The organism is Streptomyces taklimakanensis (assembly GCF_009709575.1).
GTDB classification, from domain to species: Bacteria; Actinomycetota; Actinomycetes; order Streptomycetales; family Streptomycetaceae; genus Streptomyces; species Streptomyces taklimakanensis.
This window is the reverse complement of sequence record NZ_WIXO01000001.1, coordinates 4,520,444-4,635,786: the sequence shown is the minus strand read 5'-3', so window position 1 is coordinate 4,635,786 and position 115,343 is coordinate 4,520,444. Positions and strand designations below refer to the sequence as shown.

Here is a 115,343-nt window from a genome sequence, read left to right as displayed (position 1 = left end):
CCCAGGTCGTGGAAGGCGGGCAGGCAGTGCAGGAAGCGGACCGCCGGATTGTCGGTGGCGCGCAGCACGTCCATGGTGACGGCGTAGGGACGCAACAGTTCCACGCGCTCCTCCCAGACCTCCTTGGGCTCCCCCATCGACACCCACACGTCGGTGGCGACGAAGTCCGCGCCGAGCACGCCCTCCTCGACCTTCTCGGTGAGGGTGACGCGGGCACCGGTGCGCCCGGCCAGGGAGCGGGCCACGGCGACCACCTCCTCCTCGGGCCACAGGCCCCGGGGGGCGACGATGCGGACGTCCATGCCCAGCAGGGCGCCGGTGACCAGGTAGGAGTTGCCCATGTTGTTGCGGGCGTCGCCGAGGTAGGCGTAGGCGATCTCGGGCAGCGGCCGATCGACGTGTTCGGTCATGGTGAGCACGTCGGCCAGCATCTGGGTGGGGTGCCAGTCGTCGGTGAGCCCGTTGTAGACGGGCACGCCCGCGTGGGCGGCCAACTCCTCGACGACCCGCTGACCGCTGCCCCGGTACTCGATCGCGTCGTACATCCGCCCCAGCACCCGGGCGGTGTCCTTCACCGACTCCTTGTGGCCGATCTGGGAGCCGGACGGGTCGAGGTAGGTGGTGTGGGCGCCCTGCTGGGCGGCGGCGACCTCGAAGGCGCACCGGGTGCGGGTGGAGGTCTTCTCGAAGATCAGCGCGATGTTCCGCCCGCGCAGCCGCTGCTCCTCGGTGCCGGCGCGTCGGGCCGCCTTCAGCTCGGCCGCCAGCTCCACCAGCCGACGGAACTCCTCGGGGGTGAAGTCCAGTTCCTTGAGGAAGTGGCGGCCCGTGAGATCGATCGCCATGGGGGCTCCTAGAGAACGGTCGGGGACGACGGAAGACCGGAATACTATACGTACAGCCGCATCACTATGCGCCCGGGTTCGCCTTCCGGCCGTATCCTCGCACCGAGCCGCGCGCCCCGCCTCCCGGCTCCGCCCGACTCCACCGGGCACCACCACGGCGCCGAGCCCCTACACCGCGTCGCGTTCGATCGGGCAACTCATGCAGCGCGGCCCGCCCCGGCCCCGTCCCAGCTCGCTGCCGGGGATCGTGATGACCTCGATCCCGTGTTTGCGCAGATGGGTGTTGGTGGTGGCGTTGCGCTCGTAGGCGATGACGACCCCCGGCTCGACGGCCAGCACGTTGCAGCCGTCGTCCCACTGCTCCCGCTCGGCCGCGTGCACGTCCTGGGTGGCGGTGAGCACCCGGATGCCGTCCAGACCGAGCGCGGCGGCGATGGCCCGGTGCATGTGCTCGGGCGGGTGGTCGGTGACCTTCAACTCCTTGTCCGACCCGCCCGGCTCGATGGTGTAGGAGCGCAACATGCCCAGCCCCGCGTACTGGGTGAAGGTGTCCCCGTCGACCATCGTCATCACCGTGTCCAGGTGCATCAGAGCCCGCTTCTTGGGCATGTCCAGGGCCACGATGGTGCGGGCCGAGCCCGCCGCGAACAGGCCGCGGGCGAGCGCCTCCACCGCCTGCGGAGTGGTCCGCTCGCTCATCCCGACGAGCACCGCGCCGTTCCCGATCACCAGGACGTCCCCGCCCTCGATGGTGGAGGGGTGGTCCGCCTGCCCCTCGGACCACACGTGGAAGCCCCGCTCCCCCTCCCCGCCCGGGGACGCGAAGAGCGGGTGGTGTCGGTAGATCGCCTCGAAGTGGACGGTCTCGCGCCGGCGCGCGGGCCAGCGCATGGGACCGATGGAAACCCCGTCGTACACCCAGGCGGAGGTGTCGCGCGTGAACAGGTGGTTGGGCAGCGGGGCGACCAGGAAGTCGTCGATGTCCATCACGTGGAAGCGGACCGAGACCGGTTCCGGATGCCGTTCCAGGTACTCCCGTTTGGTCATGCCGCCCACCAGCGCCTCGGCCAGCTCGGCGCCCGACATCCCGTCGAAGACGGCTCGCAGGTGGTCGGCGGCCAACGGCCCGTACTCCTTCTCGTGGAAGGTCCGGTCCAACACGAACGAGCGCGCGGCGGGGACCTCCAATACCTCGGTCAGCAGGTCGCCGAACAGGTGCACCTCCACGCCCCGGTCGCGCAGCACGTCCGCGAAACCGTCGTGCTCCTGCCGGGCCCGCCGGACCCACAGCACGTCGTCGAAGAGCAGATCGTCCCGGTTGGACGGGGTGAGCCGTTTCAGTTCCAGGTCGGGGCGGTGCAGGATGACGTGCCGCAGGCGCCCGACCTCGGAGTCGACGTGGAATCCCATGTCCCCATCCTGACCGCTCCGCGCCCCGACGAACCTCGACGAACCGGCACGGACACCCCTCCGGCGTCCCGCCCGTCACGGCGGTCACGGACGCGCGGTGGGGGCGGACGCGCGGTGGGGCCGGCCCGACCCCGTCCCCCGCTTCCCGTCATCCCGGCGAGATCGGCGCTTGGCACACTTTTTCAGTCGCCCACCCGGCCCCCGTCCCGGTCCCGGCCGTCCCGCTCCACCGCCCGGGCCACCCGGGCGATGTCCTCGGGGCCGACCCGGCAGCAGCCGCCGACCAGCCGGGCGCCGTCGCGCACCCACCGTCGCGCGTCGGCGGGGTCGAAGGCGGCCGGACCCGTCCAGGTGCCGCTCCGCGCGTCCCAACCCTCGCCGCTGTTGGGGTAGACGACCGCCGGTTTCCCGGTGGTACGGACGGCCAGGCGTACGGCTCGCGCGGCGTCGCGGGGGTCACAGCAGTTGACGCCCACCGCCACTACCCGGTCGTTCCCGGCGGCGACGGCGAAGGCGTCCGCCAGCGGCTGTCCGGCGCGGGTGCGCTCTCCGGCGACGGTGTACGACAGCCACACCGGCACCCCGCAGCCCTCGGTGGCCCGCAGCAACGCCTCGGCCTCGTCGACGTCCGGCACCGTCTCCAGTGCCAGCACGTCCGGGCCGGCCTCCGCCAGGGCCTCGACGCGGGGTCGGTGGAAGCGCTCCAGTTCGGCGACGCTCAGTCCGTAGCGGCCGCGGTACTCGCTGCCGTCCGCGAGCACCGCCCCGTAGGGGCCGACGGAGGCGGCCACCCACACCGGTCCGGCCGCGGCGGTGTGTCGGGCCGCGGCGCGGGCCAGGGTCACGCTGCGGCGCAGCAGGGCGTCGGTCTCCGCCCGGCCCAGGCCGCGCCGGGCGAAGCCGCGGTAGGAGACCTGGTAACCGGCGGTGATGAGGACCCGCGCCCCCGCTCGCAGATAGGCGGTGTGGGCCGCCCGGACCTGCGCGGGGTCGTCGGCGAGGAGCCGGGCCGACCACAGGTCGTCGGAGAGGTCGCAGCCCTGTGCCTGGAGCTGGTTGGACAGCCCGCCGTCGAGGACGACCGGGCCGTGGGCCAGGGCGTCGGCGAGCGGGGGTGCGGGAGGGGTCATCGCGTCGTCATGCGGTCGATGTGCTCACCGGATCGTGCCGTCACGTCAACTGGCTCTGCACCTGGGAGGAGATCAGCTCCAGGTGGTCCAGATCGTGCAGGTCGAGGATCTGCAGGTAGATGCGGGAGGCGCCGATCTCGGCGTAGCGGCCGATCTTGTCGACGACCTCGGCCGGGGAGCCGGCCAGTCCGTTCTGCTTCAGCTCCGCCACCTCGCGGCCGATGGCGGCGGCGCGGCGCGCGACCTCGGCGTCGTCCCGCCCCACACAGGCGACCAGGGCGTTGGAGTACACCAGGTCGTCGGCCCCGCGGCCGTGTTCCTCGGCGGCGGCCCGCACCCGGCCGAACTGGCGGTCGCTGTCCTCGACGGAGGCGAAGGGGATGTTGAACTCGTCGGCGAAGCGCGCGGCCAGGGCCGGGGTGCGCTTGGCGCCCAGACCGCCGATGAGGACCGGCACCTTCTCCTGTGCGGGCTTGGGAAGGGCGGGCGAGTCGACCAGCCGGTAGTGGGTGCCCTCGTGGGTGAAGGTCTTGCCCGGCTCGGTGCCCCACAGCCCGGTGACGATCTCCAGCTGCTCCTCCAGACGGGAGAACTTCTCCTTGGGGAAGGGGATGCCGTACGCGGTGTGCTCGGCCTCGAACCAGCCCGCTCCCAGCCCCAGTTCGACGCGTCCGCCGGACATGGCGTCGACCTGCGCCACCTGGATGGCCAGGACGCCCGGCAGCCGGAAGGTGGCCGCGGTCATCAGGGTGCCCAGGCGGATGCGGTCGGTCTCCCGGGCGAGGCCGGCCAGGGTGATCCAGGCGTCCGTCGGGCCGGGCAGCCCGTCGACGTCCCCCATCTTCAGGTAGTGGTCGGAGCGGAAGAAGGCGTCGAAGCCCAGGTCCTCGGTGGCCTTGGCGACGGTGAGCAGGGTGTCGTAGTCGGCGCCCTGCTGCGGTTCGGTGAAGATGCGCAGATCCATGTCTCCCATCCTGCACCTTCGCCGCTCCGGCCCGCTCCTCGCCCCGGGCACGTCCCCCGGTGGCCACTCCCGCGGGCGTCCCGTCGCCGCCTCCTCTGCGCCCCGTGCTCCGCGCGCCGTGGTTTCCGGTGGGGGTCGGGGCCCGCCCCCTCCCGCTCATCCCTCCTGCCGCGCCGCGGCGCGGATCGCGTCGCCGGGCGGGGGCGCGCGGCGGAGGCGCCGGCCGCACCGGGCCAGGCGCCGGATGATCGCCATCGCCCTGTCCCCGCACTCGTCGGCGGCGTCTATGCCCTCGATGCACCGCCAGTACGTTCCCTCCTCCGCGTCGACCGCGAGCCGCACCAACGCGCCCCCGGTCTCGTCGAGCAGTCCGCAGAGATCGCGCAGGGCGGCGAGCAGATCACGGATCTCCGTCATTCCGGCCGCGCGCGCCCCGTCGGCCGGATGACCGGCGCCGCGCAGCGACCCGCAGGCGCGGCCGCCGGCCTCGCACAGCCCGCCGGCCTGGGTCCGCACCTCCGGGGGGCCGGCCGTCACCAGGTGGGCTCCGACCGCCTCCGCGAGCGCCTGCGCCTGCCACGCCTCGGTAAGGACGTCAGCGGCTTCCTTACTGTGCGCGAGCGCCCGACGCGTGTCCTCAATGAGTGGTACCGCATCCATCCACCTTTTCCCTCCGTAACCGTCCACTACCCAGAGTGATACCCATGGGGCGGTCTGGCTAGTGACCTGGGGAGGACTGTGGAGAAAATCGACACTGTGGAACGCTCCGCCACTCCGAAGCGTGACGATTGGTCCGGCCGCGCGCGTGACCGGAGCCGTCCGTCTCAGCGCCTCACGCGGACGTGTCGTCACTCTCCGCAACGGGGAAGCGCCGCTCGTTCCTTTCGATCTTGTCCGCCAGCGCCTCGGTGACGTCGATCCCCACCACCTCGCAGAACTGCAGGAGGTAGGCGAGGACGTCGGCCACCTCGTCGGCCACCCTCGCCGCCCGCTCGGGATCGGCCATGACCCGCGCCGACTGCTCGGGCGTCGCCCACTGGAAGATCTCGACCAGCTCGGCGGCCTCCACGCTCAGGGCCGCGGCCAGGTTCTTGGGGGTGTGGTAGGGCTGCCAGTGCCGTGCCGCCGCGAACTCGGCGAGCCTGCCCTGGAGTTCCCCCAGCCGGCCGTCCGGCCGTCCGCTCCTCCGCGCGCCGTCGCCCTTCGTGCCACCGTCGTCCATGCCCCTGGTCTACCAGACCTTCCGCGCGCGCCCGCGCGTCGGAGGTCCGGGCACCGGGGGCTCGGGCACCGGGGGCTCGGGCGTCACGTCCGGGCCCCCACCACGCCGTCCACCGCGCCGTCCACGGTCTCCTTCGCCGCCCGGTCCGCCGCTCCGTCCGCCGCTCCGTCCGCCGCCCCGCGCCGAGCCCCCGCGTCCAGGCGCACCAGCCGCGTGCCGGGCACCCCCGGGACCGCGGAGGCGTCGTACAGCGTGCCCAGCAGCCGGATGTGGCCGCGCTCGCACATCCGGGCCGCCAGACCCAGCAGTTCCCGCCGCTGTCGGGCGTCCAGGCAGCGGTCGAGGCCGTCGACCAGCAACGTCAACGCCTGGTGCGCGTCGGGCACCTCCCGCACCGGGTCGACCTCCAGCACCCCGGGCCCGGTCAGCAGCACCAACGCGAGCGCCAGGTAGCGCAGTTGCCCGTCCCCGAGCCGGTCCACCGGGGTGGGCTCCAGCCCGTCACCGTGGTCCACCAGCGCACGCACCATGCCCGTGCCCCCGCGTTCCACCCACGGCTCCGTCGACAACTCCGCCACCGGGAGTGCCAGTCCGGCGCGCACCGCCTCCAGCAGGGCCGCGTGCCGGGTGCGGCACTCGGTGCGGGTGCGCGCCAGCACCGCGGCGAGGTTGTCGCAGCCGCCGCGCAGCAGACCGTCCGCGGCGCTCGCGGGCGCGCGCATGGTCTCGGGGCGCGGATCGCAGGCGAAACCGGCGCGCAGTGCGGGCACCACCTGTTCCACGGCGGCGAGCACCCTCCGCTCCCCCTCGGTGGCGCCCGCCACCCGCAACGGCAGCAGGGCGGTGCCCAGCCGGTCGTCGGGCAGCGGGGCGCGGGAGGTCCGACCGGCCCCTGCGGCGTACCACTCGGCCCGCACCGCGCGCCGCGCCGGATCGCGCAGCGCGGTGGAGAGCAGGGTGCGGCCGTCGGCCCCGGTCAACCGCTCGCCCGCGATGCGCAGCTCGGGTTCGGCCTGGACGGCGAGGTCGAGTCGGACCGGACCCGCGGGCCCGTCCACCGTGCACCCCAGCCGGAAGCCGCGTCTGCCCTGGCGGTCCCGGGGGGTGCCGCGCGGCACGTACGCCGTCGGCCCGCCCGGTCCTCCGCCGAAGACCTCCTCCAGGCTCTCGCCCCCGGCGAGCCGGGTCAGTGCCCCGTAGGCCTCCAGCACCGTGGACTTGCCGCTGCCGCCGGCTCCGGCCAACAGGGTCATCGGGGCCAGGGGCAGCCGCAGCCCGCGGTGTCCTCGGAAGGCGGAGAGCCGCAGTTCGGTGACGACGGGCCGTCGTGGGGCCCCGTTCTCGGTCATGATCCGGACGGTAGCGGCGTTCCGTCGCGCCGAACCGTTACGGCTGTCCGGATTTCCTACGATCAGGCGACGGCGCCCTCCCCGGGTGACCGCGACATGGCGCGGAAGGAGCAGTTCCCCTGACGGACGGCGCCCCGACCCCCTAACGTACGCGCATGCCGCACCCCGCCGACCGGTACTACGCGCCGAACCTGACGCCCGACGAGGTACGCGCACAACTCCGGCGCGACCACCTGCTCCTGCGCGCCTGTCAGGCCTCGCTGGGCCTGGTGGGCAGGGACGTCCTCGGCCTCGCGGTCGAGCCGCGACCGGGCGAGGTCGTCCTCCACGCCGCCGTCGTGCGGGAGACGCCCGACGCGGTCCGGGACCTGCACGACATCGCCTCGGAGTTGAAGCTCCTCCTGGTGGGCGGACCCGACGACCGGTCGGACATCACCACCCAGGTCCACGTCGGGCTGCCGTGCCCCGCGTCCTGGCCCGGTCACGACCACGCGCTGGTGTACCTGGCCAAGTGGGACGAGGCCACCGCGGCCGAGGAGGAGCGGGAGACGATGGCGGAGGCGTGACCACCGCCCCCTGTCCCCGCCCCCGCCCTTCCCCCCTGTCGTCCGATTCGTTTCGGTCGTGTTCCGTGGTGGGCGCGGGGTAGGCGGGTGACGCCGCCCGGCCGACCGGGCGGCGTCAGTCGTCCGTCACGACCCGGCGTGTGTTCGGGGGGAGGGAACCGGTGTCCTCGGTGCTGACCGGGAGTTGGGGTCCGGGATGGAGCGTCGGGATCTTCGTCCTGGCCGCGGCTCTCACGGTGGTGTGCAGCGTGCGGCTCGCCGCCCTGGGGGACACGCTCGCCGACCGGACGGGGTGGGGCGAGGCGCTGTTCGGCGCCGTGTTCTTCGGTCTGATCACCTCTCTGTCGGGGATCGTGATGACGGCGGTGAGCGCCGCGGCCGACCGGCCGGGGCTGGCGTACGGCAACGCGGTGGGCGGGATCACCGCGCAGACCCTGGCGGTGGTCGTCGCGGACGCCTTCCACCGGCGCGCCAATCTGGAGCACGCCGCGGCGTCGATGTCGAACCTGTTGTTCGGCTGTCTGCTGACGGGGCTGCTGGGCGTGGCGCTGTTGGCGTCCTTCAGTCCGGAGGCGACGCTGTGGGGGGTGCATCCGGCGTCGGTGGCGCTGGTGGCCTTCTACTGGGGTGGCATCCGGTTGATCCGGGACCACGACGAGCCGATGTGGCGCGCGGTCCGCACCCGGGATACGGTTCCGGACGTGCCCGACGACGAGCCGTTGCGGCACGGACGCGTCCGGTTGTGGGGGGAGTTCCTCGGGATCGCCGGCCTGGTGGTGGTGGGCGGTTGGGCCGTCGCCCGGGCGGCCGGGGGCATCCTGGACGCCACCGGGCTGAGCGCGGGACTGGTGGGCGCGATCTTCATGGGCGGGGTGAACGCGCTGCCCGAGACGGTGGCGGCCGTCGCGGCGGTGCGGCGCGGCGCGGTGACGCTCGCGGTGGCGGCGATCGTCGGCGGGAACTGTCTGGACGTCCTCAACCTGGCCGTCGGCGACCTGGCCTTCCGCGGCGGGTCCCTCTACCACTCCGCGGACACCGACCATCTCTTCCTCACCAGCGCGTCCCTGGTGATGACGACCGTGCTGCTGGGCGGGCTGCTGGTGCGTCAGCGACGCGGCTGGCTGGGACTGGGCTTCGACGGGGCGCTGCTGCTGACGATCTACCTGAGCACTGTGGCCGTCCTGGCCTCCTGAGGGCTCAAAACTCTCCCGTCCCTCCCGGCCCGCGCCGGTCGGACGCGGGAGGGGAGAGGCCGGAAGAGGGGAGGGAAATTCCCCGAATCCCCGGAGGAATCCACCGGGCTTGTCCGCTCCGCTCCGAGTGGTGGTGGTGTACCCGCCTCCCGCCGCCCCCCTTTACCGCCACATTACCCGCACGGCGGAGATCAGCGCCCGATCCGCGCGAGGAAGCAGAAGTGCGCGTACGCCCCGACAAAGGCAGAGCAAACCGCCCGGAAGCGGTCGGTGTGCCGTTTTCTTCAATTGTCGAAACCTCTGACGGCGCGCCCGGGAACCCGCGTTTCGCGTTGCCGCACCGCTCCGCCTCTCCTCCGCCCCACCAGCGGATACGCTCGTGGGCGGCGCGTCTTCCGCATCTCGGTCGGCCGGCCCCGGATTTCCGGAACGTAAAAATCCGAATCCAGGGTTGTGCGACAGCCTGCAAGGGCCAATCATTGCACCGGGCCTGACCACGGCTCAGGTTCTCCGTCGTCGTCGAGGACGTCGGACATCGCCCCGGACGGGCTTCCAGAACGGAGATAAAAGGTGAACGGAGCAAAAACGTTCCTGCGCAGAATCGCCGCGACGGCGAGCGCGACATTGGCGATCGCGGGCATCACCCTGGCGGGCGCCACTCCCGCCTCGGCCGCGAACTACTACTACGAGCTTCCCTACCCGTCCGGTGAGGCCTACCAGGTCACCCAGGGGCCGGAGGGGACGTACTCGCACTACGGTCCGTACAACGAGTACGCCTGGGACTTCGGGCTCCCCGCGAACTACGAGGTCTCCGCCGCGCAGGGCGGCACGATCCTCGTCTCCGACTGGTCGCCGTACGCGGGGAACGGCATCGAGGTGATCATCCGGCACTCGAACGGCCAGTGCACCCACTACGCGCACCTGAACCGGGCGATCTACAACACCGGTGACTGGGTGCCGCAGGGCCGGATCATCGGCTGGTCGGGCAGCACGGGGAACTCCACCGCGCCGCACCTGCACTTCCAGGTGATCGACTGCAACACCCGGGTGGGCATCCCCGCCACGCTCCAGGGCTGGACGCCGCCCACCGGCTCCTGGCCGGTGAGCGTGAACACCCGCGCCTGACCGTCCGCCACGCCCTGGTGAGGGCCGTACCCGCCCTCCCGCGGCGGCGCGGGGAAGCGGACCGTCACCTGGCACCGTCCACGTCCGGGACTCGAAGAACCCCACCGGGCCGGACCGGCCGCCTCGCCCGAGGCACGACCGGCTCCCCGGCCCCGCTTCCGACCGGTCCGGCCGTCCCCGCCCACCACGTTCGCGACGGAGCCCCGCCATGCGGCGGGGCTCCGTCGTGCGTCCGCCGGGGCGGAACGCGGGTGGGCGGGGAGGGGGCCGGCCCCTGCCCGCCCACCGGGTCAGGCGGCGGCCGGGGTCGGACCCACCAGTTTGTCCAGGACGTCCTCCATGGTGACGAAGCCCAGCAGCGTGCCCCGCCCGTCGGTGACGGCGGCCAGGTGGGTACCTGCGGCGCGCATGGTGGTCAGGACGTCGTCCAGCGGGGTGCCCTCCCCTATCTGGACGACGGTGCGCAGGGCCTCGGGCGGGAACGGCCGGTCGCGGTGGAGGACACCGATGGCGTCCTTGACGTGCAGGTATCCCAGCACGGTGCCGCCGGGGCCGGTCACCGGCAGGCGGGAGAAACCGGCCGTGGTGGCGGTGCGCTCCAGCTCGTCGGGGGTGACGGTGTGGTCGACGGTGTGCATGTCGGCCAGGGGCACCAGCACCTCGCGCACCGGGCGGTGGCCCAGCTCCAGGGCCTCGCGCAGCCGCTGGTGGCCGCCTGGCTCGATCAGTCCGGCACGGCTGGCCTCCTCCGCCATGCGGGCCAGCTCCGCGTCGGTGAAGATCGAGGCGACCTCGTCCTTGGGCTCCACCCTCAACAGGCGCAGCAGGACGTTGGCGAAGGCGTTGATGCCGAAGACCATCGGGCGCAGGGCCCGGGTGAGGGCGACCAGCGGCGGACCCAGCAGCAGGGCGCTGGGCACGGGGGCGGCCAGCGCGATGTTCTTGGGCACCATCTCGCCGACCAGCATGTGGAGGTAGGTCGCCAGGGCCAGGGCGATGACGAACGCGATCGGGTGGATCAGCGCTCCCGGGACGCCGACGGCCGCGAAGGGCGGCTCCAGCAGGTGGGCGATCGCCGGCTCGGCCACGGCTCCCAGGACCAGGGAGGAGACGGTGATGCCCAATTGGGCGGTGGCCATCATCGCCGAGAGGTGCTCCAGGCCCCACAGCACCGTGCGGGCGCGCTTGGAGCCCTTCTCGGCGTGGGGTTCGACCTGGCTGCGGCGGACCGAGATCAGCGCGAACTCGGCACCGACGAAGAAGGCGTTGGTCAGCAGCGTCAACAGGCCGATCCCCAGTTGCAGGGCGGTCATCGCAGGGCCTCCTCACGGACCTCGCGGGTGGCCGGGGCCGGGGCGGTGAGCCGTATCCGGTCGGCGCGGTGGTGGTCGACGTCCAGGACGCACAGCTCCCAGCCGTCGACCTCGACGGTGTCGCCGGGGGCGGGGATGCGCTCCAGACGGGTGGCCAGCAGCCCGGCGAGGGTCTCGTAGGGGCCGTCGGGGGCGGTCAGTCCGATGGCGACCAGCTCGTCCAGGCGGGCGCCGCCGTCGGCCTCCCAGCGGGCGCGGCCGTCGTCGGCGCCCAGGGGGCGCAGACCGGGCTCCTCGTGGGGGTCGTGTTCGTCGCGGACCTCGCCGACGACCTCCTCGACGATGTCCTCGACGGTGGCGACGCCGGCGGTGCCGCCGTACTCGTCGATGACGACCGCGAGGGTGCGCCGGCTGCGCATCTGCTCCAGGAGGCGGTCGACGGGCAGGGTCTCGGGCACCAGCAGCGGCTCGGCGAGCAGCTCGGTGACCGCGGTGGCGGGGCGTCGGGCGGCCGGGAGGGCGAGGACGTCACGGATGTGGACGGTGCCGATCACCTCGTCGAGGGTGTCGCGGTAGACGGGGAAGATCGACAGGCCGGTGGCCAGGGTGAGGTTCTCGGCGTCGGCCGCGGTGGCGTGGGCCTCCAGCGCCTTGACGTCCACCCGGGGGGTCATGACGTTCTCGGCGCTGAGCTCGCTGAGGTGGAGGGTGCGGACGAACAGTTCGGCGGCGTCGGCCTCGATGGCGCCCTCCTTGGCGGAGCGGCGGGCCAGGGCGGCCAGTTCGTCGGGGGTGCGGACGGACTCCAGTTCCTCGGCGGGCTCCAGTCCGAAGCGGCGCACCAGGTGGTTGGCGGTGTCGTTGAGGTGGCGGATGAGGGGGCCGAAGACGGTGGTGAAGCCGCGCTGGGGGCCGGCGACGACGCGCGCGACCGCCAGGGGGTTGGAGATGGCCCAGTTCTTGGGGACCAGTTCGCCGATCACCATCAGCACCACGGTGGAGAGCGTGACGCCGAGCACGGTCGCGGTGGTGGGAACGGCGCCGCCGGGCAGTCCCGCGGCGGTGAGGGGGCCGCGCAGCAGCACGGCCAGGGAGGGTTCGGCGAGCATGCCGATGACCAGGGAGGTCACCGTGATGCCCAGCTGCGCGCCGGAGAGCTGGAAGGTCAGCCGTCTGACCGCCTTCAGCGCGCTCGCCGCGCCGCGCTCTCCCTCGCGCGCCGCCCGCTCCAGTTCGCCCCTCTCGACGGTGGTCAGGGAGAACTCGGCCGCGACGAAGACGGCGCAGCCCAGGACCAGCGCGAGAGCCACCAGCAGAAGCAGGACTTCGGTCACCGTGCCACCTCCGTCCCCAAACTCGTCGCGGGGCGGCCGCGGGTGGCACGGCTGGTACTGGGAGGTTCACCCATGGGGGGTTCCGAGCTCCTTCTCGTCGGGCCGGCCGGGTATCTCCTACCTCGTGGGAACCGGCTCATTTCAGGTCAGTGTAAAGGTGCGGCAAAACACTCTTGAAGGGCGAACGCCACAACCGAGCGCATCGGTTCCCGGCGGGCGGGAGCGGGCGGGGCCGTTCGGGGCGCGATTTTCGGACGTTCTCCGGCCCGCGGGCTCCGGGCGCCGGCGCGGCGCGGCCGGGCACCCGTAAACTTCTACACGCATGTAGAAGATGCGAGAGGGCACGGAGGCACGGCCGCGGCTCCAGCGTGCACCGGGCACGCGCCGCCGCGCGGCCCGTTCGTCTCCTGTTGGCCCACACCTCGCTTCCGCGACCCCGAAAGGACATTCATGGCCACGGTCGACCTGGAGAAAGTGCTGGACAAGGCGTGGGCGGACAAGGACCTGCCGGAGATCCTGCAAGCCCCGGTGTCGGCGCTGAAGGGCGTCTCCGACCGCGACGGCGACCTGCTGCGGGAGGCCTTCGGGGTACGGACGGTGGCCGATCTGGCCGACCTGAAGTACGTGCGCTGGGCACAGGCCCTGGCAGCGCTGGCCCCGGCGGCGAAGTAGCGCGGCGCGGCACCCCGTACACAGCCGCGTGCGCGCGGCGGAACCACAGTGAGGAGTGAACGCCCGATGGTGTTCAAACGGCTACTCGGCTCGCTCGGCGTGGGCGGCCCCACGGTGGACACGGTCCTGGAGGAGGGAGCCGTCCTGCCCGGCGGCACCCTGTCCGGACGGGTCCACCTCAGGGGCGGCAGCGCCGACTTCGACATCGAGCACATCGGCCTGGAACTGGTCGCCCGCGTCGAGGCCGAGACCGACGGCGGCGAGCACGAGGGCACGGTCGCCTTCGGCCGCTTCACCGTCGGCGGCGGTTTCCGGCTGGCCGAGGGAGCGGAACACAACGTTCCGTTCACCGTGACACTGCCGTGGGAGACCCCGGTCACCGAACTGCACGGGCAGCCCCTGGGCGTCGCCCTCGGGGTGCGCACCGAACTGGCGGTGGCCGGGGCGAAGGACAAGGGCGACCTGGATCCGCTGGCGGTGCGCGCCCTGCCGGCGCAGGAGGCGATCCTGGAGGCGTTCGGGCAGCTCGGCTTCGGGTTCAAGTCCGCCGACCTGGAGTACGGCCACATCCGCGGCACCGGGCAGCAGCTCCCCTTCTACCAGGAGATCGAACTCACCCCCTCCCCGCGCTACGCGCACGCGGTGAACGAGATCGAGGTGACCTTCCTGGCGAACCCGGCCGGGGTGGAGGTGGTGCTGGAGGCCGACAAGCGCGGCGGTTCCTTCCCCGGCTTCTCCGGCGGCCACGACGCCCTCACCCGCTTCACGGTCGGCCACCAGGACGTCCGGGACTGGAACGCCGAGGTGGACGACTGGGTGCGACGGCTCGTGGAGGGCCGCGTCGCGCACGGCGCTCCGTACGGCCCCGGGCACGACGGCCTCCACGGGCACGACGGGATCCACGGCCACCACGGCCACCACGGCCACGACGGCCACGACGGCCACCGCTCCGGCCCCGGGATGGGCACCGCCATCGCCGCCGGGGCGGCCGGGCTCGCGGTCGGCGTCGCGGGCGGCATGGTCGCGGCCGAGGTCGTCGACGAAGTGGGCGACTTCTTCGAGGGCGAGGACGACGGAGGCGACGAGGGCTGAGCCGGACGGCCCGTCCCTCCTCCTCCCGTCCCTTCCTCCCCCCCCTCCCACGGGCGCGCCCGGGCCACGGGCGCGCCCGTTCCCGTCACAGCGGGGTGGTCGCCCTCAGCACCAAGAACAGCGTGACCGCCGAGTTCGCCGACGACAGCGCCGAGACCGCGGCTCCGGCCACGGCCGTCCACACCGCCAGCCCGGCGGCCGTGAACACCGGGGGCCAGGCCCGCACGGCGGGGGCCGGCCCGAGGAGAGCCGCCACCCGGCGCGGCACCGGCCCCGGCTCGGCGAACCCCGCCAGTGTCGACGTGGGCGCGCCACGGGAGACCAGTGCCGCCTTGCCGATGGCGCGGGCCACCGTCCGTCGGCTGCCCACCGCACGGGCCGCGGCCTCGTCCGCCCATCGCTCCACGGTGTAGACCACGGCCGTGCGCAGCGGCCGCAGGAACGGGTTGGCCCGCGCCGCCAGGTGCACCGCCAGCAGGTACCGGTGGTGCCGGGCCGCCAGGTGGGCCCGCTCGTGGGCGAACAGCGCGCGGCGCTCGGGTCCGTCGAGACCGGAGAGCAGCGCCGTGGAGACCACCACGCGGCCCCCTCGCCCCCACCGGCCGGGCAGCGCGTAGGCGTAGGGCGCGGGGTCGGGCAGCACCGCCACGGAGGCGGCCCCCGACAGCCCGTCCAGCGCCCGCCCGGCACGGCGCCGCGTCCGGTGGTGCCGCCACAGGGTCCTCCCGACCGCCACCAGCACGGCCGCCAGGGCCGGGATGGACGCCGTCCCCGCGACCTCGTCGTAGGGGAGCGCCTCGCGCACCTCCGGATCCGACCAGCCGTCCGGCAGCGGATTGCCCGGCAGTTGCGCGGTGCCCACCACGACCAGCAGCCCCAGGCAGAGCGAGCTGCACACCGCGAGCACCCCGGCCGTGGCCGCCAGCATGAGGGTGGCGACGCGCGGGTGAAGGCGCCGTTCGGCCAGGTGCGCGATGGGCCAGGCGGTCAGCGGCAGGACGAGCGGCAGGAAGACGAAGACCCCCATGGACATCAGCCCTCCGGTTCCTCCGCCTGCCGGAGGAGTTCCCGCAGCACCTGTTCGTCGTCCGGGGAGAGCTCGGCGACGAAGCCGGCCAGCACCGCCTCCCGGTCGCTCTCCCCGTCCAGCACCCTGCGCATCCGCAGGGCGGCCAGCCGGGCCTCGTCGGCCGCCGCCGTCCACACGAACGACCGCCCCTCCTTCTCCCGCGTCACCACGCCCTTGGCCAACAGCCGCGTCAGGACGGTGATCACGGTGGTGTACGCCAGGGGGCCGCCGAGCCGCTCCCGCACCCACTCCGTGTCCACCGGCCCCGGTGCCTCGCGCAGCACCGACAGCACCTGTGTCTCCAACTCACCCTGGCCGCGCCGTCGAGGACGCTCCTGCCGGCCTCTCACCCCGTCTCCCTCCAGCCACCCGCCCCGCGGCCCACCGCGGGGCGGTCCATGCTAGCCGGCGTCCCCGGGACCCCTTCCCCCACCTTCTACATTCCTGTAGATTTTCCGTGCCACCCGCCGTCCGTCCCCGGGAGAGAGCAGCCCGATGCTCGGGATCAGCGAACTCGCCGTCCTCCTCGTCGTCGTCATCGTCGTGCTGGGCGCCAAGAGGCTCCCCGAACTGGCCCGCTCGGCGGGCAAGGCGGCCCGCATCCTCAAGAGCGAGGCCAGGGCCATGAGGTCGGACGGCACCCCCGACGCGGACGGCGGTGCCCCCCGGATCGTCCGCGCCGCCCCCGGCGACGTCGTCGAGACCCGGTCCTCCCCCGGCCCGGACGGCGACGCCCGGAGGTGATCCCCGCTCCCGTCCCGGGCGCCGGCGGCGCCCGGGACGGGAGCGGGGTGCCCACCGCGCCGACCGCCTCCGGTCATCCGCTCGGCTCCGGCTTGCCGAACAGGTCGGCGTACCCCGACGGCAACTGGTCGAGGACCTGGTCGAGCTCGCCGCCGGAGACCGTCTCGGCCAAGGTGGCCAGCACGGCACTGGCGTCCCACTCCGCCGTCCTGGGACGAGCACCGGTCCGCTCGCCCACCCTGCGGCAGAACTCCTCCACTCCGAACGTCCCGGGCTGATCCACCCGGTTCTCCTGGAGGACGTCCCTCAACCGGCCCGGCACCTGCTCGGCCAGGTCCTCGACCTCGTCGGGCGTGAGCCGGGTCGCGAGCACCGACAGCACCGCGTCGGCGACCTCCCGGGCTTCCTGCCGGTCGCCGTACTCCCCGAGGTCACGGACCCGGGCGAGGAACTCGTCGTACCTCATCGGTGACCTTCCTTCCCAGCGGCGGGTGTCGTTCGGGCGGGTCTTCGGGTCCCCCCGTTTCCGCGCCGCGAACCGTCCGCGTTCCGGCCGGGGGCGAGCCGGAAGGTGAGAAGGCGCCCCTTCGCGGAAAGGCGTGGGGGATGCGCACTGGAGGATCCGTCGTGGAGCCGGGCCGCGAGCCGTTCGCCGTCGCCGGGAAGGCCGTGGACGCCGGGGTCGAGTGGTTGGCCCGAGCCGGTCGGGAGTGGTCGGAGCGGAGGTTCAAGGAATCGGGCGAGGAGGTCACCGACGCCGACGGGGAGGTCGAGCGGCGGGTGACGCGGGTGTTGCGGCAGCACTTCCCCGACATCCCGGTCGTCGGCGAGGAGTCCGACGGGGCGGCCGGCGACGGCGGGCCGCTCCCGTCGCGCTGTTGGCTGCTGGACCCGATCGACGGCACGATGAACTTCACCCGGGGCGCTCCGCTGTACGCCGTGTCGTTGGCGTTGGTGGAGGACGGGCGGCCGTCGCTGGGGGTGCTCCACGCCCCGGCCCTGGACCGCCGTTGGAACGCGGCGCCCGCCGGCCCCGGGGGGTCGAAGCCGCCCGTCGAACCCCCCGGCGGTGCGCGGGCGTTGTCCCGCGCGGTGATCGGCGTCACCGGGGCGGGCTCCAGCACGTCGCGCTCGGGCCGCTACCTGGACCGACTGCTGGACGGGGCGTATCGGGTCAGGATGCACGGCTGCATGAGCATGGACCTGGTGGGGGTGGCCGAGGGCTGGCTGGACGGCTGCGTGTGCCTGACGCCCAAGCCGTGGGACGTGGCCGCCGGTGTCGCGCTGCTGCGCCGGCGCGGACGGGCCGTGCTGGGCGCGGGGGGCCGGGAGTTCGCCTTCGACTCCCCTCTGCTGGCGGCCGGCCCGGCGCCCCTGGCCCGGGAGCTGGCCGCGCTGTGGGACTCCACGGCGGCCGGCCGCGGCGCGGGGCGGCCTTCCTGACACCCGGTCGGAAGGCCGCCGCGCGGGACTCCCGGGCCCGCCCCGGTCATCGGAGGTGGGAGGGTGCACCCGTCGTCCGGCGCGGGGCGAGCGTGCCGGCGCGGGGTTCCGACGACCAGGGCGGGGGCTGGTGGGGCCACCGCACGTAGGTGAGCGGGGGCCGTGCGGGACGCGGGGCCGTCACGCCGACGGGCCAGGCCCGCAGCGTGTACGTCCCCGTGTGGTCGGCGACGGTGAGGCGGAACGGGAGCCCCTCGGCGAGTCGGGTGGAGGCGGTCTCCTGTCGTTCCTCGTCCGCGCACCACCTCCGCAGCTCCGTGGGCACGTCGGCCGGCCGGCGCGGCAGGGGGACGAGCGTGCCGTCGGTGACCCAGTGGGTCGCCGACGGGTCCGGATCGAGCCCGTCGGCGACGCGGCGGGCCTGCTCCCCCAGCCAGCGCAGCACGAGGCGGCGGCTGGGCGCCTCGTGGCTGCCGAGCAGCACGGTGACGGTCGTGCCGTTCACCGGTCCCTGCGCGGTGACGTCGGCCCGGTACGCGCGGGTCGTCGTGTCCTGCGACCCGGTGGCGCCTCCCCGCCCCGCGAGGAGGACGCCACCGGGTCGGGGAGGCGCCGGATCGGGCCCGGCCGGCCGCGCGCCCGTCCCCGGGACGTGCCGGGCGCGCGGGGCGAGCGGCTCGTGGAGGAGGTGACCGGCCCGACCGGCGTGGAGGACCGGGCGATCGGTGCGGGCGGTGCTGTCGGGGTGGTTCGTCACGCCTCCACGGTGACGCCCATCACCGAGAGTGGCAAGTGGTAACGCAGAGCACACGAGGTTGTTGTGTGCATCGCGGGTGGTGACGCGCGCGTCGTGCGCCCCGTCGCCCGGGGCGGCGCCGGTACGGCCGCCCCGAAAGGCCCGGCCGACCCGGCGGGAGGGCGGCCCCGGAAGAGGCCCGTGGGCGGCGCGTTCCCCCGCGACCCGCCGCCCACGGGGACGGCCGCCGGGCGCCGGGGACCGTCGTCCCCCGTCGGTCCTCCGGCGCGGCGGCCGCTCCACGGCGGCGCTCCGTTCCCGTGGCACGATCCCCCGTCCCCACGGTGCGCCGCCGTCGTGTGCGCGTGCCGCGGTGATGGCGGCACGCTCCCCGTCCATCCGGTCGGAACCGGATGTCCAGAAGGGTAGGCCGCCGAGCGCGGGGGCGTGTTGTGCATGTGCGGCGCCGCGTTGTGCAGGTGATGCGCGAGGTCCCGCCCGCCCCGCTCCAAAGCGCCCCGGGTCCCTCCCCCGGGTCACTCCGGGCGCGGGCCGTCGAGGACCGGGTCGTGGACGATCCGTGACGGAAGCCGCCCGGTGAGGACGAGGGCCCACAGCAGGTCGTGACAGCCGCTGCCGGGTTGGGTGAGGGCGCGGCCCACCAGCGCCCCCGCCCTCTCCAACCGCTGCGACAGGCTGTTGCGGTGCATGCCCAGCGCGACGGCGGCCCGTCCGACCGCCCCGTCGTGCGCGACCCACTGCGCGAGCAGGGCGCGGGTGTCGGTGTCGAGCGGTTCGAGGAAGCGCTCCGCCTCCTGCCGGGCCCCGTCGCTTCCCGCCAGGAGGGCGACGAGCCCCGAAGCCCCGCCGTCGGGGCCGGCAGAGCCGCCCGGGAGGGGCCGGTCGCCGAGTTGGAAGGCGAGGTCGAGTACGGCGCGATCGACCAGTCGGCCGCGGCTGAGGCCGGCCCGCCGCATGACGAGGGCCAGTCTCTTCCCGGCGGTGGTGCGGTCCACCCCCACCAGGCGGGCGGTGGGCGCCGCGCCGTAGGAGAGGGCCAGCCGGGCGGTGTGCACGAGTTGGTCGCGCTGCTCGCGCGGGAGACCGTCCAGGGGGCTCAGCAGCGTCTCGGCCCACCGGCGGGCGGGAGCGGGGAGGAAGGCCACCAGCGGGCTGCCGCCGACCTCGACGGCTATGCGCTCCGGGGTGCGCCGTGCCGTGGCCAGGGCTCGGATCGCGGAGTCGTAACAGCGGGCGGTGCGGTACCACGGTCCCGGGCGGCCGATCCCGGCCGCCATGCCGGGCGCGCGCACGACCGGCGCCAGCAGTTCGGCGGCCTCGGTCGCGTCGGCCCCGCTCCCGAAACCGCCCGCGAGGCCGCCTCCGGGACCCTGCCCGGCGCCGTCCTCGGGCCGGTGCGGGAGGACCACGACGACATGCCGGTCCACCGCCGGGCAGAGCACGACCAGCGCCCGTCGGCGCACCGCCTCCTCGCACGCGCGCACGACCGCGGGACGGTCCTCGGGGGACGCGCACTCCACCACGGCCACCTGTCCGGCGTCCGCGGTCAGCACCCCGGGCACCAGCGGCTCGGCCGCCCGCACCGCCGCGGTCACTCCCCCGACCATGAGGTACTGGAGGATCGACACCCGCAACGCCATCTCGCTCCGCCACAACCGCCCTTCGACCGCGCGCCGCTCCATCGGGTGCCGCAGCAGGCCGAGTTGGCCGGCGGTGAGGGCCGGAAGATCACGCAGCCCGCGGGGCCAGGGCCCGGACCGCGCCGCGGCGAGCACCGGGTGCGGGGGCGCGGAGCCCACTGCGTGCAGCAGGACGTGTCGCCCCTCGGCGGACAGGGCGGCGGCGTGGGTGTGTCCGGCGTGGATCCGGGCGAGCAGCCGTCGATGCCCGTCCAGCACCGCCCACCCCGTCGTGGAGCCGGGAACGATCAGCCGGACCTCGGCGTCGCACTCGTCCTCCAGGTGCCGCAGGAGCCTGCCGGGGTCCTCTTCGTGGCGGTCCAGCCGGGCCGTGAGGCGCAGCAGCCGGTCACGCCGGCCGACGGCCTCGCGCAGCGCCCCGGCCAACCGGTGCAGGACGCGCGCCCGCACCTCGGCCGCCCCGCCCGGGGAGACGGGCTCCAGCAACGGTGGTCCGACGGAGCGGGCCGCCGCCACCACCCGTTCCCGCTCCGGACCGGGGGCGGCGGCCGGGCCGGTGAGGACGACGGCGGCCACGCCGCGCTCGGCCAGCTCCCGCAGCGCGGGCGCGGGGTCGTCGGGGGGCGGGACGTCCTCGGGCACGACGGCCAGCGCGTCGCGTGCCCGCGTCACACCGTCGGGGAGTCGCCAGTTCCCGTCGCACGCCTCCACCCGCTCGATCCCTCGCCCCGGATCCGGACGGGCGCCGCCCGGCACGTCCACGTGGCGCAGTATCGGGCTCTCTCCGGCGGTCAGGTCACGCATGGCCAACATCGTGTCGCTCCCCCGCACAGGACCGTCTTCGCCCGTCGATCCTCACCCATGACCGGAAAGGTGACCAAACGTCCGGCGGGCTCGGCCGGTTCCGTGCGGTTCCGCTCCTTCTGCGGGGAGCGGGGGCCGACGGGGCGTCAGCCCCAGCCGACGGCCCGGAGCACGGCGGTGGCGATGTCGGCGGCGGAACCGTCGGTGGCGTCGACGGTGTGGTCCGCGACGTGGGCCCGGTCGAGGATCCGGTCCAGCTCGCCCGCCCTGTCCAGGTGCCACCGCAGCGCGTCGGGAGCGTGGTCGTTCTCGTGCCGGCGGACGAGGCGCCGCCGCACCGTGGGCAGGTGGACCCGCAGCCGGCACACCGTCAGTCCGGTGCCGACGGCCTCGCGGTACCGCTCGCGATCGCCGCGGCTCTCGGCCACTCCCGCGAGGACGAGCCGGACCGCCCCGGCGGCGATGTGGTTGCCCGCCACGCAGCGCAGGTTCCGCAGCAGCAGTTCGACGTTGAAGGGGTCCCCCTCCGGAGCGGGCCGGGACCGGCACAGCGCGTCGAGGTCCACGACCGCGGTGGGGGTCCCGGCGTCGGCGAGCAGGTCGCCGACGACGTGGGCCACCGTGGTCTTGCCGGCGCCCACGGTGCCGGTGATCAGCAGGCTCTCGGGGGTCGGGCGGGGCGCGGGGCTCACACCCGCGGATCCTACGGCCTCCCGGCGGGGCCCGCCCCGCGCCCTCACGCCGCGCGGTGGCCGTGGGATCAGCGGGCCGTGAGGACCAGGGCGGCGCGGTCGTCCTCGGCGGGGACGCCGCCGCCCGAGAACCGGTCGACGGCGGCGACCACCTGTTCCAGCAACTCCCGTGCCCCCGGGCCGTCCTCGCGCCCGGCACCGGCCAGGGCCCGGGCCAGGCGCTCCTCGCCGAAGAGGTCCCCGTCCGCCGAACGCGCCTCGGTGATGCCGTCGGTGACCAGGAACACGCTCTCCCCGGGAGCCAGTGTGAAGCGCGCCGGACGACAGGCCGGGTCGGGGACGACACCGAGCAGCATCCCCCCGCCGCCGACCTCCTCGACCCTCCGGCCGGCCCGCCGCACCAGGGGCGGGACGTGGCCGGCCCGAACCAGCTCGACGGTCGGCCCGTCCGGCCCACGGGTGACCTGCCCGTAGACGAGGGTGACGAAGGCGCTGCCGTGCCGCACTCCCTCCAGCAGGGCGGTGTTGACCTCCTCGACGACCCGGCCGGGCGCGTCGACCAGCCGGGCCACCGCGCGGGCGGTGTGGCGGACCAGGCCGGTGACCGTCGCGGCCGGGGCGCCGCGCCCGCACACGTCACCGATCATGAACGCCCAGCGGTCGTCGGCCGGCCGGAAGACGTCGTAGAAGTCGCCGCCGACCTCCAGTCCCTCGCCCGCGGGGCGGTGGAAGGCGGCCACCTCGGCACCGGGGATCGCGGGCGCCTCGGGCGGCAGCAGACCGGCCTGGAGGTCCCGGGCCAGCTCGACCCGTTCGGTGTACTGCTGCGCGTTGTGGGCGATGACCGCCGCGCGGCGGGCGAGTTCCTCGGCCAGGGCGACGGTGCGGCTTCGGAGCGGACGCTCCTCGGTGAACAGCAGGGTCAGCGTCCCGAACGCCCTGTCGCGCCAGATCAGGGGCACGCACAGGTAGCCGGTGGTGCCCCGCCCCCACCCGCCGGCCGTCTCCGCCGGCACCCGGCGGGCGAGTTCGGTGGTGCCCGAGGCCATCACCCGGTCGACGACCTCCCGTTCCGGGGGATCCCACCCCTCCTCGGCCCGGGGACGCGGGTGGGCACCGTCGCGGGCCGTGGCGACCCGGCGCAGCCGCCCGCCCACGAGCACGTCCACGGCGCTCGCCGGCGCCAGGGCCGGGACGCTCAGCTCGGCCAGTCGGTGGAGGCTCTCGTGGAGGTCCAGGTCGCGGCCGATGCGCGTGCCGGCGTCGAGCAGGAAGGTCAGGTCCTGCCGGGCGGCCCGTTCCCTGGCCTCGGCCCGCTCGCGCGCCCGCCTGGCACGGTGGCGCTCGACGGCCAGGGCGGCGGTGCGGGCGAAGGCGGTGACCAGGGCCAGATCGGCCTCGCGCGGCACCAGCGGAACCCGGTGGTACAGGGCGAAGGTGCCCAGCAGCCGTCCGCCCGTCCCCGTGATCGGAGTGGACCAACAGGCCGCCAGGCCGGCCCGCCGCGCCGGCTCCCGGAAGTCCGCCCAGTAGGGATGCGTGGCGATGTCGTCGACGACGAAGGTCTCGCGACGGTGGGCGGCGGTGCCGCAGGAGCCCACGCCCTCGCCGGTGGCGATGCCGTCGACGGCCTCGTTGTAGAACTCCGGCAGGCTCGGCGCGGCGCCGTGGCGCAGGTGCGTCCCGTCGTCGTCGGCGAGGAGCACCGAGACCAGCGTCCCGGGGGCGAGGGCCTCGATCGCGGCGGCCATGCCGTGCAGGACCTCCTCCAGAGGCGCGTCCCCGGCGACCCGCTCCAGCAGGGCGCGTTGCTCGGCGGCCAGTTGCCGGGCCTGCCGGACGGCGGTGGTCTCCACGCCCAGGACGGTGACGCCCTCGACGTCCCCGCCCGGTCCGCGGCGCGGCTCGTAGCTGAAGTCGTAGTACGCCTCGATCGTCCTGCCGGGCGGGCCCAGGAGCACCCGGGCGTCCCGGGCGGAGTGGGGGCGGCCGGTGCGGTAGACCTCGTCCAGCAGGTCCACGATGCCCTGTCCGAGGAGTTCGGGGGCCAGCGCGGCGAGGGGTACGCCGTGCCGCTCGCCCCGGCCCAGGGCCCGGAAGAAGGCGGGGTTGGCCGTCGCCACGGCGTGGCGCGGCCCGGTCAGCTCCGCGAAGACGGCCGACGGCGCGTCCCGCGGGTCGGGCGCGCCGGTTCCGAGGGCCTGGGCGACCGGTACGGACGTCTGTTCCACCTGCCCGTTCATCGGTGCTCCCCACCTCTTCGTGGAACCGCCGCCCGCGCGGCGGGGTGCCCACCGGTCGGGCCCGCACCGCCGCGGCATGCCCGTTATGCCCGGTGACATTCCGATCCTGGAGGAGAGGGGGCGGGAAGTCCAGCCCGAGCCGAGCACCGGCGCACAACAGGCGCGCGCCCGGTGCTCCGGGCGGCGCACTCCCGGCCGTCTTCGGAGCGGCACCTCAGAAATGGCTCAGATCACTGGCTCGGAGCCGGCCAACGGCGAGACGATCCCTCCAGACGGTTCCGACCGGGCTCTCCGGGGTGTCGTACCACGGCCGGGACCGGACCGCCGGCGCGGTGGCCGGCACGGGGGTACGGCCACCGCGCTCCGGCCCCGCCGGAGACGTCCGCCCGCCCTCGCCGAGTACGGCCTGGACGGCTTGGACGGTTCGGTCGAGGCGGCGGGGTGAGCGTCCCGTTCCCGCGCGGGTGGGCCAGGGCGAGCGGCGCCCGCTCGGGGCATCCGGGCCCGTGCCGGCGCGTGCGCCGGTGCGTCGGGCGGAGTCACCGCGCCGACGGCGAGGGGCCCCTCCCCGTCACCACCCCGCCGACCGGTCCGTCCCACCCCCGCGGCCCGGGACGAAGGGGGCTCGCCCGTCCGGCACGATCCGCTCGACCGAATTCACCGTGCGCGCTCGACGACCGATCACGCCGTGGGAAATTCATCAGAAAAAAAGGGGGGCGCCCCGAAAGGCGCCCCCGGCCGTTCCTCGATCTCAGTGGATCCTGATCGATATGATCTGGTGGATGTGGCCCGGGTTCCACGAGCTCCACTTCTGAAGGGTGATGGTCTCGAGCCTCGGGTCGCTCAGGTTCCGCTGGAACTGGAGGGTCACGACATTGTTTCCGGACTCGACCCAGTTCACGCCGTAGATGGCGACGGGCATCGTTCCGGCATTGGCGAAGCAGAGCGTGTCGCGACCGCTGTTGTTGTGGATTTCGAGGTAGCCGTTCTCGTTGCAGTCCGTACGGTTGATCAGCGTCCCGTTGGCGGACGCCGTGGCGGCCGTGGCGGGTACGGCCGTGGCGGCCAGTGCGGCTGCGGCGACTGCCGCGACACCGAGGGAACGACGCACGGAAAGCTTCATCTTCTTCCTCTCACGGGTGGGACCGACGCCTCCACCGTCGCACACGCATTTGCCCTCCGGGAAGCGATTACCAGCCAGATCGAATTTCCCGCGGGCGCCCGTACGGGCGGGGTGGGCGATATCACGTCCAACTCGGCCGGATTCGGTGTCACCGGCGCGGAAGGGCAAGGGAAGGATCCGGCCCGCAAAGGAAGGAAATTCCCCACGGAAAGGCGGCCCCAGAGGGTCTTTGGGTGTCACCCGGGTGACCAGGGGAGAAACAGGGGATGGAAAACACCGACAAAGTTCACCCGAAGGTCGCGGAGAAAAGGCTCCCGCGTGTTCGCGGGAGCCTGGGCGGGCCGCTCGCGGACGTCGAGACCGGGTCCGTGGGAAGGGGTGGGGGACCACGGCGTGCCGGGACTCGTGTTCGCCGGCGGCGGCCGTCACGCGCGGCGGTAGACGATGGGCTGGGCGGCGATGTCGTTGGCCTCGAAGGTGGCCAGGACGAAGCGACGGAAGCTGGGACGCAGGGCGAGGTCGGGGAGGAAGGAGCGGAAGTTCGGCCAGCTCGCGTGGTTGATCAGACCGTAGTCGGTGGGCTCGCCGTCCAGGGGCCGCATGAGGACGGAGTCGGGCAGGTCGGTCTTCTCCTGGAACCAGCCGGCGGTGTACTCCCACGACGCCATGAGGTCATCCTCGTCGTCGGCGTAGAAGTAGTTGAGCAGGAACAGCCGGTCGGGCCGGTGGTCGACGTCGTCGATGCGGGCGGCGTTGCGGGCGGCGACGTGGTGGACGCGGCGGGCTCCGGCGCCCAGCATGGTGAGGACCTCCTCGTACGCCGCCTCCTTCCGGAGGGTGTCGGCGGACTCGGGATCGACGGTGCGGATCAGGAGGGCGACGTCGTAGCGGGCGGGGTGGACGCCGCGCCGGCGGAGCAGCCTGCGTCCTTCGCCCGGGGGGCGCAGGACGGCGCGGAAGACGGTCGCCTCCTCGACCTCGTCACGGGCGGCGAGCCGGCCGGCCGCGGTGGTGAGCCGGGCGAGCAGGGCCCGTCGGGTGCGGTCGGGCGGGAGGAAGGGGCCGTACCAGTTTCCGACCTCGGCGGCCAGCAGGAGGTAGCCGCTGCTGTTGGGGGTGGTCAGGCGGGCCTTGACGGCGAGGTGGTCGTTGACGGGCTTCATGTTCGGCAAACCCTTTCGCGGTCCGGCGGGTCACGGTCGTTCGTGCCGGAGACCCGCCGTCCGGGTGGCGCCGGCCACCGGCACTGCTCCACGGGCCCCGTGCCGGCTTCCGGAAGGGGCAGGGGCACCCACCGGCCGTGTACCCGGGAAGGAGGGGAACGTGCGGCACGGCCCGGCGACGGCGGCCGGGGCGCGGCGGTTCCACCCGGACGGCGGTGCGCCGAACGGTCCTCCGCCCGTGCGCGACGGGGGCCGGGGCCGGCGGGGCGAGGAAGGGCGGACCCCCGCGCCCCGGCCGGTTTCGAGGCCGCCTCCACCGCCGTCCGCCATCGTGCTCGCGTCCGCGCCGGAGGGTCCGGCCGGAGAGCCGTGGGGAAGGCGGGCCGTCGATGACCGTGGGGGCGGGTGTCGGTGCGCCGGTTCGGGTGGGCGGGCCGCGGGACTCCTGGGACGCCGTGCTCGCCCGGCTCGCCGGTGAGGGGGTGGCCCTGGTCCACGCCCGCACCGGTGCCTGGGCGCCGGACGAGCGGGACCAGCGGGGGCTGCGCCGCCTGCTGGGCGGGGAGTGGGAGCGGTACCGAAGCCTGGCCCCTCCGATGGTGCGACGGGACTTCGCGGCCTCCCGCCTCTTCCTGAAGACCGCGGTGGGCCGGGTGGCGGGGGTGGCTCCGGAGCGGGTCGAGATCGTGCGCCGGCCCGGCGGCCGTCCCCGCGTCCGCGGCTGCGGCGGGATCGACGTCAACCTCAGTCACACCGCGCCGGGGGTGATGGTGGTGGGACTCACCGGGGCCGGTCGCGTCGGCGTGGACGTCGAGCGCGCCGACCGTCCGGTCGCCGGCACCGGCCTGGCCCGGGAGGTGTGCACGCCGTACGAGTTGGACCGGCTGGCGGCGATGCCGGTCGACCGGCGCGACGCCGCCCTGGTCCGGTGGTGGGTGCTGAAGGAGGCCTACACCAAGGCCATCGGGTTGGGGTTGGCCTTCCCCTTCGACCGGTGCGGCTTCGGCACGGACTCACCGCCCCGGCTCCTGCGGCCCGACGGGAGTCCGGCGGCCTCGCCGGGGTGGGAGTTCGGGGTGCATCCGGTCGGGGGGACCCACGTGGCGGGAGTGGCGCTGTGCCGCTCCGTCCCGGGGCGCGGCGGTGATTGATCGCCGGGCGGCGGGAGCCGCCCGGCCTCGGGAACGGCGGTGGCCGAAGGCGCGGGTCGCGCCTTCGGCCACCGCCGTTCCGGTCCCCTGGTGCGGGGTCAGAAGCCGGGCGCCGCGGAGGGTGCCTTGAGGTCGCCCAGGAACGGGTGCCACAGGTGCTGGGGGTCCTCCTCCACCGCCTTGACGATCTCCCGCATGGCGGCCAGGGCCTTGGGCTCCTCGTCGTCGTAGACGTCGCCCTGCAGGAGCTTGAGCACGTCCAGGCGGTACCGGTCGTCCTGGACGAACGCGGTGAACAGGATGTTCAGCCGGTAGTAGATGGAGATGAACTCGTACCAGTTGCCCACGCCGCGACGCAGTTTCTCCTCGTAGCGGGCGAAGCGCGCCTTGCCGAAGTCGCCGGCCCGCGCCGCGTCGACGATGTCCTGGCAGGCGATCCGGGCGCTGTTGAGCGCCACGCTGACACCACTGGAGAAGATCGGGTCGACGAAGCGTGCGGCGTCGCCGATGAGGACGAACCCGTCGCCGGTCACCCGGCGCATGCCGTAGCTGTAGTCGCCCTCGGTCTTGAGTGGTTTGACCTGTTCGGAGTTCTTCAGGGCGTCGAGGAGTTCGGGGCGGCTGGCGACGGTCTCCCAGAAGAACTTCTCCCGGTCGCCCCCGAACGACTTGAACCGGCTCTTCTGGCTGACCACGCCGACCGAGGTGATGGTGTCGGTGATCGGGATCTGCCACACCCAGGTGTCGGCCACCGGCAGGAAGTGGATGAAGATGTAGTCGGCCTGGGCCTTGTCGACGGCCAGGGCCTTGCGGTCGAAGCCGTCGAACCAGGTGTGCACGGCGTACTGGTTGAACACCGGGTCCGGGACCTTGATCTTCATCTGGCTGCCCAGGTGGGTCTGCCGGCCGCTGGCGTCCACCACCATCCGGACCGGCACGTCCACCGAGCGACCGCCGATCCGGGCCTCGATGACCGGGTGCTCGCCGTCGAAGTCCACGGTGCCGACCCGGACCCCCTGGAAGACCTTGGCCCCCAGGCTCTCCGCGTGCTTGAGCAGGATCTGGTCGAAGCGGGACCGATCCACGTGGAAGGTGTAGTCGCGGTCCACGCCGCCCTGGCCGCGCTCGTTGAACAGGACCTCCGCCGCCCGGAAGTCGTGTTCCAGACCGCGGAACCCGTTGTGGTCGATGTCCCGCTCCTCGGCGGAGGTCCACGCGGCCCCGTACTTCTTGGGGAAGCCCGCCTGCTCGACCTTCTCCATGGCGCCGATCTCCAGCAGGACCGGGGTGGTGGCCGGCACCAGGGACTCGCCCACGTGGTCGCGCGGGAAGTTGGCAGCCTCGAAGACGGCGACCGACAGCCCCGCCTTGGCGAGGTAGGAGGCGGCCGTCGATCCCGCAGGGCCTCCGCCGATGATGCCGATGTCGAACTCTGCGTCCACGACGCACTCCGTTTCTGGTTGGTGGTTGCCGCTGTGGCCGGCGCGTGTCCGGCCGCGGGCTGTGGTCGCGGTCAGGCGGGTTGCGGGGACAGTTCGCGCACCATGTCGGTGATGGCCCTGAGGTCCCGGAAGTGCTTGCCCGTGATGTAGGCCGGGGGGACGGTCACCTTCAGTTCGGTCCTGATGTAGTTGAGCAGCAGGGAGGTGTTCATCGAGGTGAGCACCCCCCATTCCAGCAGGGGTGTGTCCGGTTCCAGGTCGGTCACCCCGCTGTCCCCCAGGAACTGCTCCCGGATGTAGCCGCTGAGCTTGCCGTAGATGGCGTCGTGATCGAGTGCTGTCACTGAGTCTCCCGTTGCGTGGCCGGACTTCGCGTGCCGAGTCCGTGCTCCGGCGGTCGCGTCGAGGATGTGAGCGGCCGGTGGAATCCCGCTTGGTTCTCGCTCAGGGGCCGACCTCCCGAGGGGAGCCGGAGGGGAACAGCCGGGGCTGGTCACGCGTTGAGTTGTTCGGCAGAGAAATTTGAGACCACGATGAATTCCTGCCGGAGCCGCTCACGCAACGGCGCAGGTCGTCCGAGGCGTCCGCGTAGAGTGAGCCCGGCACGGCTGGATGTGGAGGTGAGCACTGTGGCGACTGCCGAGGGAACGGACCCCGCCGAGGGGACGGCCGAGGAGGCGGCCGAGGGGGTGCCGTGGACGCGCAAGCGGACCGGCCGCCGCCCCGGCACCACGCTGAGCCGGGTCGCGATCCTGCAGGCGGCGCAGTCGAGGTTCGCGGCGCACGGCTACGCGGGGGCGTCGATCCGCGCCATCGCCCAGGACGCGGGGGTGGACGCCGCCCTGGTCCACCACTTCTTCGTCTCCAAGGAGAAGCTCTTCGCCGCCTCCATACACGACGCGTTGAACCCGGAGAGCGTGGTGGAGGCCGTACTGGCCGGCGGCTCCCGGGTGGGCGGCACCGGGCAGCGCCTGATGCGGGCCTTCATCGAGCTGTGGGAAGGGGAGCGCACCTCACGGCAGATGCGCGGCATCCTGCGCTCCGCGGTCTCCCACGAGGCGGCGGCACGGATGATGCGGGAGTTCCTCACCCAGGAGGTGTTGATGCCCATCGCCGCGGCGACCGGGAGGACACAGCCGGAGGTACGGGCCTCCCTGGCCGCCTCCCAGCTCATCGGTCTGGCGATGGCCCGCTACGTCCTGGGGGTCCAGCCCCTCGCCTCCCTGAGCCACGACGAGTTGGTGGCCTACGTCGGCCCGACCTTCCAGCGGTACCTGACGGGCACCCTGCCCAGTCCGGCGCAGGGCTGACGGGCAGGACCGACGGACGGGATTGACGGACGGGAACGACGGCCGCGCGGGGGCGGCTCCCGCGCGGCCGTCGGCGACGCGTCGCCGACGTGTCAGCGCCGGCCGGCCACCGGCGCCCTCCCGTCGGCGGTCTCCCGCCGGCGCGCCGCCGCGCGCCGCTCCAGCGCCGCGACGAGCGCGCCCTCGAACTCGGCCGAGCCCACGAAGAAGTGACCCCCGGGCAGCAGTGACAGGTCGAAGCCCGCGGTGGTCTCGCGCTCCCACGCCAGGACACCGCGCGGGTCGGTCAGGACGTCCCGGCGCCCGGCGAAGGTGACGATCGGCAGGTCCAGCGGCTCTCCCGGGGTGCGGACGTAGGTCTCCGCCAACCGTAGGTCGACGCGGAGCGCCGGGAGGTACATCCGCAGCAGCCCGGGCTGCTTCACCAGTGCTTCCGGCATGCCTCCGAAGCGGCGCAGCGCCGCGACGAAGGCGTCGTCGTCGAGGTCGTGGACGGGGCGGTGGGACAGCGGCTCGGCCGGTGCGTTGCGCCCGGCGACCAGCAGGGCGTCGGGCGGAGTGCCGGCCCGCCGCGCCCTGCGGGCCAGTTCGAAGGCCAGGAGCGCGCCGAAGCTGTGCCCGAAGAGGGCGAAGGGTCCGCGCTCCGGGCGTACGGCGGACACCAGTTCGTCGACCAGTCGATCCACCCGGTCCACCAGGGGCTCGCCGATGCGGGCGCCGTGGCCGGGGAGTTCCAGGGGTTCCACCCGCACCGACGGCGGCAGGAAGGCCGACCAGCGGGCGTAGGGCATGGCGCTGCCTCCGGCGTGGGCCAGGCAGTAGAGCGTGAGCGGTCCGGCTCCGTCCCTCTCCGACGGTGTCCGCGCGTTCATGCGAACCCTCCTTCCAGCGGGTTCCACGACGCCCGCCCAGGTCTCTAGTGGGACACGAGCAGCGTCGTCGACCTTGGGCGATGGCGAGCCGACAGCATACCTGAAATCACCAAGCGTTGAGTTATGGGAGGGTCATGCCTCAGCGGTACACCTGCCCCGAGCCCCGACCCGAGGACATCGCCGTCACCGGGGTGGGCTGCCGCCTCCCCGGCGGAGTACGCGATCTGGACGGGTTGTGGAGGGTGCTGGCCGGCGGTCTGGACGTCGTGACGGAGGTCCCCCACGACCGGTGGGACGAGACCTTCCACGACCCGGACTCCCAGACTCCGGGCACCACCTACTGCCATCAGGGCGGGTTCCTGACGGACATCGACCGGTTCGACGCGGAGCACTTCGGCATCTCACCGCGCGAGGCCGGCGAGATGGACCCGCAGCAGCGGCTGTTGCTGGAGGTCACGGCGGAGGCGATGGAGAACGCCGGGGTCCCCCGGGAACGGTGGAAGGGCTCGCGCACCGGCGTCCACCTGGGCATCCTCGGCTCGGACTACCTGCTGCTGCACAGCAAGACCTCCGGTGTCCGGGCCGTGAACCCCTACTTCGCCGGCGGCAAGGAGTTCAGCTTCGCCGCGGGCCGCATCGCCTACCACTTCGGGCTGCACGGACCGGCCATGACGGTCAACACCGCCTGCTCCTCCTCCCTGGTCGCCGTCCACCTCGCCTGCCAGAGCCTGCGCACCGGCGAGACGGACACCGCCCTCGCCGGCGGGGTGAACGCCATCCTCACGCCGGAGTTGACGGTGTTCATGGGCAAGGTGCGGGCCCTGTCGCCCACCGGCCGCTGCCGGCCCTTCGACGCCGCCGCCGACGGCGTCGTCCGGGGCGAGGGGTGCGGGGTGGTGGTGCTGCGGCGCTACGCCGACGCGCTCCGCGACGGGGACCGGATCCACGGGGTGATCCGCGGCAGCGCCGTCAACCAGGACGGCTACAGCGCCGGACTGACGGCCCCGAACGCCGTGGCCCAGCAGATGCTCCTGCGCGCCGCCCTGACCTCCGCGGACATGCCCGCCGAGGCGTTGGACTACGTGGAGGCGCACGGCACCGGCACCCCGCTGGGCGACCCGCTGGAGATCTCGGCGCTCGCCGAGGTGATCGGCCACGGCCGGCCCGACGACCGTCCGCTGGTCGTCGGTTCCCACAAGGCCAACTTCGGCCACATGGACTCCGCCGCGGGCATCGTCGGCCTGCTCAAGACGCTGCTGGTGCTGCGGCACCGCACCGCACCGCCGCAGATCCACCACGACCTGCCCTCCCCCCTGATCGACTGGGACGGCGCGGGGATCGTGGTGCCCACGGCCCCGACGCCCCTGCGACCGCTCGACGGCGGACCGACGGCCGGCGTCAGCGCCTTCGGCCTCTCCGGCACCAACGCCCATGTGATCCTCACCGGTCCGCCCGGACCGGAGCGGGCCGCGCCCGCGCAGCCGGAGGGCCGCGCGCGCACCCTGTTGCTGTCCGCCACCACCGCCGAGGGACTGCGGGAGCTGGCGGGGGACTACCGGGCGCTCCTGCCGAAGGAGGCCGCGGAGCGGGAGCCGGGCGGAGCCCTCGACGCGGTGGTGGCCGCCGCCGCGGTCCGCCGCACCCACCTGCGGCACCGGCTCGCCGTGGTCGACTCCGGCGCGGACCTGGGGGCGGCGTTGGACGCCTTCCGGGCCGGTGAGCCGCACCCGGCCCTCGTGGCCGGCACGGTGCCGGAGGAACCGCTGCCGGTGGTGTTCGTCTTCTCCGGCCAGGGCTCCCAGTACCCCGGTGCGGGCCTGGACCTGTACGACGCCGAGCCGGTCTTCCGCGAGGCCCTGGACCGTTGTGACGCGCTCGTCCGCGAGCGGGCCGGCTGGTCGCCGTCGGAGGCGCTGCGCGACGGCGACCCGGGCCGGCTGCGCCGTACCGACGTCGCGCAGCCCGTGGTCTTCGCCGTGCAGTTCGCCCTGACCCGGCTGCTGGAGTCCTGGGGCGTGGTGCCGGACACGGTGATCGGCCACAGCATGGGCGAGGTCGCCGCGGCCTGCGCGGCGGGGGCGCTCACCCTGCCGGACGCGGTCGCGCTGATCACCGAGCGCGGCCGGCTGATGCGGCGGGCCGCCGGCACCGGCCGGATGGCCGCGGTCGAACTCGGTGCCGAGGAGGTGTCCGACAGGCTGGCCGACCGCCATCCCGAGGTGTGCGTCGCCACCGTCAACGGTCCCCGCTCGGTGGTGGTGGCCGGACCCCCCGAGCCGATGGAGCGGGCGGTGGCGGAGTTCCGGGACCGGGGCGCCACCACCGCCTGGCTGCCGGTGGAGCACGCCTTCCACAGCCCGCTGATGCGGCCGTACGCCGAGGAACTGGAACGCCTGCTGTCCGGTGTGCCCGCGGCCGCCCCCCGGATCCCGTTCCTGTCCACCGCCTCCCCGGGCCGCGAGCGGACGCTGGACGCCGCCTACTGGGCCGACAACCTCCGCGACCCGGTGCTCTTCTGGCCCGCGGTGGACCGCTGGTTGGCGGACCGGGACGCGGCCTTCGTCGAGCTGGGGGTCCACCCGGTGCTGGGCCGCCCGCTGCGGGCGGCCCTGGAGCACCGCGGCCGCCGCGGCCCCGTGACCGGGACCCTGGCCCGCGGCCGGGACGGCCGCGACGAGCTGGTGCGCGCACGTGCCCGTCTGCACGTCGCCGGCGCACCGGTCGACTGGTCCGCCGATCTCCCCGGGCCGGTGGGCCCCGCGGAACTGCCGCCGCCGCGCTGGGCCGACGAGCGCCACTGGCTGCCCGGCGTCGAGCGCGGCGGCCAGTCCGGCGCGCGGCTCGACCCCCGGGAACTGCGCGCCGAGGTCCGGCTGTTCGACGCCCGGGGCAGGCTCGTCGGCGAGGTGGCCGGCGGCGCGGTCCCGTCGTCCGACCCGTCACCCGTCCCGCCTTCCGCCCCGGCCGCTCCCCCGGGCCCCGCCGAGGGGGCCGTACCGCCACCGGCACCCGGCACCGGCACCGACACCGGCACTGACACCGGCACCGGGCCGGACGGCCGCCGGGAGCAGGTGGCGGCCGCGGTGCACGACGCCCTGGTCGAGATCCTCGGACACGGACCGGACAAGCGGTTGCCGCGCACCCGCGGCTTCTTCGAGCTGGGCCTGGACTCGGTGTCCGTCGCCGGGCTCGCCCAGCGGGTGACCGACGCCCTGGGCCACCCGCTCGACGCCGCGGAGGTCCTCGCCCACGGCAACATCGACGCGCTCACCGACCACCTGCTCACCCTCCGGCCGCCGCTCCCCGGAAACCCCCCGTCCGACACCCCGTCCGACACCCCGCCCGACACCCCGCCCGACACCCCGTCCGACAACGCGTCCGATGCCGCCGGTCCCGCGCCCGTGTCCGCGCCCGCCGTCCGCGGCACGCCGCCGGACACGCCGGAGCCCATCGCCGTGGTGGGCATCGGCTGCCGGCTCCCCGGCGGCGTCCACGACCCCGCGTCGTTCTGGCGACTGCTGGCCGACGGGACCGACGCCACCACGGAGGTGCCCCGGGAGCGCTGGGACGCCCGGGCGATGCGGGCCGACGGCCCGGCGGCGCCGGGCACCGTGGTCACCTCCCGGGGCGCGTTCCTGGACGCCGTGGACGGTTTCGACCACGGCTTCTTCCGGGTCTCCCCACGCGAGGCCCGCAGCATGGACCCGCAGCAGCGGCTGCTGTTGGAGGTGGCCTGGGAGGCGCTGGAGGACGCCGGGCTGCCCGCCGAGAACCTGCGGGGCGGCCGCACCGGCGTCTTCGTCGGTCTCAACAGCAGCGACTACCAACAGTTGGTGACGCGGCGGCAGGAGGACGTCGACCTGTACTACGGAACCGGCAACTCCTTCAGCGGTGCCGCCGGCCGGCTCTCCTACTTCCTCGGTGTGCACGGCCCCAGCATGGCCGTGGACACCGCCTGTTCCTCCTCCCTGACCGCCGTGCACCTGGCCTGCCAGAGCCTGCGCGCCGGCGAGAGCGAGGTGGCCGTCGCCGGCGGGGCCAACGTGATGGTCACCCCCACGGTGTTCCTCGCCATGTCCGCCGCGGGGGCGCTCTCCCCCGACGGCCGGTGCAAGACCTTCGACGACGCGGCCGACGGCTACGGGCGCGGCGAGGGCGCCGGTGCAGTGATCCTCAAGCCGCTTTCCACGGCGCTGCGCGACGGTGACCGGGTGTACGCAGTCATTCGCGGCAGCGCGGTCAACCAGGACGGTGCGAGCGGGGGTCTCACCGTTCCCAGCGGCGACGCCCAGCGGCAGGTGATCGCGACGGCCCTGGAGCAGGCGGGCCTCGACCCCGGCGACGTCGACTACGTCGAGGCGCACGGCACCGGCACCCGGCTGGGCGACGCGGTGGAGCTGCGCTCGCTCGCCGCCGCGCTGGGCTCCGGCAGGTCCCCGGGCGCTCCCCTCCTGGTGGGCTCGGCCAAGACCAACGTGGGGCACCTGGAGGCGGCCGCGGGCGTCGTCGGCCTGATCAAGGTGGCGCTGGCCATGGAACACCGGGAGATCCCCGCGCACCTGCACCTGCGCACCCCCACCCGGCAGGTCGACTGGGACGGCCTGCCGATCAGGGTCACCGGCCGGGCGACTGCCTGGCCCCGCACGGAGCGGCCCCGCGTCGCCGGGGTGAGCGCCTTCGGATTCACCGGGACCAACGCCCACCTGATCCTCCAGGAACCCCCCGAGCGGGCCGCCGGCCGGCCCCGGGCGGCGGCCCGACCGCACGGTCCGTACCTGTTGGCGGCCTCGGCCGCCCACCCCGACGCGCTGGCCGAGGTCGCGGACCGGCTCCGCGACCGGGTCGCCGGCGCCCGCGACGACGAGCTGGCCGACCTGTGCTGGACCGCGGGAACCCGGCGCGGCAGGTACGACCACCGCCTCGCGGTGGTGGGCCGCGACCGCGCGGAACTCCTGGCCCGACTCGCGGCCGCGGCCCGGGGCGAGGAGGGCGAGGGGGTCCGGCTGGGCACGGCCCGTCCCGACCGCCACCGACGCCTGGCCCTCCTCTACGGTGCCGCCGCGGTGGACCTCCCCTGGGACGAGCTGTGCGCGGCGGCCGTCCGCGGCGCCCCGACCGGAGAAGCCCCGGACACGCCCCTGCTCGCCGCGCCAAAGGCCGCGCGCTCCTTCTCCGCGGCCGTGCGGGAGGTGGACGACGCGCTGCGCGGGGCCCTGGACTTCTCGCCCCTGCGGGCGTGGGAGTCGGCCGCCGCGCCCCCCGAGCCCGGCAGCCGTCGGGAAGCGGCGCTGGTCTTCGCCGGGCAGTACGCCGCGACCGCGCTCTGGCGGGCGCTGGGCGTCGAGGCCGATGTCGCCGTGGGCTCGGGGATCGGGGAGTTCGCGGCCGGCTGCGCGGCCGGGGAGCTCACCGCCGCCGATGCCGCCGCCCTGCTGGCCGCCGGTCACCGCTCCCGTCCCGACACGGGGGACGACCGGCCCGCCCCGGCCGAACGGCTCGCCGCCGACGGCGTCGAGGTCGTGTTGGGCATCGGTGCGGAGGACCCGGCGGTACGGCCGTCGGGGTCCGCGCCGGCGGACGTCCTCGTCCTGCACACCCCCCGGCGGCTCCCCCACGACCGGCGGCGGTCCGTCGCCCGCGCGGCGGACCTGCTGGACCTGGCGGCCACGCTGTACGCGCACGGCTGCCGGGTGGCCCCCTCCCGCCTGCACGGCGACGCCGGGCGGGTGGTGTCGCTGCCCGGGTACCCCTGGCAGCGCCGCAGCCACTGGATCGTCCCGGTCGAGAGCGCCACCGTCGCCCCCGCGCCGGCCGGTCCCCGGGGCCCCGCCGAGGGGGCCGCGCGGTCCGCAGAGGCGGACGGGTCCGCGCGCCCGGACACCGCGCTGGCCGCCGAGATCGTCGCGCTGGACCCCGCGCGCCGGGAGGAACGTCTGCTCGACGCGGTCGCGGACTGGGCGGCCGAGGTGCTGGGCGGCGGTGTCGATGTCGCGCCCGAGCAGGGGTTCTTCGACCTCGGCATGGATTCCGTGCTGTCCCAGCAGCTCAAGCTGCGAGCCGAACAGGAACTTGGCGCTCCGCTTCCGGGCACCGTCATGTTCGAGTGCCCCAACGCCCTGTCCTTCACCCGCTTCCTCCTCCAGGAGGTCCTCACCGGCGGGGAGGCGGGAGCCGTCGGACCGGACGACACCGGGCGGTCCGCACCGCCCCGGACCGGGGACGACCTGGAGGACCTGGACGACGAGGCGCTGACGGAACGGGCGCTCTCCCTGATCACCACCTCCGAAGCCATGCTGACCGAGGGAGACCGGTCATGACCACCCAGCAGACCGACCGCGCGCAGGAGGACCACCGGACGCGTCTCCTGGACGCCCTGCGCACCATCGAGCGCCTGCAGGACAGGCTGCGCGAAGCCACCCGTCCGCCCCGCGCGGAGCCCATCGCCGTCGTGGGGACGGGCTGCCGCCTGCCCGGTGGCGCCGACGGCCCGGACGCGTTCTGGCAACTGCTGCGGAGCGGCACGGACACCACCTCCGAGTTCCCCGCCGACCGGGGGGACGCCCGGGCCTTCCACGACCCGTCACCGGAAGCCCCGGGGAAGGCGTACGTCGTCCGCGGCGCCTTCCTGGACCGGGTCGACCGGTTCGAGCCCGCGATCTTCGGCATCTCCCCGCGCGAGGCGGCCGGCATGGACCCGCAGCAGCGGATCCTGTTGGAGGTGGCCTGGGAGACCCTGGAACGCGCCGGGTACGCGCCGGACGGGCTGAGCGGCAGCGCCACCGGCGTCTACGTGGGCGTCAGCACCACCGACTACGCGCGGATGCGGCAGAGCGAGGGGGACATCCGCGACGTCGACGCCTACCAACTGGTGGGCGAGCCGAGCTTCGCGGCCGGGCGCATCTCCTACACGCTGGGTCTGCGGGGACCGTGCAAGGTGATCGACACCACCTGCTCCTCCTCGCTGGTGGCCCTGCACGAGGCGTGCCAGGCGCTGCGGTCGGGGGAGTGCGACGCGGCCCTCGTCGGCGGCGTGAACCTGATGCTGTCCCCCTACGGCTTCGTGATGATGAGCAAGTTCCGGGGACTCTCGCCGGACGGTCGCTGCAAGACCTTCGACGCCGCCGCCGACGGCTACGCGCGCGGCGAGGGCGCCGTCATGGTGATGCTCAAGCGGTACTCCGACGCCGTCCGCGACGGCGACACCGTCGCCGCCGTGATCCGCGGCTCGGCCGTCAACCACGACGGCCGCAGCAGCGGGCTGACCGTGCCCAACCCCGCCGCCCAGCAGCAGGTGATCGCGACGGCCCTGGAGCAGGCGGGCCTCGACCCCGGCGACGTCGACTACGTCGAGGCGCACGGCACCGGCACCGCGCTCGGCGACCCGATCGAACTGCGGGCGCTGGAGGCGGTGATCGGACGCCGCCGGCCGCCCGGCGAGCCGCTGCTGGTCGGCTCGGTCAAGACCAACATCGGACACCTGGAGGCGGCCGCGGGGGTGGCGGGCCTGCTGAAGCTGGTGCTCGCCCTCCAGCACGGGGAGATCCCCCCGCACCTGCACTTCACCGAGCCCAATCCCAACGTGGAGTGGGACCGGCTGCACATCGAGGTCACCGCCGAGGGGCGCCCCTGGCCCGGGACCGGCCGCCCGCGCACCGGCGCGATCAGCAGTTTCGGTGCGAGCGGCACCAACGCCCACGCCGTCGTCACCTCCCCGCCGGCCGAGGAGGCGCCGCCGACCGACGCCGTCCCGCACGCGGGGCCGGGGGTCCTGCTGCTCTCCGCGCACACCGAGGAGGCGTTGACGGAGCTGGCCGCCGACCACGTCCGCCACCTGCGCCGCACCCCCGGTCTGGCGCTCGCCGACGCCTGCTGGACCACCCAGGTGGGGCGCTCCCGGCAGAACCACTCGCTGGCCGTCGCCGCCGACTCCGTGGAGGAGGCGGCCGACGCGCTGGACGCCTTCACCCGCGGCGACCGGGACCCCCGGCTGGTCACCGCGGCGCTCCCGGTCCACCGGCACCGCGGGACCGCGTGGCTGTTCACCGGCCAGGGCGCGCAGTACGTGCGGATGGCGCGCGACCTGGCCGACGAGCCTGCCTTCCGGACCCCCTTCGACGCCTGCGCCGCGCTCTTCGACCGGTACCTGGACCGTCCGCTGCGGTCGGTGCTCTGGCCCGAGGAGGTCTCCGCGCGGGCCGAGGAGCTCCTGGCCGACACCCGCTACGCCCAACCCGCGCTGTTCGCGGTGGAGTACGCGCTCGCCCGGATGTGGCAGACGTGGGGCCTTCGGCCCGCGGCGCTGCTCGGTCACAGCATCGGGGAGATCGCCGCCGCCTGCGTGGCGGGGGTCTTCTCGCCGGAGGACGCGGTCCGCCTGGTCGCCGCGCGCGCCTCGCTGATGTCCGACCTCCCGGCCGGGGGCGCCATGGCCGCCGTGCACTGCGACGAGGCCACCGCTCGCGCGGCGATCGGGGAGTACCCCGACACGCTCTCCCTGGCGGCGGTCAACGGCCCGCACAGCGTGACCCTCTCGGGCGCGGAGGGCGATCTGGAGACGGTGTGCGAGGCCCTGCGGCGCCGGGGTGTGCGCAGCAGCCGGCTCACGGTCTCGCACGCCTTCCACTCCCCCCTGCTGCGGCCGATGCTGGAGGACTTCCGGGCCGTGGCCGAGACGATCGAGTACTCCCCGCCCACCGTCCCGCTGTACTCCAACGTCACCGGCGCCCTGTGGACGGACGCCGAGGTCGGCCCCGACTACTGGGTGCGGCACGCGGCGGGCACCGTCCGCTTCCACGACGCCCTGGCGGACCTGCACCGGCGAAGGACCCGCACCTTCCTGGAGGTGGGTCCCGCGCCGGTCCTGCTGGGCCTGGGCAGCCGCGCCGTGGACGACCCCGACTGCGCGTGGCTGCCGTCCCTGCGCGCCTCCACCCACGTCGGCGACCGGCTGTCGGTCCGGCTGGCGCTGGGCGCCCTGTACCTGAGGGGGGCCACGGTGGACTGGCGCGCCGTGCACGGTGGGGAGCGTCCGCCGCGCCGGGTGCCGCTGCCGCACACGGTCTGGCGGGGCGAGCCGTACTGGTTCCCCGAGCGCCGCGCCGACGACCGGGACGAGCGGGCCGGGGCCCCGAACGCCCGGTCCGGGACCGGCGACCCGGTCCCGGGAGTCGGCCTGCGACTGCCCGGCGTCGTGCCCACCTACGAGGTCTCGCTCGACGCCGCGCACTGGGAGCGGCAGGTCCGCACCGACCACGACGGCGGCCGCTACCTGCCCCTGGGGGCCCTGGCCACCGTGACCAAGGCCGCCGCGGCGGACGCGGCGGGCGGCAGCTGGGCCTGCGTGGAGGACCTGTCCGTCCCGCACCGCATACCCGTCGGCGACGACCGGGTCCTGAACATCACCCTCTCCCCCGCCCCGGAAGGCCGCATGGGCTTCGAGTGGCACAGCCAGTCCCCGACCGAGCGGGACGCCGGCGCCCCGTGGCGGCTGCACGCCCGCGGGACGCTCCACCGCCGCCCGCGCGCGCGTCGCCACTCCCTCGGCGGCGCCCCCTCGCTACAGGCCGAGCGGTACGGGGAGCCGGTGCACTACGAGACCGAGTCACTGTCCGAGGCGCTGGTGGGGGCGGTCACCGGAGCCCGCCGCGGCGGCGGTGGGACACTCGTCGCGCTCGCCCCGCCGCGGGCCGGGGAGCCGAGCGCCGCCCTGACCCGGGTGCTGGACGCGGCGGTGGCCGCGCTGTCGTGGGACACCGCCCCGGAACGGCCCCTGCGGCAGGCGGGCTTCGGCCTGCGTCTGGCGCAGGCCTGCTGCGAGGAGACCGAGCGGGTGCGCTACGTGCTGGCCACCGCCCGCGCCGCCGGGGCGGCGATCGGTCCGGCCCCCGCCACCGGCGAGGTGCAGTTCTTCGCGGAGGACGGCTCCTACCTGGGCGGGGTGGACGAGCTGCAGGTCATCGGCCCGGACGACGTCGAGCCCCCACCGGCGCCCTGGCGGCGCCCGGACGACCTGCTGCTCCGGGTCGACTGGCGGCGTGCCGCCCCGGCCGAGGACCCGGGCGACCTGACCGGGGAGAGTTTCCTGCTGCTGCCCGACCGCGGCCCGGTCGCCGCCGCCCTGGCCGCCGAACTGCACCGCCGCGGCGCCCACTGCCTGGTGGCCGGGGAGCACGAGACGGGGACGGCCCGGACCTCGGCCGCCGCCCTGCTGGAACGGTGGCGACAGGACGCGCCGAAGGGGGCCCGCGGCCGGGTGGTGCTGCTGACCGGCCTGGACTCCCCCGATCCCGAACAGGCCGGCCCCGAGTCGCTGACGGAGTTCCGCGACCGCACGGAGCTGACCGCGATCGCCCTCGTCCAGCAGCTGTCGAAGCGTCCGGACTGCGCGCGGACCACGGTGGGCCTGGTGACCCGCGGGACCGTTCCCGCCGGGCCCCCGCCCGCGGTGACCGACCCGTTCGCCCACACGCTGTGGGGCCTGGGCCGGGTCGTCGCGCTGGAGCACCCCGACCACTGGGGCGGCGCCGTCGATCTGGACCCCGCGCGTCCGGCCGACGAGGCGGCGGCGCTGCTGTCCGCGCTGCTGGACTCCCCCGGCGAGGACCAGCACGCGCTGCGCGGTGCCGACCGCTACGTGGCCCGGGTCGTTCCGCGGCCGGTCGCCCGGAAGGAGCTGCGGCAGCCGCCGCCGGTCCGCGGCGCGGGGAGCTACCTGATCACCGGCGCCTTCGGTGGCATCGGCCGGGCCGTGGCGCACTGGCTCGCCGAACAGGGAGCGGGCCGGCTGGTGCTGTTGGGCCGCACGCCGCTGCCACCGCGCGAGGACTGGCACCTGCCGGGCCATCCGCCGGCCGTCCGGGACCGGATCGCCGCGGTCCACGCCCTGGAGAGGACCGGGGCGCGGGTCGAGGTGGTCGCCGCCGACGTCTGCGACCCCGAGCAGCTGTACCCCGTCATGGACGAGCTGGCCGACTCCCGGTGTCCGCTGCGCGGGGTCGTGCACGCCGCCGGTGTCTCGGTGCCGCAGTTCCTGCGCGACGTGCCGGTCGACGACCCGCGCGACTACGACGCGGTCTGGCGGCCCAAGGTCGTCGGCGGCTGGCTGCTGCACCAGCTCACCGAGGGCATCGACCTGGACTTCTTCCTCAACTTCTCCTCCATCGCCGCGACCTGGGGCTCCCAGCACCTGGCCGGCTACTCGGCGGCCAACGCCTTCCTGGACGGCCTGGCGGAGTACCGCGGCGCCCGCGGGGAGGCCGCCCTGACCGTGAGCTGGGGCCCGTGGGAGCTGCCGTCCAACCTGTTCGGCGAGGACGTGATGGAGTTCCTGACCGCCACCGGACTGCGTCCCCTGTCCGCGCCGCAGTGTCTGAAGCTGCTCGGCATGCTGCTGGCCGGGGACGCTCCGCAGGCGGTGGTCTGCGCGGCCGACTGGTCGGTGTACAAGCCGGTCATGGAGGCGCGGCTGGAGCGTCCGGTGCTGCGCGAGCTGGCGGTGGCCGAGGAGACGGCCGACGCCGAACCGGTCCGACTGGCGGAGCTGAGGCGGGTGGGTCCGCACGAGCGCGAGACCTGGTTGACCGGTTACCTGCGGGAGACGCTCGGCGAGATCGTGGCCCTGCCGGCCGAGAAGATCGACCCCGAGGCGGACGCGATGTCCTACGGCCTCGACTCGCTGATGGTGATGGACGTGGTCAGGCGCTGCAAACGGGAGCTGCGCGTCACCGTCCGGCCCAACCGGCTCTTCGAACGCGCCACGCTGCGCGACTGGGCGGAGCTGCTCGCCGCGGAGGTCGGGGACGCGGAGGCCGGGAACACGGAGGCCGGGGACACGGAGGAGACCGACGGCGCGTCGCGGGAGGAGCCGCCGTCCCGGGCCGCGATGTCGGACCCGGCCGGGATCGCGGCCGACGTCGACCTCGACGCGGACATCCGGCCCCAAGGTCCGCTGCGCGAGGGGTACACCGACCCCGAGCACGTGCTGCTCACCGGAGCCACCGGCTTCATCGGCGCCTACCTGCTGGACGAGTTGCTCGCCACCACCGAGGCCACGGTGCACTGCCTGGTGCGGTGCGCGGACCCGGCCGAGGGGCTGCGGCGCCTGCGGGCCAACACCGAGCGGTACCTGCCCTGGCGGTCGGGGGCGGAGGACCGGATAGCGGTGCTCCCCGGCGACCTGGAGAAGCCGCTGCTGGGACTGGAGCCCCGGCGGTTCGACGAGTTGGCCGAACGGCTGGACGCCATCTACCACAACGGGGCCCGGGTCAACTTCTCGTACACCTACGACCAGTTGCGGGCCGCCAACGTGGCGGGCTGCGCGGAGATCCTGCGGCTGGCCTGCCGGGGGCCGCTCACCCCGGTCAACCACGTGTCGACCTACGGCATCTGGGGCCTGCCCGCGGACGGCCGGACGGTCATCGGGGAGGACGACGACATCGCGGGCGCGGGAGCGCTGGTCACCGGCTACGTGCAGACCAAGTGGGCCGCCGAGCGCCTGATGGGGATCGGCCGGGAGCGGGGGATACCGGTGGACGTGTACCGGCCCGGTCGGGTGCTGGGCGACTCCCGCACCGGCGCCTGCCTGACCACCCACTTCACCACCCGGGTGATCAAGGGCTGCGTCCAGCTCGGGCTGGCGCCGGACGTGGATCTGGACGTGGAGATGACGCCGGTGGACTACGTCGCCCGCGCGTTGGTGGGCATCTCCCTGTCCCCCCGTTCCCTCGGCGGCACCTACCACCTGGTCAATCCGGGCAAGCTGCCCTTCGCGGAGCTGGTGCGGTCGATGTCCCGGTACGGCTGGCGGACCGAGACGGTCCCCGTCGAGACCTGGTGGCGGGCGCTGCAGGAGACCTACGCCGAACAGGACAACGAACTCCACCCGGTGATGGAGGTGGTGGAGGAGTTCGTGGTGGGCGGCGAGGAGGCCATCGACTACGACGTCACCCACGCCGAGCGGGCGTTGCGGGACACCGGGATCACCTGTCCCGCCCTGGACGAGGCCCTGCTCGAAACGTACTTCGACTGGATGGTGCGCGGCGGCTACCTGCCCCGGCCGGGGAGCTGACGACCGCGACCGTCCCTCATCCAACCGACACCAGGAGGAAGGGCTATGCCCCGCACATCACACACGACCGACCCCGCCTCCGTCCGCGGCGACCGGCCGCGGTACGACGTGGCCGTACTGGGCTCCGGGCTGGCGGGCTCCACGCTGGCCGCCTGCCTGGCCCGCAACGGCGCCAAGGTGCTGATCCTGGACGCGGGATCGCACCCGCGGTTCGCGATCGGCGAGTCCACCATCCCGTACACCTCGATGATGATGCGGCTGGTGAGCGAGCGGTACGGGGTGCCGGAGATCAAGTGGCTGACCACGTTCGAGAGCACCCAGGCGAAGATCTCCACCAACTGCGGGGTGAAGCGCAACTTCGGCTTCCTCTACCACCGGGAGGGCGCCAAGCAGAATCCGCTGGAGACCAGTGAGTTCCCGATCCCGAAGATCACCCACACCGAGAACCACTTCTACCGGCAGGACACCGACGCCTGGATGCTGAGCGTCGCGGTCAAGTACGGGGCCGAGGTCAAGCAGCAGACCAGGGTCCAGGACGTGGAGATCGACGACGACGGGGTGACCGTGATCCCCGAGCACGGGGATCCGGTGCGCGCGAAGTTCGTGGTCGACGCCAGCGGGTTCCGCTCGCCCCTCGCGCAGAAGTTCGACCTGCGCGAGGAGCCCAGCCGGCTGCGCCACCACTCCCGGTCGCTGTTCACCCACATGGTGGGCGTGAAGCCCTACGAGGCGACGGTGCCCAAGGGCGTCCACGACAACCCCAGCCCCTGGAGCGAGGGCACGCTGCACCACATGTTCCACGGCGGCTGGATGTGGGTCATCCCCTTCGACAACCATCCGCGCGCCACCAACCCCCTGTGCAGCGTCGGCCTCAACCTCGACCCGCGCATCCACCCCAAGCCCGACTGCCCGCCGGAGGAGGAGTTCCGCCGCTTCATCGCCAAGTACCCCGACATCGCGCCGCAGTTCGAGGGCGCCAGGGCGGTCCGCGACTGGGTGAGCACCGGACGGCTGCAGTACTCCTCGAAACAGACCGTCGGCTACCGCTGGTGCCTGACCTCGCACGCCGCCGGCTTCGTGGACGCGCTGTTCTCCCGCGGCCTGTCCAACACCATGGAGATCATCCACGCGCTGGGCTGGCGCCTGCTGGACGCGATCAAGGACGACGACTTCTCCCCCGAGCGCTTCGCCTACGTGCAGGAACTGGAGCAGGGGCTGCTGGACTTCAACGACGACCTGGTGGCCAACGCCTACACCTCGTTCCAGAGCTGGCACCTGTGGAACGCGTGGTTCCGGGTGTGGTCCCTGGGGCAGATCCTGGCCACCTTCGAGATCAACCGCGCCTACGCCCGCTTCCTGGACCGCCACGATCCGGCGGTGCTCGCCCGACTGGAACGCCAGGCGCCGGACGGCGCCATCCCCGACTACGCGCCGGCCCGCGAACTGCTCAAGAAGGTCGGCGAGCTCACCCAGTCCGTCCAGGCCGGGGACGCCGACCCCCGCGCGGTGGCCGACGAGATACTGCAGCGGCTGCGCGCCGCCGACTTCGTACCGCCGGCCTTCGGACTGGCCGACCCCGACAACCACTGGACCGACGCCTCCACCCTGAAGGTCCTCAGCACCCTCAAGTGGGCGAAGAAGACCGCGCCGGTGGAGATCGGCGACCTGGTCTACGAGGGCCTGACGCTGTTCATCCGCAAGCGGTTCGACCGCGAGGAGTTCGACCTCAAGGAGGAGGCCAAGCACATCGTCGCCCGCTGGCCCCTGGTCGGGAAGCCGCTGCGAGTCCCCCTCCCCAAGTGACACCGGCCATGCCACCCGACAGCTACGGACCCCTAGGAGAAACCGTGCACGACCAGCGGGAAGCCCAGGCAACCCTCTACGACGTCGCGATCCTCGGCTCGGGCATCGCCGGTTCCATGCTCGGCGCCATCCTGGCCCGCAACGGCGCCAAGGTGCTGCTCGTCGACGCCGGCGCCCACCCCAAGTTCGCCATCGGCGAGTCGACCATCCCCTACACCCTCGTGGCGCTGCGCACCATCGCCGAGCGCTACGACGTCCCCGAGATCAAGACGCTCGCCACCTTCACCAACAGCACCAAGGTGCTCGGGCCCAAGTTCGGCGTGAAGAAGCACTTCGGCTTCCTGCTGCACCACGAAGGCCGTCCGCAGGACCCGCGGGAGGTCAACCAGTTCGACACCCCCGGACTCCTGCACGAGGCCAGCCACCTGTACCGACAGGACACCGACGCCTACATGTTCCACGCCGCGGTGCGGTACGGGTGCACGCCGCGGCAGAACTTCCGCGTCTCCGACATCGAGTTCGACGGCAGCGGGGTGACGCTCGGTTCGGCCTCCGGTGAGGAGTACCGGGCCCGGTACGTGGTGGACGCCGGCGGCTACCGCTCCCCGCTGGCCGAGAAGTTCGGGCTGCGCGAGGACCCGTGCCGCTTCAAGCACCACTCCCGCTCGATCTGGAACCACATGGTCGGCGTGCCGCCGACCGACGACCTCTTCGACCACTCGCCCGAGAACACCCCGCCGGTCCCCTGGTACGAGGGGACCGTGCACCACATGTTCCAGCGCGGCTGGTTCTGGGTCATCGGCTTCGACAACCACCCCGCGTCCAGGAACCCGCTGTGCAGCGTGGGCCTGACCCTCGACCCGCGTCGCTACCCCAAGGCCGCCGACATGAGCCCGGAGGAGGAGTTCCACCACCACGCCCGGCGCTTCCCCGACGTGGCGCGGCAGTACGAGGGCGCGCGCCCGATGCGCGAGTGGGTCTCCACCGACCGCCTGCAGTACTCCTCCCGGCAGTGCGCCGGCGACCGGTGGTTCCTGCTGTCCCACGCGGCCGGCTTCATCGACCCGTTGTTCTCCCGCGGCCTGTCCAACACCGCCGAGGCGCTCAACACGCTCTCCTGGCGCCTGTTGAGGGCCATCAAGGACGACGACTTCTCGCGGGAGCGGTTCGACTACGTCGACCGCCTGCAACAGGGGCTCTTCGACTACAACGACTCCCTGGTCAACTCGGCGTTCATCTCCTGGGACGACTACGACCTGTGGACCGCGGTCTTCCGGATCTGGGCCTGGGGCGCCAACGCCGGCACCTTCCACCTCCAGTCGGCCCTGACCCGGTTCATGAAGGACGGCCGCGACGAGCACTTCGTCCGGGCCGAGGACGTCCCCTACCCGGGGCTCTACTGGCCCGACCACGAGGGCTACAAGACCCTGTACGACGAGATGGTCGAGCAGTGCGAGGCGTACGAGGCCGGCAAGGTCACCGCCCGGGAGGCCGCCGACGGCCTCTACGACCACATGGCCAGGGCCTCCTACGTGCCCAAGCACTTCGGCTTCGCCGAGCGCAGCCAGCGCTTCCTGCACCCCACGCCCAAGGTCCTCTCGCGCACCATCCGGTGGGCGCGGAAGGAGGGGGACCCCGCGGTGCGGCGGCTGATGTTCAGCACCGGTCGGGAGGCGCTCAAGGCCAAGGCCAAGGGACGGCGCATCTTCTGACCGGCCGCCGGGAGCGGCTCGGAGGGAGACGGTCCCGGCGACCGGCGCGGCGGGGTCGGTGGAGGCACCGGCCCCGCCGCGCCGGTGGAGCGTGGCGCGCGGACGCGGCCACGGGGAAGGACTACAGACGATGAGAACGCGAAATTCCGCTGGAGCGACGGCCCGGGACCGCGCCCGACCGGCCGACCCGGCCGACCTGTACGACGTCGCCGTCCTGGGCGGCACCCTCTCGGCCGGGTTGCTGGGCACCGTCCTGGCCCGCCAGGGGCTGCGGGTGCTGCTGGTCGGAGCCCCGCGCGACCACACCGAACCGTCCGGGGAGACCACCGTGCCCTACACGGCCGAGGTGTTCCTGCTGCTCGCCAAGCGCTTCGAGGTGCCCGAGATCGCCGCCTTCGGCCTCTTCCCGGACCTGCCGGCGCAGGTGCGGCGCAGCAGCGGCGTCAAGCGCAGCCTCGGGTTCCTGTACCACCGTCCCGACCTGCCGCAGGACCCGGCCGAGAGCATCCAGTTCAACGTGCCGGGCGAGCACGCCGAGTGGCACCTGTACCGGCCCGTCGTCGACGCCTACGCCCGGACGCTGGCGGGTCGCTACGGCGCCGCCGTGGTGCCGCCGGACACCACCGCGGCGGACGCCTGGACGGAGGAGCGGCACGGGTGTGTGCGCACCACCGACGGCAGGGTCTACCGGGCCCGGTACCTGGTCGACTGCATGGGTGCCGGCTCGCCGCTGCTGCGCCGGCACGGCGGAGACGACCCGCGGCCGCGGCTGGGCCACCGCTCGGCGGTGTACACCGCCCACATGCGGGGCGTCACACCGTTCGAGGAGGTCAGGCCGCTGGAAGGCTACGCCAGGGCGACGCCCTGGTCGCACGGCACCGTCCACCACCTCTTCGAGGACGGTTGGCTGCAGCTGGTGCGCTTCGACAACCACCGGGAGAACCGGGACGGCGTCACCGGTGTGACCCTCAGCATCGACCCCGAGCGGGCCGCGGACCTGCCCGACGACCCCGAGCGGGCGTTCCGGGCGGTGATCGAGCGCTATCCCGATCTGGCCCGACAGTTCTCCGGGGCCTCGACCGTGCGGCCCTGGCGCACGGAGCCGCTGTGGCAGCGGACCGCCGCGACCACCTTCGGGGAGCGCTGGTTCGCCCTGGAGCGGACCGCGTCCCGCAACGACATGTTCCTCTCCCGGGACGTGACGACGGGTGTCGAGCTGGTTCACGCGCTCGCCTCGGTCCTCGTCCCGGCCGTGCGGCGTGACGACTGGTCCACCGAGCCCTTCGCCCGGATCGCCGACTTCCAGGAGGCGCTGGTCTCCTACAACGACCGGCTGCTGCGGGCCGCCCGCACCGCCTGCCGGGACTTCCGGCTGTGGAACGCCTTCTCCCGGGTGTGGCTGTTGTGGCAGATCCTGGCCGACCTGTCGCTGAAGCGGGCCCGGCTGGACTGCGAGCACGGTCCGGACCGGGACTGGTCCGCGGTCGAGGAGTTCGACCTGGGCGGCATCTGGTTCCGGGTACCCGAGGGGCTGCGGGAGCTGATCGACCGGTCCCTGCGCCTCATCGGCGACGTGGCCGAGGGCAGGAGCGAGGCCGAAGCCGCCGCCGACGCCGTCTTCGCGCTGCTGCGCCGGGAGCCCTTCGTGCCCCCGCTCTACGACTTCGGCGACCCGAAGGCGCGGGTGTACCACTTCACGCTCCCCAAGCGCCTGCGGATGCTGTGGTGGGTCAAGACCAAGGCGCCCTCCGACTTCCGCAGGCTGCTCACCCGGGACAACGTCACGTCGGTGACGTCCGCGACCAGCCGCTGAACCACCCACCGAACCATCCGGGGCCCGGGCGGGCGGACGTGAAGCGTCCGCCCGCCCGGGCCCCGGCACGTGGCGTGCGGCTCGCGGTCGTGGTGCTCGGCGCGTGGGGTGCGGTGGACCCGAACGGACGGCACGCGCGGCCGGGTGCGACCGCGCGTGCCGTCCGGGTCCGCCCGGCGGCTACAGCAGGCGGGCGTACCCGCCGCGCCAGTAGGCGAGCGGCAGCCGGTCCTGCTCGGCGCCGCCCCCGATCACCCGGCCGAGCAGCAGGGTGTGGTCGCCGGCCGGAACGGCCTCGTGCAGCTCGCACTCCGCATGGGCCACGGTGTTGTGCAGCAGGGGCATCCCGGACGCCTCGCCCGGCCTCCAGCGGACCCGGGCGAACTTGTCCACGGCGCGCGAGGCGAACAGCTGGGAGACCTCGCGACCGCGGGAGTCGAGCACGTTCACCGCGAACCTGCCGCACTCCCGGATCGCCCGCAGGGTCGAGCTGTGGCTGCTGACACCGGACGTCAGCAGGGGCGGATCGGCCGAGACGCTGCAGAAGGCCGAACAGGTGAACCCCCGCGGCCGCCCCTCGGCGTCGCAGGTGGTGACGATGGTGACACCGCTCGCGAAGGAGCCCATCACCTTCCGGAACGTCTGTGGGTCGACCGACGGCAGTCGCTCGGTCGCCGTCTCGGGCACGGTCATCACAGCTCACCCGCCTCGATCGCCGCGGTCAGGGACGTCCGGTCGAGTTTTCCGTTGGCGGTCCGTGGCAGGTCGTCACAGAGGTGGAGCCTGTCGATGATCATGTAGGTGGGCAGCCTTTCCGCGCAGCAGCGCTTGACGTCGAGCAGGGACGGCCGGTGCCCGGGCACGGGCACGACGGCGGCGTGCAGTTCGGTCTCCAGCCCCGCCCCGGTCACGACCACGGCGGCGTCGGAGACGGAGTCGAGCGCGCTCACGGCGCACTCGATCTCGCCCAGTTCCACGCGGTGTCCGCGGATCTTGACCATGCGGTCCCGACGACCGACGTAGACGAGCTGTCCGTCCGCGTCCCGCCGGGCGATGTCCCCGGTGCGGTACGGCCCGCGCTGGGGCTCCCGGCCCCAGTAACCGAGCATCACGGTGGGACCGCTCACCACGATCTCCCCCTCGCCCTCGGGGTCGAGCGCCACCCGGTCCCCGGAACACGCGGTGCCGATCGGCAGCGCGCCGGTGCGCCGCAGGTCCGCGTCGGTGACCTCGTAGGAGGTGCACACGTTGGTCTCGGTGGGGCCGTACCAGTTGAGCAGCCGGACGGTGGGCCGGCGCGACCGGAGGGCCTGCACGTGGTGCAGGGGGAACGGTTCCCCGGCGAACACGCACGCCCGCAGGTCCGGCAGCGGCTCGTCGTCCAGCAGCCCCCCGTCCCGGATCATCAGGCTCAGCGCCGAGGGCACCGAGTACCACACGCTGATCCTCCGCTCCCGCAGGAAACCGACCAACTGTGCCGGGGCGTAGGCCAGTTCCTCGGGCACCGGGTGGACCGACGCGCCGGCGCGGAAGGCGGCGTACAGGTCGAAGACGGACAGGTCGAAGTTGAACGGAGCGTGGTTGGCCAGCCGGTCCCCGGGGCCGATCTCCAGGTGGCGGGCGGCCCAGTCGACGAAGGAGAGGGCGTTGCGGTGGCTGATGCACACGCCCTTCGGCGTTCCGGTGGATCCGGAGGTGTAGAGGATGTAGGCGGGGTCGTCGGGCTCGTTGTCGTGGTGCGCGGGCCGCGCCCCTCGCAAAGCGGTGCTCAGCAGTTCCTCGAAGGTGCACAGTTCGACGTCCGCCCACCGGGCGGTGTGCGCCCGGTGGGCGGCCTCCTCGTCGGCCACCACCAGGACGGGGGCGGCGTCGTCGCAGATCCGGGTGAGGCGGGCCGGCGGGTTGGCTCCGGTCACCGGTACGTAGACGGCACCCACCCGCAGAGCGGCCTGCATGACCGCCACGGCGTGGACGCTCTTCCGGCTCCAGACCAGCACCCGGTCCCCCGGGCGGACCCCGCGGGACGACAGGGCCGCGGCGTGGCGGTCCGCCAGGAGGTCCAGCTCCTCGTAGGTGACCGGCCCCTCCGGGCCGTGCACGGCGACGGCCCGCGGGTGACGCCCGGCCGAGTCGACGAGCAGGCGGTGCAGTCTCACAGACCCAGCTCCCTTGCTATGAGTTCCCTCTGGATGTCGGAGGTGCCGGAGAAGATGACGGAGGGCACGGTGTCGCGCAGCGCGGCCTCGATGCGGTCGGTGCTCAGGTAGCCGCGCCCCCCGAAGATCCGCACCGCGTCCAGGGCGCCGGCGAGCGCCGCCTCCGAGACGGCCAGTTTGGACAGGGCGATCGAGAGGGTGGCCGGGCGTCCCCGGTCCATCTCCCAGCAGGCCCGGTACAGCAGCAGCCGGGCGGCCTCCAGACGCAGCTTCATGTCGGCGATCCGGTGGGTGACGGCCTGGAAGCTCGCGAGCCTCCTGCCGAACTGCCGTCGTTCGCGCACCTGCTCGACGCACTTCTCCAGGATCCGGTCGGCCAGACCGAGGTAGCCGGCGAACAGGCAGGCACGTTCCCAGCCCATGGAGTGCTGGAAGATCGCCCCGCCCTGGCCGGGCTCGCCCAGCACCCGTTCGTCGGGGACGAAGCAGTCCTTCAGCCGCAGGGTGCCGGCCGGACACTGCGACAGCCCCATCTTCGCCATGGGCGGCCCCGGGAAGACCCCGTCGGCGGTGCGGTCGATCACGAACCCGGTGATGCCCAGGTGCCCGGCCGCCGGGTCGGTCGTGGCGTAGGTGACGTAGAGGTCGGCGGCGGGACCGTTGCTGACGAAGCTCTTCTCCCCGTCGAGCACCCATCCGCCGGCCGCCCTGCGGGCGGTCACCGCCAGCCGGGAGACGTCGGAGCCGGCCTCCGGCTCCGTCATCGCGTTGCCCGCGATCAGCTCGCCGGAGCACATTCCGGGCAGCACCCGCTCCCGCAGCTCCTCGCTCCCGAAGTCCACGACGGGCATCGCGCAGGCGAACAGGTGGGCGCTCGCGCCGAAGACCAGCCCGGTCCCGGGCAGCCCCCTTCCCAACGCCTCGATCTGGTGCGCGGTCTCCAGCGCACCGTACCCACCGCCCCCGTACCGGACCGGGACGGAGAGCCCCAGCAGCCCGAGCCGCCCCAGGCGCAGCCAGTCCGCGCGCTCGTAGTGCGCCTCAAACGAGGGGTCCGCACGGGAATCCGCGCAGGGGAAGGCCTCGCGTACGGCGGTGAGGGTCCGCTCGTACCGGGCCCGCTGTTCCTCGCTCCAGTCGAACTCCACGATCGTCTCTCCTCCGCGGTGGTCAGGCGGTGCGCTGCGGTGACAGCGCCTTCTCCAGGGGGGAGGCGTCCGGCGGTGCGTCGCCCGGCCTCCCGTCCGGTGTGCCGGGGGTGGTGCGGTCGAGCACCCTGGACAGCAGCGGTGCGGTCATGGCCGTGGTGACCAGGGCCATCATCACCAGCGTGGTGAACAGTTCGGTGTCCAGCAGGCCGATGCCCAGGCCGACGTTCAAGATGACCAGCTCGGTGAGTCCACGGGTGTTCATCAGCAGTCCCAGGGCCGTGGACTGCCGCCAGTCGAAGCCCGTCATCCGCGCCGGGAGCAGCACTCCGCCCAGCTTGCCCGCGCAGGCGACGGCGATGATCACAAGCATGTGCAGCGCTCCGGTGGCGGTGAGCGCCGTGAGGTCCACCGACAAGCCGGTCACCACGAAGAACACCGGGAGCAGGAGCTTGCTCAGCTGCTCGACGGGGCGCAGCACGGCGGTGTGGAGCGGCTCCCCCGGGGCCGTCCGCGGCATCATCAGGCCGAAGAAGAAGGCTCCGAAGATGGCGTGCAGGCCGATTTCGGAGGTGACGCAGGCCGAGGCGAGCGCACCCGCGGCGGCGAGCATCGTCGGCCAGGAGGTGCCGTGCGGGCCCAGTCGGCGGGCCGCGGCCGCCAGCAGCGGGCGGACGAGCCCCACCATCACGCCCACGTAGAGGGCGCCCCAGCCGACGATTCCCAGGAAACCCGCGGCGCCCGACGCGGTCAGCAGGGCGACCACGACCGCCAGCAGGCACCAGGCCAGGATGTCGTCCAGCGCCGCCAGGGCCAGCGCGACGGTCCCCACCCGGCTCGACTGCAGGCCCTTGTCGGAGATGATCCGGGCCAGGACGGGGAAAGCGGCGATGGACAGCGCCGTCCCGAAGAACAGGGCGAAGGCCGGGAAGCCGACCCGTTCGCCGTCGACGACGCCGTAGGAGTCGTAGAGCAGGGCGGCCAGCCCGAGGCCCATCACCATCGGGGTCAGCACCGAGCAGAGCCAGACGGCGCACGTCGAACGTCCCCGGCCGCGCAGCGACACGTGGTCGAACTCCCACCCGATGGTGAACATGAACAGCAGCAGCCCGACCTGGGCGACGACCCCGAGGTGGGGACGGACCGCGTCGGGGAAGACCAGTTGGGGCAGGTCTCCGGGCAGGAGGCCCAGCAGGCTGGGCCCCAGGCAGATACCGGCGGTGATCTCGCCAATCACCGCCGGCTGGCGGACCCGGCGTGCGAGCGAGGCGAAGGCCGCCGCCACCGCCAGGATCAGGGCCATGTCTCCCACGGCGGTGATGGCGATCCACTCGGCACTCTCTGGACTGCTCACTGCTTCTCCCCGTCGAGGCGACGTGCTGCGGATGGGTCGTGGAGACGGACGTGCCGGGACGTGAGCAGCTTCGGCGAGCCCGCTTGAGAGGGGGTCAAGCAGCGGTGTACGCGCGAAGGGCCGGGCGGGACCACGGTCCCGTCCGGCCCTTCGGGGCCTCCGCCCGGCTACTGGCCGTTGTTCCGGGGTGCGGCCTGCTCGCGCCGCCCGGCCCACGCCGCGGCGAGCACGCCGAGCAGAGCGGCCACGACGGCCCAGACCCACTGGCCGGCGGGGAAGGAGTCGGAGAACCGGTGCAGCACCGGGTTGGCCCACTCGAAGATCCGGGAGGCCGGCCACCACTCGGAGATGGCGCGCGCCACCGGAGGCATCCCGTCGACGCCCACGAACCCGCCGCAGACGAAGAAGGTGGCGATGGCCGTCAGGATGATCGGCGGCTGGACGGCCCGGTGCTCGCGCAGCACCTGGGCGAGCAGCACGCCCAGACCGGCCGCGGCGACCAGCACCGGCAGCATGAACAGCGCCACCAGCCCGAGGGCCGCCGGATCCGGGCGGAACCCGAAGAGCAGCAGTCCGGTCAGGAACGTCGGCAGTGCGCTCAGGTAGGCGACCGCGGTGGCGGTCAGCACGGTGCCCTGGGCCGCGGCGCCCGCTCCGCGCGGCGACATCAGCAGCTCCTTGCCGGTGCGCCCCTCGTGCTCCATCGCGAAGAGGTTCGCCGCCAGCAGGACGGCCCCGAGGAGGAGGGCCAGCAGGGTGAGGCTGCCCGCGATGTACGCGGACCGGGTCACGTCCTGCGGCTGCACGGTCCGCAGGTCGGCCGCGACGGTCATCGCGCCGCTCCGCTGGTCGTGGATGTTGAGCGCGTCCTCGACCCGCAGCCGCAGGTTCTTGGTGGCGTCGGTGTTGATGTTGTAGGTGGTGATCTCGACCCGGCCGGTGGTGTCGAAGTCCTCCGGGATCTCGACCAGGAGTTGCAGCCGGCCGTCGCGGATCATGCTCTCGGCCTTCTCCGGATCCGTCTCGATCGTCCGGAAGTAGGGCTCGACGTTGGAGCTCGACTCCTCGAAGGCGTCGAGGACCCGCGCCGACTGCTCGGTCTTGGCCCGGTCGACCATGCCGACCGGCCAGCTGTCCCCCCAGGCGCCGAAGAGGACCGCGCTCAGCACCATCACCACCAGCGGCACCAGGACTCCCTGGGCCACCAGGTCCGGACGGCGGCGCAGCAGGCGCGTGTTGCGCCGGTGGGTGGCGAGCGCCGCTCGGAGCGTCTCGTTCATGGGGTCTCCGTCCTTTTCTCTCACTGGCCCTGGGTGAAGCGGAACTGGCGCCGCATCCGGGCCGTGGCGAGGAGCGTCAGCACCGCGGCGGCGACCGCCGTCCACCCCAGGGCGGCCCAGTCGACTCCGGGTCCGCCGAGGCCGGTGACGTCCTGCCGGATCTGCTGGGTGATCCCGGAGACCGGCCACCAGTGGGTGGCCGCCCACGTCCACTCGACGAGACCGCCGTGGGCGAAGCCGCGCATGTACGACTCGTAGCCGTTGAGGAGGAAGTGGGTGATGGCCACCACCACGCACAGCGGCACCAGGGGCAGGGAACGGCGCAGGACGGCGCCCAGCAGCGAGCCCAGGGCGCTGCCGTAGCAGAAGAGCAGCAACAGGGAGAGCCAGCTCACCGGTCCGAGCGAGAGCACGGGGTAGTCCAGCAGCAGGTACAGGCCGAGCAGCGCCAGCAAGGTGCTGACGACGGTCTGCGAGCCGGCACCGATCCACTTGCCCAGCAGCAGCGGTGTGGTGCCGGTGGGGGTGAGCACCAGGGGTTTGGCGGTGCGCTCCTCCCACTCCCGGGCCACCAGTGTCCCGGCGTTGACCATGGAGGCGTACAGCACGGCGAACATGATCAGGGACGTGCCGAGGTAGACCGTGGTCTTCATGTCCTCGCTGAAGTGGGAGTCCTCCTCCACCTCGGTCAGCGCGACGTCCGCGGACCGCTGTTGGGAGAAGACCCGGACGGCGTGCTCGGTGCGCAGCTGGAAGTTCTTCGTGGCGTCGGCGTTGATGTTGAAGACCTTCAGGGGCAGGGCGACCGGCTCACCGTCCTCGACCCGCCGGTCGAACTCCGCGGGGATCGTCAGCACCGCGCCGACCTCCCCGTCGGCGAACATCTCCCGTGCCGTTCGGGGATCGGTGGTGCGGATCTCGAACAGCTCGCCGTCGGCGTTCCGCATGGTCTCCAGCACCCGCATCATGCGTTCGCTGTGCGGGCCGTCCCCCTCCTTGGCGACGGCCACCGGCTGGGTGGTCGAGACGGTGGTCAGCAGCGCGTACAGCGATACGAACACCAGCGGGACCAGGACGGTGATGATGACGAACGTGGGGTTTCTGCGGCTGACGGTGAGGTCCTTGCCGACCATCGCCCGGACCGAACTCCACATGTTCTCCTCCTGTTTCGGAATGGCGCCGAAGCGTCCGGTCGGTCAGTCGCGCAGGTCACGGCCGGTGAAGTGGAGGAAGACGTCCTGCAGGCTCGGCTCGCGCAACTGGAACCCGGACATCCCCCGGTGGCCGTCCATGCGGTCCAGCACCGATCGCAGGAACGCCACCTGGTCGGCGTCCTGCGGCATGGTGACGACCAGTCGGCCGTCCTGGGCGGCGACCTCGAAGCCGTCCCGGAGCAGCGGAGCGGCCTCGACGGCCGCTTCCTCGGAGGGGAAGGTGAGCTCGATGCGGCGCCGGTCGGCCTGCTGCTTGAGTTCCCGGGGGGTGCCGATGGCCACCCGGCGGCCCCGGTCGATGATGCAGACCTGTCGGCCGAGTTGTTCGGCCTCCTCCATGTAGTTGGTGCTCAGCAGCACCGTCCGCCCTTCGGCCGCCAGTTCGCGGACGCGGTTCCAGATGGCCTCCCGGGACTGCACGTCCACCCCGAGCGTCGGCTCGTCCAGGAACAGCAGGTCGGGCTCGGTGAGCAGGGCCCGTGCCAGGGCGAGACGCCGCTGCATGCCGCCGGAGAAGGTGCCCACCCGGTGGTCGGCCCGCTCGGTGAGGGAGACCAGCTCCAGCATGGTCTCGACCCGCTGCCGCGCCCGGGCCCCGGGGACGCCGTAGTAAGCGGCGTGGAAGGCCAGGTTCTCACGTGCCGTCAGGTCCGTGTACAGCGCCGTCTCCTGGGGGACCAGCGCGATGCGGCTCAGGACCCGGCGGCGCTGGTCGAAGGGGTTCATGCCCAGTACCCGGACGGTTCCGCCGGTCGGTTCCAGCAGCCCGCTCAGCAGGTTGATCGTGGTGGTCTTCCCGGAGCCGTTGGGGCCGAGCAGGCAGAACACCGTGCCCGGCTCGATGGTGAGGCTCAGGTCGGTGAGCGCCTTGAACGGCTCCGCGCCGCGCCGGGTGAAGACCATGTCGACCCGTTCCAGCTCCACCGCGGGGCCGCTCGACGCGGTCCCGCCTCGTTCCCGGTCGAGGGCGGGGGGTGTGTTCACAGGGGTCCTCCTTGGTCTGGGTTCCGGAGTCGACGGCAGGCGCCGGTCGGGCAACCGGTCCGAAAAGAAGCTCGGTTGTTGTCGAAGAAACTCTACATCTGTAGAGTTCACTGCGTGATGATTTCTTACCGTCGCGCAGCCTGAAGGCTCGGGTCAAGAGAGAGGTGCTCCGTGGCCACCAGTGGTAGTGAGTACGACGTCGTCATCGCAGGTGCCGGCCCCACCGGACTGTGTCTCGCGGGGGAGCTGGCGCTGGCCGGAGTCCGCTGCAAGGTCGTGGAGCGGCGCACCCACCGCACCCAGGAGTCGAGGGCTCTGGGCCTGCACGGCCGCTCGATGGAAGTGCTGCGCATGCGCGGCGTCGCGGATCCGGTGCTCGAACGCGCCAACTCGGTCCCGAAGGTCCGGGTGAGCCTGGGGCACTCCATGCTGGACCTGCGGCGACTGGACAGCCGCTACGGGCAGCTGACGATCATTCCGCAGGGGGAGACCGAGGAAATCCTGGAGAAACGCGCCCGCGACCTCGGCGTCACCATCGACCGCGGGGTCTCGCTGGTCGACTGCGAGCAGCACGGCGACGAGGTGCTCTACCGGCTGGAGTCGGACGGCCGGCAGTGGGAGGAACGCACTCCCTGGCTCGTGGGGTGCGACGGCTCGCGCAGCCGGGTGCGCGAGGCGATGGGCGCGGCCTTCGAGGGCGACGTGTATCCGTACACCATCATCGTCGCCGACGTGCGCCTGGGGGTCCCGATGGACGACCAGTTGCTCATCCACGTCGGCCGGGCCGGACTGGTGGTCTGCACCGACTTCGGCAACGGCTGGTACCGGATGGGCGTCATCGACCGCTCCAAGCCGTGGTCCGACGACCCGGTCACCCTCCAGGAGGTGCGCGACACCCTCGCGAAGCTCTTCGGCAAGGACCTGCGCCCCAGCGAACCGCTGTGGACGTCGCGGTTCAGGATCCAGGAGCGGCAGGCCGAGACCTACCGCAAAGGACGCATGCTCATCGCCGGGGACGCCGCGCACGTCCACTCCCCGCTGGGCGGTCAGGGCCTCAACCTGGGAATCCAGGACGCGATGAACCTGGGCTGGAAGCTCGCCGCGGTGGTCTCCGGGCGGGGTTCGGAGCGCCTCCTGGACACCTACGTGGAGGAGCGTCGCAGGGTGTCCCAGGGCGTCATCAAGGTCACCGACATCGCCACCCGCATGATGACCTCGGACAAGTCGGCCGTCCGCGCCGCGCGCCTCACCGCGGCCTCCATCGCCACCCGGATCCCCGCGTCGCACCTGCTGGCCGTCGGCCACCTGTCCGGCATCGCCACCTCCTACCCCGGCATGGCCGCCGACCGTTCCTCCCGCCGCACGGTGGGCCGTCGCGTGCCCGATCTCGAGGTCCACCGCGGGGCGGCGGGCGGCACACGCCTCTTCGACGCCATGCGGTCCGGTTCCTTCGTCCTGGTCGACCAGGGCGACGGCGGCCCCAGCACGCTCCTGAACCCCTGGGGAGACCTGGTGACCCACCTGCGCGGCACGGTGCGCGGGGCGAAGGGCCCCTGGCCGCGCACCGAGATGATCCTGGTCCGACCGGACGGCTACTGCGCGTGGGCCGGGCCGCGCTCCCGGGCCGCCGCGGAACTGCCGGCCGCGATGCGCCGGTGGGCCGGCGCTCCCCCGGTGTCGACGTCGACGGCCGCCGGGGAACGGTGAGCCGGCCGTCGCGGGCCCGTGGGTGGTGCCACCCACGGGCCCGCGACGGCGCCACACCCCCGAGAGGGGGACACCGGGCGGGGCCGCGGACGGTCGAAGGACGCCCGGCGCTCGCCCTCCGCCGCGTCCCACACCCCGCCCCACGCCCCGGCGACGCACGGGAGAACCCCCCGATCACCGGGAAACCCAGCACGGGCATTCGTCGTTCCTTTCCGGGGCAGGGGGACGGCCATTCCGGAAAACCCTCCCCCTCGGAGTCTCCGGCTCCACGCTCGAACCGCCGCCGTCTACCCGGTTCGCCGGAGTCGAAACACAAAGGTCTCCACATACCCTCCGGTAACAAGGATCCGCTCGACCACCGTTTCTCCGGGAAGGTCGACGTCCACGCCCCGCAGTCGTGAAGAGTGCGTTTCGAATGGGCTACGAAAAGCGTTTCACCAAACGGTTTCGCACGCTGTCGACGATCGCCACACCCCCGGTCGCCCGCGGACCGGTCCGCACCGCGGGCCCGCCGGACGGACCGGAACGCGGCGTGCGGTCCGGGTCACCCTCGGCATCGCGCGAAATCGACTTTCCGTAGCCAAAAGGAACGATCCGGGCGTCCGATCGCCCCGGTGTCGCCGGCCGCGGGCGAGGGCCGGAAGACCCGCCCGCCCCGGCGGCCATCCCCCGCGGAACCGCCTCCGCCGCAGGTCCCGACCCTCCGGGAGCTCCCCGCCCCACCCCCTCGGGTGCGCATTACCGCACCCGAGGATGACACCCGGGAGTACACCTCCCAAAAATCGTCCACAAACTCTCGCAGCCGCATATCGCGACCCGGCTTATCCACTTCCACCCGCTCATCGCCACAGGATCCGGTATTGACAAACGGATTTTGTTGCTTTCTTATCGTTTCCGCACACCAGGTGTCGCGAGGCGCCTCCCGGAGAGAATGCGAGGAGTGTGCTTGCTCCACCCCATGCCCGAATGCCCGTTTTTTGGGGGAAATATGGATATCGAAGTACTGGGCACTCTGTCGGTACGGGAGAACGGCGTCTCGATCACGCCCACCGCACCGAAGCCGCGGCAGGTCCTGTCGCTGCTCGCACTCCACGCCGACCGGGCGGTCCCGGTTCCCACCCTGGTGGAAGAGCTGTGGGACGGAAACCCACCTCGCAGCGCCCGCAGCACCGTGCAGACCTATGTGCTGCAACTACGCGAGCTCATAGGCGAGGCCCTGGCCCAACGGGGCGACGAACAGAGCACCGCCAAGGACATCCTGGTCACCCTCCCCGGCGGCTACCTGCTGAACACCAGGGGCGGCACGGTCGACTTCCGCGAGTTCGAGTGCCGCGCCGCCGCCGGCCACCGGGCCGTGGAAACCGACGACCTGCCCGGAGCGGCCAAACGGCTGCGCGACGCGCTGTCCCTGTGGAACGGCCCCGTCCTCGCCGACGTGCAGGCCGGGAGCCGGATCCACCTGGAGGCCAGGCGGCTGGAGGAGGCCCGGCTGTGCGTCCTCGACCAGCGGATCGAGGTCGATCTACGGCTGGGCCGACACCGAGAGCTGCTCTCCGAACTCACCGTGCTCGTCAACCAGTACCGCATGCACGAGAACCTGCACAGGCAGTTCATGGTGGCCCTGCACCGCTCCGGCCGGCGCGGCGAGGCCCTCGACGTCTACCAGCGGCTGCGCACCACCCTCGTCACGGAACTGGGGTTGGAACCCTCCGCCGCGCTCAGCCGACTGCAGCGCTCCATCCTCGTGTCCCACCCCGACACCGCGCTCCCCGACGGCTCCGGACAGGGCGACGGACGGCTCGTCGCCAGGGCCGGCTGACCCCACCGGGCCCCGACGGCTCCGGCGGCTCCGGCCGTGCCGCACCGCCGGAGCCGTCGGGTTCCGGCGGTGCGGCACGGGACGGAGTACCGCCACCGGCCCGCCGTGTGACGGGCGGTCAACCGGGACGGCCCGGGACCGCCCGCGCTCGGCGGCGCCCGGCGCCCGGCCGCCGCATCAGGCGGCGTACAGGTCGAAGGTGGAGGTGCGGCGTCGGCCCGCGACGACGTCGAGTTGCGGATCGACCGACAGGATCGCCTGGTGGAGCCGCTGCACCTGGGGAGAGGGTTCCACCCCCAGGTCCTCGATGAGCCGCCTGCGCAGCCTGCGGTAGACCTCCAGCGCCGTCGCCTGCCGGCCGGAGCGGTAGAACGCCACCATGGCCTGCGAGTGGAGCCCCTCGTGCTGCGGGTGCCGGGCGATCAGATCGGCCAGCTCGGCGATGAGTTCGGTGTGCCGGCCGAGCCGCAGGTCGGCGTCGATGCGGCGCTCCCTGGTCACCAGCCTGCTCTCCTCGAGCCTCATCACCTCGATCTCCAGGATGGAGCCGGTCCGCACGTCCACGAGGGGCGGGCCCTCCCAGATGTCGAGTGCCCGCCGGAAGGCCCGCGCCGCCCGCTCGTCCTCGCCCCTCTCGAACGCCGCCTGCCCCTCGGTCACCAGCTCCTCGTACTGGTGCACGTCCACCGCGTCGGGGGGGATGTGCAGCAGGTAGCCGCCGTACCGGGTGGCGAGCAGCTCCTTGGCCGAACCGGGCACACCGGGACCCATGGCGCTGCCCAGCTTGCGGCGCAACTGCAGGATGTAGGTCTGGAGGGTGGTCAGGGCGCTCTGCGGCAGATCGGTGCCCCAGACCTCCTCCAGAAGCGTCGGTACGGGCACGACCCTTCCCGGGTAGAGGGCGAGCAGTGCCAGGATCTGGCGGGGCTTTCCCGCCGTCGGGACGATCGACGTGTCGTTGAGTTCGGCGTTCAGTGGACCCAGAACCTGAATCTTCACGATCTCCTCCGTACCTTGCCGGCCCCCGTTGTTTCCGAGCCGGTACCTGAGGCGTCGATGGTGACTCTTTCCGAGCCCTCCTGTCCCTCCCCCGCGAGTCGTTGAGGAGAGGCGCCGTACCATCCGTTGACCGCCTTCCCCGGCCGGTCTCCAGCGCTCTTCGAGGGGTTCTGGGCGGGATTCCCACCGACGGGGCTCCGACCTGCGCACCTTCCCCGCGGGGCCCTTCGCTCCGCGTTCGGGAGTCGCGGCCCGGCCCAAAGACGCAGGGGCTGCGTACCGGCCACTCCCGATCACGGGCCCGCCGCCCGTCGGCTCCGCGGACGGCGACCGCCGCGCGCCCCGGCCGACGGGTGCTCGGCCCAACACTAGGCCGGCCGCCGGACTCCGCCGCGACCGGGTCCTGTTCCGGCCCGCTCGGGCGGGGTACCTCGCACGAGCCGGCCGCCGGACCCCGGCCGTCGTGCGGGTCGGCGCCGCCGGGCTCACCCGGCGACGAGGAACGACCGGCCCCCGGGGGTGGGGCCTCCCCCGGGCGCCGCGCACCCGCCGTCGTGAGCGGCAGGATCGTACGGCGGCGCGGCGGCCGTCCGTCCTCTCGCCGGTCGTCGGGAACGTGGAGGGGATGGGGAGACCGGTCATGTCCCCTTGACCGACGGAGGCGGGGCACGGAAGGGGACCGCGTCCGCCTGGGAGCACGGGGACCAGGCTCCCCGCCGCCGGGCGGCCTAGTCTGACCGACATGACGACTTCGAGACTGGGCGACTACCTGCGGAGCCGGCGCGCGCGGGTGACGCCGCCCGACGTCGGTCTGCCCGAAGACGGCCGGCGCCGCGTCCCCGGTCTGCGCCGCGAGGAGGTCGCACTGCTGGCCCGCATCAGCGTCGACTACTACCTGCGACTGGAGCAGGGCCGTGAGCGGCGCCCGTCGGCGCAGGTCCTGGACGCCCTGAGCGACGCGCTGCTGCTGGACGACGACGGCCGGCTGCACCTGTACCGGGTCGCGGGGATGATGCCGCCCCCGCGCCACGAGGGCGGCATCGAACGTGCGGACCCCCACCTGCTGACGCTGACCGAACTGTGGGACCGCACGCCGGGGTTGCTCCTGGGGCGGGCCTACGACGTCCTGGCCGCCAACGCGTTGGGGCGCGCGGTCTTCCCCCACCTCCGCCCCGGCGCGAACCTGCTGCTCACGATGTTCCTCGACCCGTCGGTCCGCTCGTTCCACGCGGATTGGGAGGCGGCCGCGGCCAACGCGGTCGCGGGATTCCGCTTCCTTGCGGGCGCCCGGCCGAACGACCCGCGGATCCACAAGGTGCTGCGGACGGCCACGGAGAACAGCCGCGAGTTCGCCGACCTCTGGAACAGGCAGGACGCACGCGGCAAGAGCAACGCCGCCAAGGTCCTGCTCCATCCCGATGTCGGCGAACTCACCCTGCGCATGCAGACCTTCGACGTACGCTCCGCCCCGGGACAACAACTGGTCGTCTACCACGCCCAGGAGGGCACCCGGACCGCGGACGCGCTCCGCCTGCTCGGGTCGCTGGCGGTGACCCGCCCCGGACCCCGGGACGACTCGCCGCACCCGTAGGCCGGGACGTGGGTGACGGCCGACGGGTACGCCCGCCGGGAGCTGCTCGCAAACGGCCGCAACGACGAGGCCCGGGGGATCGGGAGAGCCTCTGCGCGGGTTCCCACCGGGGCTCCGGGACCCGGACCGGGTACGTCGACGACACCGGGTTCGGCTCGGACGGGACGTTCGACGGGGCCGTACTGCGCCACGCGGGCCACGTCTTCCACCGCGAGGGCAGCACCGCGCACCAACAGAACGGACAGACGGATGGACAGAGCGCGACGACAGCGACGGACGGCACCCCCGGGCGGAGACGGCGCACTTCCCGTGCGGCGGCGCCCGGACCCGCGTCCGGTCACCGGCTGTTCCGCGGACCGTAGGGCTGGAGGAGCTGGTCGACGGGTGCGTGGTCGTCGGTGAGCGGCCGGGCGTCGCCGATCCAGGAGGCGAGGTCGTCGCCGGTGGCGATCTTCCAGCCGGTTCGCCGGGCGTCCAGCGCTTCCTGGATCGCGCGCGGGTCGACCGGTCGGTCGGAAGCGAGCACCACCAGGTTGCCGCCCTCGGGGGTGGCGGTCGGATCGAGGCCGATGTCGGCGGGTTCGCCGACGAGGGCGACGTGCTCGAAGGTCTCGCCGAGGGTGGCCGCCTCGGCACGGGCGAAGGCCAGACCGCCGTGGTCGATGAGGTTGGCGACGTACAGGCCGTCCTCGTCGAGCACCCGCCGTACGTCGGTCATCGCCTCCACCGTGGTGAGGTGCCAGGGCACGCTGACGCCTCCGAAGGCATCGCCGACGACGAGGTCACGACTGTCGGTGTCCAGTCGCCGCAGGCCGAGCCGGCCGTCCTCGACGCGTACGTCGATACCGGCTCCGGGCCTCAGGCCGAGTCGGTCGCGATCGATGCGCACGACCCCGCCGTCGATCTCGGACACGACGCTGTGCGTCCCGGGCCGGGTGGCCGCGAGGTAACGGGGAAGGGTGAGGCCGCCGCCGCCCAGGTGGTGGGCGGCGAGTGGCTCGCCTTCGGGGAAGGCGGCGTCGACCACCGACGCGATGGCGCGCACATACGTGAACTCCAGGAAGGTCGGGTCCTCGATGTCGACGTAGGAGTGCCGCAGGCCGTCCAGGACGAGTGTGCGGCCGCTGTCCCGGTCGGGGTCGGTGACGACCCGTGCGCAGTGGTACCTGGTCTCCACGTCGCAGCCACCGGGCACGGCCATGGTGGCCAGGCCGCCGGCGACGACCACGAGTGCCGGGGCGGGGACGCCGCTCCACCCGCGCGTTCGCCACTCGACCAGCGCCGAGCCGACCACCAGCAGTGTTCCGAGGCCGATCAGGATGCCGCTGACCGGCAGCCGCGACACGAGGACGAAGCCGGTCAGGACGGTGCCGACGATGGCGCCGACGGTGCCGACGCCGGACAGCCTGCCGACGACCGTTCCGGTCTCGGCGAGGCTGGTGAGGCGCAACTTGGTCACGATCGGCGTCACGGCGGAGAGCAGCGCGCCCGGCACGAGGATGGTCAGTGCCGCGATCGACAGGAGCATCGCCGGTGCCCACTCCGCAGTGGCGCGCAGCACGGCGGGGGTGAGCGCCACGACCGCTCCCGACACCCCGAGCGAAGGGCCCAGGAGCCGACGTGGATCGATCCGGTCGGCGATGCGCCCGCCCAGCCAGGAACCGAGGGCGATCGCGGTGAGGGCGATGCCGATCACCAGGGTGCTGGTCTCGAGGGTGAGGCCGAGGTAGGGAGCCAGCAGCCGCAGAGCGACGATCTCGACCACCAGGACCGCGGCCGAGGACCCGAACACGAGCACGGCGGCGGTACGGGAACCCGGGCCGTGGTTGCGAGGCGCGCCCCTGACGACAGGCGAGGAGGACGATTCGGTCACGGACGACATCCTTGCATGCGACGCGTCGACCGAACGATGGGGCGGAAACCCCCGTTCCCCGGCTGACCGCTCACCGCGGACGTGCCTGGGACCGAGCCGACACAGCAGGCGGCCACCGTCCGGAGCCGGGGCACGTCTGTCCCCACCGGCCGCCGACGAACTTCGCCCCCGCCGCGACAGGGCCGAGGCGGGGACCGCTCGCCCACCCGCCCGCGGACCGCACCACGTCACGGTCGTCCGGAAACGGGAAGCGGGAAGCGAGCGGGGTCAGCGCCGCAGCGTGAGGACACCCGGCCGCCACGGCAGTCGGTTGTGGTCGCCGCCCGCGCCCGGGTCCTTGCCCTGGTAGAGGAAGTGCAGGTGGCAGGGGTCGATGGTCATGGTCTGGTCGGGGTTGCCGCGGACCAGGTCACCGTGGCTGATGTCGTTGGTCCAGGCGGCACCGCGCCGGCCGGCGGAACGTGCCGTCGCCCGGGCGGCAAGCCGGTGACGACGCCCGGATCCCTCCGGCACGGCCGCGGGTCCCGCTCAGGTCGTACCCGGCGCCGAGGTCCGCGACGGCACCGCCCGGTGGCCGGCGACCTCCCGGTGCACCGGCTCGTACGTGCGCAGGACGGGCGCGCCCGACGCGCGACGGCGCGAGAAGAGCCCACGAGGCCATGGCGTACGCATGCGGCAGGCTCCTTGCGGCTCGGCGTTCGGGGGTGCGCCCCGGAGACGCACCGCTGTGCGCTGGAACGGCTCCGGAATGTTCGAAATGATGAACAGAGGTCGGCCTGCCGAGCAACCCGAATGACAAGGAGCAGGTGGACGACGTCAGCGCCTCCCGCACGTGCCGTACCGACGACGGAACGTCCCCGGGGCCGGCGGAAAGGCGGCGTCCGGTCTCCGTCGGGCCCCGACCGGAGCCGCGGACGGGACGTCGGGCAGACCCGGAACGCCTTGTACCGGCCCCATGGGGCACCCACCGGTTCGGCGCCCCGGAAGACGCCGCGCTTGTCCCGAGCGACGTCCTCGACCTGCTCCGGTGGGCCGAGGACCCGGAGTCCGCGGAGCAGGTGAGCCGGTGTGCCGCTCAACCGCCCCCGCGGCGAGGGTGGCCGACACAACGGGGACCGGCCGGTACGGCACGCTCAACGCCATCACCGTCGCGTGGCCCCCGGATCCGAGCCGCCGGTCATCGCGATCACGTCCGGCAAGGCCGCACGGGACGCCGAACGGGACCGGGCCCTCCTCGCCGAGGCCGCCGCGGACGGCCGCCGCCCCGGACACGGACCGTGTCCGGGGCGGGGCGGGTGCCGAGCGCAGGCGGCTCAGCCGAGGTTCCGGAGGAACTTCGCCGCGATGGGGCCCGCGTCCGCGCCTCCGGACCCACCGTCCTCCAGCAGAACCGCCCAGGCCAGATCGCGGTCTCCCTGAAAGCCGATCATCCACGCGTGCGTACGCGGCGGGTCCTCGTCGCCGAACTCGGCCGTGCCGGTCTTGGCATGGGGCCGGCCGGGGACGTTCCTCAGCTCCACTCCCGCTCCCTCGGTGACCGTCGCCCGCATCATCATGCGCAGATCGGCGACCACCGCCGGGTCCAGCGCTTCCGGTGCCTCGTGCTTCTCCCGCACCGCGTCCGGCACCAGAACCGGCTGCTTGAACTCGCCCTCCTTGACCGTCGCCGCGACCGAGGCCATCACCAGCGGAGACGCCTCGACACGCGCCTGCCCGATCATGGACGCGGCCTTCTCGTTCTCATTCTCGGAGACCGGGACCGCGCCGTCGAAGGTCACAGCGCCCACATCCCACACTCCACCGATCCCGAAAGCCTGGGCCGTGTCCCAGAGGGCCGAATTCGACATTTTGTCCCGCGCGTCGACGAAGAAGGTGTTGCAGGACTCGGCGAAGGAGTCCTTGAAGCTGGAGCCCGCCGGCAACGTGAACCGGTCCTGGTTCTCGAAGCGCTGACCGTTGACGTAAGCGAATTCGGGGCAGTCCGCGACATCCTCGGGACGCATGCCCGTCTTCAGCAGCGCGGCGGCGGAGACCACCTTGAACGTCGAGCCCGGCGCGTAGCGACCCGTCAGCGCGCGGTTCATGCCACCCGGCACGTTCGCAGCGGCCAGGATTCGGCCACTGCTCGGAGCCACAGCGACGATGGCGGCGTTCTTGTCCACGCCTTCCAGCGCTTCGGCGGCCGCAACCTGGACGCTCGGGTCGATGGTGGTCTCGACCGGCTCGCCTCGGCTGCCCTTCTCCTCACCGAGCCGCTTCACCGCACGCCCCGAGTCCCGGTCCGCGACCACCACCGACTTCGTTCCGCCACCGCCCCCCGTGAGCTGCTCGTCATAGCGGCCCTGGAGCCCCGAAACGCCCTTCCCGCTCTTCGGGTCGACGGTGCCCGTCAAAGACGCCGCCTGGAGCTCGGCGCCGGTCGAGTCGAGGATCTTCGCACGTTCCCGGGACTGCAGAGCCAGGGTCTGGCCGTGCTTCATCTCCGGATGGACCATGGGCGTAGTGAACACCACCTCCCACTCCTCACCCTCTTTCTTCCGGGCCGTGGCGTTTGAATTCCACGCGTACTCGCCCACGCCTGGAATCTGCATTTCCACCCTGAAGGGAACCTTCACCTCCTCCCCCACTCGTTCGGCATCGCCGTCAACGGCGATGTCCGTCTCCGTCGGCTTCAGGTTCGTCAGCACCGAGTCGACGAGCGATTCGGCAGCGTCCGGAGCATCCGTGTGGGAGGCGGCTTCGTCGGCGTTCCCGGCCTCCCACACCGAAAGGAACTCCTCCACCCGCTCGGTCGCCGCCGCCACTTCCGCGTCGCCGTCATCGCCCCGCGCGTTGTGCATCCAGTAGCCAGCACCGGCTAAAATGGCGACCGCGACCAAAACACCGAGAACCGGACGCCAACGCACAGCCCGTCTCTTCTGCGGAACTTGAACCCCGTATGTCATATCTCCATTGTAGGAGCCGCCTTATCGATTTCCTTGGGAGGAAAATATTTTCAAGCCAACGCCACGACACACCACCAACGGCGACGACACACGACGCAAGGTGATGAGGTCGCGAGCCGCCCGCACACATCACCACACAACGTGGACAAGTGCCACACAGCGCTCATAGATTGCCTGTCCGTCGAATATCTCCCCACATCCCGGTCGACGACTCGTTCCAGCCGCCCATCGACGCGGCGCCGACCGGCTCCGGCTCCCGCTGGATTGGCTGAAAATCCAGAAGCCGGGTTCGGCCCCGAGGCCCCTGCCGCCGAGCGGCTTCGCGGTCTGTCACGGGCTGCCCTCGGCGGGGCCGCGTCCACCGACTTCCCGCACTCCGCGCCGTCGGCCTGGAATCGTCCCTCATCCCGGGAGGAGGCATACCCGACGAAACTCATTCCGGACCCGGCGGAGAACAGCCTGACCAACCACGACGCACGAGTCGGGCTGGGCGGCGAGCGCCCCTTTCTCCGATGACCGGCGACAACGCGGTGACGTGCGATGCGACATCCACGTGCCGGAAGACTCCACAGGACGTCGTCCCGAGGTCGTCAACGTCGATGCCACCCCGGTCGAGATCCGGTTGGGCACGGACATGATCTACTGCCACCATCCCACGCACAGCTTCGGCCTTGTCCGGTACAAGCGCCTGGAACCCCGGCACAAGGAATACCGGGTGAACAAACAGCTCCTGGACCAGATGGACCGCTTGGAACAGGTTTCACGGCTCAGTTCGAAACCCGCTCGCCCTCACCACAGTGGCGCCTCCCCCCGGACACGTGCTTCCTGAAGTTCGCACGCCAAGCCTTTTCCAACCTCAGGTTGAGGCGTGACGAAGGGCGGGGATGGTCTTCACGATGGTGGCGACCCGGTTGGTGCTACAGCGGAGTTCCCGCGGGAGGCGCCAGCCCTTCAGGGCGGCCATGGCTTACTCGCCGAGGCAACGGATCCTGGCAAGGGCGTTGCCACAGCTTGGGACGCAGGCTGCGGAAGGGCACCCGGACGATGTGCCGGCGCCCTGATCCGCCTTGTCCGCCCAGCACTTCACCTCCGCGCCGCGGGGGGCGCGGTCACCGGCAGCCCCCATGTCGTGGCGAGCGCCCGGAACGGTGAGTGAGGCCGACAGCAGCCGACCTGCCGCATCGGCGATGACCTGCCACGCCGAGCCGGGCTCGTCGGACATGGCGGCGCCGACCCGGCTGAGAGCTACCGCGGAGCTGCGCACCGACCGGTGGCCGGTCGGTGCGGACCCGGTCTACCGGTTCGCGGCTTCGCGAGAGACGATCCGGTTCGTGCGACCGACCGCGCGGCCCACCGCGTTGCGCACCGCGAGGCCCGGCCGGGTGCGGGGCACCATGAGCCTGGAGAGCAGACCGACGCGTCGCTGCCGCGGGCCTACCTCACGGCGGAGCCGCGACTCGTAGGCGGCGAAGGCGCGGGCGTGATCACCGGGATGGGCGGCGAGCTCTTCTGCGAGGGCGTACGCGCCCGCCATCGCCATGCTGGACCCGTCACCCAGCAGGGCTGTCGCCGCCGCCGCGTCCCCGAGCAGTACGACCCGTCCACGGGACCACGAGGGCACCCGGACGGTGGTCAGGGGGTCGAAGAACGGAGCCGGGTGGTCGAGGAACGCCGCCACGAGTTCCGGTGCCCGCCACCCCACGTCGGCGTAGGCATCGGCCACGGTCTGCTTGTGAAGGGCGATGTTCTTGCGGTCGTGGGGCGCCGGCGGTGCGGCCCGGAAGGTGAAGATCGCGAGTGGAGTGGTCCGCGAGGGGTGGACGACCAGCATCCGGTTCGGCACGGTCAGCATCGTCATCTCACTCGGGTCCTCGATGGCGTCGGGTTCCAGCGGCACGGTCGCGCCGTACAGGCCCAAATCGCTCGCGAACTGCCGCTCGGGTCCGAACACCAGGCGCCGTACGGTGGAGTGCATCCCGTCGGCACCGACCACCAAGTCGAAGCGCCGTGGCGCGGACCGCCGGAAGGTGACGTCGACCCCACCTCGGTCCTGGTCGAGAGCGGTGACCGTGTCGTCGAACACGAACTCGGCCTCGGTCTGCGCCGACCGGTGGAGCACCTCGGAAAGGTCGGCTCGGGTCACCTCGACCGTCGGCGTCTTGTCAGAGGTGAGCGGGAGGTGCAGGATCCGCCTGCCGCCGGGGTCGAGCAGGGTCAGTGACCGATTGCGGGTGGCGAGCCCGCGGAGCTGCGGGAGGATGCCCATCCGGTCGGCGACCGGGATCGCGGGCCCCTTCACGACGATCGCGCTACCACCGGAGCGCAGCTGCCGGGCATGTTCGACGACCGTCGGCCGGTATCCATTCCGGGAGAGCCAGTACGCGACTGCGGGCCCTGCGATTCCGGCACCGACTATCAGCACCTCGGGCTTCTTCATGACGATGACCTCTCGGAGTGTCGATGACCAGGTCCCCGGCGAGCGCCGGGCCGGGTCTCGGGGAGCGGCGGCACGGGGCAGCGCGACCGGAACCAAGGTACGAAAAATTTCGTACCTCAGTGGAGCACACCCTTCAGGTACGATGCAAGTCATACCTAAGGGGGTGCCGCGTGGCCGAGAAGAACCTGGACGGCCCGGAGGCCGATGCGCTCGATCTGGGTGCGGTGTTTCGCGCCCTCGCCGACGAGCACCGTCGTTCGGTGATGACGCAGTTGGCCGCCGACCACAGCGACAGCGAGCGGGGCTGCAACTCGTTCGATCTTCCGATCTCGAAGCAGACCCAGACCCACCACTTCCGGGTCCTGCGCGAGGCAGGTCTCATTGACGAGATCGACTACGGCAACCGCAAGGGCATCCGACTACGACGCGCGGACATCGAGAAGAGATTCCCCGGGCTGCTCGCGCTCCTGGGAGCAGAGCCCCCGGGCGATACCGCTCCTCGCTGAGCACGCATTTCCGCACCGAGCAGACTCGCTGCTCCGTCTCGCGACGGCAAACACACCGATCCTCTGGATGAACGGATCCCAAGAAAGGCGGAATGCACGGAGCCAGCACCGCTTTCCAGACCTACGTTCGTCTTCCCACCGCACGACGTCGGACGTCAGAAAACGGGGAACCAGGCCGACAGGCGCTTGGCGATGACCGGTGCGTCGACCTTGTCCTGGGCGACGTCCTCGACGAACGGGCCGGCAACGGAGACGGGGGGCGGGACGGTACCGGCGCTGACGCCGTTGAACCGCAGGAAGACACGCATGCCGAGCCAGGCGGTGCGCTTGTTGCCGTCGATCAGCGCGTGATTGCGGGCGACGGAGTGCAGCAGTGCCGCAGCCTTCTCGTGCAGTGTGGGATACAACTCGGCCCCGAACACGTTCGTCCGGGGCCTCTCGATCGCCGACACCAGAAGACCCATGTCACGCACGCTGTGCTCGGTACCGTTGACCGCGCGGGCGATGGTCAGGATCTCGTCGATCTGGATGTAGCGCACGCCCGTCACTTCAGGTAGTCCAGGATCTCCGCATCGCTGTCCATCAGCTCGGCCAGGACGTCGTCGACCTTCAGCTCGGCCCGGTTCTGGGCGTCACGGATGGCCTCGATGGCAAGCTCCTGCTTGCTGCGGCCCTCCCGACGAGCCCTCTCGGTGAGCTTCGCGTCAAGGTCGTCGGGGAGTCGGAGTGTCATCGCCATACACGCATGATACCAGGCCGGTATCAAGGTGGCGCGGTCGGCCCCGGCCGGTCGCTCGCACCGCCACTGCGGAAGTGCAGCAAAAGCTCGGCTTCGAGCGTCATCCGAGCGTCAAGAGTCTCCGAACGCCCCTCTGAAGGCGTTGCCCATGCAAGCACCGCGCTCACGAATCCGCAGGTCAGCGAACCAACAAAGGCCGATCCGTCCGCTCAAACCGCTGCACGGGGGAAACAGGTCGAGCAACCGACCCGGACAACAAAAACGCAGGTCAGGACGCCTTGCCCGCGGGTTCGAGGATTGCCACACACTCCACATGCGACGTCACCGGAAAGATGTCGGCCGGAATCGCGCCCGGGAAACTGCAGGCCAGAGAGGTTTTCCTGCCCGCCCGGGAGTCCACGGGCACCGTGAGCGTCAAACGAGCGTCACGGCCCGCGGAATCGGCGACAAGCAACGACACGGCCGGGCGCCCTCCGGCGTCAGATCGGAAGGTCGTCGGGCAGGACCCGGAACGCCTTGTACCGGCCCAGTGGACGCACAGCCCGGAAGTCGCGACGGTCGAGCGTGAGTACGACGTCGGTGTCGTACTCGGCGGCGAGGGCCACGTTCACCGCATCCGCGAGGTCCAGGTCCAGGTCGCGGTACCGGGCACGCACCGACTGGGCGATATCGAGATGGTCTTCCGTGATCTCGGGCAGAGCGATACGGCCTCGACGCACCCAATGCCGGATGTCGTCGACCGCGCTGAGCGCCGCTTCACGGCCGAGCTCGCGAGTGGCGACGTGGTCGATCTCCGCGAGCAGCAGTGGGGACATCACCAGGAGCCCCGCGGCCATGATCGCCTCGTTCGACGCGTGATGCTCGGGATGGGCGGAGTCGAGCGCCGCGAGGAGCCCGGAGGTGTCCGCGACGACGATGATCACGCGGCGGTACCGGACTCGGTCTCGCGGCTCACGGCGTCGGCGACGGTGTCACGCACCTCGCTCTTGCCGGGAGTACGACCTGTCCCCCGGAAAGTGCGGGAGAAGAGAGGCTCGTCCCAGACACGGTTGGCCATGGCCGCGAGATGGATGCCCTGACGGATGATCTCGGCCTCGCTGACGCCGCGCCGCTTCGCGGCCTCCTTGATGATCGCGAGATCTTCCGGATCGGCGTAGACGTTGGTTCGCTTCATGGACATGTACCACGAATAGCACATGTACCACAGCGGTGTACACGTTCCGCGGTCGGCGCCCTGTGCACGGCACGACCGTCACGGACGACGTCATCACCCGCTCCGGCAGGCCAAGGGCCTGGGGTCCGGAGAACAAGGTGCGCCGGTGTGCTGCTCGGCCGCCCCGCAGCGGAGCCCTCCGTCCGGCGACCGCGCCATCGTGGTCGGCACACTGCCGCACAGGATCGGCCGGATCCGACTGTGACGGGTCTTCGACCGAGCGTCACACGGGCGTCAGGACTCCGGGCGAGGTCCTCGTGCCGCAGTGGGCACGAGGGGCGCTTCGCTGCAGAACCGCAGGTCAGGTCGCTTTCGCGGGTGGCGCGGCCGTTCCACCCGGTGAGTGGCCGGGAACCGGTCGAGTGGAGTTCCCGGGCGAGGAAACCGCAGGTCAGGAACCCTTCGGCGCGGGCTTGAGGATGGCGACGCACTCCACGTGGTGGGTCATCGGGAACAGGTCGAAGGCCTTCGTGAAGTGGGGGACGTAACCGGCCTCGCGGAAGTAGGCCAGGTCGCGGGCGAGGGCGGCCGGGTCGCAGGCGACGTAGGCGACGCGGCGCGGGCCGAGCGCGGCGACCTGCTCCACCGTCTTCCGCCCGGCGCCGGAGCGGGGCGGGTCCATCACGACGATGTCGGCCTCGGTGATGCCGGTGCGCGGCAGGACCCGCTCGACCGTGCCGCGCTCGACGCGGACCCGGTCCAGGTCGGCGAGGTTGTGGCGGGCGTCCTCCACGGCGCGCTTGGACGACTCGATGCCCAGCACCGCGCCCTTGGGGCCGATCCGGTCGGCCAGCGCTCCGGCGAACAGCCCGGCTCCGCAGTACAGGTCGAGGGCCATGTCGCCCTTGTGCGGGGTCAGGCCGGTCATCACGGTCTCGACCAGCAGGTCGGCGGCCTTGGGGTGGACCTGCCAGAAGCCGCCCGCGCTGATCCGCCAGGTGCGCTCGGCGGCACGCTCGCGGACGTAGGGACGGCCGTGGACGCGGTGCACGGCACGTTCGCCGCCCCGTGCGCTCCGGCCCTTGGGCTGCTCCTCGACGCGCAGCACCGACACCGGGCGGTCCAGCTCCACCAGGGGCAGCCGTCCGCCGGGGCGGGGGGTGATCAGCACCTGACGGTCGTTGGAGCCGGTGGCGGCGACAGCCTCGACGGAGGCGATCCGCGGCCAGGCGCGCTTCTCGACGCCCAGCTCGCTCACGCCCGGCGCGGCGATCAGGCAGCGGTCGATCGGCTCGACCTCGTGGGAGCGGTGGCGGCGCAGTCCGGCGCGGCCCTCGTCGTCCACGGCGTACTGCACCCGGGTGCGCCAGGCGGGGACCTCCCCCCGTGGCACCTTGTCGCCGGGAGCCGGCTCGACGGTGCCGTCCCAGCCGGCGTCCTCGGCGGTCATCCCGGCCAGCCGCTCCAGTTGCTCGGCGATGACGGACGCCTTCAGCCGGCGCTGGGCGCCGGGCGCGGCGTGCTGCCAGTCGCAGCCACCGCAGCGGCCGGGACCGGCGAAGGGGCAGGGGGGCTCGACGCGGTCCTTGGCGGCGTCGAGGACCTCCACGGCGTCGGCGCGCAGGAATCGGGAGTCCTCGCGGCCCTCGGTGACCCGGGCCACGACCCGTTCGCCGGGCAGCGCGTGGCGCACGAACAGCACCCGGCCCTCGTCGGTGCGGGCCACACAGTGGCCGCCGTGTGCGACAGGGCCGATCTCGACCTCGTACTCCCGACCCACCAGCGAGGCGGGGGCGGTTTCGGAGGCGGTTCCGGAGGCGGTTCCGGAGGCGGCGTGGGGTGTTGCGGGGGGCATGGGGAGCGGCTCCAACGGACGGCGGGGCGCATGGACGGCAGCCGTCCAGCCTACCGGACCCGCCAGGTCACTCCGCGCGCTCGTCGCCCGCCCTGTCCCGTCCTCCGGGGCCGGTGGTTCCGGTGGGTCCGGTGGGGCCGGTGGGGCCGACGGACCCGCGCCGCACCGCGCCGGGCGCGCTCCACTCCGAGCGCCTGCGCGCCCTCAGCCGGGCCCGCTCGGAGGACTCCAACTGGTAGGGCACGGAGGTCACCATCACCCCGGGTGTGAACAGCAGTCGCCCCTTCAGGCGCAGGGCGCTCTGGTTGTGCAGGAGCTGCTCGTACCAGTGGCCGACGACGTACTCGGGGATGTAGACGCTGATCACGGCGCGCGGATTGCTGCGGCGCAGGCCCTTGACGTACTCCACGACCGGGCGGGTGACCTCCCGGTAGGGGGAGTCGAGGGTCTTGAGGGGGACGTCGAGGTCGCGCCGGTTCCACTCCTCGCGCAGGGCTCGGGTCTCCTCGGGGTCGACGTTGACGCTGAGGGCCTCCAGGACGTCGGAGCGGACCAGTTTGGCGTAGGCCAGCGCCCGCAGCGTCGGCTTGTGGATCTTGGAGACGAGGACGATGGAGTGCACCCGTGAGGGGCGGGCCATCTCCTCCCGTTCGGCCTCGCGCGGCAGCGCCAGTTCCTCGGCCACCCGGTCGTAGTGACGACGGATGGCGGTCATCATCGCGTAGAAGACGGCCATGCCGATGAGAGCGACCCAGGCGCCGTGGGCGAACTTGGTGATCAGCACCACGACCAGCACCAGTCCGGTGAAGAAGGCCCCGAAGGCGTTGATCACACGGGCGCGGAGCATCCTGCGCCGGGCGGCGGGGTCCCTCTCCTCGGCCAGGTGGCGGTTCCAGTGCCGCACCATGCCGGTCTGGCTGAGGGTGAAGGAGACGAAGACCCCGACGATGTAGAGCTGGATCAGTCGGGTGGAGTCGGAGTCGTACGCGTAGACCAGGGCCCCCGCGAAGACCGCCAGCAACACGATGCCGTTGGAGAAGGCCAGCCGGTCGCCGCGGGTGTGGAGCTGGCGGGGCAGGTAGCGGTCCTGGGCGAGGATCGAGCCGAGGACGGGGAAGCCGTTGTAGGCGGTGTTGGCGGCCAGGAAGAGCACCAGGGCGGTGATGGCGGCCAAGAAGAGGAAGGGCACGGATCCGTCGCCGAAGACCGCCGCGGAGACCTGGGCGATGACCGGGTCCTGGTGGTAGTCGGGTCCGGCGGGCCGTCCGTCGATGAGGATGTCCTTGGCCGGGGTCTCGGACATCTTCACGTCGGTGGCCAGTGCCAGGGCGATGATGCCGCAGAACATGGTGACGGCCAGGCCGCCCATCAGGGCCAGCGTGGTGGCGGCGTTGCGGCTCTTGGGGCGCCGGAAGGCGGGGACGCCGTTGCTGATGGCCTCCACGCCGGTGAGGGCGGCACAGCCGGAGGAGAAGGCCCGCAGCAGCAGGAAGATCAGGGCGAATCCGGCCAGGTCGCCCTGTTCGGCCAGGACCTGGTAGTCGGCGCTGGGTGCCTTCATGGTGTCGCCCAGGACGAACCAGCGGAAGGCGCCCCAGGCGATCGTGCCGAGGACGGCGAGGACGAAGAGGTAGGTGGGGACGGCGAAGACGGTGCCGGACTCGCGGACGCCGCGCAGGTTCATCACGGTCAGCAGCGCGATGATCGACAGGGCCACGCCGACCTTGTTCTCGGAGACGAACGGGATCGCCGAGCCGAGGTTGTCCACGCCCGCGGCGACCGACACCGCCACCGTCAGCACGTAGTCCACCAGCAGCGCACCGGCGACCGCGCGTCCGGCGCGGGGGCCGAGGTTGACGGTGGCGACCTCGTAGTCGCCTCCCCCGGAGGGGTAGGCGCGGACGTTCTGCCGGTACGACGCCACCACCGTAATCATGAGCACGACAATCGCCAGAGTGATCCACGGACCGAAGTGGAACGCCGAGAACCCCGCGATCGACAGCACCATCAGCACTTCGCCCGGTGCGTAGGCGACCGAGGACAGGGGGTCGGAGGCGAAGACGGGGAGGGCGATGCGCTTGGGGAGGAGGGTCTCGGCGAGCCGGTCGCTCCGCAGCGCACTGCCGATCAGAATCCGTTTGGACACGTCGGTCAGCTTGGACACGCAGAGGATCGTAAGCCTCCCCCCGCCGTGTCACCCAACCGTCGCCGGGTGGAGTGCCACAGGTCACCGTGGGACGGCCGGCGCGGCCCGCCGCACGGGGTGCGGCGGGCGGGCGGACGACCGAGCATGGTCGTATGGGCGCAGAGGACGGGACGTGACGTGAACCGGCACACGGGCACGGAGGAGCGCGGCGAGGACCGCGAGGACCGCGAGGACCGGGGAGCGGCCCCCCACCGGCCGCCGCGGTGCCTGGTCACCGGGGCGACCGGCTACATCGGCGGCCGGCTGGTGCCCGAGCTGCTGGCGGCCGGTCACACCGTGCGCTGCATGGCCCGCACCCCCGGCAAGCTGCGCGACCACCCCTGGGCCGACCGGGTCGAGGTGGTCCGCGGCGACGTGACGGACGCCTCCTCGGTGCGCGCCGCCCTGGAGGGGGTGGACGTCGCCTACTACCTGGTGCACTCCATGGGCGGCGGGCTCGGGTTCGAGGACACCGACCGCGAGGCCGCCCGGACCTTCGGCGAGGGGGCGCGGGCCGCCGGAGTGGGCCGGATCGTGTACCTGGGCGGGCTGACCCCGCCCGGCGTGCCCGAGGAGGAGCTCTCACCGCACCTGCGCTCCCGGGCGGAGGTGGGGCGTCTGCTGCTGGAGTCCGGGGTGCCGACGGCCGTGCTGCGGGCGGCGGTGGTGATCGGCTCGGGCTCGGCGTCCTTCGAGATCCTGCGCTACCTGACCGAGCGGCTGCCGGTGATGATCACCCCCACCTGGGTGCGCACCCGGCTCCAGCCGATCGCCGTCCGCGACGTGCTGCGCCTGCTGGTGGGCTGCGCCACGCTGCCCGCGGAGGTGAACCGGACCTTCGACATCGGCGGCCCGGAGGTCCTGACGTACCACGAGATGATGCGGCGCTACGCCGCGGTGGCCGGGCTGCCGAAGCGGCTCATCGTCCCGGTGCCGGTGCTCTCGCCGCGGCTGTCGAGCCACTGGATCGGGTTGGTCACCCCGGTGCCGGCCGCGATCGCCCGGCCGCTGACGGAGTCGCTGCGGCACGAGGTGGTCTGCGCCGAGCACGACATCACCCGGTACGTGCCCGACCCGCCCGGCGGTCCGGTGGGCCTGGACCGGGCCCTGCGGCTGGCCCTGAAGCGGATCAAGGACGCGGAGGTGGCCACCCGCTGGTCCTCCGCTTCGGTGCCCGGCGCGCCCAGCGACCCGCTGCCCACCGATCCCGACTGGGCGGGCGGCAGCCTCTACACCGACGTGCGCGAGCGCGAGGTGAACGCTCCGCCCGAGGCGCTGTGGCGCGTGGTGGAGGGCATCGGCGGCGAGCACGGCTGGTACTCCTCCCCCCTGGCCTGGGCGGTCCGCGGCCGGCTGGACCGGCTGGTCGGCGGGGTGGGACTGACCCGGGGGCGACGGGACGCGGAGCGGCTGCGGGCGGGCGACTCGCTGGACTTCTGGCGGGTGGAGGAGATCGAGCCGGGCCGGCTGCTGCGGCTGCGGGCCGAGATGCGGCTGCCGGGCCTGGCCTGGCTGGAGCTGACGGTCGAGCGCGGGCCCGCGGGACGGTCCGTCTACCGGCAGCGGGCGCTGTTCCATCCGCACGGCCTGTCGGGTCAGGCGTACTGGTGGGGCGTTTCGCCGTTCCACGCGGTGGTATTCGGGGGCATGGCGCGCAACATCGCCTCGGCCGCCGAGGCGACGGGATCGACCTCGGCCGCCGAGGCGACGGGATCGACCTCGGCCACAGGCGGACCGGCTACGGCCCCGTCGGTCGGGGCGGGTCCCCGTCGGGGTGGTGACGCGGCGCGGCCAGCTCCTCGTTCATGGCTGCCAGGAAGGCCGCGACGACGCGGAGTTCGGCGTCGCTGAAGCGCCGCCGGACGGCCTCGGTGGCCTGCGCGAGGGGACGGAAGTACTCGCGGGCCACCTCCCGGCCCCGAGGGGCGTAGTGGAGGTGGACGATCCTGCGGTCGTTCGAGTCCCGGGCGCGACGGATGTGCCCGGCGCGCTCCAGCCTGTCCAGGCACGCGGTGACCGCGCCGGAGGTGAGCCGGAGCCGTTCGCGCAGCATGCCGGGGGTGACCGGCCCGTCGTCCCCCGCGTCCAGGATCTCCGCCAGGGCCTGCACGTCGGTGGGGTGGAGCCCCTGGGCCTGGGCGAAGTCGTGCGTCGCGCGGCCGAACTCGCCGTTCATCCGGCGCAGCAGCACGGCGAAGGTCTGGAGTCCGGTGGGGTCCTTCGCCGCCTCGCCCACGGGGTCGTCCGATGCGCTCACTCCCCCACGATATACAGTCTCGATCACAGAGATTCTCGATCATAAAGATTTCTGCCCGCCCGGATGGGGCCGCGCCCCCCGTCAGACCAGGGAAGTCCATGACATCCACACCACGTTTCCTCCGGTGGCTGGTGCCCGCCGCACTGATCGTCGTCTGGCTTGCGGTCGGCGGCGCCTTCGGCTCGTACGCGGGGAAGCTCGGCGAGGTGGCCGCCAACGACCAGGCGTCCTTCCTGCCCGAGAACGCCGAGTCGACGAGGGTCACCGAACAACGGAAGGCGTTCCAGGAGGCCGAGACCGTCCCCGCCATCGTCGTGTGGGAGTCCGAGGGCGGAAGGCTCGACGAGACCCGGCGCGAGCAGGCCGACGCCGTCCTGGCCGAACTGGCCGGCGTCGAGGGCGTGGAGGGCCGCCCCTCCCCCGCCGTGCCCTCCGAGGACGGCGAGGCCCTGCGGGCCGTGCTCCAGCTCTCCCCCGACCTCGACGAGGAGTTCCCCGAAGTGGTCGACTCCCTGCGCGAGACCGCGGGGAAGGTCGAGGGCACCTCCGCCCACATCGCCGGACCGGCCGCCACCCAGGCCGACCTCTCCGAGGCGTTCGCCGGGATCGACGGACTGCTGCTGGCCGTCGCGCTGAGCGTGGTGCTGCTGATCCTGCTGCTGGTCTACCGCAGTGTGCTGCTGCCGCTGGTCATCATCCTCGGCTCCGTCTTCGCCCTGGCCCTGGCCTGCGCGATCGTCTACTTCCTGGCCCGGGAGGACGTGGTACGGGTCGACGGCCAGGTGCAGGGCATCCTGTTCATCCTGGTCATCGGCGCCGCCACCGACTACGGACTGCTGCTGTCCGCCCGGTTCCGCGAGGAGTTCGCGCTGCGCGGCGACCGCTTCGCCGCCGGCCGGGCCGCGCTGCGCCGCTCCCTGGGGGCGATCACCGCCAGCGGCGCCACCGTCGCCCTCGCCCTGTTGGCGCTGCTCCTGAGCGACCTGCGCAACAACCGGGCCCTGGGGCCCGTGGGCGCCATCGGCATCGCCTGCGCCATGCTCGGCGCCCTGACCTTCCTGCCCGCCGCGCTCGTCGCGCTCGGCCGGGCCGCGTACTGGCCCGCCCGTCCCAAGCCGCCCGTGGACCCGACCGGGCCGGAGTCGGCCGGCGGGGTGTGGGGCCGGGTCGCCGCGCTGGTGGACCGCTCCCCACGCCGGGTGTGGGCGACCTCGGCGGTGTGCCTGGCGGTCGCCGCCGCCTTCTTCCCGACGCTCTCCTCCAAGGGGGTGCCGCTGAGCGAGACCTTCGTGGGGGGCGCGCCGTCCGTCACCGCCCAGGAGAAGCTGAGCGAGCACTTCCCCGGCGGCTCCGGGAACCCCGCGGTGATCATCGCCGACGCCGACCGCCTGGCACCGGTGGTCGCCGCCGCCTCGGACACCGAGGGCGTCGCCTCGGTCGCGCCCGTCACCGACTCGGGCCGCCCCGGCGGGGGCGAGCCCAGGGTCGTCGACGGCCGGGTGAGCATCCAGGCCACCCTGTCGGACGCGAGCGACTCCGACGCCGCCCTGCGGACCGTGGAGCGGCTGCGCGCGTCGGTGCACGCGGTGGACGGCGCGGACGCCCTGGTCGGCGGCTACACCGCCCAACAACTCGACACCCGGAACACCGCGCGCGAGGACCGGGCGCTGATCATCCCCGTGGTGCTGGCCGTCATCCTGGTGATCCTGGTCGGCCTGCTGCGCTCGCTGGTGATGCCGCTGCTCCTGGTGGCGACCGTCGCGCTGAACTTCCTCGCCACCCTGGGCGTCTCCGCGCTGGTCTTCGAGCACCTGTTCGGCTTCGGGGGAACCGACCCGTCGATCCCGCTGTACGGCTTCGTGTTCCTGGTCGCCCTGGGCGTGGACTACAACATCTTCCTGATGACCCGGGTCCGCGAGGAGACCCGGCGCCACGGCAACCGGTTGGGCGTGCTCAAGGGCCTGGTCGCCACCGGCGGCGTGATCACCTCCGCCGGGGTGGTGCTGGCCGCGACCTTCGCGGCGCTGGTGGTGATCCCGCTCTCCTTCCTGGCCCAGATCGCCTTCGTCGTCGCCTTCGGCGTGCTGCTGGACACCGTCGTCGTCCGTTCCCTGCTGGTCCCGGCCCTGGCCCGGGACATCGGCCCGACGGTGTGGTGGCCCAGCGCGCTCGGCCGGGACGGCGGCGGGGCGCGGACGCGACCCGAGGACGCCGAGCGGGACCGGAGCGGTCCCGTCGCGCCGGATGCCGGGTAGCGTTACGGCCGGAAGGCCACCTGGCAGGTGCCCCCGTCGGGGGCGGGAAGGATGATGCGCGATGCTGTCCCGGGGCGTAACGGCAGCGGAAGGTACGGGGTAGCGGCCTCATGCACATCGTCATCATGGGATGCGGGCGCGTGGGCGCCGCGCTCGCTCGGACCCTCGAACAGCGGGGCCACACCGTGGCCATCATCGACCGGGATCCCACGGCGTTCCGCCGGCTGGGTTCGGCCTTCGGCGGCCGCCGGGTGGAGGGGGTCGGCTTCGACCGGGACACCCTGCGCGAGGCGGGGATAGAGGAGGCCGGGGCCTTCGCCGCGGTCAGCAGCGGCGACAACTCCAACATCATCGCGGCCCGGGTGGCACGCGAGATGTTCGGTGTGGAGAACGTGGCGGCCCGCATCTACGACCCCCGCCGCGCCGAGGTCTACCAGCGCCTGGGCATCCCGACCGTCGCCACGGTCCGCTGGACGGCCGACCAGATGTTGCGGCGGCTCCTGCCCTCGGGGGCGGAGCCGCTGTGGCTGGACCCGACCGGCGGCGTCCAACTCGCCGAGGTGCAGGCGTCCGCCGCCTGGGTCGGGCACCGGGTGAGCCGGCTCCAGCAGGAGACGGGCACCCGGGTCGCCTTCATCACCAGGCTGGGCGAGGCGATGCTGCCCACCTCCGAGACGGTGCTCCAGGAGGGCGACCTGGTGCACGTGATGATGCGCTGCGACCAGGTCGGCGACGTGGAAGCGGTGTTCTCGCGGGGCCCGGAGGAGGAACGCCGGTGAACGGGGCACGCGCGGCCCGCGCGCCGCACATGACCACGACGTCCGCCTCCCCCCTCCTCCCCGTCCCACCGTGGGACGGAAGGGGCCCGGCGGACGGGGACGTCCACGAGGTTCACGAGGAGGCGCTGTGAGGGTCGCGATCGCCGGAGCGGGGGCGGTGGGGCGCTCCATCGCCGGTGAACTGCTGGAGAACGGCCACGAGGTGCTGTTGATCGACAAGTCGCCCGCGGCCATCTCGGTGGAGCAGGTGCCGCAGGCCGAGTGGCTGCTGGCCGACGCCTGCGAGATCACCTCGCTGGACGAGGCGGCGCTCCAGCGCTGCAACGTCGTGATCGCCGCGACCGGCGACGACAAGGTGAACCTCGTGGTGTCGCTGCTCGGCAAGACCGAGTACGGCGTGCCGCGGGTCGTGGCACGGGTGAACAACCCCAAGAACGAGTGGCTGTTCAACGAGTCCTGGGGCGTCGACGTGGCCGTCTCGACCCCACGCCTGATGTCCGCGCTGGTCGAGGAGGCGGTCAGCGTCGGCGACCTGGTGCGGCTGCTGCGCTTCAGCCAGGGCGACGCCAACCTGGTGGAGCTGACCCTGCCCCCGGGGTCCACCCTGGCCGGGACGCGGGTGGGCGACGTGCGGTGGCCCGAGGACACCTCGCTGGTCACGATAATCCGGGGCAGCCGGGTGCTGACGCCCGGCCCCGACGACTCCCTGGAGGCGGGCGACGAGCTGCTCTTCGTCGCCGCGCAGTCCCGCGAGCAGCAGCTGGAGGAGTTGCTGTCCAAGCGGCGCGAGCCGGACGACCTCTGAGGGCCGGCGCGACACGGGTGGGGCCCGGCCTACCGGCCGGGCCCCACCCGTGTCGCGCGCTCCGCCGTCCGCCGGGCGGACGCGGGAGGCGTCAGGGCTCCGTCCGTGCCGCGGCGTTCCCCCGCGCCTCCTCGCGCTCCCGCTCGGCGGCCTCCTCGGCCTCCATCTCGGCGATCACGTCGATCGGCGGCGGCGCCTTGGCCAGGAAGACGTAGGTCAGGTAGACGCACAGCAGCAACGGTGGGATGCCCAGCGCCACCTTCACCCAGCCGAGTTGGGTGACGTCCCCCCAGAAGTAGATGGGGAAGAGGATCGCCGACTTGCCCAGCAGGACCAGACCCCACGCCCAGGTGGCCTTGGTGTACGCCTTCAGTCGGCCGGGGTTGCGGGTGCGCCAGGAGAGGTTCTCGCGCATCAGCGGCCCGAGCAGCACTCCGATCAGCGGGAAGCGCAGCACCGCCGAGAGGCAGTAGGCGACTGCCAGGCCCAGGGTGTAGAGCATGCCGGGCAGGTAGAAGTTCTTGGCATCGCCCGACATCATCGCGAAGACGGCGCCGATGGCGACCCCGAAGACGCCGCTGAAGGCGTGCTTGAGGGTCTCGCGCCGCACCAGACGGGCCAGGGCGAGCAGCACGCTCAGGCCGAGGGCGGCGACGGCGGCCGTGTGCAGGTCCCGTCCGACCGTGTAGACCAGCACGAAGACCAGTCCGGGCACGGTGGTGTCCACCATGCCGCGCACCCCGCCGAACGCCTCCATCAGGGCCTTGTCCGTCACCGTCGGGGCGGACGTCCCGGACCCGGCTCCGCCCGCCGCTCCGCCTCGGGACTCGTCCCCGCCGTCGGCCGGCCTGTCGAGAGAGGTCACCCGCTACTCCTGTCCGCTGTCCTGCCCGATGGGGCGCAGCTCGTACTTGGGGTTGAACAGCACCGGATGACCCCGGTTCATCGCGATCCGTCCGGAGGCGATCATCCTGCGGCCCGGCTCTATGCCCGCGATGGAGCGGCGGCCCAGCCACACCACGTCCAGGGCCGCGGAGCCGTCGAACAGCTCCGCCTCCAGTGCGGGCACGCCGGCCCGGGGGCGCTGCGTCACCGTGCGCAGCGTACCGGTCACCTTGACGATCTGCCGGTCGCCGCAGTCGCAGATGCGGGTGCAGCCGCTCTCCTCGGTGTCCTGCCGCAGTTCGGCGGAGAGCAGGTCCTCCTGTGAGGAGGAAAGCCGTCCGAGGAGGCGCCGCAGTCGGCCGCTCTGCCTCTCGACTCGGGTAGCGCCACTCATGCGGCCAGCGTACCCGCGCCCGTCACCGGGGGTAATGCCCTTCGGCGCCGGGATCGGAGGATGTGGCGGAAGAGACGTCACGGGTCGCCTCCGTGCGCCCACCGCTTCCTTCCCGCGCCTCCCCGCGGGTCCGCCGTCCGCGGTGCCCTAGGGGGACGCGGGCAGCGGGCGGCGGTCCGGTCCGGTCCCGCGCAACAGCCCGTCGCGCAGTTCCAGCACGCGGTCGGCGCGGGCCAGCAGCCAGGGGTCGCGAGTGGCCACCAGGGCGGTGGTGCCCCGCCGGCGGACGGCGGTGTGGAGCAGTTCCGTCACGGCCCGCCCCTCATCGGGTTCGAGTTGTGCGGTGGGCTCGTCGACGACGAGGAGCACGGGGCGGACGGCCAGGGCACGGGCGAGCGCGACGCGCCGGCGCCGGTCGCCGCCGAGTTCGTCGGGCCGCCGCCCGGCCACGTCGGTGAGACCGACCTCGGCCAACAGGGCGCGCACCCGCTCGTCGCGCTCGTCCTCGGGCATGTTGCGCAGCCGCAGCGGCACACCGACGTTCTCGGCGACGGTGAGGACCGGCAGCAGCCCCGGGGAGGGGAAGACGACGCCGATGCGGTCGCGGCGCAGTCGGAGGCGTTCCTGCTCGCCCAGCCCGTCCAGCCGTACGCCGTCGACGGTGATCCGGCCGGAGACGGGGGTGTCCAGACCGCCGACGAGGCCGAGCAGGGTGGTACGACCGGCGCCGGGGCGCCCGGTGACGGCGACCAGTTCACCGCGCCGCACGGTCAGCGACAGACCGCGCAGTACGGGGGTGGCGTCCGGTCCGTGGCCGTGGGAGTGGTGCAGTTCCTCGACCTCGACCACGACACCCATCAGGCCTCCCCTTCCGGAGCGCTCCGGACGTCTTCGAGCCTAGCGCCCGTCGGGCGCCTCCGCCGGTGAACGGCCGCTCCGCTCCGTGTCCCGGCGCCCTCCGCCCTCCGGCGGCGCCGCAGACACAGAGCCCCGCCGCTTCCGGCGGCAGGGCTCGCGTCCGCTCCGTCCGTCCGACGTCTCAACGGACCTCGGTGATCTCCGGCCCCCGCTGGAGCTTGTCGATGCCCCCGGCGAACCGGGACCCTTCCTGGGCCTGGTCCTGCTGCACGCCGTCGGGCACCATCTGAGCGTCGTCGGGGAGCTTCAGGACGATCGGGTCGCGCGGGGCCATCGGGCCGTCGCCGCGTACCACGACCGTGTCGCGGAAGACCTGCTCCAGCAGCCCGGCGGCCTGCGGCTGGACCGCGCCCTGGCCGGAGATGACCCCGCGCAGGAACCAGCGGGGGCCGTCCACGCCGACGAAGCGCACGACCTGCATGCCGCCGTTGCCGTCCGGGAGGCGCACCGGTACCTGGGCGCGCAGCTCCCAGCCGAGCGGACCCTCGACCTCGTCGATGATGCCGCCCTTCTGCGTGATGCCCGAGGCGATCTCCTCGCGCACCTCGTCCCAGATGCCCTCGCGCTTGGGGGCGGCGAACGCCTGGAGCTGGATGGCGCTGTCCTTGAGGACGATGGTGGCGGCGACGATGGCGTCACCGGCGACCTCCACCCGCAGTTCCATGCCGGGTACCCCCGGCACGAACATCCCGCCCAGGTCGACGCGGCCCTCGCCGGGCGCGTGCAGCTCACTCACGTCCCAGGGGCCGTCCGGCCGGGGCGCCGGGGGCAGCTTCACCCGGTTCTGCGCGCCACCGGCATCGTCGGCGGACCCGTCCGACGCGTCGGTGTCCTCGTCGGAGCGTTCCGTCTCGAACTCGTCCGAGGCGCCCTCGGGCTCTACCTTCTTCTTGCGACGACGTCCGAACACGTCACTGTCCCTTCAGGTCGGCAGCCTCGTCGGCCGCGACCGCAGCGTAATGGTTGTGCTGTGCGGCACGCTCCCGTGCCGCACGATCCTGTGCGGCATGGCCGCCCGTGGAGCCGAAGCCCCCCGCCGCTCGCGCCGAGCCGGGCAGCTCCTCCACCTCGTGGAAGCGCACCCTCTCGACCTGCTGGACGACGAGCTGGGCGATGCGGTCGAACCGCTCGAACCGCACGCTCTCGCGCGGGTCCAGGTTGGCCACGATCACCCTGATCTCCCCACGGTACCCGGCATCGACGGTTCCGGGGGCGTTCACGAGGCAGACCCCGCAGCGGGCGGCCAGACCGGATCTCGGATGCACGAAGGCGGCGTACCCGTCGGGCAGCGCGATGGAAACCCCCGTGGGCAACACGACGCGTTCGCCGGGGGCGATTTCGGCCGCCTCGGTGGTGACCAGGTCGCAGCCCGCGTCGCCGGGATGGGCGTAGGAGGGGATCGGCACCTCGGGATCGAGGCGACGGATCAGCACGTCGACGGGGCGGCGCCCCGGGGGGATCGCGGCGCTCACGGGTTCACCTCGAAAGCCCGGGCACGGCGGACGGTGTCGGGATCGGCCATGGCCGCCTCGATCTCCTCCCGACGGCCGTGATCGACGAAGTGCTCGACCTTCACCTCGATGAAGAGCGCGTCGGCGCGCACCACCACCGGTCCGTCGGGGCCGCCGATGCGCCCGGTGCCGGTGCAGTAGATCTTGCGCCCGTGCCGGGCGGTGGCCCGCGCCGTCAGGTGCAGCACGGAGCCCACGGGCACGGGCCGGAGGAAGTCGGTCTCCAGCCGCCCGGTGACGGCGATGGTGTGCATCAGCCAGTTCAGGGACCCCAGCGTCTCGTCCAGGGCGGCGGCCAGCAGCCCGCCGTGGGCGAGACCGGGAGCTCCCTGGTGTTCGGGGCGGACGGTGAACTCGGCGGTGACACCGACCCCCTCGCCGGCCCGTGCCCGGATGTGCAGCCCGTGCCGCTGTTCGGCGCCGCAGCCGAAGCACTGCGCGTAGTGGGCGCCCAACGGCTCGCCGGGCGCGGGGGCGTCGGGGTGGCGCACCGGCCGGACGGCGTCCTTGGGCGGTGTCAGGGAAGTCTCGGTCGCACTCACGGTTGCCGACCTTACCGCCGGGTCGGGGACCCGGTCGCGGGCGTGCCAAGCTGATTCCATGCTTTCCCCTGGCGTGCTGTACGACGAGCGGCTCACGGCGCCCCGTTCCTGGTGGTTGATCACCGCCCTGTTCGGGGTCTGCACGGGCCTGGTCCTCTTCCCCCTGGGCGTTCTGCCCCTGCTGGGCGGTCTGGTGGTGGGCACGGCACTGGCCGCGGCGGCGGTCAGCTCCTACGGCTCGGCCCGCATCCGCGTACTGGCCGACTCCCTGGTCGCCGGGGACGCCCGGGTGCCGCTGGAGGCCCTGGGCGAGGTGCGGGTGCTGGACGCGGAGGAGGCGCTGGCCTGGCGCACCCATCGCGCCGATCCCCGCGCGTACATGCTGCTGCGCGGCTACGTGCCCACGGCGGTGCGCGTCGAGGTCGCCGATCCGCAGGACCCCACGCCGTACCTGTATCTGTCCACGCGGCGGCCCGCGGAACTGGCGGGCGTCCTGGAGACGGCCCGCCGGTAGGTCACGCCGCGTCGGGGTCGGAGCGGGACCGTGTCCGTCGCCGGAGGGTCGCGGTGCGCGGAACGGTGGGGTGGGACGAGGGGGGACGAGGGGGAGGCGCCCTGTCGTTCCCGGCCCGTCAGCCTCCGGACTCCGGCGCGCCCCGCCCGGTGGGCGGGAGGGCCGGGGCGGACTCGACCGTCTCGCCGTGGGAGGGGAGCGCCTCCCAGGGGACCTGCCGCTTCCTGAGGTCGTCGCGGACCTTCTGGGCCAGTTTCCTGGTGTCGCGGCGGTTCATCATCGCGCCCACCACCGCGCCGATCATGAGCGGTGTGAGGTTGGGGAGGTTGCGCACCGTGCGCTTGAGGAGGGTCTGGCGCAGTCGCCGCCTCATGCTGTTGCCGAACGCGATGCCGAACGTCGCCGGCACGGCCGGCTCCACGCCGCGCTCCCGCGTCCAGGCGTCCAGGTAGGCGGCCGCCCGTTCCCGGACGTTGCCGGGCGGTCGCCGTCCGTAGACCTCGTGGAGCTCCGCGATGAGCTTGATCTCCACCGCGGCCACACCGACGACCTCGGCGGCCAGTTCGGCCGGCATCGCGGGGGGCACGGGAAGCATCGCCGAGGCGCCCACCCCGGCACCGACGGTCGCGCTGCCCTTCAGCGCGCCGGAGACCAGCCGGTCGGCCATCTCCTCGGGGCCCAGGCCCGGGAACTGCCGACGGAGCGTGGCCAGGTCCCGTACGGGGATCCTGGGGGCGATGTCGACGATGCGGTCGGCCACCACTCCCAGGAACGCCCTGACGGTGCCGCGCTCACGCGGCTCCCGCTCGACGTCGCCCCCGCCGTCCCCCGCGCGGCGTGCGCGGAGCCGCCGCAGCCCGCGGCCGAGGGCGGCTGCGGGTGCGGTCTCGGGCGCGAGCGAGGTCCTCCGGTCGTGACCCCGCCCGGCGTCACGTGCTTCTTCGGCCGCCATCAACGGGCGCCCCGGCTCAGGCCGCGCAGTCGCGGCAGATGGGGTGCCCGTTCTTCTCCGCCGCCAGCTGCGAGCGGTGGTGGACCAGGAAGCAGCTCATGCAGGTGAACTCGTCGGCCTGGCGGGGCAGCACCCGCACGGACAGCTCCTCGTTGGAGAGGTCCGCGCCGGGCAGCTCCAGGCCCTCGGCCTGCTCGAACTCGTCGACGTCGACGGTCGAGGCGGCCTTGTCGTTCCTCCGGGCCTTCAGCTCCTCGATGCTGTCCTCGTTGACGTCGTCGTCGGTCTTGCGTGGGGTGTCGTAGTCGGTTGCCATATCGCTCTCCCCCTCTGGGTGTCTGCGGTGTCTCCAGCGCACGTAACGCGCGAGGGGCCGGACTTGTGCCCGACCCGAGGCGGAGATTTTGCCTCACATCAAGCCCTGTTACTCAATCGACACCCAACCGCGCCCCTGATGGGGTGATCGAGTCGGCCGTCGACCGGGGCGGACGGCGACCGGAATGTGGTACTTCACACGCACCGTCTCCCCTCTCTTCCACGTTCATCACCTGCGGAAACATGGATTTTCCGGCATTTTTCGCCGGTCTCCTCGCCGCCGACCGCACATGGCCGAAAAATCGCGTGTGTGATCGATCACAACGGATTCGAAGCGGGCGACATTCCCGTTTTCTCCCCGCAAAAGATCCCCGGAGTGAGGTGTTCCATCGCCACGTGCCCCGGCTCGGTCCGGGCCGATCCGAGCCGGCCCGAATCGGCTCGGGCCGGCTCAGACCGGCAGCGTGACCCGTACCAGCAGCCCTCCCTCCTCACGGGGGCTCGCCATGACCGTCCCGCCGTGGGCACGCACCACCGAGCGCACGATCGACAGCCCGAGGCCGACCCCCCGGTCGCTGCCGGTGCGCTCGGTGCGCAGCCGCCTGAAGGGTTCGAAGAGGTTGTCCACCTCGTACGCCGGGACCATCGGTCCGGTGTTCTCCACCACCAGCTCCGCCAACCCCTGCCGGACCCGGGTCTCCACCGAGACCCAGCCGCCCCCCGGGAGGTTGTAGCGCACGGCGTTCTGCACCAGGTTGAGCGCGACGCGCTCCAGCAGCACACCGTTGCCCTGCACGTACACCGGTCGCCGTGCGTCGCGCAACTCCACCTCCCGCTCCCGGGCCTCGCCGCGCGCCTGCTCCAGGGCCCGGGCCGCGACCTCGGCCAGGTCGACGGGTTTGCGGTCGACGATCTCGTTCTCGCTGCGGGCGAGCAGCAGCAGCCCCTCGACCAGCTGCTCGCTGCGCTCGTTCGTGGCCAGCAGCGTCTTGCCGAGCTGGACCAGCTCCGGCGACGCCCCGGGGTCGGAGAGCTGGACCTCCAACAGGGTGCGGTTGATCGCCAACGGGGTGCGCAGCTCGTGCGAGGCGTTGGCGACGAACCGCTGTTGGGCGGTGAACGCCCGGTCCAGCCGGTCCAGCATCTGGTCGAAGGTGTCGGCCAGCTCCTTGAGTTCGTCGTCCGGACCGTCCAGCTCGATCCGCCGGTGCAGGTCGGAGCCGGCCACCCGCTGCGCGGTGCGCGTGATCCGCTCCAGCGGCGCCAGGACCCGTCCCGCCATGACGTAGCCGACGGCGAAGGCGGCCACCGCCAGTCCCAGCAGCGCCAGCAGGGAGCGCTGCAACAGCACGTCCAGGGCGATCCGCCGCTGGTTCTCCATGCACTGCTGGACGGCGGCGGTCAGCTCCGAGGTGGTCAGCTCGCCACCGTCCCGACCGGGCAGCCGGCAGACGGCGTCGGTCGTCTGGTCCCGTACCCCGACGATCTGGAAGGGCAGGTGGCTGCCGTCCTTGAGGGCCTGGGCCGCCAGCAGGTAGATGATCGTCAGCAGCACGATCCCGGCGATGAGGAACATCCCGCCGTACAGCAACGTCAGCCGTATGCGGATGGTGGGCCGCAGCCAGGGGTGGGAGCGGCCCGGCTGGAACGGGTCCCAGGTGGGCTTGGGGGGCGCCGAGGGGGGCGGCGGGGGCGGGGTGCCCGGGGCTCCGGGCACCCCGGGCGTGTGGGGCGTGCTGGGTGTCATCGACGGCTCTCGGGTCGGCGGGTTCAGACGCGGTATCCGGAGCCGGGCACGGTGACGATCACCGGCGGCTCCCCGAGTTTGCGGCGCAGGGTCATCACGGTGACCCGCACGACGTTGGTGAACGGGTCGGTGTTCTCGTCCCAGGCCTTCTCCAGGAGCTGCTCGGCGGAGACCACCGTGCCCTCCGCCCGCATGAGCACCTCCAGCACGGCGAACTCCTTGGGTGCCAGGTGGATCTGCCTGCCGTCGCGGAAGACCTCGCGGCGGCCCGGGTCCAGCCGGATCCCGGCGCGCTCCAGCACCGGCGGCAGCGGGGCGGTGGTGCGGCGGCCGAGCGCCCGCACCCGGGCGGTCAGTTCGCTGAAGGCGAAGGGCTTGGGCAGGTAGTCGTCCGCGCCCAGCTCCAGTCCCTCCACGCGGTCGCTGACGTCGCCCGAGGCGGTGAGCATCAGCACCCGGGTGGGCAGCCCCAGTTCGACGATGCCGCGACACACGTCGTCGCCGTGGACCAGCGGAAGGTCGCGGTCGAGGACCACCACGTCGTAGTCGTTGACCCCCACGCGTTCCATGGCCGCCGCGCCGTCGTAGACCACGTCGACCGCCATGGCCTCCCGGCGCAGCCCGGTGGCCACGGCATCGGCGAGCAGCTGCTCGTCCTCGACGACGAGTACGCGCACGGGGGTGTCCTCTCTGGGGTCGGGGCCCGGGGTCAGGGGTTTCGGGGTCAGGGCCGTCGGGACGACCGGACCCGGTACGGTTTCACGGCGGACCGTACCGGTTCACCGGGACGGCACACTCCTCCGTCACCCTCCCCATCCTGCCCGCGACCTCCGTAAACGGGCCGTAAACGACTCCCGTCGCGGTCGCTCCCCGAATTTTCGTCCCGATTGAGGTTTCTCTGAGGTTTGAGATGGGGAGGACGGCAGTACACCCGCGATCACGCCCTGTAGACGGCATGTCACGACCCTCTCCCCCAGCGTCGGAGGACCGTCGGTCGACCGCTTCGGGGGCCGCACCGTGATCGCCCCACCCTCGGCACACCCCCGTGCCAACGACCCATGACGAGGGGGCGCACCATGGACGCGTTCACCGCAGGCATTCTGCAGCGCATACGGAACACGGAGTCCGACCTGATCCGCGCTCGCGAGTCGGGCGACGACTTCCTGGTGGACGTCGAGCAGGCCGAACTGGAGGACCTGCGCCGTCTGGCCGCCGAGTACGGAGTGGAGGTGGAGGTCGGCGCCGCCGGCGCCTGACCGATCGAGAGCCCCGGGCCGGCGCCCCGAGCGGGGAATCCCCGCTCGGGGCGCCGGTGCGTGCACGGCGGCGTCTCAGTCGTGCCAGGCGCCCAGCTCCTCCAGAAGGGGCTGGAGCACCTCGAACACCCCCGGTGAGGCGGCCACCGTCAGGTCGCCGTCCGGCGCCCGCCCGGGACGGCCGCCGGTGAGCGCGCCGGCCTCCCGGGCCACCAGGTCGCCCGCCGCGACGTCCCAGGGGTGCAGCCCGCGCTCGTAGAAGCCGTCCAGCCGGCCGCCCCCGACGTCGCACAGGTCGATGGCCGCCGATCCGGAGCGGCGGATGTCACGGACGCGCGGCAGCAGCTCGCGCGCCACGTCCGCCTGGGCGGTGCGGCGCTCGGCGACGTAGTTGAAGCCGGTGCCGATCAGCGCCCGTTCCAGCGGCGGGGAGGGACGGCAGGCCACCCGCTCCCCGTTGCGGCGGGCGCCCTCGCCCGACACCGCGTGGTAGGTCTCGCCCCGCGGCGGGATCTCCACGACGCCGACGACGGTCTCGCCCCGGTACTCGGCGGCGATGGAGACCGCCCAGGCGGGCAGCCCGTAGAGGTAGTTCACGGTCCCGTCGATCGGGTCGACGATCCAGCGCACTCCGCTGGTGCCCTCGATCGAGGCGCCCTCCTCGCCCAGGAAACCGTCGTCGGGGCGGTGCTCCGAGAGGAAGTCGGTGATCAGCTGCTCGGAGGCGAGGTCCATCTCGGTGACCACGTCGACGGGGCTGGTCTTGGTCGCGGCCACTCCCAGATCGGCGGGGCGGCCGTCGAGCAGCAGCGCACCCGCCCGGCGGGCGGCCTCCAGCGCGAGGTCGAGGAGTTCGGTCCTGAGCGGGTCGGTCACGTTTCTCCCTGGTGTCCCTGGTGTTCCTGGTGTCCCTGGCGTGGTGGCGGACCGCGCGCACTCCGTGGGCCCGTGTGGGCCGTGTGGGGGCGCGGTTCAGGCGTACGGGCTGTCGGCGCCCGCGGCGGCGGGCCTCGGTTCACGACCGGGGCAGCACCCCACCGGGCACACGTCGTGGCTGGGGCCCAGCGCGCCCAGCGCACAGCGCTCGGGCCGCTCGCCGCGCTCGGTGGCGGCGCGCTCCACCACCAGGTCGCGCACGGCCGCGACGAAACGCGGATCCGCGCCGACGGTGGCGGACCGCGCCACGGGCAGACCCAGCTCCTCCGCCTTCGCCCTCGCCTCGGTGTCGAGGTCGTACAGGACCTCCATGTGGTCCGAGACGAATCCGATCGGCACCATCACCGCGCCCGGCACGCCCCGCCCGTGGAGGTCCTCCAGGTGGTCGCAGATGTCCGGCTCCAGCCAGGGGACGTGGGGGGCGCCGCTGCGGGACTGGTAGACCAGCTCCCAGGGGCGGTCCACCCCGGTCTCCTCGCGCACCGCGTCGGCGATCACCCGCGCCACGTCCAGGTGCTGGGCGACGTACGCGCCGCCGGCGGGTCCGGAGGTCTCGGCCGCCGAGGTGGGGATGGAGTGGGTGGTGAAGGCCAGGTGGGCGCCGTCGCGCACCTCCTGGGGCAGCTCGGCCAGGGCGGCCAGCACCCCCTCGACCATGGGCCGGACGAAGCCGGGGTGGTTGAAGTAGTGCCGCAGCTTGTCCACGCGCGGCAGCGGGAGTCCCTCCTCCTCCAGGGCGGCGAGCGCGTCGGCGAGGTTCTCCCGGTACTGGCGGCAGCCGGAGTAGGAGGCGTAGGCGCTGGTGGCCAGTACCAGGACGCGGCGGCGGCCGTCGTTCACCATCTCGCGCAGGGTGTCGGTCAGGTACGGCGCCCAGTTGCGGTTGCCCCAGTAGACGGGCAGGTCCAGGCCGGCCGAGGCGAAGTCCTCGCGCAGGGCGGCGAGCAGCTCGCGGTTCTGGGCGTTGATCGGGCTGACCCCGCCGAACAGGTAGTAGTGCTGCCCGACCTCCTTCAGCCTCTCCCGCGGGATCCCCCGACCTCGGGTGACGTTCTCCAGGAACGGGACCACGTCGTCGGGCCCCTCCGGGCCTCCGAAGGACAGCAGCAGCAGGGCGTCGTAGGGACGGGTGTCGGTTGCGTCGGGCATGCCCCGATCCTGCCATCCCCTCCCGCCGCCCGTTCGGACCCACCGCCGGACGGGCGGGCGGCGGCGTGAGTATGATCCCCCTCCAAACCGGCCGGGCGCCGTCCGCGCCGGGCCGGGGCCGCGTGGGCGCGGTGCGGCGCGGCAGGCGAGCCATGGGGAGGGACGTCGGCGATGAGCACACGCGCGGCCCGGCCGTCGTGGGGCCCTGCGGGGCCCACGTGGCGCAACTGGGCGGGCAACGTCACGGCCGCGCCCCTGCGGACGGTGGCTCCCTCCACCACCGAGGGGCTCGCGGAGGCGGTGCGCCGGGCCGTCGAGGACGGGCTGACCGTCAAGGCCGCCGGCACCGGTCACTCGTTCACACCGGTGGCCACCACCGAAGGCGTGCTGATACGTCCCGACCACCTCACCGGCATACGCCGGATCGACCGCGCGGCGGGGACGGTCTCCGTCGCCGCGGGGACGCCCCTGTGGCGGCTCAACCGGGGGCTCGCCGCCGAGGGCCTGTCCCTGACCAACATGGGCGACATCATGGAGCAGACCGTCTCCGGCGCGATCGGCACCGGCACCCACGGCACCGGGCGTGACTCCGGTTCGCTGGCGGCCCAGGTCCGCGAGCTGGAGATGGTCCTGGCCGACGGGTCGGTGCTGCGGTGCTCGGCCGAGGAGAACCCCGACGTCTTCGCCGCCGCCCGGATCGGTCTGGGGGCGCTGGGGGTGGTCGGCGAGGTCACCTTCGCCGTCGAGCCGCTGTTCCTGTTGACGGCGCGCGAGGAGCCGATGCGTCTGGACGCGGTGCTGGCGGACTTCGAGGAACTGGCGACCGGCAACGAGCACTTCGAGTTCTACTGGTTCCCGCACACCGACCGCTGCGTCACCAAGCGCAACAACCGCAGCGCGGGACCGCTCGACCCGCTGCCGCGCCTGGGCGGCTGGCTGTCGGACGAGTTCCTCTCCAACGGGGTCTTCCAGGCGGCCTGCTCGGTGGGCCGGGCCGTGCCCGCCGCCGTCCCCGGCATCGCCGGGGTCGCCGGTCGGGCGCTGTCGGCCCGCACCTACACCGACATCCCGTACAGGGTCTTCACCTCCCCGCGCCGGGTCCGCTTCGTGGAGATGGAGTACGCCCTGCCGCGGGCGGCCGCGGTGGCGGCGCTGCGCGACCTGCGGGCGGTGGTGGACGGTTCGGATCTGCGGGTGAACTTCCCGGTGGAGGTGCGGGTCGCGCCCGCCGACGACATCACGCTCTCCACCGCCTCGGGGCGCGACACGGTCTACGTGGCGGCGCACCTGTACCGCGGGACCCCGTACCAGCGGTACTTCACGGCGGTCGAGCAGATCATGGTCGCGTACGACGGGCGCCCGCACTGGGGCAAGCTGCACAGCCGCGACGCGGAGTACCTCGCCGGGGTCCACCCGCGCTTCGGGGAGTTCACGGCGCTGCGCGACCGGCTCGACCCGGATCGGGTGTTCGCCAACGACCACCTGCGGCGCGTGCTGGGGGACTGAGGACGGCGGCGCGGCGGCGCGGCCGTGCCGAGGGCACGGGGACGCAGCCGGTCGGGCCGGCTGCGGAACGTCACCCTCCAGGACCGTTCGTCCCCCGATGGAGCCGGATCGCACATATCTTCCTCTCCGCCCCCGCGGCACCCCGGAAGTCGAGGTAGGGATTCCGATTCAGGGGATCGGGTGAAGATCCAATCGCCCGACACCGTCTTTTTACGACCCGCATGGTGTTCAACCGCCGCCGCCTGTGAGAACTTGGGCGGCGTGCCGATCCACTGGCATGGCCCCAATGGAGTAGTGTGACGAGCCCTGACCCTGGCTCCGGTCAGCCGGTACCACGCACGGTAACCGATTCGGTGACCGTGTGTGGTCGACAGGCAACCGTGCCACGTGGCGGGCCGGGGTGCGGACCCGACACGCCGGGCGAGCCGGCAAGGTTGTGGCAGGCTGCACCCGGGCACGCCACACTCGTCCAACGGGAGCAGCGACGCACGTGACGTCGGCAGGCACCATCCGGGAGGTTCCCATGCCCGAACTGCGTGTCGTGGCCGTCAGCAACGACGGCACACGGCTGGTGCTCAAGGCTGCCGACAACACGGAGTACACGCTGCCCATCGACGAGCGGCTGCGTGCCGCCGTCCGCAACGACCGGGCCCGCCTCGGACAGATCGAGATCGAGGTCGAGAGCCACCTCCGCCCGCGCGACATCCAGGCCCGGATACGAGCCGGCGCCACCGCCGAGGAGGTCGCCCAACTCGCCGGCATCCCGGTGGACCGCGTGCGACGGTTCGAGGGACCGGTGCTGGCGGAGCGGGCGTTCATGGCCGAGCGGGCCCGCAAGACCCCGGTGCGCCGCCCCGGCGAGAGCACCGGCCCGCAGCTCGGCGAGGCCGTGGCCGAACGCCTGATGCTGCGCGGCGCCGACCGGGACACGGTGCAGTGGGACTCCTGGCGGCGGGACGACGGCACCTGGGAGGTGCTGCTGGTCTACCGGGTGGCGGGTGAGCCGCACTCGGCGAGCTGGACGTACGACCCGCCGCGCCGGCTGGTGCAGGCCGTGGACGACGAGGCGCGGGCGCTGATCGGGGAGAGCGACGACACGCCCGAGCCGAGCTTCCCGTTCGTGCCCCGCATCGCCCGGCTGCCGCGCGACCGCTTCGACCGGACGGAGGGCTCGGAGCGGGACCGCCCGGAGGCCTCCTCGTCCGACGACGACGCCGGGTCGGACCGGGGCGGCGAGCGGGACTCGCTGACCAGCCTCCTGGAGGCGGTGCCCAGCTTCCGCGGTGACCTCGTCGTGCCGGAGCAGTCGTCCTCGGACGGCCCGTCCGACGACGAGCCGTCCGAGGAGCCGGAGGCGGTGGAGCCCCCGGCACCCGCGGCGAGCGCCGGTTCGGCGTACGCGGACGTGCTCATGCCCCGTTCGGTGGCGGGTCACCGCGACCGACTCACGGGCAACACCGACCGTCAGGCCGAGGCGGACGGCGTCCGTCCGGGACGTCGGGCGGCGGTGCCCAGTTGGGACGAGATCGTCTTCGGTACGCGCCGCAAGAAGCAGGAGTGACATGCGACGGCCGGGGGCGGGGACGGGCCCCGCCCCCGGCCGTCGCATGTTTCCGTACGGCTCCGTGCGCTTCCGTACGACTCAGCCCGGTTCGGGGCCGGTGGCCACCGGCCGCGAGGGATCGGCCGACCACTGCGACCAGGAGCCCACGTACAGCGCCGCGTCGATGCTGGCGATCGCCAGGGCGAGCACCTCGTGGGCTCCGGAGACGCCCGAGCCGCAGTAGACGCCCACCTCGGTGTCCGCGTCGACGCCCAGTCCGGCGAAGCGCGCGGCCAGTTCGGCGGCGGGCCGGAAGGAGGTCCCGTCCGCGGTCGTGTTCCGGGTGGTCGGGGCGGAGAGCGCGCCGGGGATGTGACCGGCGACCCTGTCGATCGGCTCGACCTCGCCGCGGTAGCGCTCGGCCGCGCGGGCGTCGAGCAGCACACCGGTACGGGCCAGGGCCGCCGCACCGTCCGCGTCCAACACCGGGAGCGCTCCGGGGCGGGGGGTGAAGTCGCCTTCGACCGGTTCCGGGGTCCGGCGACTCAGGGGACCGTCCCACGCCGCGAGACCGCCGTCCAGCACCCGCACGTCCTCGTGACCGGCCCAGCGCAGCAGCCACCAGGCTCGGGCCGCGCCCCAGCCCTGGCCCCCGTCGTAGACCACCACGGGATGTCCGTCGCGGACCCCGGCCCGGCGCATCGCGGCGCCGAACTCGTCCGGATCGGGGAGCGGGTGACGGCCCGTCCCCTCGCCCACGGGCCCGGCCAGTTCGGTGTCGAGGTCGACGTACACGGCGCCGGGCAGGTGGCCCGTCTCGTACTCGGCGCGTCCGAGGGGGCCGCCCTGCCGCCAGCGGACGTCGAGCAGCGTCGGCGGCACGGACGGACCGGTGAGTTCACGCGCCAATTGGGTAGGGGTGACGATGACTGCCATGGCCGTATCCTCGCGCGACCGACTCCGTGTGTCCCCCGTGCCCCCGGGCCGGTCCGTGGCGAGCAGCGTCCGCGCACGGGCCGGAAGGGACACGAGGTGACATGACGGACACCTTCCCCCGTTTCCGGTGCGCGCCCCGCCCCGTCGGGGGCTCCGTGGGCGACGGAGGCGGCGAGTGAGAGCATGGGCACCGACAGTAGGCGGCAGAACACCGGACGACCGCATCGACGACGGTCCCGAGGAGAGAAGTGAAGAGATGAGCGAGGCAGCGACTCGACGTGCTCCGGGCACCCCGTGCTGGGTGAGCCTGTTGACGGGCGACCCGACCACGAGCCGTGACTTCTACCGAGACCTCTTCGGCTGGGAGTACCAGCACGAACAGGGACCGACCGGACCGCACTTCCGCGCCGTACTCGACGGCCGCGATGTCGCCTGCATCCGCCCGATGCCGAAAAGCCGGCGGTGCCTGCCCTCCTGGTCGCCCTTCCTGGCCTCCGACGACGCCGACAAGACGGCGGAGACGGTCCGGCTGTGCGGCGGGACGGTCGGGGTCGGGCCGCTGGGGACGGAGGGCACCGGCCGCGTGGCGGTGGCCTCGGATCCGGCCGGTGCCCCCTTCGGCATCTGGCAGGACGACACGGGCGGCGGAGCGGCGGCGGACGGCGGCCCGGGCACCGTGGTGTGGAACGAGCTGATCACCTACCGGACGTCGGCGGTCGAGAAGTTCTACCGGTCGGTGTTCGACCTGGACGTCGAGCACCCGGAACGGGACGGGGAGCGGGCGGGTTCCGAGGAGTCGGACTACCTCACCGTGACGGCACGGGGCCGGATCGTCGGGGGCATACGCGGCGTCGGATCGGCCCTGCCGCGCGACCGGGGAGCGCACTGGCTGGTGTACGTCGAGGTGGAGGACACCGACACTGTGGCCCGTCGGGCGACCGAGCTGGGCGGGGAGGTACTGGTCCCGCCGGGCGACTCGCCGTACGGGCGGACGGCCCGCCTCGCCGACCGGGAGGGCGTGCCCTTCGCGGTGATCTCCACGGAGCGGTGAGCCGTCCGGCGGTCGGCACCCCGCCTCGGGGGCCGACCGCCACGCGCGTGACCACGGACTTCCACGGCGCGGCGGGCGGACGCAAGGGGTCCGCGGCCTCCCGCTACGAACGGGAGAAGGCGGGGGCGTCCGTGTCGTCCACCGGCAGCACGTCCGGGGAGAGCGTGCCCGTCCGCGCCGCGGCGGCGGTCAGCCGGCGTCGGTGGTGGCGTCGGCACAGCACCTCGTAACCGACCTCGCCCGTCGCCCCGCCGACGTCCCCGACGACGACCTGGGCGCCCTCGACGACCATCCTCCCGTCGACGGTGCGGGCGTTGTGAGTGGCCCGGGCACCGCACCAGCACAACGCCTCGACCTGCAACGACTCGATGCGGTCGGCCAGTTCGACCAACCGCTGGGAGCCGGGGAAGAGCCTGGTCCGGAAGTCCGTGGTGATGCCGAAGGCGAAGACGTCGATGCCCAGGTCGTCGACGACGCAGGCCAACTGGTCCACCTGCTCGGGCGCCAGGAACTGCGCCTCGTCCGCGATCACGTAGTCCGTGCGGCCGCCCGCCGTCAGATGCTTCACCAGGTGGGCGTGGAAGTCGAAGCCCTCACCGGCCTCGACCGCCTCGGTGACCAGTCCCAGGCGGGAGGACAACAGCCCCTTCCCCGCCCGGTCGTCGCGCGTGAATATCATCCCCGACAGCCCCCGCGCCGAGCGGTTGTGCTGGATCTGGAGCGCGAGGGTGGACTTCCCGCAGTCCATCGTTCCGGCGAAGAAGACCAGTTCGGGCATGGGGAGGCGGGACCTTTCGGCGGGTCGGCGGTGGACGGGGGGGCCCGGTTCGGTTCGGTGCCGGCCGGACGCCCGGTGGGCGCGGCGGGCGGGGCCGGGCGCGGGCGCTCGACGGCACCCTACGTGCGGACCTCCAGCAGGGGGACCAGTTGCTCGGCGGGCGTCATGGAACCGTGCATGCCGACCAGTTCGGACTCGTTGGGCTCGGCCTCGGTGGCGACGACGGCGATGCCGTCACTCATCGCGACCACCACGTCGCCGATCCGGGCCCGCACCCGGTCGTCGACCTTCGGACCGAACCAGCCCAGCTCGATCGCCTCGTCCCGGGTGGCCACCCAGGCCCGGTCGGCCAACACCTCGCGCCAGACGGCGTGGACGTCCCCGGCCGCGCCCGGCACGGCGTACAGGTGGCGGGCCCGCCCCTCGCCCCCCAGGCGCGCGACGCCCGCGCGCAGCTCCCAGTCCTCGTCGAAGTCGTAACGGGCCTCGGGGGTGCTGGGCACGTCCACCATGCCGTGGTCGGCGGTGATGTAGAGGGCGGAACGCGGCGGGAGTTGCTCGGCCAGGCGCTGCGCGAGCCGGTCGACGTACATCAGTTGACCGCGCCAGGCGTCGGAGTCCACACCGTGGCGGTGGCCGTTGCCGTCCAGTTCGGCGTAGTACGTGTAGACCAGCGTGCGGTCGGCCGCGCCCAGTCGGTCGGCCGCGAGGTCCATCCGTTCCTCGGCCGACAACCGGCCGTGGAAGGTTCCGCCGGAGAGCGCGACCTTCGTCAGCGGAGTGTGTTCGAAGTGGGGCGCGGTGACCTGGCACGCCGCGATCCCGGCCGCGTCGGCGAGCCGGAAGACGGTGGGGTACGGCTGCCACAGGTACGGGTCCGTCCACGGCTGCCAGCGCAACTGGTTCATCAGCTCGCCGGTCTCCGGGTCGAGCACGGTGTAGCCGGGCAGTCCGTGGACGCCGGGGACCTGGCCGGTGCCCACGGAGGCCAGCGAGGTGGCGGTGGTGGACGGGAAGCCCGCGGTGACGGGCCGGCCGGTTCCACCGTGGGAGGTAGCCAGCAGCGAGGTCAGGAAGGGCGCCTCGTCGGGATGCTCCCTCAGCAGCTCCCACCCCATGCCGTCCACCAGGAAGACGCAGGCCCGGTCCGCGGGCTCCAGTCGGAGCCCGGAGGACATGCCGGGGACGCCCTGTCCGGCCGCGATCGCGGGGAGCAGGTCGGCCAACGACGCCTCGCCGTAGCGCGGTACGGGCGCGGTGGCCGGATCCAGGGGCGCGGGGTCGTGCGGTGCCGTGCCGTACGGGAGGGGCTCTGCCATCAGCGGGTGCCGGTCGTCGCCGCGGTGGCCTCGGAGAGCGCCTGCGCGAAGGCGAGCGCCTGGCGGACGGTGTCCGGTCCGTCGCCCGCCTCGCTGACGCGCAGGGAGAGGTCGTCGGCGGTGAGGGAGCCCGTGTAGCCGTGGTCCGCCTCACAGTTGGGGTCGCCGCAGTTGGCGGGCTCCATGTCGAGCCGGGAGACGGCGCCCCAGCCGATGGTCAGCACGACCTCGCGGGGCAGGGTGCCGGGCGTGTAGGACTCGGGGTTGGCCACGACGCGGCTGAGGACGACGGAGGAGATCCGCTCCAGCTTCACCGACTCGGTGGACGTCGTGGCGTACGGCGAGGGGGACGTGCCGTCGGCGGGCTGCTCGTCGGTGTGGCTGACGATGAACCGCGTGTCGGTGAGCACCAGCACCGTGACGTGCCGGCGCACCTCGTTGGAGTCGAAGGTCGTCTCCTGGTGGACGAGGTACGAGGACACCGGCTCGCCGCCCACGGCGGACTCGACCGCCTCGGCCACGAGAGCCGGGTAGTAGCCGCTGCGCTCGATCGCCGCGCGCAGCCCCTGGGTCGTCGTACCGGTCTTCGCCATGCGGCCCATCCTACGGGGATCGCGGGCGGTCAGTACGCGGGCAGGCGCCGCGGGCCGAGGTCGGCCCACGGCGGATACCCCGACGCGGCGGCGGCCCGCGGCCCGGCGACGCGGACTCCGGCGTCCAGGACGGTCAGTCCGCGGGAGGCGACGACCACCGGTTCCAGGTCCACCGCGGTGATCTCGGGGTGGTCGTCGACCAGCCGGGAGAGCCGCAGCAGCAGCTCCTCCAGGGCGGCGGTGTCCACCGGCTGGGCACCGCGCCAGCCGAACAGCACGGGAGCGGAACGGATGGAGCGGACCAGTTCGGCGGCGTCCCGGTCGGTGACGGGGACGAGCCGGTGCGCGGTGTCGTCCAGCAGCTCCGACGGGGGCCCGGCCAGCCCGAAGGAGAGCACCGCGCCGATCACGGGGTCGGCCGTAGCCCGCACCACGGTGTCCACGCCGCGCGGCGCCATGGCCTGGACGACGGGCCGCAGCTCCGCGGGGACGCCCAGCCGTTCGGTCAGCTCGGTGTAGGCGTGCCGCAGTCCGCTCTCGTCGGCGAGGTCCAGCCGTACCCCGCCCAGGTCGGCGCGGTGACGCAGGTGGGGGGCGGTGGTCTTGAGCGCCACGGGGTAGCCCAGCCGCTCCGCGGCGGCCACGGCGGCATCCGCGTCGGGGGCGGGCAGGACGGGCCGCACCGCGATGCCGTAGTGCCCCAGCAGGTCGGCCGTCTCGCCGGGGTTCAGGGGTTCGCTGCGCCGCGTGTCGCCCTCGCTCCGCGGGAGGCGTCCGCGGACGCCCTCCAGGAGGGCGGCGGCGCCCTGCTCGTCGATGTCGTCGTACTCGGGAACCCGGCCCGGACTGCGCGCCTCGCGCCGCCACCGTGCGTAGCGGACCGCCTCGGAGAGGGCGTCCACGGCGCGCTCGGGGGCGGGGTAGGCGGGCAGACCGCGCTCGGCGAGCGCGGCGTCCAGACCCTCGATGGCCAGGTGGACGACGACCACCGGTTTGGCCGGGCGACCGCCGTCCTCCCCCTCGTGGACGCCGTCGGCGCCGTCCGTGCCGGTGCCGGTGCCGCCGGCCGCCTCACGCAGCGCCTCGGCCAACTCCTCGGCGCTTCCGGTGTCCTGGACGCCGTCCACCCAGGGGATCGCGGTGACCACCACGGCGTCGGTGGCCGGGTCGGCGAGGGTGGCGCGCAGGGCGCGGCGGAAGTCCTCGGTCGTGGCCTCGGTGGTCAGGTCGGTGACGGGCTGCGGACGCAGGCCGCGGGCGAGACAGGCGTCGTAGGTGAGCAGACAGAGCGACTCGGCGTTGCCGAGGATGCCCACACGGGGGCCCGCGGGCAGCGGCTGGGCGGCCAGCAGCGCCCCGACGTCGACGAGTTCGGTGACGGTGTCGACGCGGATGACCCCGGCCTGCCTCAGCAGCGAGGAGACCGCGGCGTCGGGGGTGCGTCCGACGGGGACGGCGTGGCCCGGCGGCGGGGCGCTGGCGTTGTGCCGGGCGCCCTTGACCACGACGATCGGCTTGCGGGCGGCGGTGCGCCGGGCCAGCCGGTTGAACTTCCTGGGATTGCCGAAGGACTCCAGGTACATCAGCACGACGTCGGTGTCGGGGTCGTCGTCCCAGTACTGGAGGACGTCGTTGCCGGAGACGTCGGCGCGGTCACCGGCGGAGACGAAGCTGGAGACCCCACCGAGCCCGCGTCCGCGGCGGTGCAGTGCGGCGAGCACCGAGATGCCGATGGCGCCCGACTGGGTGAACAGACCGATGCGTCCGCGCTCGGGCGTCTCGGGTGAGAGCGTGGCGTTGAGCCGTACGTCGGGGGCGGTGTTGATCACCCCGAAGGCGTTGGGACCGATGATGCGCATCCCGTGGTAGCGGGCCTGGCGGACCAGGGCGCGCTGCTCGTCGCGGCCGATGTCGGCGGAGAGGACGACCAGCCCCCGCACGCCCCGCTCGCCGCACTCGGCCACCACGCCCGACACCTCGCCGGCGGGGACGGCGACGACGGCGAGGTCGACGGGCTCGGGAATCTCCCGCACCGAGCGGTGGGCGGGGACCGAGTCGACCTCGGTGCGCTCCGCCTCGAAGGCCCGGTTGACGGCGTGGACGCGTCCGGTGAAGCCCGCCTCGCGCAGACCGGCCAGGACGGTGCGCCCGGCGCCGCGCGGGGCGCGGCTGACACCGATGACGGCGACCGTTCCCGGGGACAGCAGCCGCTGCACGGAACGGGCCTCGGCGCGCTGTTCGCGGGCCCGCATCACGGCCAGGGACTGCTCGGTGGGCTCGATGCCGAAGGTCAGGTGGACCGCGCCGTCCTCGAAGGTGCGCTTCTGGGAGTAGCCCGCGTCCGTGAACACCTTGACCATCTTGGTGTTGGCGGGCAGCACCTCGGCGACGAAGCGCCGCACCCCGCGTTCGCGGGCACAGGCGGCGATGTGTTCCAACAGGGCCGAACCGACCCCTCGGCCCTGGTGGTCGTCCCGGACGAGGAAGGCGACCTCGGCCTCGTCGGCGGAGCCCGAGGCGGAACGGCCGGAGGCGTCGATGCGGTCGTAGCGGACGGTCGCGATGAACTCGTCGCCGACGACGGCCGCCAGCCCCACCCGGTCGACGTAGTCGTGGTGGGTGAAGCGTCGCACGTCACGGGCGGAGAGCCGGGGGTAGGGCGCGAAGAACCGGTAGTACTTCGACTGGTCGGAGACCTGTTCGTAGAACCTGACGAGACGATCGGCGTCATCGGGGGTGATGGGGCGGATCCGGGCCGTGCCGCCGTCGCGCAGCACCACGTCGGCTTCCCAGTGGGCGGGGTAGGCAGGCTCGCTCGGGGTCCGCATGGGGCCAGCCTAGTCACCCGGGGGCCGGGGGGCTCCGGAGCGGACGCGCACCGGCTCCGGGCCGGGGCCCACCGCCTGTGCGAAGCTGATCGGGAGTTTGGACCGAGCCCGGTCCCGCCCGGTCGGTCCGGTCCGCCCGGTCCGCCCGTCGCGGCCCGGACGGAGCGGCGCCGACCGCACCAGCCCCGACCGACCGAAGCGATCCGATCCGAAGGACAGCACCATGACCGAGCGCCGCGTCACCGTCGGCTGGCCCGAGGGCCTGCACGCCCGTCCCGCCGCGATCTTCGTCCGTGCCGTGACCGCCTCCGGCCTCCCCGTCACCGTGGGCCGGCCCGACGGCGACCCGGTGAACGCCGCGTCGATGCTGTCGGTGCTGGGGCTGGGCGTGGCGGGCGGCGACGAGATCGTGCTGGCCTCGGACGCGGAAGGCGCGGAGGAGGCCCTGGAGCGGCTGGCGAAGCTGGTCTCCGAGGGGCTCGACGAACTCCCCGGCTCCGTCTGATCGCCGTCTGTTTTCCGCCCGCCCGCCGCCCGATTCCCGGCCGGCCGGGCTTCCCCGGCAATTCAACCGACAAGACGGGGGTGATGGCGACGGATTGTGAGCTCCATTGCTTTCTCCGTCGCCCCCCACCGCCCCCGGAATTCCTCGAACGCATTCCCGGCGCGTTCCCCATGTCTATACGCTGTCTGTTACGGGGTGTCGCGCGCCGTGTTTACCGCGTGTTTCGCGTTCCTCACGGCGTTTCTTCGGTGCCCGGTACGGGCGGCCACCGGCCTCTGTTCCCGACGGACGGCGATCGAGCGCTCCACGTGCTCGCTCGCCAGGGCGTGTGCCCGTTCCGCGTCTCCGCGTGCGACCGCGTCCACGATGGCACCGTGCTCCTGCCAGACGGCGGCCGCCCGCACCGGGGGCTCCGCCGCGTAGACCCAGGTGATCTTGCGGCGGAGCTGGGTGAGCAGCGAGGCCAGGGTGGGACTGCCGGACGCCTGGGCCAGCGTCTCGTGGTACCACTCCTCCAACGCCCCGAGGTCGGAGAACTGGCCGCGCGTGACGCGCTGTCGCCCCAGGCGGACCAGCCCCCGCAACACCCTCAACTGGGCCTCGGTGCGGCGCCGGGCGGCCCGGGCGGTGCCCAGCGGTTCCAGGCGGGCGCGGATGTCGAGCAGGTCGACGGCCTCCTGCTCGGTGGGCACGGCGACGCATGCGCCGACATGGCGGCGCGAGGTGACGAAACCCTCCGACTCAAGGGTCCGCAGAGCCTCGCGCACCGGGACGCGGGAGACGCCGTAGCGTCGGGCGAGGAGTTCCTCGGTCAGGCGCGCGCCGGGCGGAAACACCCCGGAGACGATGTCGTCGCGGACCGCAGTGCACACCATGTGCGCGGAAATGCGCATGGCAGGACCTCCGCCGTCGTCTCCGTTTTCCGAAGTTCCGCAGAGTGGAACTGTATTCCACCGGCACGGGTTTTCCGATGCCCCATCGGAAAGAGGCGTGAAACACACGGCCGCGCGCCCCCCGGAGGGGACGCGCGGCCGGATTCCCGCCCGAGGGGCGTGCGTCACACGTCGACGCCCTTGGAGGCCAGGTAGGTGATGGGGTTGAAGTCCGAGCCGTAGTACGCGCCGGTGCGGGCCTCGAAGTGCAGGTGCGGTCCGGTGCTGTTGCCGGTGGAACCGACCGAGCCGATCCGCTGACCGCCGTCGACCTTCTGGCCGGGCGAGACCTTCGTGGCCGACAGGTGGGCGTACTGGGTGTACTTGCCGTCGTCGTGGCGGATGACGATCTGGTTGCCGTACGCGCCGCCCCAGCCGACGGTCACCACGGTGCCCGGGCCCACGGACCGCACGGCGGTGCCGGTGTTGGCCGGGAAGTCGATGCCGCTGTGCTTGCCGGAGGACCAGGAGGAACCGGCCTGCTTGTAGGTGGTGGTGGTGTCCACGCCCGCGACCGGGTCGACGTACCCGGAGGCGGAACGACGCTCCGCGGAGCGCTCGGCGCGGTCGTCGGCGGCCTTGGCGGCGCGCTCCTCGGCGGCCTTCTCGGCCTTGGCTGCCTTGGCGGCGCGCTCCTCGGCGGCCTTCTCCGCCTCGGCGGCCTTCTCGGCTTCTGCGGCCTTCTCGGCTTCTGCGGCCTTGCGCGCGGCGTCGGCGACGCGCTGCTGGGCCTGCGCCTGCGCCTTGATCTCGTCGGCGATCGTGTCGCCGGAGGCGGCGGCCTGGACGAAGCCCAGGGCGTAGGTGCCGGAGCCTCCCTCGGGGGCGGCGATGGCGGGGGTGGCGACGGCGCCGACCACACCGGTGGCGGCGAGGGCGGCGGCGCCGGCGAGGCCGACGCGGGCACGGGTGGCCCGACCGGCGTGGCGGTGCTTCTCGACGAGGGCCTCGGTGGTCTCGGTGAGCTTCCCGGTGGCCCGGGTCAGCGTGTCGTTCAGCTTCTCGGTGAGCTGCGCGGTGGCACGGGTGAACGCCATGAGCGGCGTGCTCCTTTCCTTCCGTGTCGCCTACCGGGTTAGCTGACGGGTTCGGAGCAGGAAGGTCTCCTACGGGCGGGCAGGCCCGATTCACCCCGGATGCCTCGGAAGAGGGCCTCCTTCCGCATCCCTCGCGGAAGGGTGGGTCCCCGGCTCCCCTCGACGGGGATTCGGCGATGGTTGCCGTCGGCCGCGGTCCGCGGTCGCTTCTGACGAGCAACGAGATCGACGCTAAACGGACAAATTTGAGCTAGCAAGCAAATCCGGTCGTTTGTAGCTCATGCCACAGGGACCTCGCCCTGAATGGCCTCAAAGCGGACATAAGGAAGGCCCTTGATGTGACAACCACACCAAGGGCCTTCGCTGTTGGGATCGACCGGGGGCGGCCGACGGCCGCTAGTCCGTGACGACGGTCACCTCTCCGATGCCCAGCTCCCGCACCGGATCGGCGATCTGTGACGCGTCTCCCACCAGGACCGTCACCAGACGGTCCGCCGGGAAGGCCGCCACCGCCGCGGCCGTGGCCTCCACGGTCCCCGTCTCGGCGAGACGGGCGTACAGCCGCGCCTGGTAGTCGTCCGGCAGGTGCTGCTCCACCTGGTCGGCCAGAGTCCCCGCGACGGCGGCCGCCGTCTCGTACCGCAGCGGAGCGACGCCCACCAGGTTCTGCACGGCCGTGTCGCGCTCGGCGTCGGTGAGCCCCTCCTCCGCGAGGGTGCGCAGCACCCGCCACAGGTCCTCCAGTGCGGGCCCCGTCACATCGGTGGCCACCGATCCGTTGATCACCAGCAGGGACGCGCCGGTGCCCTCCGAGGAGGAGCGCAGCACCTGCGCGTACGCCCGCACCCCGTAGGTGTAGCCCTTCTCCTCGCGCAGCACCCGGTCCAGGCGGGAGGTCAGGGTGCCGCCCAGGCAGTAGGTCCCCAGTACCTGAGCGGGCCAGACGCGATCGTGGCGGTCCGGGCCGACCCGGCCGACGAGCAACTGCGTCTGCACCGCCCCGGGCCGGTCCACGACGATCACCCGGCCGGTGTCGTCCGCGGTGATCGGCGGCATGGGCCGGGGGCCGGCCTCGGTGCCCGACCAGCCACCGAGGGTGTCGGCGAGCGCCTTGTCCAGGTCGATGCCCGTGAAATCGCCCACGATCACGACGGTGGCCGTCGAAGGACGCACATGCGCCTCGTAGAAGGCGCGCACCGCGGCGGCGTCGACGCGCTCGATCGTCTCCCGCGCGCCCTGCCGGGGGCGGGAGAGCCGCGAGTCGGACGGGAACAGCTCCGCGGAGAGCGCGATGGCCGCCCGGCGGGCGGGATTGGCCAGCTCGTGCGGGATCTCGTCCAGGCGGTTGCGCACCAGCCGCTCGATCTCGCCCGTCGCGAAGGCGGGGGCGCGCAGCGCGTCGGTGAGCAGGCCGAGCGCCCGGGTCAGCCGGGAGGCCGGGACCTCCAGGGAGACCCGCAGCCCGGGGTGGTCGGCGTGCGCGTCCAGGGTGGCGCCACAGCGCTCCAGCTCGGCGGCGAACTCCTCGGCGCTGTGCCGGTCGGTGCCCTCGCTCAGCGCCCGGGCCATGATCGCGGCCACGCCCTCCTGGGCCCGGGGCTCGGCGTCCAGCGGTGCCGCGAGGTTGACCTCGACGGCCACGACCTTCTGACCGGGACGGTGACAGCGCAGCACGGTCAGCCCGTTGGGCAGCTCACCGCGCTCGGGGGCCGGGAACGCCCACGGCCTGGGCTCGCCGCCGCGGGGTTGGGGGTGGAACTCCATCGAGACGCCGTTTCGGGGCTGGTCGGTGGCGGGCTGGGCAGTGGCGTCGCTCACTGAGCGGCCTCCTGATCGTCGTGGGCGGCGGTGTCGGAGACGGTGGCACCGTCGGCCATCTCGGCCGCGGTGTCCGGCGCGGTCCCCTGCGTGGGCTCGTAGACCAGCACCGCGCGGTTGTCGGGGCGCAGGCGGGCGGCGGCCACCTCGCGCACCTCGTCGGCGGTGACCTGGAGCACCCGCTCCACGGCGGTCAGGGCGAGCTGGGGGTCGCCGAAGAGCACGGCGTAACGGCACAGCTCGTCGGCGCGACCACCGACCGTGGCCAGCCGGTCCAGCCACTCGCGCTCCAGCAGGGCCTGGGCGCGCTCCATCTCCTCGGGGGTGGGCCCCTCGGCGGCGAAGCGGGCCAACTCCTCGTCGACGGCGGTCTCGATGGCGGCGATCTCCGCGTCGCCGGAGGTCTTCACGTCCAGCCAGCCCATCGAGGGCGCGCCCGCCAGCCGCAACATGCCGAAGCCGGCGGTGACGGCGGTGCGGTCACGGCGGACCAGCCGGTTGTGGAGGCGGGAGGACTCGCCACCGCCGAGCACCGTCAGCGCCAGGTCGGCGGCGTCGGCCTCGCGGGTGCCGTCGTGCGGCAGCCGGTAGGCGGCCATCAGGGCGCGGGAGGGCACCTCCTCGTGGAGGGTCTGCCTGATCTCCTCGCCGATGACGTCCGGCAGGGTGCCGTCGCGCGGCGGCCGCTTGCCGTCGTGGGAGGGGATGGATCCGAAGTACCGCTCGATCCAGGCGAGCGTCCGTTCGGGGTCGATGTCGCCGACCACCGCCAGCACGGCGTTGTTCGGCGCGTAGTAGGTGCGGAAGAAGTCCCGGGCGTCCTCCAGGGTGGCCGCGTCCAGGTCCGCCATGGAGCCGATCGGGGTGTGGTGGTACGGGTGCCCCTCGGGGTAGACCATCGCCGTCAGCCGCTCGAAGGCCGTTCCGTAGGGCACGTTGTCGTACCGCTGGCGGCGCTCGTTCTTCACCACGTCGCGCTGGTTCTCCATGGACTCCTCGTCCAGGGCGGCCAGCAGCGACCCCATGCGGTCGGCCTCCAGCCACAGCGCCAGTTCCAGCTGGTGGGCGGGCATCGTCTCGAAGTAGTTGGTGCGCTCGAAGCTGGTGGTGCCGTTGAGCGAGCCCCCGGCGCCCTGCACCAGTTCGAAGTGGCCGTTCCCCTTCACCTGGGCCGACCCCTGGAACATCAGGTGCTCGAAGAGGTGCGCCAGCCCGGTCCGACCCTCGACCTCGTGGCGCGATCCGACGTCGTACCACAGGCACACCGCGGCCACCGGCGTCTGGTGGTCCTCGGAGAGCACCACGCGCAGGCCGTTGGTCAGGCGGTGTTCGGTCGCTGTCAGGCCACCCGCGGTGGGCGGGGGCGAGGCCGTGTGAGCCATGGGCAGGGAGTCCCTTCGATCGCGATCGCGGGCGCGTCCTCACAACGCGTGTGTGGTCACTGTATGCAAGCGACCGGACAAAGCGCGAAGTTCCCGTACGGTTCGGGGCGGGGACCCGGCTGTCAGAGCCGAGGTCCACAATGGGCACCGTTCGTTCGCCGCCCTCCGTAAGGGCGCGCGGGCACCACCCACCCGCGCCGACGAGCCGGAACGCCCGAGCACCGAACGAAATACCGACCCGTAGCACCGAAGGAGTCGCAGCCGCGATGGCCCGCCGCAGCACGAAGACCCCGCCCTCGGGGGGAGAGTTCGAGGAACGCATCCTCGACATCGACGTCGTCGACGAGATGCAGGGCTCCTTCCTGGAGTACGCCTACTCGGTGATCTACTCGCGCGCCCTGCCCGACGCGCGCGACGGCCTCAAGCCGGTGCACCGGCGGATCCTGTACCAGATGCACGAGATGGGACTGCGGCCCGAGCGCTCGTTCGTCAAGTGCGCGCGCGTCGTCGGCGAGGTGATGGGCAAGCTCCACCCGCACGGTGACAGCGCCATCTACGACGCGCTGGTCCGCATGGCGCAGCCGTTCTCGATGCGGCTGCCGCTGGTGGACGGGCACGGCAACTTCGGCTCCCTGGGCAACGACGACCCGCCGGCGGCGATGCGCTACACCGAGTGCCGCTCGACTCCGGCGGCCGGCCTGATGGTGGAGTCGATCGACGAGGACACCGTCGACTTCGTGCCCAACTACGACGGCAGCGAGTCCGAGCCCGCCGTACTGCCGTCCGCCTACCCGAACCTGCTGGTCAACGGCGCTTCGGGCATCGCGGTCGGCATGGCCACCAACATGCCCCCGCACAATCTGGGCGAGGTGATCGCCGCCGCCCGGCACCTGATCAAGCACCCCGGCGCGGACCTGGAGACGCTGATGCGCTTCGTGCCGGGTCCCGACCTGCCCACCGGCGGTCGGATCGTCGGTCTGGAGGGCATCAGGGACGCCTACGCCAAGGGTCGCGGCACCTTCAAGGTCCGCGCCACGGTCTCCGTGGAGAACGTGACCGCGCGACGCAAGGGCCTGGTCGTCACCGAACTGCCCTTCAACGTCGGCCCGGAGAAGGTCATCTCCAAGATCAAGGACCTGGTCAACGGCAAGAAGGTGCAGGGCATCGCCGACGTCAAGGACCTCACCGACCGCGAGCACGGGCTGCGCCTGGTCGTCGAGATCAAGAACGGCTTCAACCCCGAGGCCGTGCTGGAGCAGCTCTACAAGCTGACGCCGATGGAGGAGTCCTTCGGCATCAACAACGTGGCCCTGGTCGACGGACAGCCCCTGACGCTGGGCCTGAAGGAGCTGCTGGAGGTCTACGTCGACCACCGCTTCGAGGTGGTCCGGCGGCGCAGCGAGTTCCGGCGCGGCAAGCGGCGGGACAGGCTGCACCTGGTCGAGGGCCTGTTGGTGGCGCTGATCGACATCGACGAGGTCATCCGCATCATTCGGTCCAGCGAGAACGCCGCGCAGGCCAAGGAGCGGCTGATCGAGCGCTTCGGGCTCTCCGAGATCCAGACGCAGTACATCCTCGACACACCGCTGCGCCGGTTGACGAAGTTCGACCGCCTGGAGCTGGAGGAGGAGCGCGACCGGCTCAAGGCCGAGATCGAGGAGCTGACGCGCATCCTGGAGTCCGACGCCGAGCTGCGGAAGCTGGTCTCCTCCGAACTGGCCGTCGTCGCCAAGAAGTACGGCACCCCGCGCCGCACCCGGTTGCTGTCCTCGGCGGACGTTCCGGTGGCGGCCGTACCGCTCCAGGTCGCGGACGACCCGTGCCGGGTGCTGCTGTCCTCCACGGGGCTGCTGGCCCGCACCGCGAGCGGCGATCCGGTCTTCGACGCCGACGCCAAGCGCCGCAAGCACGACGTGGTCGTCTCGGCCGTTCCGGCCACGGCGCGGGGCGAGGTGGGAGCGGTGACCTCCGCGGGGCGTCTGCTGCGGTTGTCCGTCATCGACCTGCCGCAGCTGCCGGAGAACTCCCCGCCGAACCTGGCGGGCGGCGCGCGGTACACGGAGTTCCTCTCCCTGCGGGAGGGCGAGGAACTGCTCTGCCTGGCCACTTTGGACGAGTCGTCGCCGGGGCTGGCGCTCGGCACCGAACAGGGCGTGGTCAAACGGGTGACGCCCGACTACCCGGCCAACAAGGACGAGTTGGAGGTCATCACCCTCAAGGAGGGCGACCGGATCGTGGGGGCGGTGGAGCTGCGCACCGGCGAGGAGGACCTGGTCTTCGTCACCGACGAGGCCCAGTTGTTGCGCTTCCCGGCCGGGCAGGTGAGGCCGCAGGGCCGCCCGGCGGGCGGCGTGGCGGGCGTCAAACTCGGCCAGGGCGCGAAGGTGATCTCCTTCACCGCCGTCGACCCGGCCTCCGACGCCGCGGTGTTCACCGTCGCGGGCTCGCGCGGCACGCTGGTGGACGCACCGGGCACGGCCAAACTGACACCGTTCGACCAGTATCCGCGCAAGGGCCGGGCCACGGGCGGGGTCCGCTGCCAGCGCTTCCTCAAGGGCGAGGACTGTCTCGTCTTCGCCTGGGCGGGCGCCGCCCCCGCCCGCGCGGCGGACGCCAAGGGCTCGCCGGTCGAGTTGCCGGAGCCCGATCCGCGCCGTGACGGCTCGGGGACTCCGCTGGCCAAGCCCGTCTCGGTGGTCGCCGGGCCGGTGTGACGGAAGGGCCCGACTCGCCGCGGTCGTTCACGCGGCGAGTCGGGCCCTTTCGACCGGAAGTCGAGCGACCGCTCGACGCGGTGGTGTCCGTGGGCAGGACGCGCTCACGGAAGGGGGTCCCAGGCCGTGTCACCGACGTCCCCGCTGCTCCACACGTAGCGCAGGACTCCCCACATGCTGTCGGGGCCGGCGTCCTCGGGCGCGCCGGCCGCCGTGCAGGACGCCAGTTCCTTCCGCACGGCCTCCGCGTCGATGCCGGAACCGATCAGCACCAGCCGGGTCAGGCGCGGCTCCCCGGGCCCCCACGGACCGGGGTCGAAGCGCAGGAAGCGGCCGACGGCGTGTACCCCGAACCTCTCCCGGTGGCCGGGCACCCCGAAGTGCACGAAGCCCTTGATCCGGTACAGGCCGTCGGGCCTGCCGTCGAGGAAGTCCATGAGCCGCCGCGGGTCCATGGGCTCGTCCGTGGTGAACTCCACGCTCTGGTAAGCGGTGTGCGGATGTCCGTCGTGCCCGCCGTCGCCGCGGCCGTGTTCGGCCTCCCGCACCTCGGCCCACACGTCCTCGAGGGAGAGCTGCCGGAAGCCGTTCCCGTCGTCCCTCCGCTCCTGCCGGTCGAACAGCAGCTCGGGATCGACGCGCCCGTGGACGGCGGGGACGACGGGGGCGCCCCGGCACAGCCGCCGCAGTTCGTCCGTCAGCGCGGCCCGCTCGGCGTCGCCGACCCGGTCCGCCTTGTTGAGCACCACCAGGTCGGCGATCCCCAGATGGCGGTCGATCTCCGGGTGCCTGGCCCGGGTGGCCTCGAACTCGGCGGCGTCGACGACCTCCACCAGCCCGCCGTAGACGACGTTCTCCTCCTCGCCGGCGAGGATCATCCTCACCAGGGTCGCCGGTTCGGCCAGGCCGCTGGCCTCCACCACGATGACGTCGATACCCGCCGACGGCCGCGCCAACCTGCCCAGCATCTCGTCCAGGTCGCCGGTGTCCACGGCACAGCACAGGCAGCCGTTGCCCAGGGAGACCATCGAGTCGACCTGTCCGGCCACCGTCATGGCGTCGATCTCGATGCTGCCGAAGTCGTTGACGACCACACCGATGCGGGTGCCGCCGCTGTGCGCCAGCAGGTGGTTGAGCAGGGTGGTCTTCCCCGCGCCCAGGAATCCGGCGAGGACGAGGACCGGGATCCGCTTCGTGGCCAAGCTCGCGCCTCCGTCGTGCGGCGTGCGGGTGTACGTCGTGCGGTTCCGGCCGTGCCGGAACGGCTGACGATCGTAGTCGACGCCCCGGTCCCGCCCCGCCCCTCCCCGGCAGCGCGGCGGGAGACCGCGGGGAGCGGCGGGAGTTAGGCTCGCCCGTGTGAACAGCTGCTCGACCACCTCGTACGCGCTGGCCGAACCGCTCCTGGCCACGGCCTCGACGGCACGCACCTGGCTGCTGGTCGAGCAGGCCGGCCCGTGGGGGGCGAAGGCTCTGACCGAGAGCCGGCTCGATCCCGCGCTCGGCACCGCGCTGCAGCGGGCCGCCAAGGGCACCGGAGTGCGCGTGGCGCTGATCCGGCGCCCCGGCCGTCGCCCCGACGGGCACCGGGCCACCGGGACCGACCGGGAGCGCCGTCGGGTCTACCTCGCCCACACTCTCCCGAACCGCTCCTGGGTGCGCGCCGGTCTCCTCGACGGCCTCGACGAGCTGTGGGACCTCGACGCGGCCGCCATGGCCGCCCTCGGCGCGGGAGACCACGGCGGTCTGTGGGAGCCGTACGACGGCGCCCCGCTGGTCCTGGTGTGCACCAACGGCAAACGTGACCGCTGCTGCGCCCTGCTCGGTCGTCCGCTCGCCGCCGAACTCCACGCCTCCGGCGCCGGTGAGGTGTGGGAGGTCAGCCACCTCGGCGGCCACCGTTTCGCCCCCACGCTGCTGGTCCTGCCCCACGGCCATGTGTACGGCAGGCTGAGCGGCCACGCCGCCAAGGCCGTGCTGGAGGAGGCGCGTCGGGGACGGGTGGTCGTGGAAGGCTGCCGCGGCCGGTCGGCCTGGGAGCGCCCCGGCCAGGCCGCCGAGCTGGCCGTCCGCGAGCTGACGGGCGAAACGGACGCCGACGCCCTGACGGTCGCGGACACCGGTGGCACCGCTCCGGTGTGGGCCGTCGACGTCACGCACCGCGACGGCCGTGCCTGGC

At 73.0% G+C, this 115,343-nt stretch carries 92 protein-coding genes, 2 pseudogenes and 1 riboswitch (2 of these 95 running past the window's edge); of the genes and pseudogenes, 32 read left to right on the top strand and 62 right to left on the bottom strand.

Annotation, left to right across the window (positions count from 1 at the left end; all coding sequences use genetic code 11):
• The 7 genes from argF to F0L17_RS20465 form a co-directional block, all read right to left on the bottom strand.
• A protein-coding gene (argF, locus tag F0L17_RS20495) for an ornithine carbamoyltransferase (RefSeq protein WP_155072196.1) crosses the window boundary here: on the bottom strand, positions 1-845 show its 5' portion. 160 nt of this gene lie to the left of the window's left edge; only the first 845 of its 1,005 coding nucleotides appear in the window; it begins with the start codon at positions 843-845; its stop codon lies off the left edge, out of view.
• 168 nt (positions 846-1,013) lie between these two features.
• Positions 1,014-2,255, bottom strand: a complete 1,242-nt coding sequence (locus F0L17_RS20490; RefSeq protein WP_155072195.1) for an arginine deiminase — start codon at positions 2,253-2,255, stop codon at positions 1,014-1,016.
• Between the two features lie 182 nt (positions 2,256-2,437).
• Entirely contained in the window at positions 2,438-3,385 is a 948-nt protein-coding gene (mmuM, locus tag F0L17_RS20485; RefSeq protein ID WP_155072194.1) for a homocysteine S-methyltransferase, read from the bottom strand.
• Positions 3,386-3,425: 40 nt separating this feature from the next.
• Entirely contained in the window at positions 3,426-4,349 is a 924-nt protein-coding gene (locus F0L17_RS20480) for an LLM class F420-dependent oxidoreductase (protein WP_155072193.1), read from the bottom strand.
• Between the two features lie 156 nt (positions 4,350-4,505).
• The gene (locus tag F0L17_RS20475; protein WP_238419495.1) at positions 4,506-5,009 is read right to left on the bottom strand and encodes a DUF6099 family protein; all 504 of its coding nucleotides are present in this window, start codon (positions 5,007-5,009) and stop codon (positions 4,506-4,508) included.
• Between the two features lie 172 nt (positions 5,010-5,181).
• Positions 5,182-5,571: a nucleotide pyrophosphohydrolase gene (locus F0L17_RS20470; RefSeq protein ID WP_155072192.1), complete on the bottom strand. Its 390-nt coding sequence runs from the start codon at positions 5,569-5,571 to the stop codon at positions 5,182-5,184.
• Between the two features lie 83 nt (positions 5,572-5,654).
• Positions 5,655-6,920 carry an AAA family ATPase gene (locus tag F0L17_RS20465; protein WP_238419485.1) on the bottom strand — a complete coding sequence of 422 codons (1,266 nt, stop codon included), beginning with the start codon at positions 6,918-6,920 and terminating at the stop codon, positions 5,655-5,657.
• A 155-nt stretch (positions 6,921-7,075) separates the two neighbouring features.
• On the opposite strand from F0L17_RS20465, the gene F0L17_RS20460 reads away from it, so the two are divergent.
• From F0L17_RS20460 to F0L17_RS20450, 3 genes are all read left to right on the top strand, one after another.
• Positions 7,076-7,486, top strand: coding sequence for a hypothetical protein (locus tag F0L17_RS20460; RefSeq protein WP_155072191.1), 411 nt, complete (start codon positions 7,076-7,078; stop codon positions 7,484-7,486).
• A gap of 170 nt (positions 7,487-7,656) precedes the next feature.
• Positions 7,657-8,679, top strand: a complete 1,023-nt coding sequence (locus tag F0L17_RS20455) for a cation transporter (RefSeq protein ID WP_162466866.1) — start codon at positions 7,657-7,659, stop codon at positions 8,677-8,679.
• Positions 8,680-9,249: 570 nt separating this feature from the next.
• The gene (locus tag F0L17_RS20450; protein ID WP_162466490.1) at positions 9,250-9,804 is read left to right on the top strand and encodes a peptidoglycan DD-metalloendopeptidase family protein; all 555 of its coding nucleotides are present in this window, start codon (positions 9,250-9,252) and stop codon (positions 9,802-9,804) included.
• Positions 9,805-10,094: 290 nt separating this feature from the next.
• Here F0L17_RS20450 and F0L17_RS20445 read toward each other — a convergent pair whose 3' ends face one another.
• Entirely contained in the window at positions 10,095-11,117 is a 1,023-nt protein-coding gene (locus tag F0L17_RS20445; protein WP_155072190.1) for a hemolysin family protein, read from the bottom strand.
• Complete coding sequence (locus tag F0L17_RS20440; protein ID WP_162466489.1) at positions 11,114-12,451, bottom strand: CNNM domain-containing protein; 1,338 nt, start codon at positions 12,449-12,451, stop codon at positions 11,114-11,116. Before F0L17_RS20440 ends, F0L17_RS20445 begins: the two co-directional genes overlap by 4 nt.
• Before the next feature lie 450 nt (positions 12,452-12,901).
• Between F0L17_RS20440 and F0L17_RS20435 the strand changes: the two genes are divergently transcribed.
• The gene (locus F0L17_RS20435) at positions 12,902-13,123 is read left to right on the top strand and encodes a hypothetical protein (protein ID WP_155072189.1); all 222 of its coding nucleotides are present in this window, start codon (positions 12,902-12,904) and stop codon (positions 13,121-13,123) included.
• A gap of 66 nt (positions 13,124-13,189) precedes the next feature.
• Complete coding sequence (locus tag F0L17_RS20430) at positions 13,190-14,215, top strand: sporulation protein (RefSeq protein ID WP_155072188.1); 1,026 nt, start codon at positions 13,190-13,192, stop codon at positions 14,213-14,215.
• Between the two features lie 85 nt (positions 14,216-14,300).
• On the opposite strand, the gene F0L17_RS20425 is transcribed toward F0L17_RS20430, so the two are convergent.
• Together F0L17_RS20425 and F0L17_RS20420 are read right to left on the bottom strand one after the other, a co-directional pair.
• Positions 14,301-15,242 (bottom strand): M56 family metallopeptidase, encoded by a 942-nt coding sequence (locus F0L17_RS20425; protein ID WP_155073927.1) that lies wholly within the window; start codon positions 15,240-15,242, stop codon positions 14,301-14,303.
• A gap of 5 nt (positions 15,243-15,247) precedes the next feature.
• Positions 15,248-15,634 carry a BlaI/MecI/CopY family transcriptional regulator gene (locus tag F0L17_RS20420; protein ID WP_162466488.1) on the bottom strand — a complete coding sequence of 129 codons (387 nt, stop codon included), beginning with the start codon at positions 15,632-15,634 and terminating at the stop codon, positions 15,248-15,250.
• 145 nt (positions 15,635-15,779) lie between these two features.
• Between F0L17_RS20420 and F0L17_RS20415 the strand changes: the two genes are divergently transcribed.
• The gene (locus tag F0L17_RS20415) at positions 15,780-16,028 is read left to right on the top strand and encodes a twin-arginine translocase TatA/TatE family subunit (protein ID WP_155072186.1); all 249 of its coding nucleotides are present in this window, start codon (positions 15,780-15,782) and stop codon (positions 16,026-16,028) included.
• A gap of 73 nt (positions 16,029-16,101) precedes the next feature.
• Here the strand turns inward: F0L17_RS20415 and F0L17_RS20410 are convergent, their stop codons facing one another.
• Positions 16,102-16,494, bottom strand: a complete 393-nt coding sequence (locus F0L17_RS20410) for a DUF2267 domain-containing protein (RefSeq protein ID WP_155072185.1) — start codon at positions 16,492-16,494, stop codon at positions 16,102-16,104.
• Positions 16,495-16,634: 140 nt separating this feature from the next.
• On the opposite strand from F0L17_RS20410, the gene F0L17_RS20405 reads away from it, so the two are divergent.
• The gene (locus F0L17_RS20405) at positions 16,635-17,471 is read left to right on the top strand and encodes an inositol monophosphatase family protein (RefSeq protein ID WP_155072184.1); all 837 of its coding nucleotides are present in this window, start codon (positions 16,635-16,637) and stop codon (positions 17,469-17,471) included.
• Between the two features lie 46 nt (positions 17,472-17,517).
• Here the strand turns inward: F0L17_RS20405 and F0L17_RS27100 are convergent, their stop codons facing one another.
• The 6 genes from F0L17_RS27100 to F0L17_RS20375 all read right to left on the bottom strand — a co-directional run bounded on the left by F0L17_RS27100 (position 17,518) and on the right by F0L17_RS20375 (position 25,893).
• The gene (locus F0L17_RS27100) at positions 17,518-18,228 is read right to left on the bottom strand and encodes a hypothetical protein (RefSeq protein ID WP_202917899.1); all 711 of its coding nucleotides are present in this window, start codon (positions 18,226-18,228) and stop codon (positions 17,518-17,520) included.
• Positions 18,229-18,743: 515 nt separating this feature from the next.
• Positions 18,744-20,672: a helix-turn-helix domain-containing protein gene (locus F0L17_RS20395; protein ID WP_155072183.1), complete on the bottom strand. Its 1,929-nt coding sequence runs from the start codon at positions 20,670-20,672 to the stop codon at positions 18,744-18,746.
• 146 nt (positions 20,673-20,818) lie between these two features.
• Positions 20,819-21,364 (bottom strand): adenylyl-sulfate kinase, encoded by a 546-nt coding sequence (locus F0L17_RS20390; protein WP_162466487.1) that lies wholly within the window; start codon positions 21,362-21,364, stop codon positions 20,819-20,821.
• A gap of 68 nt (positions 21,365-21,432) precedes the next feature.
• Positions 21,433-23,607: a SpoIIE family protein phosphatase gene (locus F0L17_RS20385; RefSeq protein ID WP_155072182.1), complete on the bottom strand. Its 2,175-nt coding sequence runs from the start codon at positions 23,605-23,607 to the stop codon at positions 21,433-21,435.
• Positions 23,608-24,358: 751 nt separating this feature from the next.
• Positions 24,359-24,730, bottom strand: coding sequence for a beta/gamma crystallin domain-containing protein (locus tag F0L17_RS20380; protein ID WP_155072181.1), 372 nt, complete (start codon positions 24,728-24,730; stop codon positions 24,359-24,361).
• A gap of 425 nt (positions 24,731-25,155) precedes the next feature.
• Complete coding sequence (locus F0L17_RS20375) at positions 25,156-25,893, bottom strand: hypothetical protein (RefSeq protein ID WP_155072180.1); 738 nt, start codon at positions 25,891-25,893, stop codon at positions 25,156-25,158.
• A 389-nt stretch (positions 25,894-26,282) separates the two neighbouring features.
• Between F0L17_RS20375 and F0L17_RS20370 the strand changes: the two genes are divergently transcribed.
• Positions 26,283-27,044, top strand: a complete 762-nt coding sequence (locus F0L17_RS20370) for a 4'-phosphopantetheinyl transferase family protein (RefSeq protein WP_155072179.1) — start codon at positions 26,283-26,285, stop codon at positions 27,042-27,044.
• Between the two features lie 98 nt (positions 27,045-27,142).
• Here the strand turns inward: F0L17_RS20370 and F0L17_RS20365 are convergent, their stop codons facing one another.
• A complete protein-coding gene (locus tag F0L17_RS20365) occupies positions 27,143-28,486 on the bottom strand; it encodes a tryptophan 7-halogenase (protein ID WP_162466486.1) in 1,344 nt (447 codons plus the stop codon).
• 71 nt (positions 28,487-28,557) lie between these two features.
• Positions 28,558-28,830, bottom strand: coding sequence for an acyl carrier protein (locus F0L17_RS20360; RefSeq protein ID WP_162466485.1), 273 nt, complete (start codon positions 28,828-28,830; stop codon positions 28,558-28,560).
• A gap of 285 nt (positions 28,831-29,115) precedes the next feature.
• On the opposite strand from F0L17_RS20360, the gene F0L17_RS20355 reads away from it, so the two are divergent.
• Complete coding sequence (locus F0L17_RS20355) at positions 29,116-29,796, top strand: TetR/AcrR family transcriptional regulator (RefSeq protein ID WP_338018154.1); 681 nt, start codon at positions 29,116-29,118, stop codon at positions 29,794-29,796.
• 92 nt (positions 29,797-29,888) lie between these two features.
• On the opposite strand, the gene F0L17_RS20350 is transcribed toward F0L17_RS20355, so the two are convergent.
• Positions 29,889-30,668 (bottom strand): thioesterase II family protein, encoded by a 780-nt coding sequence (locus tag F0L17_RS20350; protein WP_155072177.1) that lies wholly within the window; start codon positions 30,666-30,668, stop codon positions 29,889-29,891.
• Between the two features lie 134 nt (positions 30,669-30,802).
• Between F0L17_RS20350 and F0L17_RS20345 the strand changes: the two genes are divergently transcribed.
• From F0L17_RS20345 to F0L17_RS20325, 5 genes are all read left to right on the top strand, one after another.
• Positions 30,803-36,985: a type I polyketide synthase gene (locus tag F0L17_RS20345; RefSeq protein WP_155072176.1), complete on the top strand. Its 6,183-nt coding sequence runs from the start codon at positions 30,803-30,805 to the stop codon at positions 36,983-36,985.
• Positions 36,982-43,734: a type I polyketide synthase gene (locus F0L17_RS20340; RefSeq protein ID WP_155072175.1), complete on the top strand. Its 6,753-nt coding sequence runs from the start codon at positions 36,982-36,984 to the stop codon at positions 43,732-43,734. The genes F0L17_RS20345 and F0L17_RS20340 overlap by 4 nt, the downstream gene beginning before the upstream one ends.
• A 45-nt stretch (positions 43,735-43,779) precedes the next feature.
• Positions 43,780-45,537 carry an NAD(P)/FAD-dependent oxidoreductase gene (locus F0L17_RS20335; protein WP_155072174.1) on the top strand — a complete coding sequence of 586 codons (1,758 nt, stop codon included), beginning with the start codon at positions 43,780-43,782 and terminating at the stop codon, positions 45,535-45,537.
• Between the two features lie 44 nt (positions 45,538-45,581).
• A complete protein-coding gene (locus F0L17_RS20330) occupies positions 45,582-47,249 on the top strand; it encodes an NAD(P)/FAD-dependent oxidoreductase (protein WP_338018153.1) in 1,668 nt (555 codons plus the stop codon).
• Positions 47,250-47,379: 130 nt separating this feature from the next.
• Entirely contained in the window at positions 47,380-49,062 is a 1,683-nt protein-coding gene (locus F0L17_RS20325) for an NAD(P)/FAD-dependent oxidoreductase (RefSeq protein WP_155072172.1), read from the top strand.
• 180 nt (positions 49,063-49,242) lie between these two features.
• On the opposite strand, the gene F0L17_RS20320 is transcribed toward F0L17_RS20325, so the two are convergent.
• From F0L17_RS20320 to F0L17_RS20290, 7 genes are all read right to left on the bottom strand, one after another.
• Positions 49,243-49,755 (bottom strand): flavin reductase family protein, encoded by a 513-nt coding sequence (locus tag F0L17_RS20320; RefSeq protein WP_155072171.1) that lies wholly within the window; start codon positions 49,753-49,755, stop codon positions 49,243-49,245.
• The gene (locus F0L17_RS20315; RefSeq protein ID WP_162466484.1) at positions 49,755-51,218 is read right to left on the bottom strand and encodes an amino acid adenylation domain-containing protein; all 1,464 of its coding nucleotides are present in this window, start codon (positions 51,216-51,218) and stop codon (positions 49,755-49,757) included. The genes F0L17_RS20320 and F0L17_RS20315 overlap by 1 nt, the downstream gene beginning before the upstream one ends.
• A complete protein-coding gene (locus F0L17_RS20310) occupies positions 51,215-52,366 on the bottom strand; it encodes an acyl-CoA dehydrogenase family protein (protein ID WP_162466483.1) in 1,152 nt (383 codons plus the stop codon). The genes F0L17_RS20315 and F0L17_RS20310 overlap by 4 nt, the downstream gene beginning before the upstream one ends.
• A gap of 22 nt (positions 52,367-52,388) precedes the next feature.
• Positions 52,389-53,720, bottom strand: a complete 1,332-nt coding sequence (locus tag F0L17_RS20305) for a cation:proton antiporter (protein ID WP_338018152.1) — start codon at positions 53,718-53,720, stop codon at positions 52,389-52,391.
• A 167-nt stretch (positions 53,721-53,887) separates the two neighbouring features.
• A complete protein-coding gene (locus F0L17_RS20300; protein ID WP_155072170.1) occupies positions 53,888-55,000 on the bottom strand; it encodes an ABC transporter permease in 1,113 nt (370 codons plus the stop codon).
• A gap of 20 nt (positions 55,001-55,020) precedes the next feature.
• Positions 55,021-56,154 (bottom strand): ABC transporter permease, encoded by a 1,134-nt coding sequence (locus F0L17_RS20295; RefSeq protein ID WP_155072169.1) that lies wholly within the window; start codon positions 56,152-56,154, stop codon positions 55,021-55,023.
• A 42-nt stretch (positions 56,155-56,196) separates the two neighbouring features.
• On the bottom strand, positions 56,197-57,198 hold the full coding sequence (locus F0L17_RS20290) for an ATP-binding cassette domain-containing protein (protein WP_155072168.1): 1,002 nt from the start codon (positions 57,196-57,198) through the stop codon (positions 56,197-56,199).
• A gap of 171 nt (positions 57,199-57,369) precedes the next feature.
• On the opposite strand from F0L17_RS20290, the gene F0L17_RS20285 reads away from it, so the two are divergent.
• Together F0L17_RS20285 and F0L17_RS20280 are read left to right on the top strand one after the other, a co-directional pair.
• On the top strand, positions 57,370-58,905 hold the full coding sequence (locus F0L17_RS20285) for an FAD-dependent monooxygenase (protein WP_155072167.1): 1,536 nt from the start codon (positions 57,370-57,372) through the stop codon (positions 58,903-58,905).
• 988 nt (positions 58,906-59,893) lie between these two features.
• Positions 59,894-60,724: an AfsR/SARP family transcriptional regulator gene (locus F0L17_RS20280; RefSeq protein ID WP_155072166.1), complete on the top strand. Its 831-nt coding sequence runs from the start codon at positions 59,894-59,896 to the stop codon at positions 60,722-60,724.
• A 177-nt stretch (positions 60,725-60,901) separates the two neighbouring features.
• Here F0L17_RS20280 and F0L17_RS20275 read toward each other — a convergent pair whose 3' ends face one another.
• On the bottom strand, positions 60,902-61,723 hold the full coding sequence (locus tag F0L17_RS20275) for a BTAD domain-containing putative transcriptional regulator (protein ID WP_162466482.1): 822 nt from the start codon (positions 61,721-61,723) through the stop codon (positions 60,902-60,904).
• 742 nt (positions 61,724-62,465) lie between these two features.
• Here F0L17_RS20275 and F0L17_RS20270 point away from each other — a divergent pair.
• Both F0L17_RS20270 and F0L17_RS20265 read left to right on the top strand, forming a co-directional pair.
• Entirely contained in the window at positions 62,466-63,314 is an 849-nt protein-coding gene (locus F0L17_RS20270) for a helix-turn-helix transcriptional regulator (protein ID WP_155072164.1), read from the top strand.
• 12 nt (positions 63,315-63,326) lie between these two features.
• Positions 63,327-63,676 (top strand): annotated as a pseudogene (locus F0L17_RS20265) (Atu4866 domain-containing protein).
• Here F0L17_RS20265 and F0L17_RS20260 read toward each other — a convergent pair.
• From F0L17_RS20260 to F0L17_RS20245, 4 genes and pseudogenes are all read right to left on the bottom strand, one after another.
• The gene (locus tag F0L17_RS20260) at positions 63,652-65,187 is read right to left on the bottom strand and encodes a fused MFS/spermidine synthase (protein ID WP_420802438.1); all 1,536 of its coding nucleotides are present in this window, start codon (positions 65,185-65,187) and stop codon (positions 63,652-63,654) included. The pseudogene F0L17_RS20265 and the gene F0L17_RS20260 sit on opposite strands and share 25 nt — an antisense overlap.
• 267 nt (positions 65,188-65,454) lie before the next feature.
• Positions 65,455-65,631 (bottom strand): annotated as a pseudogene (locus F0L17_RS20255) (non-reducing end alpha-L-arabinofuranosidase family hydrolase); the annotation flags it as partial.
• A gap of 869 nt (positions 65,632-66,500) precedes the next feature.
• Positions 66,501-68,132, bottom strand: a complete 1,632-nt coding sequence (locus F0L17_RS20250; protein ID WP_155072162.1) for a penicillin-binding transpeptidase domain-containing protein — start codon at positions 68,130-68,132, stop codon at positions 66,501-66,503.
• Positions 68,133-69,426: 1,294 nt separating this feature from the next.
• Positions 69,427-70,569, bottom strand: a complete 1,143-nt coding sequence (locus F0L17_RS20245; protein WP_155072161.1) for an FAD-dependent monooxygenase — start codon at positions 70,567-70,569, stop codon at positions 69,427-69,429.
• 170 nt (positions 70,570-70,739) lie between these two features.
• Between F0L17_RS20245 and F0L17_RS20240 the strand changes: the two genes are divergently transcribed.
• A complete protein-coding gene (locus F0L17_RS20240; RefSeq protein WP_162466481.1) occupies positions 70,740-71,075 on the top strand; it encodes a winged helix-turn-helix domain-containing protein in 336 nt (111 codons plus the stop codon).
• Positions 71,076-71,230: 155 nt separating this feature from the next.
• Here F0L17_RS20240 and F0L17_RS20235 read toward each other — a convergent pair whose 3' ends face one another.
• From F0L17_RS20235 to F0L17_RS20210, 6 genes are all read right to left on the bottom strand, one after another.
• Positions 71,231-71,623 (bottom strand): type II toxin-antitoxin system death-on-curing family toxin, encoded by a 393-nt coding sequence (locus F0L17_RS20235; protein WP_162466480.1) that lies wholly within the window; start codon positions 71,621-71,623, stop codon positions 71,231-71,233.
• Entirely contained in the window at positions 71,620-71,814 is a 195-nt protein-coding gene (locus F0L17_RS20230) for a ribbon-helix-helix protein, CopG family (RefSeq protein ID WP_037672007.1), read from the bottom strand. The genes F0L17_RS20235 and F0L17_RS20230 overlap by 4 nt, the downstream gene beginning before the upstream one ends.
• 479 nt (positions 71,815-72,293) lie before the next feature.
• A complete protein-coding gene (locus F0L17_RS20225; protein ID WP_162466479.1) occupies positions 72,294-72,737 on the bottom strand; it encodes a PIN domain-containing protein in 444 nt (147 codons plus the stop codon).
• On the bottom strand, positions 72,734-72,994 hold the full coding sequence (locus F0L17_RS20220; protein ID WP_155072160.1) for a ribbon-helix-helix domain-containing protein: 261 nt from the start codon (positions 72,992-72,994) through the stop codon (positions 72,734-72,736). Before F0L17_RS20220 ends, F0L17_RS20225 begins: the two co-directional genes overlap by 4 nt.
• Before the next feature lie 424 nt (positions 72,995-73,418).
• The gene (locus F0L17_RS20215; protein WP_155072159.1) at positions 73,419-74,822 is read right to left on the bottom strand and encodes a class I SAM-dependent RNA methyltransferase; all 1,404 of its coding nucleotides are present in this window, start codon (positions 74,820-74,822) and stop codon (positions 73,419-73,421) included.
• A 67-nt stretch (positions 74,823-74,889) separates the two neighbouring features.
• Positions 74,890-76,986, bottom strand: coding sequence for an amino acid permease (locus F0L17_RS20210; RefSeq protein ID WP_162466478.1), 2,097 nt, complete (start codon positions 76,984-76,986; stop codon positions 74,890-74,892).
• Between the two features lie 249 nt (positions 76,987-77,235).
• Here F0L17_RS20210 and F0L17_RS20205 point away from each other — a divergent pair, with 249 nt between their 5' ends.
• Positions 77,236-78,858 carry an SDR family oxidoreductase gene (locus tag F0L17_RS20205; protein ID WP_238420747.1) on the top strand — a complete coding sequence of 541 codons (1,623 nt, stop codon included), beginning with the start codon at positions 77,236-77,238 and terminating at the stop codon, positions 78,856-78,858.
• Here F0L17_RS20205 and F0L17_RS20200 read toward each other — a convergent pair.
• Positions 78,746-79,264: a MarR family winged helix-turn-helix transcriptional regulator gene (locus F0L17_RS20200; RefSeq protein ID WP_338018151.1), complete on the bottom strand. Its 519-nt coding sequence runs from the start codon at positions 79,262-79,264 to the stop codon at positions 78,746-78,748. The two genes, F0L17_RS20205 and F0L17_RS20200, sit on opposite strands and share 113 nt — an antisense overlap.
• Positions 79,265-79,362: 98 nt before the next feature.
• On the opposite strand from F0L17_RS20200, the gene F0L17_RS20195 reads away from it, so the two are divergent.
• The 4 genes from F0L17_RS20195 (at position 79,363) to F0L17_RS20185 (ending at position 83,103) form a co-directional block, all read left to right on the top strand.
• The gene (locus F0L17_RS20195; protein WP_155072157.1) at positions 79,363-81,519 is read left to right on the top strand and encodes an MMPL family transporter; all 2,157 of its coding nucleotides are present in this window, start codon (positions 79,363-79,365) and stop codon (positions 81,517-81,519) included.
• A 110-nt stretch (positions 81,520-81,629) separates the two neighbouring features.
• Entirely contained in the window at positions 81,630-82,298 is a 669-nt protein-coding gene (locus F0L17_RS20190; protein WP_155072156.1) for a potassium channel family protein, read from the top strand.
• Complete coding sequence (locus F0L17_RS28105; protein ID WP_274389100.1) at positions 82,295-82,429, top strand: hypothetical protein; 135 nt, start codon at positions 82,295-82,297, stop codon at positions 82,427-82,429. The genes F0L17_RS20190 and F0L17_RS28105 overlap by 4 nt, the downstream gene beginning before the upstream one ends.
• A complete protein-coding gene (locus F0L17_RS20185) occupies positions 82,426-83,103 on the top strand; it encodes an NAD-binding protein (protein WP_162466477.1) in 678 nt (225 codons plus the stop codon). Before F0L17_RS28105 ends, F0L17_RS20185 begins: the two co-directional genes overlap by 4 nt.
• Positions 83,104-83,194: 91 nt before the next feature.
• On the opposite strand, the gene F0L17_RS20180 is transcribed toward F0L17_RS20185, so the two are convergent.
• From F0L17_RS20180 to F0L17_RS20155, 6 genes are all read right to left on the bottom strand, one after another.
• The gene (locus F0L17_RS20180; protein ID WP_420802437.1) at positions 83,195-83,968 is read right to left on the bottom strand and encodes a DUF3159 domain-containing protein; all 774 of its coding nucleotides are present in this window, start codon (positions 83,966-83,968) and stop codon (positions 83,195-83,197) included.
• A gap of 3 nt (positions 83,969-83,971) precedes the next feature.
• The gene (locus tag F0L17_RS20175; protein ID WP_155072155.1) at positions 83,972-84,382 is read right to left on the bottom strand and encodes an OB-fold nucleic acid binding domain-containing protein; all 411 of its coding nucleotides are present in this window, start codon (positions 84,380-84,382) and stop codon (positions 83,972-83,974) included.
• A gap of 147 nt (positions 84,383-84,529) precedes the next feature.
• A complete protein-coding gene (locus F0L17_RS20170; RefSeq protein WP_155072154.1) occupies positions 84,530-85,240 on the bottom strand; it encodes an ABC transporter ATP-binding protein in 711 nt (236 codons plus the stop codon).
• A 181-nt stretch (positions 85,241-85,421) separates the two neighbouring features.
• Complete coding sequence (locus F0L17_RS20165; protein WP_162466476.1) at positions 85,422-86,210, bottom strand: DUF3710 domain-containing protein; 789 nt, start codon at positions 86,208-86,210, stop codon at positions 85,422-85,424.
• 1 nt (position 86,211) lies between these two features.
• A complete protein-coding gene (gene dut / locus F0L17_RS20160; protein ID WP_338018150.1) occupies positions 86,212-86,772 on the bottom strand; it encodes a dUTP diphosphatase in 561 nt (186 codons plus the stop codon).
• The gene (locus F0L17_RS20155) at positions 86,769-87,353 is read right to left on the bottom strand and encodes a hotdog domain-containing protein (RefSeq protein WP_162466475.1); all 585 of its coding nucleotides are present in this window, start codon (positions 87,351-87,353) and stop codon (positions 86,769-86,771) included. Before F0L17_RS20155 ends, dut begins: the two co-directional genes overlap by 4 nt.
• Before the next feature lie 58 nt (positions 87,354-87,411).
• Between F0L17_RS20155 and F0L17_RS20150 the strand changes: the two genes are divergently transcribed.
• Entirely contained in the window at positions 87,412-87,867 is a 456-nt protein-coding gene (locus F0L17_RS20150) for a DUF3093 domain-containing protein (protein ID WP_155072152.1), read from the top strand.
• 118 nt (positions 87,868-87,985) lie between these two features.
• Here F0L17_RS20150 and F0L17_RS20145 read toward each other — a convergent pair whose 3' ends face one another.
• The 4 genes from F0L17_RS20145 to F0L17_RS20130 form a co-directional block, all read right to left on the bottom strand.
• Complete coding sequence (locus F0L17_RS20145; RefSeq protein ID WP_238419475.1) at positions 87,986-88,819, bottom strand: hypothetical protein; 834 nt, start codon at positions 88,817-88,819, stop codon at positions 87,986-87,988.
• Between the two features lie 16 nt (positions 88,820-88,835).
• Positions 88,836-89,135 (bottom strand): DUF4193 domain-containing protein, encoded by a 300-nt coding sequence (locus F0L17_RS20140; RefSeq protein ID WP_031508810.1) that lies wholly within the window; start codon positions 89,133-89,135, stop codon positions 88,836-88,838.
• 450 nt (positions 89,136-89,585) lie between these two features.
• A complete protein-coding gene (locus F0L17_RS20135; RefSeq protein ID WP_155072151.1) occupies positions 89,586-90,881 on the bottom strand; it encodes a sensor histidine kinase in 1,296 nt (431 codons plus the stop codon).
• Positions 90,882-90,904: 23 nt separating this feature from the next.
• Entirely contained in the window at positions 90,905-91,558 is a 654-nt protein-coding gene (locus tag F0L17_RS20130) for a response regulator (protein ID WP_162466474.1), read from the bottom strand.
• Between the two features lie 399 nt (positions 91,559-91,957).
• Between F0L17_RS20130 and F0L17_RS20125 the strand changes: the two genes are divergently transcribed.
• On the top strand, positions 91,958-92,137 hold the full coding sequence (locus F0L17_RS20125; protein WP_155072149.1) for a hypothetical protein: 180 nt from the start codon (positions 91,958-91,960) through the stop codon (positions 92,135-92,137).
• Between the two features lie 75 nt (positions 92,138-92,212).
• On the opposite strand, the gene F0L17_RS20120 is transcribed toward F0L17_RS20125, so the two are convergent.
• Both F0L17_RS20120 and F0L17_RS20115 read right to left on the bottom strand, forming a co-directional pair.
• Positions 92,213-93,013 carry an inositol monophosphatase family protein gene (locus F0L17_RS20120; RefSeq protein WP_162466473.1) on the bottom strand — a complete coding sequence of 267 codons (801 nt, stop codon included), beginning with the start codon at positions 93,011-93,013 and terminating at the stop codon, positions 92,213-92,215.
• A gap of 96 nt (positions 93,014-93,109) precedes the next feature.
• Positions 93,110-94,222, bottom strand: a complete 1,113-nt coding sequence (locus tag F0L17_RS20115) for a ferrochelatase (RefSeq protein WP_155072148.1) — start codon at positions 94,220-94,222, stop codon at positions 93,110-93,112.
• A gap of 171 nt (positions 94,223-94,393) precedes the next feature.
• On the opposite strand from F0L17_RS20115, the gene F0L17_RS20110 reads away from it, so the two are divergent.
• A complete protein-coding gene (locus F0L17_RS20110; protein ID WP_155072147.1) occupies positions 94,394-95,728 on the top strand; it encodes a D-arabinono-1,4-lactone oxidase in 1,335 nt (444 codons plus the stop codon).
• Positions 95,729-96,218: 490 nt separating this feature from the next.
• On the top strand, positions 96,219-97,289 hold the full coding sequence (sepH, locus tag F0L17_RS20105; RefSeq protein WP_162466472.1) for a septation protein SepH: 1,071 nt from the start codon (positions 96,219-96,221) through the stop codon (positions 97,287-97,289).
• A gap of 81 nt (positions 97,290-97,370) precedes the next feature.
• On the opposite strand, the gene F0L17_RS20100 is transcribed toward sepH, so the two are convergent.
• A complete protein-coding gene (locus F0L17_RS20100) occupies positions 97,371-98,207 on the bottom strand; it encodes a sulfurtransferase (protein ID WP_155072145.1) in 837 nt (278 codons plus the stop codon).
• A 256-nt stretch (positions 98,208-98,463) separates the two neighbouring features.
• Between F0L17_RS20100 and F0L17_RS20095 the strand changes: the two genes are divergently transcribed.
• Complete coding sequence (locus F0L17_RS20095) at positions 98,464-99,258, top strand: VOC family protein (protein WP_155072144.1); 795 nt, start codon at positions 98,464-98,466, stop codon at positions 99,256-99,258.
• Positions 99,259-99,361: 103 nt separating this feature from the next.
• Here F0L17_RS20095 and F0L17_RS20090 read toward each other — a convergent pair whose 3' ends face one another.
• The 4 genes from F0L17_RS20090 to F0L17_RS20075 form a co-directional block, all read right to left on the bottom strand.
• Positions 99,362-100,036, bottom strand: coding sequence for a thymidine kinase (locus tag F0L17_RS20090; protein WP_155072143.1), 675 nt, complete (start codon positions 100,034-100,036; stop codon positions 99,362-99,364).
• Positions 100,037-100,155: 119 nt separating this feature from the next.
• Positions 100,156-101,355 (bottom strand): alkaline phosphatase family protein, encoded by a 1,200-nt coding sequence (locus F0L17_RS20085; protein ID WP_155072142.1) that lies wholly within the window; start codon positions 101,353-101,355, stop codon positions 100,156-100,158.
• Positions 101,355-101,948: a DUF5998 family protein gene (locus F0L17_RS20080; RefSeq protein ID WP_155072141.1), complete on the bottom strand. Its 594-nt coding sequence runs from the start codon at positions 101,946-101,948 to the stop codon at positions 101,355-101,357. The genes F0L17_RS20085 and F0L17_RS20080 overlap by 1 nt, the downstream gene beginning before the upstream one ends.
• Before the next feature lie 29 nt (positions 101,949-101,977).
• On the bottom strand, positions 101,978-104,776 hold the full coding sequence (locus F0L17_RS20075; protein WP_155072140.1) for a bifunctional acetate--CoA ligase family protein/GNAT family N-acetyltransferase: 2,799 nt from the start codon (positions 104,774-104,776) through the stop codon (positions 101,978-101,980).
• 223 nt (positions 104,777-104,999) lie between these two features.
• Between F0L17_RS20075 and F0L17_RS20070 the strand changes: the two genes are divergently transcribed.
• On the top strand, positions 105,000-105,281 hold the full coding sequence (locus F0L17_RS20070) for an HPr family phosphocarrier protein (RefSeq protein ID WP_155072139.1): 282 nt from the start codon (positions 105,000-105,002) through the stop codon (positions 105,279-105,281).
• A 188-nt stretch (positions 105,282-105,469) separates the two neighbouring features.
• On the opposite strand, the gene F0L17_RS20065 is transcribed toward F0L17_RS20070, so the two are convergent.
• The 4 genes from F0L17_RS20065 to F0L17_RS20050 all read right to left on the bottom strand — a co-directional run bounded on the left by F0L17_RS20065 (position 105,470) and on the right by F0L17_RS20050 (position 110,450).
• The gene (locus tag F0L17_RS20065; RefSeq protein ID WP_155072138.1) at positions 105,470-106,174 is read right to left on the bottom strand and encodes a GntR family transcriptional regulator; all 705 of its coding nucleotides are present in this window, start codon (positions 106,172-106,174) and stop codon (positions 105,470-105,472) included.
• A 164-nt stretch (positions 106,175-106,338) separates the two neighbouring features.
• On the bottom strand, positions 106,339-107,250 hold the full coding sequence (locus F0L17_RS28100) for a M23 family metallopeptidase (RefSeq protein WP_155072137.1): 912 nt from the start codon (positions 107,248-107,250) through the stop codon (positions 106,339-106,341).
• Positions 107,251-107,262: 12 nt separating this feature from the next.
• Positions 107,263-107,436, bottom strand: a riboswitch (cyclic di-AMP (ydaO/yuaA leader).
• A gap of 210 nt (positions 107,437-107,646) precedes the next feature.
• Entirely contained in the window at positions 107,647-109,014 is a 1,368-nt protein-coding gene (locus F0L17_RS20055; protein ID WP_155073914.1) for a M16 family metallopeptidase, read from the bottom strand.
• A 50-nt stretch (positions 109,015-109,064) separates the two neighbouring features.
• On the bottom strand, positions 109,065-110,450 hold the full coding sequence (locus F0L17_RS20050) for a M16 family metallopeptidase (protein ID WP_155072136.1): 1,386 nt from the start codon (positions 110,448-110,450) through the stop codon (positions 109,065-109,067).
• Positions 110,451-110,716: 266 nt separating this feature from the next.
• Here F0L17_RS20050 and F0L17_RS20045 point away from each other — a divergent pair, with 266 nt between their 5' ends.
• Complete coding sequence (locus F0L17_RS20045) at positions 110,717-113,164, top strand: DNA gyrase/topoisomerase IV subunit A (protein ID WP_155072135.1); 2,448 nt, start codon at positions 110,717-110,719, stop codon at positions 113,162-113,164.
• Between the two features lie 104 nt (positions 113,165-113,268).
• On the opposite strand, the gene F0L17_RS20040 is transcribed toward F0L17_RS20045, so the two are convergent.
• Positions 113,269-114,366, bottom strand: coding sequence for a CobW family GTP-binding protein (locus F0L17_RS20040; protein WP_155072134.1), 1,098 nt, complete (start codon positions 114,364-114,366; stop codon positions 113,269-113,271).
• Between the two features lie 157 nt (positions 114,367-114,523).
• Here F0L17_RS20040 and F0L17_RS20035 point away from each other — a divergent pair, with 157 nt between their 5' ends.
• A protein-coding gene (locus F0L17_RS20035) for a sucrase ferredoxin (protein WP_162466471.1) crosses the window boundary here: on the top strand, positions 114,524-115,343 show its 5' portion. The gene runs 107 nt beyond the window's last position; 820 of the gene's 927 nt are visible here — the first part of the coding sequence; it begins with the start codon at positions 114,524-114,526; its stop codon lies off the right edge, out of view.

Coding starts and splice junctions, on each gene's coding strand:
- F0L17_RS20490 (WP_155072195.1), bottom strand. CDS start 2,255: ATGGGATTCCACGTCGACTCCGAGGTCGGGCGCCTGCGGCACGTCATC.
- mmuM (WP_155072194.1), bottom strand. CDS start 3,385: ATGACCCCTCCCGCACCCCCGCTCGCCGACGCCCTGGCCCACGGCCCG.
- F0L17_RS20480 (WP_155072193.1), bottom strand. CDS start 4,349: ATGGATCTGCGCATCTTCACCGAACCGCAGCAGGGCGCCGACTACGAC.
- F0L17_RS20475 (WP_238419495.1), bottom strand. CDS start 5,009: ATGGATGCGGTACCACTCATTGAGGACACGCGTCGGGCGCTCGCGCAC.
- F0L17_RS20470 (WP_155072192.1), bottom strand. CDS start 5,571: ATGGACGACGGTGGCACGAAGGGCGACGGCGCGCGGAGGAGCGGACGG.
- F0L17_RS20465 (WP_238419485.1), bottom strand. CDS start 6,920: ATGACCGAGAACGGGGCCCCACGACGGCCCGTCGTCACCGAACTGCGG.
- F0L17_RS20460 (WP_155072191.1), top strand. CDS start 7,076: ATGCCGCACCCCGCCGACCGGTACTACGCGCCGAACCTGACGCCCGAC.
- F0L17_RS20445 (WP_155072190.1), bottom strand. CDS start 11,117: ATGACCGCCCTGCAACTGGGGATCGGCCTGTTGACGCTGCTGACCAAC.
- F0L17_RS20435 (WP_155072189.1), top strand. CDS start 12,902: ATGGCCACGGTCGACCTGGAGAAAGTGCTGGACAAGGCGTGGGCGGAC.
- F0L17_RS20430 (WP_155072188.1), top strand. CDS start 13,190: ATGGTGTTCAAACGGCTACTCGGCTCGCTCGGCGTGGGCGGCCCCACG.
- F0L17_RS20425 (WP_155073927.1), bottom strand. CDS start 15,242: ATGGGGGTCTTCGTCTTCCTGCCGCTCGTCCTGCCGCTGACCGCCTGG.
- F0L17_RS20415 (WP_155072186.1), top strand. CDS start 15,780: ATGCTCGGGATCAGCGAACTCGCCGTCCTCCTCGTCGTCGTCATCGTC.
- F0L17_RS20410 (WP_155072185.1), bottom strand. CDS start 16,494: ATGAGGTACGACGAGTTCCTCGCCCGGGTCCGTGACCTCGGGGAGTAC.
- F0L17_RS20405 (WP_155072184.1), top strand. CDS start 16,635: ATGCGCACTGGAGGATCCGTCGTGGAGCCGGGCCGCGAGCCGTTCGCC.
- F0L17_RS20395 (WP_155072183.1), bottom strand. CDS start 20,672: ATGCGTGACCTGACCGCCGGAGAGAGCCCGATACTGCGCCACGTGGAC.
- F0L17_RS20385 (WP_155072182.1), bottom strand. CDS start 23,607: ATGAACGGGCAGGTGGAACAGACGTCCGTACCGGTCGCCCAGGCCCTC.
- F0L17_RS20380 (WP_155072181.1), bottom strand. CDS start 24,730: ATGAAGCTTTCCGTGCGTCGTTCCCTCGGTGTCGCGGCAGTCGCCGCA.
- F0L17_RS20375 (WP_155072180.1), bottom strand. CDS start 25,893: ATGAAGCCCGTCAACGACCACCTCGCCGTCAAGGCCCGCCTGACCACC.
- F0L17_RS20370 (WP_155072179.1), top strand. CDS start 26,283: ATGACCGTGGGGGCGGGTGTCGGTGCGCCGGTTCGGGTGGGCGGGCCG.
- F0L17_RS20350 (WP_155072177.1), bottom strand. CDS start 30,668: ATGAACGCGCGGACACCGTCGGAGAGGGACGGAGCCGGACCGCTCACG.
- F0L17_RS20345 (WP_155072176.1), top strand. CDS start 30,803: ATGCCTCAGCGGTACACCTGCCCCGAGCCCCGACCCGAGGACATCGCC.
- F0L17_RS20340 (WP_155072175.1), top strand. CDS start 36,982: ATGACCACCCAGCAGACCGACCGCGCGCAGGAGGACCACCGGACGCGT.
- F0L17_RS20335 (WP_155072174.1), top strand. CDS start 43,780: ATGCCCCGCACATCACACACGACCGACCCCGCCTCCGTCCGCGGCGAC.
- F0L17_RS20325 (WP_155072172.1), top strand. CDS start 47,380: ATGAGAACGCGAAATTCCGCTGGAGCGACGGCCCGGGACCGCGCCCGA.
- F0L17_RS20320 (WP_155072171.1), bottom strand. CDS start 49,755: ATGACCGTGCCCGAGACGGCGACCGAGCGACTGCCGTCGGTCGACCCA.
- F0L17_RS20300 (WP_155072170.1), bottom strand. CDS start 55,000: ATGAACGAGACGCTCCGAGCGGCGCTCGCCACCCACCGGCGCAACACG.
- F0L17_RS20295 (WP_155072169.1), bottom strand. CDS start 56,154: ATGTGGAGTTCGGTCCGGGCGATGGTCGGCAAGGACCTCACCGTCAGC.
- F0L17_RS20280 (WP_155072166.1), top strand. CDS start 59,894: ATGGATATCGAAGTACTGGGCACTCTGTCGGTACGGGAGAACGGCGTC.
- F0L17_RS20270 (WP_155072164.1), top strand. CDS start 62,466: ATGACGACTTCGAGACTGGGCGACTACCTGCGGAGCCGGCGCGCGCGG.
- F0L17_RS20250 (WP_155072162.1), bottom strand. CDS start 68,132: ATGACATACGGGGTTCAAGTTCCGCAGAAGAGACGGGCTGTGCGTTGG.
- F0L17_RS20245 (WP_155072161.1), bottom strand. CDS start 70,569: ATGAAGAAGCCCGAGGTGCTGATAGTCGGTGCCGGAATCGCAGGGCCC.
- F0L17_RS20230 (WP_037672007.1), bottom strand. CDS start 71,814: ATGGCGATGACACTCCGACTCCCCGACGACCTTGACGCGAAGCTCACC.
- F0L17_RS20220 (WP_155072160.1), bottom strand. CDS start 72,994: ATGTCCATGAAGCGAACCAACGTCTACGCCGATCCGGAAGATCTCGCG.
- F0L17_RS20215 (WP_155072159.1), bottom strand. CDS start 74,822: ATGCCCCCCGCAACACCCCACGCCGCCTCCGGAACCGCCTCCGGAACC.
- F0L17_RS20195 (WP_155072157.1), top strand. CDS start 79,363: ATGACATCCACACCACGTTTCCTCCGGTGGCTGGTGCCCGCCGCACTG.
- F0L17_RS20190 (WP_155072156.1), top strand. CDS start 81,630: ATGCACATCGTCATCATGGGATGCGGGCGCGTGGGCGCCGCGCTCGCT.
- F0L17_RS20175 (WP_155072155.1), bottom strand. CDS start 84,382: ATGAGTGGCGCTACCCGAGTCGAGAGGCAGAGCGGCCGACTGCGGCGC.
- F0L17_RS20170 (WP_155072154.1), bottom strand. CDS start 85,240: ATGGGTGTCGTGGTCGAGGTCGAGGAACTGCACCACTCCCACGGCCAC.
- F0L17_RS20150 (WP_155072152.1), top strand. CDS start 87,412: ATGCTTTCCCCTGGCGTGCTGTACGACGAGCGGCTCACGGCGCCCCGT.
- F0L17_RS20145 (WP_238419475.1), bottom strand. CDS start 88,819: ATGGCGGCCGAAGAAGCACGTGACGCCGGGCGGGGTCACGACCGGAGG.
- F0L17_RS20140 (WP_031508810.1), bottom strand. CDS start 89,135: ATGGCAACCGACTACGACACCCCACGCAAGACCGACGACGACGTCAAC.
- F0L17_RS20135 (WP_155072151.1), bottom strand. CDS start 90,881: ATGACACCCAGCACGCCCCACACGCCCGGGGTGCCCGGAGCCCCGGGC.
- F0L17_RS20125 (WP_155072149.1), top strand. CDS start 91,958: ATGGACGCGTTCACCGCAGGCATTCTGCAGCGCATACGGAACACGGAG.
- F0L17_RS20115 (WP_155072148.1), bottom strand. CDS start 94,222: ATGCCCGACGCAACCGACACCCGTCCCTACGACGCCCTGCTGCTGCTG.
- F0L17_RS20110 (WP_155072147.1), top strand. CDS start 94,394: ATGAGCACACGCGCGGCCCGGCCGTCGTGGGGCCCTGCGGGGCCCACG.
- F0L17_RS20100 (WP_155072145.1), bottom strand. CDS start 98,207: ATGGCAGTCATCGTCACCCCTACCCAATTGGCGCGTGAACTCACCGGT.
- F0L17_RS20095 (WP_155072144.1), top strand. CDS start 98,464: ATGAGCGAGGCAGCGACTCGACGTGCTCCGGGCACCCCGTGCTGGGTG.
- F0L17_RS20090 (WP_155072143.1), bottom strand. CDS start 100,036: ATGCCCGAACTGGTCTTCTTCGCCGGAACGATGGACTGCGGGAAGTCC.
- F0L17_RS20085 (WP_155072142.1), bottom strand. CDS start 101,355: ATGGCAGAGCCCCTCCCGTACGGCACGGCACCGCACGACCCCGCGCCC.
- F0L17_RS20080 (WP_155072141.1), bottom strand. CDS start 101,948: ATGGCGAAGACCGGTACGACGACCCAGGGGCTGCGCGCGGCGATCGAG.
- F0L17_RS20075 (WP_155072140.1), bottom strand. CDS start 104,776: ATGCGGACCCCGAGCGAGCCTGCCTACCCCGCCCACTGGGAAGCCGAC.
- F0L17_RS20070 (WP_155072139.1), top strand. CDS start 105,000: ATGACCGAGCGCCGCGTCACCGTCGGCTGGCCCGAGGGCCTGCACGCC.
- F0L17_RS20065 (WP_155072138.1), bottom strand. CDS start 106,174: ATGCGCATTTCCGCGCACATGGTGTGCACTGCGGTCCGCGACGACATC.
- F0L17_RS28100 (WP_155072137.1), bottom strand. CDS start 107,250: ATGGCGTTCACCCGTGCCACCGCGCAGCTCACCGAGAAGCTGAACGAC.
- F0L17_RS20055 (WP_155073914.1), bottom strand. CDS start 109,014: ATGGAGTTCCACCCCCAACCCCGCGGCGGCGAGCCCAGGCCGTGGGCG.
- F0L17_RS20050 (WP_155072136.1), bottom strand. CDS start 110,450: ATGGCTCACACGGCCTCGCCCCCGCCCACCGCGGGTGGCCTGACAGCG.
- F0L17_RS20045 (WP_155072135.1), top strand. CDS start 110,717: ATGGCCCGCCGCAGCACGAAGACCCCGCCCTCGGGGGGAGAGTTCGAG.